Source organism: Martinezella sp. CNPSo 3964 (genome assembly GCF_057784375.1).
Map to the genome: position 1 here is coordinate 1 of NZ_JBXSOW010000008.1, position 115343 is coordinate 115343.

Here is a 115343-nt window from a genome sequence, read left to right on the forward strand (position 1 = left end):
GGACCTAGGTCCGATCAAGAGTAGGACTTTAGTCTGATGGAAGCGGCTTCGTTGCCAAAATCAGCGAACGATTGCCGGCTGCGATGGTTTTCAGCGAGACTTTTTACGGGCAATTCCAAGTGGTCTCATTTCGGGAGGCAGTGATTTTGCCGGCGGGCATACCTTCGCCGCAGCTCATCCGCATCTCCATCTGGCATTGATCCATTCAATGCGCCGACACCGGAAAACAGGTGTTTCGCTACTGGCCACGACGAACAGGGACAATGTGAGACACCAATTGGACGCGTCAGCAATTTCAAGGCACCGGCGCGCTCGTGGCTGCTGAACGGTGCGACGACAACGGCTGCGATAACGCATTGTTGAAGTTTACCCATCGTCGATACCGGCGTACCATCCCCTGGCAATTCCGTTGATACGCCGATTTCACCGTCAGGCAGGGATGGAAACATGCTCACTCTGAATATCAATGAGCAATTGCACGAGGTCGATGTCCCGGAGGACATGCCGCTTCTTTGGGTGCTGCGGGATCACCTCAATCTGGTCGGTACGAAATATGGCTGCGGCGTCGCCCAGTGCGGCGCCTGCACCGTACATGTCGCTGGCAAACCGGTGCGCTCCTGCCAGCTGACCGTCGGCGACGTCGGCACCCGTGCCGTGATCACCATTGAAGGAATTGGCAAGACGCCGAACGGCGCCAAGGTCCAGCAAGCCTGGATGGAAGCGTCTGTGCCGCAATGCGGCTACTGTCAGGCCGGTCAGATCATGTCGGCGACGGCCTTGCTCAACATCAATCCCCAACCCGACGATTCCGACATCGATGCGGCCATGGCGGGCAATCTCTGTCGATGCGGAACCTACATCCGCATCCGCCGTGCGATCAAGAACGCCGCCGCCAAGCCGGCCTGATCATGAAGAAAATCATCGGCATCCTCCTTGCGGTCATTGTCATCATCGCCCTTGGCTTTGTGGGATGGTTGCTGCTTGGCCGCGATCCGACCTCCTTTGCCGGCGGCTCGACGGTAGCGCTCGACGATTATCAGGCTGGCACCGTGAGCGGTGTTCCGGCCCAGCTTGCCAGTGCCGATAGCGTGAAGCGCGGCGAATATCTCGCCCATGCTGCGGACTGCCAAGCCTGTCATACAGCGCCGGGCGGCATTCCCTTTGCCGGCGGCTTTGCCTTCAACATGCCATTCGGCACCATCTATTCCACCAACATCACGCCGGACAGGGATACCGGCATCGGCAATTACACCGACGCTCAGTTCCTGGCGGCCGTGCACAAGGGTATTCGCGCCGACGGCGAGAAACTCTATCCCGCCATGCCCTATGCGTCCTACACCTATATGACGGACGCCGATGTGCTGGCGATCAAGGCCTATCTCCTGACGCTGCCGCCGGCCCATGCGCCGGCAAAGCCCGACCAGCTTTCATGGCCGTTCGACCAACGTGGCCTGCTGTCGCTGTGGAGCGCTGCGTTCAACACAGACCAACGCTTCCGCCCCAACACAGGTCAGAGCCCGCAGTGGAATCGCGGCGCCTATCTTGCCGAGGCACTCGGCCATTGCGGCGAGTGTCATACGCCCCGCAATCTTGTCTTCGCGCTCGACAATCACCGCAAATTCGCAGGCGCCATCACCGCCGGCTGGCACGCCTATAATATCAGCAGCGACAAGAATTCCGGCATCGGCGACTGGAGCGACGAGGATATCTACCTCTACCTTTCGACCGGCCACGCCAATGGGCATGGTGGTGCGGCCGGCCCGATGGGCGAAGCCACCGACGACAGCCTCAGCTATCTGGTGCCGGACGACGTGCATGCCTTGGTGACCTATCTGCGCAGCATACCGGCCCACGCAACCGACCTGCCGCGCACCGTCACCACGGCAGCGCCGGCATCACACAAGGAGGGCGTGGCGGATGTCGACCCACGCGGCGAGAAGATTTTTGCCGGCGCGTGCGCCAGCTGCCATGATTGGACCGGCGTGAGCCCGGTCACCGGCTATGCGACGCTCACGGGCGTACGCGCCGTCAACGATCCCAGCGCCACCAACGTGGCGCAGACTGTTATCAACGGCGTTAACCGCACGACCGCCGACGGCAGGATCTTCATGCCCGCCTTTGGCCAGGGTTATTCGGATGAGGACATCGCGGCCGTGGCCAACTATGTGACCGCCCGCTTCGGCGCCAAAGGCGCGCATTTGACAGGCAAGGACGTGGCCAACCTGCGAAGGCAGGCGGCCCAGCAACCTCATCCCCCGGAGGCAAACAATGGCTGACATCAGATCTGATTTCGCCGAGTCCGACGCCTATCTCCAGGCGTTAATGCGCGAGGTACGTTCGCTCCCTGTGGCCTATACCGCGCTGAGCATGGGACGGCGCAGCTTTTTCAAGCTCGCCGGCGGCGGCACGGCTGGGCTGATCCTGGGTTTTTATCTCGGCGGCGAGGCTTCCGCGGCCGAGGCGTCTGACGGCGCGAACCAGGCGATGAATGCGTTCATCCGCATCGCTCCGGACAACACGATCACCATTTTCTCCAAGTGTCCAGAGATAGGCCAGGGCATCAAGACCTCCTTTGGCGTCATCATTGCCGAAGAGCTTGATGCGGATTGGAACCATGTCGTGATGGAGCAGGCCGACATCAATCCCAAGGTCTATGGCAGTCAGGGTGCTGGAGGTTCGACGTCGATCCCACGCGCATGGGACCAGTTGCGGCAGGCCGGCGCCGGCGCCAAGGCGATGCTGATCGCCACGGCCGCCGAACAATGGGGGGTGGATTCATCGCAGATCACCGCTCAAGACTCGGTCCTCAGCCATGCCGCCAGCGGCAGATCCGCAACCTATGGATCACTGGCCGCTGCGGCGGCAACAATGCCAGTGCCCGATCCTCGAAGCCTGAAGCTGAAGGCACGCTCCGAATATCGCCTGATCGGCAAGCGGTATCACGGCGTCGACGATCCGAAGGTGGTCAGGGGCGAGCCGCTGTTCGGCATTGATGTCCAACGCCCCGGCATGGTCTATGCCAACTACACCAAATGTCCGGCGGCGGGCGGCAAGGTCAGATCCTTCAATGTCGACGAGATCAAGGCCGAGCGCGGCGTGTTCGATGCCTTTGCCCTGGACGGGACAGGCCAGGCGGTCGAGGTCATGCCGGGTGTCGCCATCATCGCCAGGGATACCTGGAGCGCCTTCCAGGCGAAGAACAAGCTGCAGGTGGACTGGGACCTCGGCGAGGCTTCAACGGATTCCACTTCGAAATTCTCGGCCGAGGCCAGGAAGCTCGCAGCCCATTTTCCGGAAAAGCCGGACGACGATGTCGGCGACGTGGACAAATCCTTCAGCAATGCTGCCAGGACCGTCGAGGCCTATTATGAATATCCCTTCGCCGCCCATGTGCCGCTGGAACCGATGAACACCACCGCGCACTGGCATGACGGGGTGTTGGAAATGTGGGTCCCCACCCAGCAGCCCGATCGTGGCTTGCCGGTGATTGCTAAGGCAGCCGGCATAGCGCAGGAAAAGATCGTGATGCACCAGACCCGCGTTGGCGGCGGTTTCGGGCGGCGGCTGGTCAATGATTATGCCTGCGAGGCGGCAGTCATCGCGCGGAAAGTCAACGCCCCGGTCAAGCTGCAATGGACCCGGGAAGACGATTTCGGCCACGACTTCTACCGCCCGGCCGGTTACCACCAGTTCAAGGGGGCGATCGATAAAGATGGGGGCCTCGACGCCTGGCAGGAACATTTCATCACCTTCACCGCCGACGGCAAGAAGGAGGCAAGCGGCGCCGGCCTGACCGACAATCTGAAATATTCCATCAAGGCGCCCAACCTGCGCCGCGGCAAGACCATGCTGCCGCTAAAGATCCCGACTGGCGCCTGGCGGGCGCCGGGCGACAATGCCCAGGTCTTTGCTGCGCAAAGCTTCATGCACGAGATGTCGCTGGCGTCGGGCCGCGACCACGTCGAATTCCTCGTCGCTGCCGTGAACCGCGACGTGCCTGAGCTTGCACCCAAGGACAAGAGCGTCAACTTCAGTCCCAGGCGAGCCACCGACGTGATCAGGATGTGCGCCGACAAGGCCGGCTGGGGCAAAAAGCTGCCTGATGGCAGCGGATTGGGTCTCGCCTGGTGCTACTCCCACGCCGGCCATGTCGCGCAGGCCGTCGAGCTTCGCGTCGACGCCCGTAAGCAGATCAGGATCGATCGCATCGTCGTGGTGCTTGATGTCGGCCCCATCATCGATATGGCCGGCTCCGAAGCGCAGGCGCAGGGTGCGTCGACCGACGCGCTCTCCACAGCCATGGGCTTGAAGATCACCATCGAAACCGGCCAGATCCAGGAGCAGAACTACAATGCCTATCCGATCCTGCGCATGCCCTTCGCGCCGATGACGATCGATGCCTATTTCATCCAGTCGGACAATCCGCCGACAGGCATGGGCGAACCTGCCTTCCCGGCATTAGCCCCAGCGCTGGGCAATGCCATATTCGCAGCAACGGGAGAGCGGGTGCGCCGCCTGCCGTTGCGTGATCTGGGTTACTCGCTGGCAAGCTGACATATCGCCTTCGCTCGGCCTTCATCGCCTTGATTCATTTTCATCGTGCTCTCGCCCTTTGCGTCGCAATCGAGGTGCAATCCACTTGCACCAAAGCCCAGATGTACCGGCGTACCTGGGCGGCACCCCATTGCGCATGTGTAGCGGATTACGGAACCTAGATCCGATTCCGCGTCCGCTGTAAGAATGTAAGCCGTCAAGCACGATCCTCGGCAATCCCCTCATCGGGGATGCCACCTACGGCTTTAGAGCAATTCCAGGAAAATGCGGAGCAGTTTTCCGACTGGAATCACGTAAAAACAAAGGGATAGAGTGTTTTCGCGATTCTAAGAAAAGCCGAAAGCTCTAGTCGACAGTTTTCCCGCGAGCCTGTTATTGACGCGCGTATTATCGACCTCTTCAATTCCTCCCAGGCTCGATCTCCATCTATCTCACCGGGGTAGATGGAGATCGAGTGCATACTGTTTGATTGTCGGCTTTCTTCGAGGACCATTTCTCAATAGAACCTGTCATTAAAACATGCTCCATAAGTTCGAGACGCTCCGTCAGATAGAGTTGCGGCTCTCCAATACACCGATCGCAATCCATCAAACATTGCAATAGCGGTCCAAGGACCTACAACCATTCATTGAATACGCGAACTAGTTATTTGCATCGATGAACAATTGTTCGCATTGCTCTTGAAAAATGGCGTTACAGCAGTTGCCTACGCTTACCTCCGCCTTACCTTGTCGACAAATATGGATGTCTGTCGACATGGAGGAGAGCATCGTCATGCCAGGTAAGCAATGGTTGATCGGTTTTGCAGATCAAACGAAACTGCAGTGCCACGAGCAACTCCGCCAGAAAATCGATGCAGCCGTGCAGGAGCTTCTGCAAGACGGATGGGAACCTCAGTGCATAGCGGAAACGCTGCTCGAAATCGCCGACAACTATTTCGACACAGTCATTGGTGACATGGAGATGACGCCTTCGACACCATTGCATTGATCTGACATCGACGCTTCGTGTGGCGCTACAGGTTGTTAGCCCGCGGATTTTGTCCCACCACCTGCTCTGCATCTACGGGTACCTCAACCAGGATGGATGGGTGACCGGAGCTGTAGCTTTCGCGCATGATCTCGGCCAGATTGCTCAGATCCGGCATCAGCTTGCGGCTTGACCAGCCGCATGCGCGCGCCATTGCCCCAAAGTCGATGCGGTGCAGATCGCTATGGTAGCGGCTGGATGAATAGTCGGGAATGACCACGGGCAGGCCCTGCACCATGATACCAAGTGCGCCGTTGTCCAGTACGAACAGGACGATCCCCAATGATCGCGCTTCGGCCAGGCAACCGGCAATCAGCCGAAAGCAGCCATCGCCCGTAAACGCGAAGACGGTCGCGTCCGGTTTTGCAAGCTTTGCGCCGATTGCCGCGCCGAATGCTCCGCCCATTGCCGAACCGCGATAAAGCGAATGGAAGCGGGCGTTTGGATGCGGGCGCTGCGTGACATACTGACGATCTTTGTAGGCAAGGCACACGTCATCGAACGCAATGCTTCCCGGCTGCCATTGACGATCGAGCTCCTGGTAAAACCGGGCAATATCGATCGTTCCAGGGCGTGGTGGCATGATCTTACGATCATTGAGATCAGCCACAAAAGCCGGTGCTGGGGGTCGCGATGGCCGAAGATCCTCGAGCCGGCCGATCGCTTCGCTCAGAACCTGATCGATTGGCCCTCGAACATCGAAATATTCGCCGCGCACACGATGCCGAAACCCGCCCCCGACACTGCCATATGGCGCGACGAGGTTGGTGAAATTCCATGTCGTATGGGCAGGTATGTCAGAAAAATTAAGGGTGTATTCGTCAGGGCAGAACCCGAGAGTAATGACAATATCGTCAGGACCGAGACTTTTCCAGAGCTGCATCGCGCGATCATTGCCGCCGAAGCCCAGATAGCCGAAACCGAAGCTATTGTTGCGCGCCACCGCATTCGCCCCGTTTATGCTCCAGACGATCGGCGCCTGTAACACCTTGCACAAACGTGTGGTGAGGACTGGCATGTACGAATACATGGCCGCCTCTTCGCCAGCGAGAATGACCACCCGACGCCCAACCACTTGCCGCGGGAATTCGGCCAAAAAATGGGCGAGCGACCCATGGTCGATCTTGTTCGGTTTATGAGCATAGTCACCGCGCCAAGGCGTATGGACCGGCTCAGACACCGTCTTTCCGAGCGCCTCCGGCGGCATCAGAAGAGCGACGGGCGAGCCTTGATCGAGATGTTTGCGGGCCTGCTCAAGTTGTTCTCCGATATGGTCTGGATCGTTCAAAACGAATGTGCCTGATGGCAGCTCGGCCTTCAACTGAGCCACGACGTCGGCACCCTCCGGGCTCGTGTCCTGCAGCGGTGCACGGTATCGCGTATCCGCCGGACTGAGAGGAATGAGGTAGATTGCGGGAATATTGTGCAGTTTCGCATCACTCAGGCCGCAGGTCAGCAACCGCGTTGCGGCTCCCGTCGTTGCAATGGCTGCACTGACTTTCCCGCTCGCCAGATAGTATCCCAACGGGATGAAGCCAGCGACATATTCGCCGATATTGAAGAAAACCGGGAGTTCGGCGCCTTCGTCGGGGACGGCCATCGGCTCGAGATGTTTGAGCAAATGGATGACCCCTCCCCCCGTGACACCGGCATAGTGACGCACATGCCAGGTTGCGAGCGTGTCGATCAGGAATTCATACCCTGTTTTCGGCTTGGCTACTCGAATATCGCTTGCCGTTTCGACTACAAGATCCATCGTCATTTGCTCGCTTCTCCGCTATGACCTTCGTTCCAGAATTCCGCAAAGTATTGACGTACGTTCTCCCCGGGCCGGATCTGACCCGCAGCAAGCACGGCTCCGGCACATGGCCGATCCCGATTGCATGTTCTGGAAGCAGAATTACGCGATGCGTTTTTCCGGAGAGAACGCTTCCATACCCACAACCGTCGCCAGAAGATCTTCATCGCGAAGCGATGCCTTTTGATCGGCGATATCCTTGAAACGGGAGAAAGCGAGATCGAGATCGGCATCGGAACCGAACTCGACACCCAACGAGCGCATGCACATGCGAAAACCGTTACGGCCCGAATTCTTTCCGAGCACGAGCCGATACTCATCGGCGCCGACCTCCGCCGCCGTCATGATTTGATAGGTCAACGGGTTCTTCAGCATGCCATCCTGGTGAATGCCGGATTGATGCGAGAAAGCATTCTTGCCGACGATCGCCTTGTTAGGCTGCACAACGAAACCGGTGATCTCCGAGACAAGCCTGGATGCAGCCGTCAATCGACGGGTTTCGACCGATGTCCGGCATCGGAAAAAATCCTCGCGTGTATGCAGTGCCATGACGATCTCCTCAAGCGACGCATTGCCCGCTCGCTCACCGATACCGTTGATCGTGCATTCGATCTGGCGCGCGCCCTGCCGGGTTGCTTCGAGTGAGTTGGAAACAGCCATGCCCAGATCATTGTGACAATGCGCCGAGAACACGGCCTTGTCGGCATTCGGTACGACATTGCGCAGATAGGTAAACAGCTTGCCGTATTCGTACGGCGTCGCGTAGCCGACCGTATCCGGCAGGCTGACCGTGGTCGCACCGGCTTTGATCACCTGCTCCACGAAGCGGGCAAGAAACTCCGGCTCCGACCGGCTCGCATCCTCGCAGGAAAACTCGATATCCTCGGAATAGCGTCGCGCATGGAGCACGGCGCGAACGGCATGTTCGAGCACATTTTCCGGCGTCATCTGCAACTTGTATTTCATGTGAATGGGCGAGGTCGCCAGCACGATATGGATGCGGGACGAGGCCGCAGCGGAAACGGCTTCCGCCGTCAGGTCGATGTCGCGCTCGACTGCGCGGCTCAAGCTGCAAATCGTACTGTCCTTGACGACGCGCGCCACGGCTTTGATCGCCTCGAATTCGCCGGGACTGGAGACGGCAAAGCCGGCCTCGATCACATCGACCTTCAGACCTTCGAGCATAAGTGCGATCTCGACTTTTTCGCCGGCGTCGAGGTTGATGCCGGGGCTTTGCTCGCCGTCACGCAAAGTAGTGTCAAAGATAATGATCTTCTCGGTGTTCATGCGACTCTCCCGATCGATTGAAGCATCGGCGTTGCCGAATTCGTAAGGGTTAGCTGTATGGCATTACGCGGAAGTCACGGATGATCGACGCTTCGGGCGCATTTCGTGCCGGCGGCGAAATCCATCACATGGTGCAAGTCCTGTCAGATCTGATCCTGTTTGCCCCTGGCTTTGCTGGCAGGCTGGAAACCGGACAAACCACTCCACGTTCGGCCGGCGTCGACACCCGCGTCGTCGTTGCAATTCCGCAATTCCTGAAGTGCGCCCCCATCCACATGCCTGGCTTTCGATCTGTGCTGGCATCCGCAACCCATGGCAGCGTCGGCTTCGGAGCAAAAATTTCAAACCCGGAGAATTGAATGTCCATGGCGCACCGAATGGTTACGATGGTGAGAATGGCTGCATTCGAGACGGCGGTATTTTAGAAAACTATGGACTATTTTTAGGAAATAACGGTTTCTGTTTGGCCACCAACAGGTGTCTCCGCTTTGCCACACTTACTTCTGCAGGATTATTTCAATGATATGGCGAGGGCAGTATCTGCCTCGGCTTGCAGGCGGGATGAGACAGCGCGCCCATCACGCACGGCCCTTCGGGCACGCGTTTCGACGCCAGGTTTGAAAATCCCTCGCACGGCCGTCTCCTAGCTTGAAGGCTCCGTTCTCGTTCCCGCCCGGCTTAAGGATTAAGAACCTTTGAATCTACTGGCGCCCTGATGAGCACGACGCCTGCACTTAGGCGCCCCGCACCAAACCGCCGACGCACTGTGCCACGGAAGCATCGTCGCCAGGAGCCGGAAAACGCATGCGCCTGGAAAAAACTCCGTCCGCATCGAGGCAGCAAGGCTTGCCTGCCCTCGAAACGTCGGATGCTTGCAAGAGCACGGATGGCGGTTGCAGCTTACGCGGTCTGCTTGGGCCGCCAGCGCAACAGATAGGCTTCGAGCGCATAGGCAAGCCGGTTAAGGGTGAATCCGACAAGACCGAGCACGAGGACACCGACCATGACAAGCGCCATGTCGAACCGCTCGCGACCGGCAATGACCAGACCGCCGACGCCGGGGCCGACCGCCAGGAAATACTCTGCCCCGACAGTCGCGAGCCAGGCATAGATCAGGCCAAGATGCACGCCTGTCGCGATCGACGGCATCGCCGAGGGAATGTAGATGCGCAATGCTTTCTGCCTTGCATTGAACTTCAGCGCCCTTGCGACCTCCAGAAGATCAGCCGGCGCCTCCCGCATGCCGTCATAGGTATTGAGAACGATGGGTATGAAGGCCGCGAGCGCGACGAAGACGATCTTTGCCTGCTCGCCAAAACCGAACCAGACCGAGATCAGCGGTATCCAGGCAAGAAGGGAGATCTGCTTCAACCCGTTGAAGGTCGGCATGATCAACCGGTCGGCAATCCGCGAGAGCGCCAGCAAACTCGCAAAGCCGACGCCGAGCACGCATCCAATCAGAAAGCCGGCGATATTGCGCATCAGGCTGAAGCCCAGTTCGCCGATGAGATCATTGTCGATCAGCTCGCGCTTGCCTGTGGCGACGACATCCTCCAGCGACGGCAGAAAGCGCGCATCCACCAGACCGATGCGGCTTGAGACTTCCCAGGCGGCGAGGAGAAGGATCGGCAGCGTTATGCCGCGCCGAAACCGGATGAAAGGGCTGGTTTGCGTCATTGTCAAATCTCCTGCCGTTTCCAGCGCTGGATCAACAGCTCCGTGCGATCAAGGCCCTTGTCCATGACAAAGCCGACCAGCCCAATCGCGATCATCGCGACGATGACCGTATCGAGCCAGAACATCTGCCGACCCCAGACCAGCAGGTAGCCGAGCCCCTCGGAAGAGGCGAGCAACTCGACACCGACGAGCGAAGTCCATGAATGGGTGAGGCCATAGCGGATACCCGTGAATATCGACGGAAGCGCACCCGGCAGCACGATCAGACGCAGGGTCTGCCAGCGGCTGAAACGCAGCGCCCTGCCGACTTCGAGATATTTCGGCGACACGCCACGGATTCCGGCGAGCGTGTTCATCGTCATCGGCACGATGGCACCCTTGGCGATGATGATGATCTTCAAGGTTTCCTCGATGCCGACAAGCAGCATGAGAAGCGGAATCCATCCGAGAGTCGGAATTTGCGCAAAGGCGAGGAAAAGCGGCTTCACATAGTCCTCGACCGTTTCGGAAAGCCCCATGGCAATGCCGAGCAACAGACCGAGCCCAGCGCCTATGGCAAAGCCAATGACGACGCGGCCGAGGCTCACTCCGGTATGATAGAGAAGCTCGCCGCTGAGGATCATGTCGCGGCCGGTCTGATAGACATAGGTCGGCGGCGGCAGGATCTGCTCCGGTAGCCAGCCTCTGGCGGAGGCTACCCACCAGAGAACAAACAACCCAAGCGGAAAGATAAGGCCGGTCGCGAAAACCGCGACGCGCCGTAGCCTTGCGGATGATAGCGGGAGGCCGGCTCGACCGGCGGTCTCGGCAACAACGCTCATACAAGCCTCCTTCGCTCACTCGGCTGGCGACGATCAGGAGGCGGCCGGCTTTCCATCGGCGCCATAAGGCTGCCAGAACTTTGTCAGACCAAGCCTTTCCAGCGCGCTGTTGAGGTACTTAGGCTCGAACCAGCCATTGAGATCGACATCACGGCGGATCAGGCCATATTCCTTGCTCTTGATCGCCTGTTCCTTGTACTGCGAGACTAGGAGATCATCGATCAACGGCGAATTGCGATAGGCCAGCGTATCGTTGCGGAAATATTCCTCCAGGATCGGTACGGGCGTGCCGGACTTGTGCCAGAGTTCGAAGAGCGCTGCACGGTTTTGCTCCTCGGACGACCATTGCGCCGCCTTGACGAAAGCATCGACGACACGCTGCGTGATCTCCGGATGGGCGTCGATGAAGGCCTGGCGGCCGATGACACCGGCATTGCGCCCGAAACGCGGATCGTCGCCCTTCGTCGTGTAGATGATATCGGCGCTATCCTTCGCCGCCAGATTGATGAGCTGCGTATCGCCGAAGGCCGCATCGATATCCTTGCTGGTCAGGGCCGCGACCGTGCCGGCTGTATCGAGGTTGACGACCTGGATGTCGCGCTCGGTCAATCCATGCGCCTGCAGGATCTTGATTGCGGAGAGATGGCCGTTGGTGCCGCGCTGCAGCGCGACCTTGCGCCCCTTCAGATCCTCGATCTCCTTGATGCCGGATCCCTTGGCGACAGCGAGATAGAGCGGCTTGCGTGCGCCGCTCGCCAGCAGAAACTTCGTCTTCAGGCCCGTTGCGCGCCCGATCAGCGCGGGAAGATCACCCTGATAGGCAAAGTCGAGCTGGTCGTTGGCAAAGCCTTCATTGACAGCTGGACCTGCCCCCTTGAAAAAAGTCCATTCGATCTTGACGTTCGGATCGTTGGCAAATTCCTTTTCCAGAAATTCGCCGGCACGCGCCGTCGCCGCCGACGTCCCCTCGGCATAGGGCTTGTTGTCGACGCCGATTGCCGCGTATCCGACGTGAATGACGAGGGGGTCCTGCGCCCGGGCGGGGGCGGACAATAGCGTCAAGGCGACCGCCGCACCGGCGACCAAACGGGAAATAATGGACAGTTTCATCTGTTGCTCCGTGATTATTCTGCAGCGACGACGGCAGGCCGGGCTTCGACCACCGGACTTGTAATGCCGGATGAAGCGCGAGGCGTTGATGTCGTGGCGTTGAGGCTCTCAAGAACGCGATTGCGGATTTCGACCAGCCGAGGAGAGGTGCGTTCGCGCGGGCGCGGCAAATCCACCGCAACGATGTCGCGGATGCGACCCGGCCGGGGTGACATGACCACGACGCGATCACCGAGATAGACGGCCTCCTCGACATCATGCGTCACAAGGACCATGGTGATGCGTTCCTTCGCCCAGATCGTCTGCAACTCGTCCTGCAGCCTTGCCTTGGTGATGGCATCGAGCGCACCAAAGGGTTCGTCGAGAAAGAGTACATTGGGGCGGTTGACCAGACCGCGAGCGATGCCGGCGCGCTGGGCCATCCCGCCGGAAAGCTGGTGTGGGTAGGCTTTGGCAAAGCCGGAAAGCCCGACAAGTTCAAGATGGGATTCGACGAGCCTGCTCTTCTCCGCCTTGGACAGGCCGGAGTTTTCCAGGCCGAGCGCGATATTGCGGGCGACCGTCAACCAGGGGAAAAGCCGCGGCTCCTGAAAGACGATGCCACGCTCGAGGCTCGGCTCCTTGACCGGCCGCCCGGCATGACCGACGAAGCCCGATGTCGGAAGATCGAGACCGGCGCCAAGACGCAAGAGCGTCGACTTTCCGCAACCACTCGCTCCGACGATGGTGACAAACTCGCCCTCGGCGATATCGAGGCTGACATCGTCGAGCGCGGTCAATGTCTCACCGTTCACCTTGAACTGGCGGGTGACATGGCCGATCTGAAGGTGCAGGGAATTGCCCATGGCCTGCTACTCCGCAGCAACGGCGTGCTGCGCCGGATGCAGGGGTACTTTCAGTCCGAGATTTTCGCGCAGCGTCGCACCCTCGTAGTCGCTGCGGAAAAGCCCGCGGCGACGCAGCTCCGGCAACACATGCTCGACGAAATCATAAAGGCCGGTCGGCAGTTGCGGCGGCATGACATTGAAGCCGTCGGCCGCGCCCGTCCTGAACCATTCTTCCATCTGATCGGCGATCTCGATCGGTGTTCCCAGAATCTGCCAATGGCCGCGCGCGCCGGCAATGCGAAGGTAGAGCTCTCTGATCGTCAAGTTTTCGCGCCTGGCAAGATCAAGCAGCAATTTCTGGCGGCTTTTGCTGCCATTCGTTTCCGGCAGATCCGGAATGGGGCCGTCGAGCGGATATTGCGAGAGGTCGACACCGCCGGACATGCCGTTCAGCATCGAAAGGCCGACAACCGGATGGACGAGATCCTGAAGCTCTGCAAATTTTTGCCGCGCCTCCTCACGCGTCCGGCCGACGACCGGGAAGATGCCGGGCATGATCTTGAGGTCGTCATGACCTCGGCCATATTTTTGAAGACGGCCCTTGAGATCCGCATAAAAGGCCCGGGCATCCTCGATGGTCTGATGAGCCGTGAAAACAACCTCTGCTGTGCGGGCGGCAAGCTCCCTGCCGGGCTCGGACGAGCCGGCTTGCACGAGAACGGGATGTCCCTGCGGAGCCCGCGCCACGTTCAGCGGGCCGCGGACCTTGAAGTGCTTTCCGTTGTGATTGAGGATGTGCTGCTTATTCGGATCGTAGTAAATGCCGCTCTGCTTGTTGCGGGGAAAGGCGTCCTCTTCCCAGGTGTCCCAGAGGCCGAGCACGACATCGGCGAATTCTTCGGCCCGTTCATAGCGTTCGGCGTGCGCATAATGTTCGTCCCTGCCGAAATTATGCGCCTCGTGATCGCTCGACGAGGTCACGAGGTTCCAGCCGGCACGGCCGCCGCTGATATGATCGAGCGAGGCGAATTTGCGGGCGATATGGTAGGGCTCGTTGAAGGAGGTCGAGGCAGTGGCGACAAAGCCAATGTTTTTCGTCACCGCCGCCAGCGCCGAAAGCAATGTGATCGGCTCGAATTGCGCGACATAGCGCTGCGCCGTACGCTGCAACGCCTCGGTATCGTCTCCTCGGGTGCCGACGCCGTCGGCCAGGAAGATCAGGTCGAATTTCGCGGCTTCGGCAATTTGCGCAAGCTCGACATAATGGGCAAAATTGGAGCCGGCATCTGCCTGCGTCAATGGATGCCGCCAGGCAGCGATGTGATGGCCGGTCGGGTAAAGGAAAGCGCCGAGCTTCAGTTGTCGTTGTTTACCCTTCATCATCGTCTCCGTGATCGCAACGGAAAGAAGGCTAAACTTTAAAGATAATAATCTATAGAAATTATATTCTATTTACCGCCGTTACTTCGGATTCGTTCGTCGCCGGGGATGCCGAACCGGCTAAGATCGTTTCACGGTGATAAGCCCTGAAGGCTGGAAATTGCGGCCGTGGATTGCTCACCGCCTCACCGGGGAAAGAATTTCTTCCCGCCGGATCAAATAGATATTGCTGGACTTGGGCCTGTTATCACCGAACCCTTCGTGCCCGGAAGCGGCGGTGCGCCGCTCACATCCATAGGCGTGAAGTGCACATGTCTTTTACATCAGACCTCTCCGATCCACTCGTCGCCAAAGCGATCGAACTCAGGCAGGCGTTCCATCGGGATGCGGTGGCGCGCGACAAGGCCGGCGGCCGACCAGTTGAACAGATCCGCCTACTGAAGCAGAGCGGCCTGCCTTCCGCGCAGATCCCCACGCGGTACGGCGGCAAAGGCGCTTCCTGGCTCTCCATCCTGCGTGTCGTACGGGAATTTGCCCGCACCGACGGGTCGCTCGCGCACCTCTTCGGCTACCATCACCTGCCCCTGAACGTCGTTCTCTTCCGCGGCTCCGACGTACAGAGGGAGCGCCTGCTCAGGGCCTCCGCGGCAAACAATTTCGTCTGGGGCAATTCCGGCAACGCCATGTCAAAAACCTCGTCTGGACGCCGGATCGACCATGGCTGGCTGGTCAACGGCAAACGACCTTTTTCCTCCGGCTCGCATATATCAGACTATATCCAGATCTCCTTCGAAAATGCCGATGGCGAACGGCTGACGGCTGCCGTTCCCGCCAATCGGAACGGCATTGCCATCGAGGACGACTGGGACGGCATCGGCCAGCGCCAGACCGGCAGCGGCACGGTCAGTTTTCACGACCTCGAGATCGCGGATGACGAGCTCATCAGTTCGCCTGCCGTCCCCCTTACCCCCTACACCTCGCTCACGTCCCTGCTGCAGCAAAGCGTGCTGCTCAACGTCTTCGTCGGCAGCGCCCAAGGCGCTCTGGAAGAAGGCCGGGCCTACACGACGACGTCCTCACGGCCCTGGATCTATTCGGGTGTCGACAAGCATACCGACGATCCCTGGATCAAGCGGCAGTACGGCGACCTCTACATCCGCACGCTCGCCGCCACCGAGCTTGCCGACAAGGCGGCACGCAGCCTCGACGACGCCTTCAACCAGGGACCCGGCCTGACGCATGAAGATCGTGGGGCCGCCGCCATCGATATCGCCACGGCCAATGTCTATGCCGGCGAGGTCGGGCTTGCTGTCTCCAGCGAGATCTTCGAGGTCATGGGCGCGCGCTCGGCAACGACAGCCAATGGCTTCGACCGCTTCTGGCGCAATGTGCGCACCCACACGCTGCACAACCCTGCCGAATACAAGAAGCGGACACTTGGCACCTTCCTGCTTTCCGGTGAACTCCCCATTCCGGCAATGTACCGCTGAAAGGACATCTCATGGCTAGACGCAAGGACCAGATCAAGCTCGGCGCCTTCCTGCTCTTCACCGGTCATCATGTCGCCGCCTGGCGGCATCCGGAAGCGTCCGTCGGGACCGAATTCGAGAACTATCTGGAGCTTGCCAAACTCGCAGAGGCCGCCAAATTCGACACGATCTTTTTTGCCGACGGCGTTGCCGCGCGGCTGAAGGATTTGAATGCGGCAAGCCGCAAGGCGCATAGTGGCATCTATCCGTTCGAGCCGATCACGCTTCTGTCGGCGCTTGCCAGCGTCACCCGCAATATCGGCTTGATCGCAACCGCCTCGACGAGCTTTTCCGATCCGTTCAACCTTGCGCGCCAGTTCGGCTCGCTCGACCGCTTGAGCGGCGGCCGCGCCGGCTGGAACCTCGTGACGTCGTCCGATCCGGATGCGGCCTTCAACTTCGGCCATGACGCTCAGGTCCTGCATGCCGATCGTTATGAACGGGCCGAGGAGTTTGCCGATGTCGTGCTTGGCCTCTGGGACAGCTGGGAAGACGACGCCTTCGTCCGTGATCGCGAGAGCGGCCGCTATTTCGATCCGGAGAAGCTGCATCGGCTCGACCATAAGGGACGCTACTTCAAGGTGCGCGGGCCGCTGAACATTCCGCGCTCGCCGCAGGGACGTCCGGTTGTCGTGCAGGCCGGGGCCTCGGAGCCGGGTAAGGAACTGGCCGCGCGCACGGCCGAAGCGATCTTCGCCGCACAGATTACGCTTGACGAGGCCAAGGCGTTTTATGCCGATGTGAAAGGCCGGCTCGGCAAATATGGCCGCTCGCCGGATGACCTGAAGATCCTGCCGGGCATCTTTCCGGTCGTCGGACGGAGCGAGGCGGAAGCGGAAGACAAGTTCCAGGCGCTTCAGGAGCTCATCCAGCCGGAGGTCGGCCTTAACCTTCTCTCGCAGCTGACCGGCGTCGATCTCAGTTCCTATCCGCTTGACGGTCCGGTGCCGCCCGAGCCGCCGGTCACCAATGCCGGCAAGAGCCGCCAGGAACTGGTTCTCGATCTCGCCCGCCGCGAAAACCTGACGATCCGTCAGCTCTATCTTCGCATCGCCGGCGCCCGCGGTCATTGGCAGGTGGTCGGCACCCCGACGCAGATCGCCGATGTCATGGAAGAACGCTTCGAAAACTACGGCGCCGACGGCTTTAACATCATGGCGCCGATCATGCCCGGCGGGCTTGCCGATTTCATCACGCTCGTCGTGCCGGAGCTGCGTCGCCGCGGGCTCTTCCGCAGCGAATATGAGGGCACGACGCTGCGGGAAAATCTCGGGCTCAAGCGTCCAGCCAACCGTTTTTCCGCAGAAAATGCGGTCGCAGCAGAATAGGAGACCATCAGATGGCGCGTGACAAACTTTTCCTCATTTCACCGGGCTTTGCCGATCCGAAACATCCGGGTGTCAGCTTCGTCTGCCCCTATTGCAACGCCATCGAAGGATTGCTTGCTTCCTTCCCCGATCTCGCTTCGGCAATCGATATCGAAAGAGTCGCCTTCCTGCGGCCGCGCCAAAAGGTGATCGACGTTGCCGGCGAGGAAAACCAGTCTCTGCCGCTCCTGATCCTTGCGGAGAGCCCGCCTGATGATGCCGGCAACTGGCACGGCACGCGCTTCGTCAATTCGACCGATCGCATCCTCGAGCTGCTTGCCGAACGGCACGGCTTTCCACGCGTGCATTAGCAACGAGGCTCACCATGACCATAAAGCCAGACGGCTTCGAACCACCTTATCCCCCGCCCGCCCTTTTCGAGGCCGACACATCGAATCCCCATCTCGCCAAGGCCGTCGAGCTTCGAGATGTGTTCGCGAGCGACGCCATCAAGAGAGATCAATCGGGCGGCAGGCCTGCCGAGCAGATCAAGCTCCTGAAGGACAGCGGCCTCGTCAATCTGGTCATCCCGAAGGAGTTCGGCGGCGCCGGCGAACCCTATTCCACCGCCCTGCGGATCGTGCGCGAATTTGCCAAGGTCGACGGCTCGCTCGGCCACCTCTACGGCTATCATTTCAGCCCATTGCAGAATGCAGTCACCACGATCAAGGACGAGCGATCCCAGGATATCCTACGCCGCTCGGCGGTAGGACGCTGGTTCTGGGGCAATACGACGAACAGCTTTTCCAAGAGCCTCTTCGGCCGGCAAGAAAACGGGAAGGTCATTCTCAACGGTTTCAGGCCCTTCGCCTCCGGCTCGCATGTCGCCGACTATCTGATGGTCGCCTGGGAAGACGAGACGACCAACAAGCGGAGCTTTGCCTATATCCCGGCAGACCGCAAAGGCATCGCCATCACCGATGATTGGGACGGGATTGGCCAGCGACAGACGGGAAGCGGCCGTGTCCTCTTCAAAGACGTGGAAATCGACGAGAGTGAAATCCTGACCGACCGGCCACAGGAACCCATCGCCCTATTGGCACCCTTGCAACAGCAGAGCGTGTTGCTCAATGTCTTCGTCGGCTCGGCACAGGGGGCATTGGCAGCCGCACGCGACTATACCGTGACGAAGTCGCGTCCGTGGATCTATTCCGGCGTCGAGCGGCATGCCGACGATCCATGGATCAAGAGGCAGTATGGCGAGCTATGGATCAAGGTGCAGGCGGCAACGGCGCTCGCCGACCGGGCGCTCACGGCAGTCGATGCCGTCTACGCAAAAGGACAGGATTTGACCACAGACGAACGTGGCAGTGCGGCGATCGCGGTCGCATCCGCCAATGTGCTCGCCGGCCGGGTCGCCCTTGAAGTGACGAGCGAGATCTTCGAGGTCATGGGCGCAAGATCCGCCGTCAGGCCGCTCGGCCTCGATCGCTTCTGGCGCAACGTCCGCATCCACACGCTCCACAATCCCGCCGAATACAAGACTCGCAATGTCGGAACATGGTTCCTGGACGGCGAGTTTCCGGAACCGGGGATCTTCCAGTGAGCCGGAAACGCGAACTTCACCTCAATATCAACATCCTGCACTCAGGATTCTCACCGGCCGCCTGGCGCATGCAGGGAAGCGACCCGCGCGCATCCTTCGATATCAACCACTACATCAACGTCGCCCGCATCGCCGAACGCGGCACTTTCGACGCGATCTTTCTCGCCGATCAGGCGGCTATCTCCGATCGCGTCGATTTCAGGCCGCTGACGTCTCTCGAACCGACCATCGTGCTCGCATCGGTCGCGGCCCATACCGAGCATATCGGCCTGATCGCCACGGCTTCCACCACCTATAACGAGCCCTACAATATCGCGCGCCGGTTCGCGACGCTCGATCATGCGAGCGGCGGTCGCGTTGGCTGGAATATCGTCACCAGCGCCGATCTCTCGCAAAGCCGGAATTTCGGCCTGGAAAAGCCGGTCGCACATCAAAGCCGGTATGAACGCGCAGAGGAGTTTACATCGGTCGTCAAGGCGCTGTGGGACAGCTGGGAAGAGGATGCCTTCATCGGCGATGTCGCCAGCGGGCGGTTCGTCGATACGAGCAAGGTCCATGCGATCGCCCATCGCGGCAAGCATTTTTCCGTGCATGGCCCTCATAATGTCCCGCGCCCGCCACAGGGTCATCCCGTCATCGTGCAGGCCGGCGGTTCGAACGATGGAAGGGAGCTGGCGGCGCGGCACGCCGAAGCGGTGTTTTCTGCTTCGCAATCCCTGGAGGAGTCGCTCGATTATGCGCGTGACCTCAGAACGCGCGCGGCTCGCCACGGCCGTGCCCCGGACAGCCTTCTGATCCTCGCCGGCCTTGCGACCATCATCGGCAGTACCGAGGCGGAAGCCAGGCGGCGACAAGAGGAGCTGCGCGAGCTCATTCCGCTGGAATACAGCCTTGCGCGCCTATCCGGCGTCCTGCAGGTCGATCCCGGCAGGTTGAAGCTGGATGAACCCCTGCCGGACGATATTCCGTTGCCGGCCGACGGCGGCCACACCTTCTTTCGGGCAACCTTGGCCCTGGCACAGCGCGAGCAACTGACGGTGCGCGGTCTGATCCGCGCATTGAACGGCGGGACCGGGCACCGCACCATCGTCGGCACGCCTGAGGCGGTTGCAGACGATATCGAAAAATGGTTCGAGGCAGGCGCTGCCGATGGTTTCAATCTGATGCCCGACGTGCTGCCGCATGGGCTGGAGGCATTCGTGGACGAGGTGGTGCCCATCCTGCGCCGGCGCGGACTGTTCCGGAAAGAGTATAGCGGCCGCACCTTGCGCGACCATCTGGGCCTCTCCCGGCCCGTCAACCCCTATGCCATCGCCGCCGAGTGAAGGAGAAACAGCATGACATCAGCAACGACCGCGAGACTTCCAGACGACGATCGGCTCGCCGCTCTTATCGGAGAGCGTTATCGCAACAGCCAGCATATCGGTGCGGACTGGAACGAAACGATCGAGACGCTGCTCTCCCATCGCACGGTTCGCGACTATCTGCCGAAGGCGGTCTCCGACGATATTCTCCACCTTGCTATCGCAGCGGCGCAATCGGCACCGAGTTCATCCAATCTGCAGGCCTGGAGCGTCATTGCTGTCAGGGACGAGGCGCGCAAGGCCAAGCTGAATGCCGTTGCCGGAACGCAAAGGCAGATCACACAGGCGCCGCTCTTGCTGATCTGGCTTGCCGATCTTTCCAGGCCGCGCCGCATTGCGGCAGATCAGGGTTCCGCGGCCGATGGACTGGATTATGTCGAGAGCTTCCTGCTCGGCGTCATCGACGCAGCGCTTGCGGCGCAGAATGCCGTCGTTTCGCTTGAGTCTCAAGGTCTCGGCACCTGCTATATCGGCGCTATCCGCAACGATCCCGAAACCGTGGCGCGCGAACTGGAATTGCCGGAAGGCGTGTTCCCGGTCTTCGGGCTGACGGTCGGCTATCCCGATCCGGCCACACCAGCCGCCGTAAAGCCGCGACTGCCACAGACGGCCGTCCTGCATCATGAACGCTACGATCGCAGCCGCAGGTCGGACGATCTGCGTCACTACAATACGGTCTTGCAGGACTTTCAGGCCGAACAGCGCATGCCGCGCGTAGACTGGACGGTACAGGTGAAAAACCGGATCGGCACCGTCGAGGCCTTGAAGGGGCGCCATCTGCTCGGGGTTGCTGCGCGCCGCCTCGGTTTCAGGCTGAAGTAATCGGCCTTATTCAGCGGCAGCGATATCGAGTTTGCGGAGCGAGTGCCACGATAAGACATCGCCAATTGCTCGCAATGCCCTGGCCTCCGCCTGCAGCCAATTGCGGAAGAGCTCGACACGCATCAGCCGCGCATTGGCAGCCGTCGTCACGAAGAAATAGGAGAAGCTCACCGGCTGCGGACTGCCAAAGGGACTGACAAGGCGTCCGGCCTTCAGCTCGGCCTCCGCCAGCCGGACCTTGCCGAGACCGAGTCCCTGCCCTGCGAGCGCCGCATCGATGACAAGCGATGACTGGTTGAGGCGGAAGCCGCCCTGCGGTAGCCGACATGACAGCCCTTCGGCCCGCAGCCAGGCACTCCAATCGGGGCAGGAATGATCGTGCTCGACCCCGTCCTCGTGCAGCAGCGGCACACCCTCGATCGCCTGAGGATCATTCCAGAGCCAGTGCCGCTCGGCAAATTCCGGGCTGCAGATCGGCACGACGGCTTCAGGGAAGAGATGGTCGACGACCAGGCCCGGATAACCGCCGCCGCCATAGCGGATAGCGCAATCGGTGTCGCCGCTGTTGAGATCCGTCAGCTGCGTCGAGGCATCGACGAGGATCTGCAAGCCCGGTGCTGCCCGCCTTAGCCCATCCAGCCGCGGGATCAGCCATTTGCTGGCAAAGGACGGCGCAACGGACACCCGGATCGGCAGATCATGATCGCTGGCGACGAATTGCGTCATCGTCTCGAGAACGGCGTCGAAAGCATCTGTCAGCCCGGGAACCAGTGCCATACCGGCAGCCGTCAACTGCAGCTGTCCGCGTGCACGATGAAAAAGCGGCTGTCCGAGATAGTCTTCAAGCAGCCGGATCTGCTGTCCGACGGCGGCCGAGGTGACGTGCAGTTCCTCGGCCGCACCGAGGAAATTCAGATGCCGCGCCGTCGCCACGAAGGCACGCAGCGAGGTCAATGGCGGTAGCCGCGCCAAGGTCGGCTGGATGGCTTTTTTTCGGGTGTGCGCGATCGTGTTCATGACGCGGATTGCAGCACAATACGGCTATCAAAGACGAGAACGCGCTTTGCGTTTACCGGCAAGCGGACGGACATTTTCTTCCATGCCCGGAGAGCATCAGGGAAGCAAAAACTAAAAATCCGGAATAGTCTATATTTTTAATAGATAATCGTATTTGACTATCCCCGGGCGAAACGAATTTCGCGAAGCTTTTCTTTCTCAACGAGCGAGAAAAACATTCTTCCGTTTTACCGGCTTGGGACCCGAAGATGCGCCGACCGCGTGCGGCTCAAGGCCGCTCTGCGCCGTCCGCCACACTTCGCATAGGAACCGCATCTGTTTAGCCGGCAAGGAAATCCAATGACCATCAATCGCCGCCGTTTCAATCACCTGCTGCTACTCTCTACCGCGGCGACGCTCCTCCCATCCTTCGCGGCACGCGCGGCGGAGCCGACACCGGCAAGAGGCGGCACGCTCAATTTCATCGTCGAACCCGAGCCGCCGACCATCCTGGCGCTAGCCCATACCGCCGGTGGAACGCAGAAGATCAGTCCGAAAGTGACCGAAGGCCTACTCACCTACGACTTCGGCCTCACGCCAAAGCCGCAGCTCGCAACCGAATGGTCGGTCGCTCCCGATGGACTGACCTATACGTTCAAGCTCAGACCCAACGTCAAATGGCACGACGGCAAGCCGTTTACCTCGGCGGACGTGGCCTATTCGATCGAGCTCCTGAAGCAGGTCCATCCGCGTGGGCGCGGCTCGTTCGCCAACGTCATCGCGATCGATACGCCTGATCCGCTGACCGCGATATTCCGCCTCTCCAAGCCGGCACCCTATCTCTTGAAGGCGCTTTATGCGGCCGAATCCCCGATCGTGCCTAAACATATCTATGAGGGCGTGAAGATCGCCGATGTTCCGACCAATCCCAACGGCAGCGCGCCCATCGGCACAGGCCCCTTCATTTTTCGGCAATGGGTACGCGGCTCCCATATCATTCTCGAGCGCAATCCCGATTACTGGGATGCCGGCAAGCCCTACCTCGATCAGATCGTCGTGCGTTTCGTGCCCGATGGCGCCGCCCGTGCGGCCGGCTTCGAAACCGGCGAACTTGATCTCGGCGGCGACAATCCCATTCCGCTCGCCGATCTCGAACGCATCAAGGCACTGCCGAATATCGGCATCGATTCGCGCGGCTACGAGACGAAGGGCGACCAGACACAGCTCATCCTCAATCTCGACAACGAGTATCTGAAGGACGTCCGCGTCCGCCGCGCGATCGCCCACGCGATCGACCTCGACGTCATCCTCAATACGGTCTGGTATGGCTACGGGCACGTCTCGCCGACGCCCATCAGCACCTTCCTGCCGCAATATCTGGATACGTCAATCAAGCCCTATGCCTTCGATCTCAAGGCGGCCGAGCGATTGCTGGACGAAGCCGGCTACAAGCGAGACGGCAGCGGCAACCGCTTCTCGCTTCGCCTGACGCACAATTCCTACAATGAAGGCTTCAAGCGCGTTGCCGAATATCTGAAACAGAACCTTGCGCGCATCGGCATCGATGCAAGGATCGACTCCTACGATTTCTCGACCTACATCCAGAAGGTCTATACCGAGCGTGCCTTCGACCTGACGGCGGAATATCTCGGCAACCAGTTCGACCCGACGCTCGGCGTACAGCGCATCTATTGGTCGAAGAACTTCAAGCTGGGATTGCCCTTCTCCAACGCAAGCCACTATCAGAACCCGGAGGTCGATCGCCTGCTCGAGACGGCATCGGTCGAGGTCGATGAAGCAAAGCGCAAGCAGGAATTCAACGACTTCCAGAAGATTATCGCCGACGAGCTTCCCGTCATCAATCTGATCGCGCTCGAAAATGTCACCGTCTTCAACAAGCGCGTCAAGAACCACACGACTGGTGCCGAAGGCGTGCAATCGAATTTCGCCGATGTCTATATCAAGGAAGGCGAAGGCTAACGCGCGGAAACGGCGTATTCTCTTCAGGGGCGGTGCGGCGCCCCCCTTCTTTTCTGTCGGCTTACGAAGCTGCGAGAGCAAGAGGAGTGAGTTTGCTCAGGATACGATCCGCCAGCGCGATCGCCTGAGCACGCTGTTCGGTGATCGAGCTCGACTCCCAGGCAACGCCTCGAAGCGGATGGCCGATGGCGCTAATGTTGCGATGGACACGGCCCTCTTCAGAAATGACATCCCCTTCTACCGTGGCATCGATGCCGAAGCCGGTGCTGTGCGGACGCACTTCGCCGCTTTCGACGAGGCTCCTGACGAAGGGATCGGAAATGCGTCGCCAGTCGTGCAGCTGATGACCACGGCAATCGATAATGCCGCCGAAGGACTGCCTATGAGTGCCCGATCGAGTCTTTAGCGTGGCTGCGATCAAGTCGCCGGCGGGCTTCAGACCGAACAATCGTGCCGGCTGATGCCGGAAGCGGCCCTCGGCAATCGCATCGGTGATGGCGCGATAACTCTCGGGCGCGGCCCGATGGGCGGTCACGTCCCAAAATGCCCGCAGATGGCGGGCAAATCGTAGTCTCTCCGCATCATCAGCCTTTTGCCATAGAGGCAGAATATAGGGCCGGATCGCAAGCGGCAGCGCTTGCCAATCCTTGGCTGCAGCGGCCAATGCGCGGCGCTCGGCCTTGACGATCGATAGCAACGCGCGCGCCGTCCTCGGCAAAGGTCCTTCGGCGAGAAAATCACGCTCGAGCACGGCGTTTCGCCGGCTTTCGATCAATTGGCCGCGCCTGGATATCGCCTGATATCGGCCGCGAAAACCGCGCGCTTCCATGCTGGCGACCGCATCGACCATCGACAGGCTCGACCCGATGAGCAGGATTTCGTCGGCATTCACCACGCGATCCAAGGCAGCTGCATCCCAGGGAGATGCCACAAAAGCGGGATGATCCGCAACGGAAGTTTCCCGTGGATTGAGCGGAGGCTGGAAGACACCAAGCGCCAGGACGACTTCGTCAGCATCCAGGCTCTGACCCGCGCTCGTCGTGATCCGCACTTTGTGCGGAGCGGAAACAAGGCCGGTCGCCGAAGCCTTGACATGCCGGAATGTCGATCCTGCTCGTGCGCCCGTGATTGCACGGTTCAGCTCATCGCGGACATAGGTTCCAAAGATGTAGCGCGGCGGGAAGCTACCGGCGATATCGGCGGGCGGTGTCCAGCCGTATTGGGAGGCATTGCCGGCGAGCCAGCGAACGAGATGATCAGGCTCCTCCGGATGAAGGGAAAATGTGCTCGCCGGCCCATTGACGAGATGAACGGCCTCGGTGGTGCTATAGGCGACTCCGCGCCCGAGCTCCTCGCGAGGTTCCAGTATCGTGATTGAAAGCGGCACCTCCGTCTTGTCGAGCAGCTTGATCGCCGTCAGGGCGCCAGCAAAGCCGCCACCGACGATGACAACGGAATGATGAGAATGCGGGTCGATGTACATGGCTCAGAAGACCTTGCCTTCTTCCAGATGCGCCGTCGTACCGTTGATGTAATAGTCACCCACCACCCGCGCCTTGTGCAGCAAGGGGTTATGGTTCAGCACGGTGCGGATGTTGCGCCAATGGCGGTCGAGATTGAGATGGCGCGATGTCGCCGAACCGCCGCCGAGCTCGAAGACGTTGGTCGCGGCGGCAAGGGCAAGTTGCGATGCGACGATCTGGGTGCGCGCCGTCGTCAGCGCGCTTTCGACCAGAGCCGTCTCCAAAATCTGCGGATCATCGCCGGCGAAGGCCGCAGCCGTCCGATCGAGCGCGCGGGCGCTTTCGCGGATCAGCGTATCGACGGCGAAAGAATTGGCTGCGATCTCGCCCAATATTTTTTGCACGAATGGATCGGCATTGGCTGTCTCGGCCGCACTATGAGCCGCCGAGCGCGCCTGCCTGCGCACGTAATCCGTACCCTCGTTCAGCGCGCCGCGAACCGCACCTGCCATCGAGGCGGCGAGATGAAGCTGACGCAGCGTGGACGTATGCCTGCCGATCAAGGTGTTCAGCCCACGCCTCGAAATCTCATGTGGCAGCACTTCCACGTCATCAAGAAGCACGCCGCCGCTTGCCGTCAGGCGCTGCCCCATGCCATCCCAATCGTCGAGAATGGTGATCCCCTTGCGATCGACCGGCAGCAAGACGCTGACGAGCTGGTCTTCATCGTCCTTGGCGCTGAACGAGGCAAAGTCGGCAAACGCCGTGCCGGTCGCATACCACTTTCGCCCGTTGAGCCTGAAGCTATCGCCGGATTTCGTCAGTCGTGTCGTCACCTCTCCGGGGCGTTTCGTCCTCTGTTCCGTGTGGGCACCACCGAAGAGCTTGCCGCTCAGGACGCGGGCAAGCTGCGTGCGATCGACCGCGCTGCCCGGATTGAGCGATAAGGCCTCGGTGAAATTGAAATGACTCCTGAGCGCATGAGCAACGTTGGAGTCCGCGGCGGCGATCGCCATCACCATCTCGATGTAGTCGAGCACCGATCCGCCAGGCCCGCCAAGGCTCGTCGATATGCGCAAAGCGCCAAGGCCCGCTTGCCTGAACAGCTCGAAAGCCTCATGCGGCAGCTCCCGTTCGAGATCCCGTCTTGCCGCGCCTTTTGCGATCTCCGCAGCAAGATCCGGCACTCTCGCAAGCAGTGTTGCCCGATCGGTTGCGACGGGAACGGCAGGTATGACTGATGAAACGATGGTGGGCATGAACAGTTCTTTTCGCGCCGGAAGGAGAGGCCCTGCTCAAGCAGGGCCTTGGGCTTGGTCGTTACGCGACGGCGCGGGCAAGCGGGACGACGTTTTCAGCATCGCCGGCGGCGCTCACGGGAACCCGGCCTTCGACTGGATGGCTCGGATCATTGAAGCCCGGCGTGGACGGATGGCCTGTCGTGACAAGGCGATCGACCAGGGCTTCGTCCTCGGCGGTAAGCTTGACATCGAGGGCACTTAAATAGCTATCCCAGTGCTCTTCCGTACGCGGCCCCGTAATCGCCGAGGTGATCAGCCGGTTGTTCAGCACCCAGGCAATGGCGAATTCGGTCGGCGTAACGTTCTTGGCGGCAGCATGCGCGGCAATTTCCTGGGCGATGGTGATGGATTCAGGACGCCATTCGGTTTCAAGAATGCGCTTGTCGCCGCGGCCAGCGCGCGTGTCTGCCGCCGGCGCCTGACCGGGCTCATACTTGCCCGTCAGCACGCCACGCGCCAGCGGCGAGTAGGAGACCACGCCGAGACCATAATGATAGGCGGCCGGCAGCTGCTCGGCCTCGGCGGTACGATTGACGATATTGTAGAGCGGCTGGCTCGCGACGGGCCGATCGATGCCGAGCTGGTCGGCAAGATGCGAAATCTCGGCGATGCGCCAGCCGCGGAAATTCGACACACCGAAGTACCTGAGCTTGCCGGCCCGGATAAGATCGGCAATCGCGCGCACCGGCTCCTCCAGCGGCGCGTCGAAGACGGCGCGGTGGAAATAGAGGATATCGATGTAATCGGTGTTGAGGCGGCGCAGCGAGTTTTCGACCGTTTCGATCACCCACTTGCGCGAATGGCCGCCGAGATTGGGGCCTTTCGTGTGCGAGTTGACGAACTTCGTCGCCAGCACCCAATGATCGCGATTTGCCTTGATGCCACGACCGACCACCTCTTCCGATTTGCCGTCATGATAGACATCGGCGGTGTCGATGAAATTGATGCCCTGATCGCGAGCCTTGTCGATGATGCGGAAGGCGACGTCGTCGGGCGTCGGACCGCCGAACATCATGGTTCCAAGAGTAAGGGGCGATACCTTCAGCGCGCTGCGCCCGAGATAGCGATAGTCGACCATGTCATTTCTCCATTTCATTCTGCGTGATGGCAGGCAACCGCATGGCCGCTGCCCATTTGGCGATAGGCCGGATCGTCGGTCCGGCAAATGTCTGTTGCGAGCGGACAGCGCGTGTGGAAACGGCAGCCGGATGGCGGATTGTGTGGGCTTGGCAGGTCGCCGGTGATCGGCGCGGCCTGCTTGCGCCGCGACGGATCAGGCACGGCGGAAAGCAGCGCCTGCGTATAGGGATGCTTGGCATCGCTCCAGAGCCTTGCCGTCGGCGCGCTTTCAACGATGCGGCCGAGATACATGACCAGCACGCGATCGGCGAAGTAGCGCACGACCGAAAGATCGTGGGAGATGAAAAGATAGGAAAGCGACAACTCCGTCTTCATCTCGACGAGAAGATTGAGGATCTGCGCCTGGATCGACAGATCGAGTGCGGAAACGGGCTCGTCGCAGATGACAAGCTCCGGCTGTAGGACCAGCGCGCGGGCAATGCCGATGCGTTGACGCTGGCCGCCGGAAAACTCATGCGGATAGCGATCGAGCGAATCCGGGGGCAGGCCGACATGAGCAACCATCGAAGCCGCTATGGCATCGCGGCTCTTGCGATCGCCGATGCCGTGGACTGCAAGCGGCGCCGTCAGGATCGCGCGGATCGTCTGGCGCGGATTGAGCGAGGCAAACGGGTCCTGGAAAATCATCTGGATGTGCCGGCGGATCGCCTGCAATTCGTTGCCCGACATTGCAGCGATATCGCGTCCCTTGAAGGTCACCTGTCCGGAGGTGGGATCGATGAGGCGCATCAAGGACTTGCCAAGGGTCGACTTGCCGCAGCCGGATTCACCGACCAGCGCCACGGTCTCACCCTCAAGGATCTCAAGCGATACGTCATCCACGGCCCGCACTGTCCCAGCCGCGGCGGGATAGTGCGTGGAGAGCCTATCGACCGACAGAAGCGACATGGGCTCTCTCCACAACGGCTGGAACATAGGGACAGGCGACCTCACGGCTGGCCGAAACTGCGACAAGCGGCGGTACGGCTTGCCCGCAGGCCGGTCGTGCCACCGGACAGCGCGGCCGGAACGAACAGCCCTGCTCGCCAGCTGCCGAGACAATCGAACCACGAATTTCGGTCAACGGCCCGTCGCGATAGTGATAGTCGGCTTTCAGCCGCGGCGAAGCGGCAAGCAAGCCTTGCGTATAGGGATGATAGGGCGTCTCGAACAACGCGCCGGGCAGGCCCTGTTCGATCTTTCGGCCAGCATACATCACGACGACACGATCGGCCCATTGCGCGACGATGCCGAGGTCATGCGTGATGAGGATCACGGCCATGTTGAGCTGGCTGCGCAGGCGATCGAGCAATTGCAGGACCTGCGCCTGGATTGTCACGTCGAGTGCAGTCGTCGCCTCGTCGGCGATCAGGAGCCGTGGACTGCAAGCAACCGCGATGGCAATCATCACACGCTGACGCATGCCGCCTGAAAGCTGATGGGGATAGTCATCGACGCGCTTGCCAGGCTCCGGGATGCTGACAAGGTCAAGCAGGTCGATCGCACGCTGACGCGCCTGCTTGCGGCTCAATTTTTCATGAATGCGCAGCACTTCGATGATCTGGTCGCCGATCGTCAGTACGGGGTTGAGCGAGGTCATCGGCTCCTGAAAGATCATGGCGATGTCGTGCCCGCGAATGCCGCGCATCTCGCGCTCGGGCAATTTCAGGAGATCGCGTCCGTCAAAGACGATCTCGCCCGCCATCTTCGCATGCCGGGGCAAAAGCCCCATCAGGCCGAGAGCCGTCAGCGACTTGCCGGAACCGGATTCCCCGACGATCGCCAGCATCTCGCCGGCTGCGGCGCTGAAGCTGACACCCTTAACGGGCTGTGCCGCGCCGAAGCCGACGGAGAAATCGCGAACATCCAGAAGCCCGGTCATTAGCGCTCCTCCGAGAAGCGGGGATTAAGCGCGTCGTTCAGGCCATCGCCGATGAGATTGAGCGACAGGACCGTGAAGACGATCGCAAGGCCCGGCAAGGCGGTGAGATACCAGGCCGTGCGGATCACGTCGCGTCCGGCACCGATCATGGAGCCCCAGGAGACACGGTTGGGATCGCCAAGCCCCATGAAAGACAGAGCCGATTCCATCAGGATCGCGCTGGCGACCATAACCGAGGACGTGACGATCAGGGGTGGCAGGGCATTCGGGAGGATCTCCCGCAAGATGATGCGGGCATGGCCGAAGCCTAGGCTGCGGGCGGCGAGCACATAATCCTTTTCCCGAATGGCGCGGAATTCGGCGCGGGTCAGCCGCGCAACCGTCGGCCAGCTGACGATCGCGATCGCAATCGTCACGGTCGATGTGGTCGGCTGCGCGATCGCAACCAGAACCACGAGGAGAACGAAGCTTGGTATGGTCTGGAAAATTTCGATGAGCTTGACGAGGAGATCATCGACCAGGCCGCCAAAATATCCGGCAAACGCGCCGACGGTCACACCGGCACCAAGGCCGAGCAACGTCGCAGCGATACCGACCGTCAGGGAGATCTGAGCGCCGTGCAGAATGCCAGCAAGAACATCGCGGCCCATGGAATCCGTGCCCAGCGGATAGGTCGGATTCTGCCCCGGCCACAGGAAGGGGCGCGCCACCATCTCCAGCGGATCGCCGGGATAGAACACCGGCGCAAGCAGGGCGGCAAGCACGATGCCGAAGAGGACGGCTAAGCCGAAGAGCGCATTGGGGTTGGCAAGAAAGATCCTGAGCTCGCGCCGGCGCCCCTGCCAGCGCCCGCCCGATACCGCTGTCGTGCGCGCATCGGGCGCGTGAACATGGGTCCAGCGGCGTTCCGGAACAGGCGCAGCCTTTGCCTGTGTTTCTGACGCCTCTGCAGGAAAGTCACGTGCCGTATCCGCATAGACTTTCAGCTCCTGCGCTTTCATCGGCTTGCTCCGATCCTTGGGTCCAGCCAGGCTTGCAGAAGGTCGACTGCAGCGTTGGCGATGATGACGAGAAGTGAGGAGAGAAGCAGGATGCCGAGGAGCACGCTGAAATCACGGGCCATGACCGCCTCGAAGGCCAATCGCCCGAGACCGGGCCAGCTATAAACGGTTTCGACGACGACGGCGCCACCAAGCATCCCGCCAAAATGCATGCCGGCCATGGTGGTGATCGGGATCAACGCGTTGCGCAGCACATGCCGCGTCGTCAGCATGAATGGCGAGACGCCTTTCGCCCGCGCGGTACGCACGAAATCCTGCGACTTGACCTCCAGCATGGCGGCGCGCGTCAGTCTTGCGTAGATGGCGAGATAGAAGAGCGCGAGCGATATGGCCGGCAGCACCATGTAGCGCACCCGGTCAAGCAGCGCCGGCAGACCGGTCAATCGCGAGCCGATGGTGCTGTCGCCGCCGCTCGGCAGCCAGCCGAGCTTCACGGAAAACAGGAGGATCAGCATCAGCCCGATCCAGAAACCCGGGATCGAATAAAAGAGCAGAGAGACGATCGAGATCAGCCGGTCCGGCAGCCGTCCGGCAAAGCTCGCCATCAACGATCCGAGTGTCAGGCCGATCACGATCGCAAAGATGAGCGCGGCCAACATCAGGGTCAGGGTGCCAGGCAAGCGCTGGCCAATCAGATCGGCCACCGGCATGCCGTAGCGCGGCGAAAAGCCAAGGCTGAAATGCGCGAGATTATTGAGATAATTCGCAAGCTGCACGAGGATCGGATTGTCGAGACCGAAACGCTCTCGCAGGGCTGCCATCGTCTCGACCGTTGCCGAACCGGCTTCGGCCGCCATGACATCGGCCGCGTCACCCGGTGCCAGCTTCAGTAGGAAGAAATTCAGGATGACGATGCCGAATACGGTCGGCACTGCCTGAATGGCTGTCCGGCGTAGCGTTCGCCCTATCCGCATATATGCTGACATCAAAACCCCTCGGCAGCGCCACGGATTTCTGGCCGCTGCATCGCAATAGTAGTTGACTAAATCTGTAGGTTTTGTCAAATCAATATCGGTAGATATTTCCATAATTTCTCAAATTATAAGGTGAAATTGGAATAAATCACCAAGTATTAAATAAAATAAAGTTATTTTTCCTAAGAAATCAAACAAAGAGAATAAAGGAACCTACGGGAACCACTCTCATCGAGAAGATAAAACCAGCCGCCGCTGGCAAATCGCAGCGCGGTCACAGAGACACGAGGCAACCTTAGATGATCAGACTCCCAGCAATTTCTCGCCGCAGTTTTCTGCTGTCGTCCGCGGCCTTGGGCGCGACCGTCATGACGGGAACGGCGGTATTTGCTGCTCCAACCCGTGGCGGCTCGGCAACTCTGCTGCTCTCTGCCGAACCGCCGGTTCTGACCACTATCGCCCACACGGCTTTCAACTCGGTCTATGTGTCGCCGAAGGTGACCGAGGGGCTTCTGACTTACGACTTCGACCTCAACCCGCAGCCTCTGCTGGCCAGACAATGGACAGTCAGCGACGATGGCCTTCGCTACAGCTTCAAGCTGCGCGAAGGCGTCAAATGGCATGATGGCAAGCCGTTTACGGCTGACGATGTTGCCTTTTCGATTAGGACACTCAAGGACGTTCACCCACGCGGGCGCAACACGTTTCTCAATCTCGTCGATATCGAAACGCCCGATCCTCTGACCGCAATTCTGGTGCTTTCCAAGCCCGCGCCCTACCTGATTACTGCACTCGCGGCGTCGGAGTCTCCGATCGTTCCCCGGCATCTCTATGAGAGCACGAAGATCGCCGAAAATCCGGTCAATCTGGCGCCCGTCGGCACGGGACCATTCAGGTTCAAGGAATGGGTACGCGGCAGCCACATCGTCTATGAGCGCAATCCCGATTATTGGGACCAGCCTCGCCCCTATCTCGATCAGCTGATCGTCCGCTTCATCCCCGATGCCGCTGCCCGCTCCATCGCGATCGAAACCGGCGAAATCGATCTGGCGCCATCAACGCCCGTCCCCTTGAGCGATCTCGAACGTTTCAAGAGCCTCGACAGCCTCGCTTTCGAGACAAGGGGCTATCAATACGCCAATGGCGTCAGCCGCATCGAATTCAATCTCGAGAAGCCGGTCTTCAAGGATATTCGCGTGCGACGGGCCTTCGCCCATGTCATCGACCGCAAGGTGATCCGCAATACCATCAACTACGGCTACGGCGAGCCTATCCCCGGCCCGATCAACCCCAACCTGGCGAAATGGTATGTCCCCGATCTGAAGACCTATCCGATCGACCTTAGCGCCGCAGAAAAGCTGCTGGATGAAGCCGGTCATCCACGCGGCTCGGATGGCGTGCGCCTTCGCCTCAATCTCGACTATGTGCCGAGCGGTGAACCCTATAGCCGCGGCTCTGAATATATCCGTCAGGCGCTTGCCAAGGTCGGTGTCGAGGTAACTGTGCGCAGCCAGGATTTCGCCACCTATACCAAGCGCATCTACACCGATCGCGACTTCGATTTCGCCTATGAAGGAATGAGCAATCTCTTCGATCCGACCGTCGGCGTGCAACGGCTTTACTGGAGCAAGAACTTCAAGCCCGGCGTGCCCTTCTCCAATGGCTCCGCCTATAGCAATCCGAAGGTTGATGCTCTCCTAGAGGCCTCTGCCATCGAGGTGGACCCGAAAAAACGGGTCGAACAATGGCGGCAAATCCAGGAGATCCTCGTCGAGGACCTGCCAGCTCTCGACATCGTCAGTCAGCCGGAACTGACTATCTACAACAAGCGCATCGCCGATCATACGCTCGGCGGCGAAGGCATAGCGGGCAGCCTTGCCTACGCCTATGTCGCGACCGCCTGAAGCATCGAAAGCACGGAACGCCATGTCCATCCAGCACCCTCCCGGCTCCATCGTGGGTCTGCCGAAATTCGCCGCGCCGACCGATTTTCCAGATAGCCCGCTGTCGCAGGCGCTGAAACAACCCGTGCTGCTCGGCCTCTTTCTGCCGATCCAGGCCGGTGGCTGGACGCAATCGACGCTCGAACGCTCCACCGACTGGCGCTTCGACTATAATAAGGCGCTGACGCTGCGTGCGGAGGAGCTGGGTTTCGATCTCGTGTTCGCACTGTCGCAATGGCTTCCCAAGGGCGGCTATGGCGGCGTCTTCAACGGCCAGGCACTCGACAGTTTCGTCTCGACGGCGGCGCTCGCCGGCCTCACGAAGAAGATCATGCTCATCTCCACGATGCATGTCCTTTACGGGCCATGGCATCCGCTGCACCTTGCCAAGTTCGGCGCCACGCTCGATCACATCACTGGCGGCCGGTGGGGCATCAATGTCGTCACCGGACATCGGGCCATCGAGCACGAAATGTTCGGCTGGCAGCGCATCGAACATGACAAGCGCTATGCGCTTGCGGCCGAATTTCTCGAGGTCGTACAGCGACTTTGGAGCGACGACGAGAACTACTCCTTCGAGGGTCAGAGCAGCTGGAAGCTCGGCGGCGGCTTCGTCACGCCGAAGCCGAATTTCGGCCGGCCGATCCTGGTGAACGCGACCGGCTCGGATGCCGGCATCGCCTTCGCCGCCCGCTATTCCGATATCGTCTTCATCACCAGCCCGACGGGCGCCGATATCGACAGCGCTCTTGCCTCCCTGCCCGCCCATACGAAGAGGGTGAGGGATGCCGCCGCCGATGTCGGACGCACCGTGCGCACCCTGCTCAATCCGATGGTCATTTGTCGGCCGACCGAGAAAGAGGCTTGGGAGCTGGCGGACCGGATCGTCGCCCATGCCGATCAGCGCTCCCCGCAGGGTTTCCAGTCGCTGAACTCCGACGCCCAGGCCTGGAAGGGCCGTGATCCGCAGGACCCCTATCGTTTCGTCGGCGGCAATATCCGCGTCATCGGCTCTCCCGAACAGGTGGTCGATCAATTTCTCAAACTGAAGGCAGCCGGTATCGACGGCCTTCAGCTCAGCTTCTTCGATTTCCGCGACGACCTCGAATTCTTCGGAAGCGAGGTTCTGCCGCTGATGAAACAGGCCGGCCTTCGCAACTGAAAGGAACGTCATGACCAGCAATGCAATTTCCGAAATCTGGTACACGCGTTGCCCCGTTCCGACACCGGTCGGACTTGCGGCACAACTCGGCTATCTCGAAGATGGCTTTCGTGCCGAAGGTGTCGCGCTGAAATCCATCATCGACTCTCCGGATCGCAACATCCGGCAGAGCCATTTCAACCATACGCTCGACTGGTCCTTCCGGCATGGCGGCAATGTGCCGCCCATTCGCGCGCGCTCGGAAGGACGCCGCACCCGCCTCGTCGGCATTACCTGGACGGATGAGTTTCAGGCGATCATCACGCTGCCGGAAACCGGTATCAGGACGACGAAGGATCTCAAGGGTCGGCGTTTCGGCATTGCCCGCCGCCCGGAAGGGATCGTCGACTTCATGCGCGCCACCGCGCTCAAGGGTCTCGTCTCGGCCCTTTCGCTCGAAGGCCTCTCCATCAACGATGTCGAGATTGTCGAGATCGCGCTTGCCGACTCCGTCCTCGCGAGCCAGGAAGGTCCCTCCCTCTTCGGTCTCAAGCGCAGACAGGCCTATGGCGAGGAGATCGCCGCTCTGCTGCGCGGCGAAGTGGACGCCATTTATGTCAAGGGAACCGCTGGCATCAACGTCGCCAATCTCATCGGCGCCATCCAGGTCGCCGAATTCGGTTTCCATTCCGATCCGAAAATCCGCATCAATTCCGGTTCGCCACGCGTGCTGACCGTCGACGACCTGCTGGCCGACGAACGCCCCGATCTCGTGCGAAAGCTGATCGAGGCGATCTTCAAGGCAAGCACCTGGGCAGAGGCGCATCCGGAAGAAACCCGCCGCTTCGTGGCGCGGGAATCCGGGGCGACGGAGGAACAGGTCCTTGCCGCCAATGGCCCGGAAATCCATCGCCATCTCGGCCTGGGATTGGAACCGGAACTCGTCGACGCCGTCGAGCACTACAAGAATTTCCTGCGTGATTTCGGCTTTCTCGCCGGCGATTTTGACATAGGCGAATGGGTGGACCGCCGTCATCTCGACAGTTTTGCCGAACGTGCCGTCGCCTGATTGATGTTGTAACAACGATGGCCGACACAATCACCGATCTGGTCGGCAAGGCCAAATGCCTTGCCGACGATTTTGCCGAAACCGCCGCCCATTATGATGCGAGCGGTGCATTTCCGTTCGAAAACTTCGACAAGCTGTTCGATGCCGGCCTGCTTGGCCTTGTCAGCGGTCGAGATCTCGGCGGCCATGGCGAGGGCCTGACGTCGGCGCAGGCCGTTATCAGTGAGATCGCCCGCGGCGAACCGTCAACCGCACTGGTGCTTGCCATGCACTACACTTCACACTTTGCCATCCGCCGCTTCGGCAAATGGCCGCCGCATCTGGCTGAACGTGTTCTATCGGCAAACAGGCAGGGTGTGGCGTTGATCAACAACGCCCAGGCCGAACCGCGCATCGGCTCACCGGCCCATGGCGCCCTGCCCGAAACGGTCGCGCGCCGCGACGGCGATCGCTGGCGCATCACGGGTCATAAGAGCTATGTGACCGGCATCCCTATTCTTAAATGGGTATCGCTTCTTGCCGTCACCGACGAGCAGGAACCGCGCCTTGCCTCCTTTCTGGTGCCGACGAACGCTACTGGCCTGCGCGTCGAGAAGAGCTGGAATGCGGCCGGCATGCACGCGACGGCAAGCGACGATATCATCCTCGAAGATGTGTCGGTGCCGCTCGACGATCTCATCGAGGCGCAGCCGGCCAGCGAACCGATCCGCCGCGACGAGCATGCAGCCGCCTTCTTCTTCGGCTTGCTGGGCGCGGTCTATCATGGCGTCGCGACATCAGCACGCAATCGCGTTCTTGGCTTTGTGAGCAAGCACGCCCCCGCCAGCCTTGGCGCGCCGATCGCGACCGTGCCGCGCATCCAGGACGGGCTGGGTGAAATCGAGGTACGGCTTGCGACAAATGCACGGTTGCTTCGCTCGCTGGGCGAGGATGTCGACGCCGGCAGGTCAGTGGGGATGGATGGCATGCATGTCCGCCATGTCGTCATCGACAATGCCGTTGCCATTACCAGCCTGGCACTCGAACTTGCCGGCAATCCCGGCCTCAATCGCGACTTCCAGCTCGAGCGCCATCATCGCGACGCAATCACTGCCCGGTCGCATGCGCCGCAAAGCCATATGATCCGCACAATCGCAGCCAGAAACGCATTGAGCCAGCTTGTATAAGCCGGCTCTTTGATAGCGGCGCGTGAACTCTCCGGGCCTCTCAGGCGTTCGGGCTCAGCCATATCTGGCCGAAGCTGTTGTTGATGCCCTGCGCTCCCGGTGCGAAGTTCTTCACCCGCTTGTTGGCAACGATCTGCGCACCTGCCGCCACCAGATCGACGGACACAATATCATCATGGATGATGTGCTGGAACTTGTACCAAAGCTGCCGGCGCTTGTCCTCATCCGGCTCGACGGCGGCAGCTTCAAGAACAGCGTCGACCTCCGGATTGGAATAGTGGCTGGCATTGGAGAACACCAGGCCGATCTTGAAGTTCTTCGACCAATAGGCGCGCTGCACGCCGAGCGTCGGATCGAACGTATTGGATAGGGATTCTATCACCAGGTCCCAGGCGCGATCCGTGTAAACGGTCTTCAGGAAAGTGGCGAGATCGAGCTTCAGGATCTCGGCATCGATGCCGATCGCGGCAAGCGATTGCTTGATGAAATCGGCATAGGAGGGCTGGAGAAAAGAGTTATAGGCAAGACGCAGCTTGAAACGTGTGCCGTTTGCGCCGCGCGGATAGCCGGCATCGTCGAGCAGCTTGTTGGCAAGCTTTGGGTCGGGTTCGCGCGCCTTGATGCTCGGATCATACCATTTCGGCAAAGCGGTGCTGATCGGACTCGGCGAAACCTGCGCATAGCCGAACAGGGCAATATCCACGAGCTTCTGCAGATCGATCGCATGCGCGATCGCCAGCCGTACATCCTTCTTCTTCAAGATCTCGTTCTCATAGTTAAAGAACAGCTGCTGCTGCGGCCCGGAATAGGCGTAGGTCGTGGTATCGACGACAAGGTTTGTATTGGCCTTCAACCGCTCGATATCCGATAGCGGTACGGGATTCGCGCCGATATCGATCTCCCGCGTCTCGAGCGCCGCAGCCCTTGCCGCCGGATCGAGAATGACGCGCAGGACAACGCGGTCGAGATACGGCTTCGGCGCATCCCAATAATCGGGATTTCGGTCGAAGATCAGGTGGCTGCCTGGCACCCACTCCTTGAGGATGAAGGGACCTGTGCCGATCGTCTGCGCAAGGGTCGGCTGCTCGGTCGGTTTGAAGGTCTCGTACACATGCTTCGGCACGATCGGCGATTCCGAACTGCCGAGCGCCGAAATCAGGTAAGGGGCCGGCTTGGAAAGAACAATGACGGCCGTCAGGGGATCGGGCGTTTCGACCGATGTCACGTTCTGGAAGGTGATGCGCCCGCGCGGATGCGCTTCCTTCAGGCGAAAGATGGTGAACTTGACATCCTCGGAGGTGAAGTCCTTGCCATCATGCCATTTGACGCCCTTGCGCAGCGTGAAAGTATAGCGCAGACCATCATCGCTCGCCTTCCACGATGTGGCCAGCAGCGCCGTTGGGTTGAGGTCATAGTCGAAATCCAGAAGGCCCTCGTTGATTTTCGGTCCGATCGCCTGTCCCGTGCCTGAGGACGTGTTGATCGCGATCAGTGCTGTAGGATCGGGATAGTAAGCCCAGTTCAGGGTTCCGCCGCTCACCGGCGTCTCCGCGGCGCCTGCCCATGACGGAATGCCGCCGAAGGCGAGGCCCGCGCCTCCCAGGAGCAGCAATTGGTTGAAGTGACGGCGATTGATCGACATTTGCTCGCTCCGAAATTGGCGTTGTGGGCACGATGACCCGTCGCGAAAATGATCGCCACGAAACCACGAGATCCAAAGTCAGTTTTTCTAGCGCGCTGCGAAAGCAATCCTTCCCGTGCCCGGATATTCGATATTTGCGACGCAGAATGATGCAGGCGCCCACTCGTCTTGCGATCGACGGAAATTATTTTCCCCGGCTTGAACGATATTAGTCTATAAATTCTGTAGGGAACTGCCCGCGCGAACTAGCGTGCATCGCCCTCACGGAACAAAAGGCGCAGCCGCATGACGACCACGAAACGACAGCTCCATCTCAATGTCGGCGTCAACACGACAGGTTACCTCGCCAATGCCTGGCGCTATCGCACCGGCGACCGCCATGACATCAACAACCCCGACTACTATCGCCGGCTGACGGAGCTGGCACATAAAGGCTTGTTCGACGCGGTCTTCTTCTCGGATCATCCCGCCTTGATGACCGATCCGAATGGTCGTCCCTTTCATACGATCGATCCCTTGATCCTGTGCACCGCGCTGGCAGCGCAGGTGCCGGATATCGGCTTCGTTGCGACGATGTCGTCCACCTATAACTCACCCTATAATCTTGCCAGGCGCACACAGTCCGCCGATATCATTTCGGGCGGGCGCATGATCATCAACATCGTGTCCTCCTTCAATCCGAATGTTGCCGCCAATTTCGGCGCGGAACCTTTGCCGCCACGCAGCGAGCGCTATGCGAAGGCGTCCGAATTCCTCGATGTCGCCAAGAAGCTCTGGTCGAGCTGGGACCCGGCACGCGAAGGTGACGTCCCGGAAAATCGCTTCTGGGACGCGGCAAGCGCACAGGCGATCGACCATTCCGGTGATTATTTTACTGTGCAAGGACCGCTGAACGTCCCTGTCGGACCACAGGGTCATCCGGTGATCGCACAGGCGGGCGCCTCCGAGGGCGGCATCGATCTAGCGGCCCGCCATGGCGAGATCATCTACTGCAACATTCTCTCTCGGCCCGCAGGCCAAGCTTTTGGCAGGAAGGTCAAGGATCGGGCCATGGTTCTCGGGCGTGATCCTTCCGGAATACGCATCGTTCCCGGACTGGTGACCATTCTGGGAAAGAGCCGCGAGGAAGCCCTGCGCAAGCATGAGCTCTTTAGCGGTACAGGCTCGGAGGACGGCCTGATTGCCCGCTTCATTAGGGATAACGGCATCGATCCCGATGGCTTCGATCCGGATGCGGTTCTGGATCCTGAGCGCTTCATCCCCGATCCCAATCGCATCCAGGCCGTCGGCATGGGTCTGGGACTATCGGACCTTCTGTCTCACGAAAAGCTGACGGCGCGCCAAGCGGTGCGCCGTTCCGAAGGGCACCATCGCCTCGTGCTCGGCACGCCGGAGGAGGTCGCCGATGCCATCATAGACCTTTGGGCCGACGGTACGGTGGATGGCTACACGTTGCAGCCGCCACGAGCGCCCGACGATATCGAAGAGTTCGTCGCCAACGTCATTCCGCTTCTTCAGGAGCGCGGCGTTTACAGGACGACCTATGACAACAAGACGATCCGCGATCGGTATGGCTTGCCTTATCCATTCAAAGGCGGGAAAAACACCGACATGGACTGACCGCCTTGTCGTAATCCATGGACGCTACGGGCGTTTCGACGAAAGTTGTAATTGCCTCTGGTGACATTGCCATACTGACGCTGACCCACAGATTTATCGCCGCCAGAAACGCACCCGGACACCGCAAACCATTGATCTGTCACCTTGGCCCACTCCGATTGCAATATCAGTCAGGCATGCTGAACCTCACTATTCCAAGGTTGTAAACGCTCCCTATATCGCACTGGAACGCAATCTTGATTGACGACATTCCATGATCATTGGCATTGACCTCGGCATGACGAATTCTTTGATAGGCCGTTGCGAAAACGGCAAATCGGTACTGCTCCCGAATTCATCCGGCAGCGTGCTGACACTTTCTGCAGTTCGCTGGCTGAAGGTGGAGTGTCGTCGGCCACGCGGCGCGCGACCGCCTCGTCAGTCACCTGAATCTCAGCGCTGCTGCGTTTAAGCGCTACATGGGCGCGCCGCGGGAAACCAAGCTGGGCGGGCGTGTATTCCGCCCGGAGGAACTGTCATCCTTTGCTTTGCGCAGCCTGCTTGCCGATGCTGAAGCGGCAACCGGCGAAAAACCGACGAAGGCGGTTATTTCCGTGCCGGCATATTTTTCCAATGGTCAACGCCACGCAACCCGAGCGGCCGCGGAACTGGCCGGTCTGAAAGTCGAGCGCCTGATCAATGAACCCACGGCAGCCGCCCTCGCCTACGGGCTTCAAAGGCGTGAGGATGAAAGCCGGTTCTTGGTCTTCGATCTGGGTGGCGGAACCTTCGATGTGTCGATTGCCGAATGAAACCCTATTCAGGGTGCCGCCGCCGGCGCCACTGGGCGGGACTGATGCTCTCCAGCCTGAGGAAATGCCGCCCCAAATGACTTTGATCAACGAACCCGCACATGACGGCGATCTCGGCGAGGCTTTCCGTAGTCTGCGCCATTAACGACTTTGCCAGCTCGATCCTCCTTCTTGTGATCCACTGGTGAGGCGTCATACCGAACGTGACGCGAAAGGCGCGTGCAAAATAGCTCGCGGAGATACCGCACTCCCGACTAAGCTCAGCAATGGAAGGATCGGCAGCGAGATTCGCCTCGATGAAGTCGCAAGCGCGGCGGGTCTGCCAAGGTGTCAGCCCGCCCGTCGTGCTGGCGCTTCTCCGAATATTGCCATAAGTATAGATGACGTGATCATGCAACGCTAAAGCAATGTACTCCATAAATGCTGTGGTGACCTGCACTGAATTGAGTATGGCAGGCAATACCGTTAGCGCGAGGCGGTAAAGGACGACGTCGTCTTGTCCGAGGCAATCGGCCCGGAGACCTCCAACTCGGGGAAGGCCCCTCTCATAGGCCATGCAGTCGATGGTGGTTTGCGGCAGATGAATGCGTATGCTGTCATAACTTGCCTCCAGGCTAACTTCGTTTCTCGAGGTTAAGTCAAATAGATAGGCTTTTCCCGGATCCTGAACGACGGATTGTCGCCTTCCATCGATAGAGACGATCGGATAGCGGGCCGGCGCTAACGGGATATTGAAGACGAAAGCCTCCTCGCGAGGAGATGGCATGGAAAGGCCACGCTGAGGCTCCAAGTTCTTGAAGTGCGAGAACGCAATTTCCGACGCGCCAGCAATCCGAGCGGCGACGGTCGGAGGCGGCGGGATTCTGTATCCCTTGCTAATGGCGAAGGACACCCGATCGGCGAGCACGCGAACCTCCCATGCGGTCAAGATTCTCTTGGAATTTTCCTGATCCTGTTCCCTGCGCATTGCCGCGCAAAGGAAATGCGAGCCATCAATTGAGATCAAAAACGATCTCGGTTGATTGATACCAACTCGGGCGCCTTCCTACCAGACCTCATCCCATCACATCTCTACCATTTGACGAGTGCAGGCATCCGCAGCCAGCAGTGGAACCGACTGTCCCGAAAGAGTCGCCGCACACTAGGCCATGACCAAGACGTCTGAACCGCCAACCGAGAGGTGACCGCGCATGTCGTTCAATGTCGAAGGTGTTTCGATCCCGGACAGCAAGCTCGCGAAGGAGATCACGGAGCTGGTTCGCACCACAGCCCCGCCGCTCCTCTTTCATCACTCGAGCCGAGTCTACTACTTCGGGGCACTCTCGGGCGTGAGGCGCGGTCTGAAATTTGATCGCGAACTCCTCTATGCCGGAGCGATGTTTCACGACATGGGGCTACTGCACGAACACAGCAGTCCCAACAAGCGCTTCGAGGTCGATGGCGCCGATGTCGCCCGTGACTTCCTCAAAGGCCGCGGCATCTCCGAGGCGGAGATCGATCTGGTTTGGGCCGCGATTGCCCTGCACACGACGCCCGGTATTCCCGAGTTCATGCATCCTGTTGTCGCCCTTGTGACCGCCGGCGTCGAGATGGATGTCCTTGGCCTGACCTATCAGGAGTTTTCCGATGTCCAGCGCGAAGCTGTCGTGAAAGCGCACCCCCGCACGATCCACTTCAAGGAGGACATCATCCAGGCCTTCTACGACGGCATCAAACACAAACCGGAAACAACCTTCGGCAACGTCAAAGCCGACGTCGTCGCCGATAAGGATCACAGCTTTCATCCTGGCAACTTCTGCAGCGTCATTCGCCGCTCGCCCTGGCAAGCCTGAGCCGGATCCGGCGGGCTGCTTGCCGCAGGATTCTCGCAATCACAAATCATCGACCACCGAGGCACACGAACGGAGATTAACATGGGTATTCTTAAACTAAGGGACGGTACCGAACTCTTCTTCAAGGATTGGGGAACAGGCCAACCGCTCGTTTTCCACCACGGATGGCCCTTGTCGGCGGATGATTGGGATGCGCAGCTCATCTTCTTTCTCGACAAGGGCTATCGGGTGATCGCCCATGACCGGAGAGGTCATGGCCGCTCCACACAGACGGATAGTGGAAACGATATGGACACCTACGCTACCGATGTCGCGGAACTCGTCGAGGCCCTCGACCTTCGGGATGCGATCCACATCGGTCATTCGACCGGCGGAGGAGAAGTGGCGCGATACGTTGCCCGTCATGGCAGGGGGCGTGTTGCGAAGGCGGTGCTGGCTGGTGCCGTTCCCCCAATCATGGTGAAGACAGAAAGCAACCCGGGCGGACTGCCTCTTAGCGTGTTCGATGGCATACGCACTGCATTGGCGGCCAACCGCGCACAGCTCTACCGCGATCTGCCAAGCGGCCCCTTTTACGGCTTCAATCGGCCCGGCTCCAAATCTATCCCTGGCGTCGTCGATAACTGGTGGCGTCAGGGTATGATGGGCGGAGCGAAAGCGCATTACGATTGTATCAAAGCGTTTTCGGAGACGGATTTCACCACGGACCTCAAGACGATCGACGTGCCGACGCTGGTGCTGCACGGCACAGACGACCAGATCGTCCCCTATGAGGATTCCGCCCCGCTCTCGGTGAAGCTGCTCAAGCATGGTCGCCTCAAGGTCTATTCCGGTTATTCGCATGGCTTGTTGACCGTCAATGCGGAGGAATTGAATTCCGATATCCTGGCCTTCCTCCGCGAATAATCGTTCTTCGAGCGACCTGCCGGGCGAGATATCGCCAAGGATGCATCGCTCGTGGGGAGACCGCGCAAAGTCATAAATGAACGCGCGATCACATTAGGAGCATATGCTCTCTTGAATATAAGAGCATATGCTCCTATATCGTTTGGAAAGTAAACGCTCCCAAACAGGAAAGGAACAGACCATGAGCGAAGCAACCATTCTCGTCAGCGGCGCGACCGGACGGACCGGAGGCGCCGCGATCGATGAATTACTGAAGATGGGGAAGTCAGTACGCGCCTATGTGCGTTCGGATAACGAGCGGGCGGCGGCGCTGAGGCAGCGCGGTGTCGATATCGCCGTTGGAGACTTCACTGATATAGACGATATTCGAGCCGCCATGGAAGGCGTCCGATCAGCCTATTTTCTTCATCCCATCGCACCAGGGATCATCGGGGCCGCCGCTTACTTCGCGCAGGCGGCAAAGGAAGCGGGCGTCGAGGCAATCGTCAACATGTCGCAGATTTCGGCACGTCGTGAATCGGCAAGCCACGCGGCACAGGATCATTGGGTTTCCGAACGGGTCTTCGACTGGTCCGGTGTCCCGACAACGCATCTTCGCCCGACCTTCTTCGCTGACTGGCTTGTTTATCCGCATTTTGCCAAGGAGATATCGGCCACGAGGAAGATCGAGTTTCCGTTCGAGAATGGCCGTCACGCGCCGATCGCGACCGACGACCAGGGCCGTGTCATCGCCCATATACTGGCCAATCCGGAAAGCCATGGAGGCAAGACCTACACGCTCACCGGCCCGATCGAACTGAATCACACCGAAATCGCTGCCGCGATGAGCGATGTGCTTGGCGCCAGGATCGAATACGCGCCGACCTCGATCGAAGTCTTCAAGGACAAGATGGAAAATCTCTATAAATTCCCTCCTTTCCTTGTGCAGCATCTGGTTGAAGTCGCTCAGAACTATCGCGACGGCATCTTCTCAGGCGCCAGCGATGCTGTGGAGAAGATCACCGGCAAGCCAGCACTCTCGGTCCAGGAGTTCATCGTCAACAATCGTGCCGTCTTCGCGAAAGCATCGTGAAGGCAAGCTGGAGGTTAAACCATGTCAAGTTTGAAAGATGCACGTCACCCCTTTCTCGATGACCTCACCGAGAAGGCTGAATTGACCAGTTCGGTGCTGCGCGGCGCCATTAAAGGACGCGAGGCGATCCGCCTGGTCGTCGACACGGTCGGAACCTTCTACGCGTCGCAGAAACCTACATTTCTTGAAACCGTCGGTTCGCGACTGTTTCTCGAATACGAGGCGGTTCTGACGACCGGAGAGAGCCTGAGCGCCGTTGTCGTCGTCGACCACAATGCGGATGGAACCGTACCCCATGTGAGCGTGCGAATGAGCCCGATTGGTCCGCTATTATCACTTGCGACCCATCTGCGAGAGGCACTGTCAGACCAGCTATCGGAAGATCTTTTTCTTTGAACCCAACCTTCGCGGGCGGCACGGGACTTGGTGTCCTGACCCGCGGCTTTAGGAAAGATAATGCGTCATGGATATCACCAACGCCACCGTCTTCATTACGGGAGCCAATCGCGGCCTCGGCCTAGCTTTCGCACGAGAGGCGCGCAACCGTGGGGCCGCGAAAATTTACGCGGGCATGCGCAACCCGAACGGCTTCGAGGAGCCTGGCATCATACCAGTCAGGATCGATGTCACGGATACCGCATCGATTACCGCCGCTGCCGAAATCGCGAGGGATACGACGCTGCTGATAAACAACGCCGGCACCGCAGCCTTGATCGACGGGCCACTTGCCCGCGATTTCGAAGCACAGTCCAAGCAGCTGTTCGATATCAACTATTATGGCGTGGCTCGCGTCACGCAGGCCTTTGAGCAGATCCTGTCGTCCAAGCCCCGTGCCGGCATCATCAATGTTCTGTCCGACATCGTGTGGCTGCCGCGCCCCTATCTCACGCCCTATGCCGCGTCGAAGGCAGCCGCGTGGAGCTACACGAACCAGCTTCGCTTTCATCTTCGCGACCGCGGCATCGAGGTCCTCGGGCTGCATGTCGGATTCGTGGATACGGACTTGACCAACGGCATCGACGTGCCGAAATCCAGCCCGCAGGATGTGGTCCGCAAGACCTATGACGCACTTGCCGCGGGCAAGAGCGAGATCATGGCCGACGAGGGCACCGCGCTGCTGAAGAGCACGCTTGCTGCCGAGTTGCCCGGCTATATCATGCCGCCAGCAGGGTTGATCTAAGCGCTGGAAATGGCAAGCGTGGCAGTTTACCGAAAGCCATAACGGACGAGGTTCCTTCGGCTGGCCCGTTATGGCCCTAATGGGCGGAAAATTGAAAGGAAAAGAGATGTTGTCAGCAGGTCAACCGCTCGGAATAGATCAATGCAACTGCTTTGCCGCGAGAAAAGCCAGCCGACAGATTTCCCGGTTCTACGACAGTCATCTTGAACCTGCTGGTCTGCGTATTACGCAATTCCTGACATTGGCGGCCCTCGCTGAGGTTGGCAGTGCTGCGGTCAACGTTCTGGCCGAACGACTCGATATCGAGCGGACGGCGATGGGAAAGATGGTGGGCTTCCTGGAGCGCGACGGCTACGTGGCGATAAAACCATCGCCTGCTGATGGCCGTTTTCGTCTCGTGGAATTGACGGATGAAGGCAGGCACCTCCACGAGAAAGCAGCCCCGCTTTGGCAACAAGCACAGCGGGAATTCGAACATTTGAACGGCGCCCAGAATGTCGCAACATTGCGACAGGGACTGCGAGAGGTCGTTGTGGGCGAACTGGCGGCGAACCCGCCTGAAGAGTGATGCACCGTGTTTCAACGATAGCGGCCGGCATCCATTCTCAATTATTACCAGATCCCGCCATCGATCCGGCACCTTCACAGTCAACCGGTTGATTTCTCCACCGATCCGGCTCTCCTAACTTCACAAGAAAGAGCCCCCAAGAACTTGATACATACAGCTCCGCCGCCCTATCTGCTGAGTGGCAGTTGGAGACCCGCCAACGTTTGATCGATTTTCGCCATTACGTCTGCTTGCAACGGCCCCTTCGCGAGCGCACCAGCATTCTCCTCGACCTGGGCAACCGTGCGGAAGCCGGGAATTGGCAGTGTGCGTGGCGAGCGCGCCCACAGCCAGGCAAGCGCACCCTGCGTGAGCGTGCGGCCATCTTCAGTCAGCAGATTGCGGATCGCCTCCAGGCGAGCGGCAAATTCAGGAGCGATCCTACCGTCCTTGAAGTAGATCATCCAATCGAGACTTGCGCCACGCACATCCTTCTCGCCGACGGCCTTGTCAGGCGTGAATTTGCCGCTGAGCAGCCCCATGGCGAGCGGACCACGATTGATGGAAATCAGATCATTACGCTCGATGACATCGATTATCGCCTGAACCGGCTCGAAAACGTTCATCGTATGCTGGATGGACACGAAGCCTGCCCGACGCGCATGACGTGCGGCACGATCCGGATGATCCGTGCTCCAGCCAAAAGCGTCGATCTTGCCTTCGGCCCTGAGCGTTTCGAGTGTCTCGAATACCTCGTCGGACGCTTCGAGCGCAAAATCGTTAAGATGGAATTGCAGCAGATTCAGACGATCGCGGCGCAGGCGACGCAGTGACGTCTCAGCGGACTGCCGTATAAACGCAGGATCGGCAAAGGCGCCCGTCGCTTGCTTGGTCTTCTCGTCCGTCGCGAAACCGAATTTGGTGGCGATCACAACGTCATCTCGATTGCCGATCGCCCTGCCTACCACCTCTTCGGAATGCCCAGCCCCATAATTCGAGGCGGTATCGAAGAAGCGAATACCAAGATCGACTGCCCGCTCGATGGCACGAATCGATTCATCGTCATCGACCTCGCCCCAGCCAAGTGGTACGTCGCCGGCATAGAACGGGCCGCCGATCGCCCAACATCCCATGCCCAAGCGCGGAATCTCGCGGCCGTCCCAGAGAGCTATTGTGGTAGCCGTATCGGCGTTTGTCAGCATGTCATGCTCCACCATTGTCTGCCATTGCAGGTGGAAAATAGGGAAAGATGCCCGGATGATAAACAGCCAAATCCGCAGGGTATTTTTCATTGATGAAAAACGAACATCAATGGCTGCGCTGCGGGAACTGGAGCCTCGCCGGACTAACACCAAGCTAATACGGCTTCAAACAAGCGGATGAGTCTTCGAAAGAGCACAAAGGCCCCGCGTCAGGCGCAAGGGTACCTGGACTCCTATTATTTCCATGCCTCCAAGAGCAGATGGAACGAACCGGCCATCGCCCGCCTTCGCCAGTATCTCGCCGATAATCTCGGTGCTTGCCTCGGCGATAGTAATTCGCTCAGCACCTCGTCAAGCTCTTGAAACCAATTCAATTCTGATTTCACGGTTCGCCGGAATCAGCCTTCCGCAGGGTCTCCTGAAAACCTGAGTTCGTTGCCACGAAGTTAGGCAGATATGCTGCAGCTTATCCGGCGATTAATCGAGACCTTGAAGCAGTCGACAACCTTCCGCTACAGCGTAAAACTCGCCAACGTGACTGACAACCGTCAGCAGCAAACAGGCTGACGCACGGGCAGCAACGATTTCGCGTGTAAGACGAGCGGATTGCTGTCGAATTCAAAACGCCGCCCACTCTTCCAGCGCCCTTTTTACATCATGCTGATAGGAAACCATATTTCCCCTCTCGCAAATTGCGCGCAAGTACAATTCCACAGAACTTCGTCGAAGCCGAGTAAGAAGCGAAAACTTCTCTGAAGGCCCGCACAAGTGGTATGCGAATTCGTGTTTGTAGGCATTATCGAGATCGGCAATCAGATATGCGGGTAGATGAAATCGCATCCCTTCTGCATGGAAAAAAGACGGGCTGCTGGAGTGCCTGTTCAGAATCTCTGCCGTGATTGCGGTCCAATCATTCTTCTCATCATTCGCCCGACATGCTGCACGGACCGCATTGTTCGCATAGTCGTCAAGCGCTTGCGCCTCAGTAAGACCAATGCCATTGCCCAAAGTGACGCCGGCAAATGCATCTCTTATCGCGGCTTTCGCCTGCTCCGTGAGATCATGCGTCGGCTTCAAAGGAAACGCCTATTCAATGATGCGCTCCGTCGCCGTGCGATGTTGGCCACGCTCCGCCTTCGGTGCGCTCGAACTGGAGGCCGGTCAACGAGCCTTCTTGCGAAATCATGGGCCGCACCTGCGCCCGCTCCCCGCGGAGGATACAAAAATAGATGACACCTATGATCAGCGCCAGACCGGAGATAACGCCAGCCACAATCAAACTGATCATTGAAACAAGTTCCATATCGGCTCGGCCCTCGTGATCCATAAGTATCGGTATTTGCAGCCAGAAGCTCTGCGCATTTGGCTGCAGGATATCGATGCGGTAATTTACCACAACGATGAATGAATGGAGGATATATGTTCAAATCGATCTCTGACAGCGCTGCAGCTGCCGACGGAGGATCACTTGCGTTGTTTGTGGAACGACTTGATGGGGAATTGGAACAATTCATCATCAATCGCTCCTTCGCTTCGCGGGGGACACCCGCCTATAACAAGGTCGTGTCAAACCTTCGGCCTCTTTCAGCAGATAATTGCCGGGCAATCGCTGCGGCCCTCGAACCACTCCTAGCAACAACCCCATCGATTCATCCGTTGGCGGATTTCATCGAAACGCTTAAGGAACAGTCCAAGATCGAGAGCGAAGCAGCCACGACGGTTGAAGCGACTGTAGATCAACGGGCCTAAGATCGCGGCAATCGCAAACCTCGATCATCGCAATGAGCGGGATGGCATTTGCGCTGTCCTCTCCCGGGGCCTTGCGCTGGTGCGCTTCCAATTCTTACGAAGCATATGTCCCGAAGCCGGCGGTCTCGATCGTCTGGATCTGGTTGGCGGAAGATAATCGGATATAAATTCGATGATTGTCCGGGCCGTTACGCCAAGCGAAAGTCGAACATGACACGCCAAACCTGACCTCGTCCATTTCGCAGGGTCAACGCAAACAGGCTTCAGGCGCAACTCACGGTCAACTTTACGCTGCCCCGGTTGTTGTCATAAGTCTGCCAGGCGTCATTTGCGAAGGCATAGAGATAGCCGCTGCTCTTAGGCGTAAAATAAGCCCCCGCGCCGATTTCGAAGACCTCATGCGGCGCATAGTTCAGCTGGTCCTCCGGCTTCTCAGTGGGCAGGAACCCATTGGCAACCACGCCAATCAACGAGAACCAGGGATATTGCTCCTCGCGCTTGGTATACCAGAAGTCGACCTGATGATTGCCGGTCAGCTTCGTAAGCAGCTGCTCGCCTTTCCCCCAAAGAGAAGAGGCTATCTGAACGGCTTCGCCGAGATGAAACTTTCCATCCTTCGTTCCGCTTGGCGGACAGGTAATATTGCTATCCATCCACTCGCCGCTTGCCGAGAACTTGTAACGAACGCCAGCCCTCAGATACAGGCCGGTACGGTTCCACCGTTCGCGTGCGAAGACATCGATGGTCGCCTCACCCTTTGGCTCAATAACCCTTGTTTTCCAATAGATGCCCTGCGCAATTGGAGGGTTGTCATGGCGCTCGAGCGCCGACTCGTGCAGTACGCCATTATTTCTGGAGAAGAGCGGAACGTCGCGTGGCCGCGTCTTCAGAAATTTGAATACCCCTGTCACCGAGTCATGAAGCTGACCAAGCGGATATGGCGAAAGCTGCGTCTCGATGTTCTCCCTGAAATTCAGATCAAGTCCTCGAACCTCGTCGATCATCCATTTTAGCGAGCCATCCGAGAGGTCACATCGTCCGTATCCGCCGCCGACGTCACCATGCACGCCGGGAAACCAGATTTGCTTGACCGTCGGCCGATCATCGACATTAGTCCATAGCGTCGGCGTGAAGCTCTGACGCATCTCGTCGATGGCGATCGCGTGACGGGCATTTGCGACGATCGGGCTGAGGCTTGTATTGTGAAAGCTGTGTTTGGCCGGATCATCAATGAGATTGAGCAGTGCCATGTCGTTCGGCACACCAAGGGCGCCGACTGTGTCCCACACGCCGATAAAGTGGATCGGGATCGATTGCTTGGCTGCGTCCCCCGTCTTGACGCCGTGAAACGGCATCGCCTTTGTGGCCTTCACAAGCTTTGCACTCGCTTCCGGTGTACGATAGTTCTGAAAGAGCGCTTCAACGGCAGCCCATATTGTCTTTTCGTCCATACCGGCAGTCTTGAGAAGGCCGCAGCGCGAAATCATGCCGCCAAGACTGCGGACCGTGAAGGCGCCGCGACTAAAACCAAAAAGCCAGATCTTGGCACCAACTTCATAATTGCGCGCGAGCCAGTTATAGCCGCTCATGATATTGTTATCGAGCCCCTCGCCAAGTCCGCCTCCAGCGATACGGTCCCACCAGCCGCCGTCGGTACCGACGCCGGGATGGTAGTAGACCCGCTGCTCCTCGCCGCCCTTATCCTCGGCTGCCAGAGCGTTGCGAAGCTTCACAACATTCGTCGAAGCCGGCAAGCCAGCTTCGGTTTGGTCCGGAGTGTTCCAGGTTCCATCACAAAATACGATCAGATGCACGTTGTCCCCCATTTTTAGGGGCGCAGCTGCCTTGCAGGTGCGGGGCCGCGCCAAATTCAAAGCTTGTCGGAATTCGCTGCCAGACTGTCCGGTTCGGTAGCAAACGCCAAGGTGGCGATCGACTCTTTGCGCTGCGATGAGCTCTTACTTTGGAGGCGCTGGAGCAAGCCCCTTGGCAACCCAGGTTCTCGCATGCTTCAACGGCCCCCTGATGCCCTTTTCAGGCTTGTCCGGCCTATCTTCGAGCACACTTTTGTTTCTACCGAGAGCATCGAGAACGCTTACTGCTCGCGTCAAATCCTCCCTCGATATGGAAGGAATGGCTCCGTCGCGGACGGACGCGATCAGCATCCTATGGGCAGCACTCGTCAACATCCAGACCGTATTCAGACGAGCTCCACCAAGCTTCGGATCCTTGGCAAGCCTATCCAGACAATCAAGAACCGCGGGAAATAGGTCAAGCGGAAGCCGCTCTCGCACGAGCACCGCCGCACCATAAAGTTCATCCAGGCTTCCATCGCCCTTGAGGATCTTTGCGGTGCGATCGAAATCTGTTACCGCGCGAGCCTCCGTCTTGATCACGCGCCTTGCATCCGAAAGTGCTTCGGAGCCGGCCGTGTTGACTTGGACCTCGGCGAGCAAATCATTATAGATCCGCTTTCCGCTTTCAACGTCCTCTTCCAGTTCCGCGATACGCTGTGCATTCGCGTCTACGGTCTTCTTCAATTCACCGAGGGTAAGCTTTACTCCAAAAACATCCAATGTCGTAATTCGTGCGATTACCTCTGGATGTCTCGCCAACCAAATGCAGGCCCCTAGTGCAAACGACGGCCATATAAGATTATCAGCTGCTAACTTTACATAATCATAGACTGTTCCAGTTGGCACATCGACCATATCGCCTCCCCAAGCAACAACCAACTCGCAACAGTCATAAAAGTTTAAGTTGCAGCGTCAATCAAGTGAAAAATAAGCTTGGATCCCTACCGCATTTATGGGTTACTACTTTAGTTGCCTCCGTTTTGATTGCGAAGAGGGGCAGCGATCTCCGCGAATGAACCCCAACTGAATGGTGCCTTCAGCTTCCGTTCCAAAGGCAGTGTCTAAAAGAAAGACGTTCAACCGCGGTCCTATCCGCCTGAGGAGACACAGTCATGATCCGCACGTCTTTCATTGCAACCGCACTCGTCGCTCTCGTCGGCCTCACCGCCGCAGCCCCCGCCATGGCCAACGATGTGCGTATCGAACAATATGGCTGGTCGAACTCTGCCGGTGGCGCGCAGGAAGGGTATGGAAACAGGATCAGAACCTACCAGAACGGTGGCTACAACCGGATTATCGGCCATCAATATGGTCGTCATAACCTGTCGGCCGTCGGCCAGGAAGGTAATGATAACTATGGCGCCACCTATCAGAACGGCGACCGCAACGTAGCTGGCATCGGCCAGTTTGGCTCCAACCACACAACCATCCTTACCCAGGACGGCAATGGCAACATCGCGGCTGGTGTTCAGGTTGGCCGTGGCTGCAGCGCCAATGTCAGCCAGGGCGGCAATGGTAATGTCGCGGCATTCGTCCAGGCCTGCCCGTAAGCGGCTAACGCGATGATATGAAAAAGGTCGAGATCGCAACGACAGACCATTAGGGGAGACGACCCATGCCAAATAGCGTCAAACATCCACGCCGCCTGATGGCGATTCTCGCGCTGGTCCTGCTTCCCGTCGGCGCCGTTGCGGCAATGACGACTGCCAGCCAATCTGACGAAGCGCAGCTTTGCGAAATCAAAGCAACGCCTGGAGCAGGTATGGTGAGGCTGGATGCACTCGTCCACGCCGACAAGCATGTTGGCGGGACTTATACCTTCCATGTCGAAAAAGCAGGCGGCGGCGGAAGCTCAACGATCAACCAGAGTGGCGATTTTGATGCCACAGCCGGACATCCGGCAATCCTCAGCTCCGTCTCGCTCGACTCCAAGGGAGCCGAATACAAGGCAACGCTGAATATCGTGATCGGGGACAAGAGCTTCAGCTGCACGAAGCAGACCGGCAGCAACTAACAGGCCTCCACACCCTGCCAATGCCTTTAAAAGGGCGCCGGTTTCTGGCGCCCTTTTGCTTTCGATCAGGCCGAAACGACTGAACGACAACTGAACGGGCAATTCCGACTAGGTTCAGCTTAAAGATGCGAAAGTTGATCATCGGCCAAGGCAGCCGGCAAATGGAGATCAGGATGACCCGCAACTTGTTTAAGATCCTTACCGTCACTCTTCTTGCCGGAAGCCTGGGGCAAGCAGCCTTGTCTGTGCCAGCCTACGCCGGCGGCCGGATCTCGTTCAACCTCGCGCCGGATAATGCCGAGGACGCCGATCTCTTTTCGACCGGACTGCGCGTCTATTCGCTCTACCGCGGTCTGAAGGACGCCGACATCCGGCAGCTGGGCCGGGGCAACGCGGCTGGCATCGCTCAGGCGGGCCAGGGCAACCTCGGCTTCATCCAGCAACGGGGCAACGGTCATTCCGCAACCTTGCGGCAGAACGGCAGCAACAATGCCTATGGCATTTTCCAGTATGGTCGAAACACTGAAACCGACGTGGTCCAGGATGGGGATAACGGCGTTGGCGCGACCTTCAGCTATGGCTGGTAAGGCAGTTCAGAACAGCCCCGAAACCGATGTCGTGTTGTTTCATCAACGTATGGATAAGGCACTTGCCTGCCACTCAGGCAGAAGCCTTCCGCGGACAATTCCGGCCTCCCGACGACGGTTCGACGAGAAGCCGGCAAGATCGGCATCGGTGATTGGCGTTCAATGCTCCCAATTGGATCAAGGTCGCTGAGAATATCCATCAGGCTGGCGGTTTAACTCCCCGCCCGTGACCGCTCTATGCCAGGGATCCACAGCATCGCCTCGGCCAGAAACTCCACCAGCAACCTGACACGCGTGATGCTCGTTCGTTCGGGCGCGATAAGCATGTTCAACGGTACGGCCGATGGAGTGTAGTCAGGCAGGATCGCCTCGAGTCGACCGTCCGCGAGAAGGTCGTCCACCAGCCAGATATGAGCAGGACCAAAACCGCGGCCCGCGGCAAAGGCTTCGCGTGCGGCGAGCCCGTGATCGACACGCAGATGCCCACTGAAAGGCACGAGGTGCCGCGCGCCTCCCGCCCGTTCGAGCACGAGGGATTCGCTGCCGGCGATATTCGACATGCGGACACCCTCATGGTCCTTGAGTTCCTCGGGTGTTGCCGGCCGGCCATGCCCAGCCAGATAGGCTGGAGAGGCGACAAGGACGCGCCGGCTTTGGCCGATCGCCCGCAGCTTCATGGAACTATCGGTGAGCGGACCAAGGCGCAATGCGATGTCCATGCCTTCGCGGATGAGATCAACGCGCTCATCCGTCAGGCTGAGATCGACTGCGATATCCGGATGGCGATCCTGAAAAGCGAAGATCAATCGACTGACATGCCGGACACCGAGCGCTGCCGTGCAAGAGACGCGAACCGTGCCGGCAGAGACATTCCGCGCGCTTCGCGCTTCGTCGGTTGCCTGTTCCAACAAGCGCAGGATTTGGATGGCGTTGGCATAGTAAAGGCTGCCTTCCTCGGTGAGCATGACACGGCGGGTCGTGCGGCTCAACAGCGCCACGCCCAGGGCTTCTTCAAGCTCGCGCACATGCCGCGTGACACTGGACTGGCCGATGTTCAACTCGCGCGCCACAGCCGACAGGTTCCCGCGTTCGGCGACGCGGACAAAGGTGCGGATGCGTTCGAGTGTGACATCCGATCTATCCATTATTCGGCATTATCCTATCCATTCCTTCAGTATAACGCATGAGTGGAACTTGGCCTAGCTTAGGGAGAGTTTTCTCCAACAAGCAGGTGCCATTATGAATGTGCTCATCGTATTTGCTCACCCCGAACCGAAATCCTTGTCGGCATCGTTACGTGACGTCGCGGTCCAGGAGCTGGAAGCAGCCGGCCATACGGTTCGGATTTCCGATCTCCATGCCATGCGGTGGAAATCCGAAATCGACCGTGCGGACTTCCCACCCTTGGCTCCTGACGAGCGGCTCATACCGGTCGCCGCCTCCAAACATGCTTTCAGCGGCGATACGCTGACGGACGACGTCAAAGCGGAGATCGAAAAGCTGCTCTGGGCCGATACCTTGATCCTGCAGTTTCCGCTCTGGTGGTTCGCCATGCCCGCTATCCTGAAAGGCTGGGTCGACCGCGTGTTTGCATATGGCTTCGCCTATGGCGTTGGCGAGCACAGCGACAAGCGTTGGGGTGATCGCTACGGCGAGGGAACCCTGGTTGGCAGACGAGCCATGCTGGTCGTAACTGCGGGTGGTTGGGAAGAGCACTACGCTCCTCGGGGAATCAATGGGCCGATCGACGATCTTCTGTTTCCGATCAATCACGGGATTCTCTATTATCCGGGCTACGATGTACTACCGCCCTTCGTGACGTACAGCACCGATCGCTTCGACGATGCCCGCTTCGAAGCCGCTGCAGAAAGTCTACGCGACCGGATGCGAACGCTCGAAACAACGTATCCCATTCCTTACCGGCGCCAAAATGGCGGGGATTATCACATTCCAGCTATGCAACTCCGTTCGGAGCTGAGCGAGCCGGGGGCATCAGGCTTTGCACTTCATCTAAAGGATGCCGCTGCATCCAGCTAGCGCGCTCGGCGCGGTCGCCCCTATTTCCAAAAGCGAAATCTTTGCAGCAGAACCACTCAACGCAAGGCGTTCATCCGCTTTTCAAGAGCGAGCGTTCTTAGGCTCAAGTCATGGAGTTTGAACCCCGACGCCGTCTCGTCAGCTGCTCCGGTTGCGCTGTGCTCCGGCTTGCGAATAATCCTGATCTGAACAAGCCAGCGGACACTCACCATGAAGTGCAGATGGGGCATGCTTGATCGAGCGATCGAGGACGAACGGCGACAGAGCATTGCTACGCGACTGAAATGTCGCTTTGCAACAGTAGATTGATACAAATTTCCATTTGCTCTTGAAGGGGGACGAACCGCTGGCTCGCTCGTCTTCCTCCGGCATCAGTCAAAATTCTGGCTCTTGATCTTCAGATTATCGATATCAGGATCCGGGTTACCCTAGCCCGAAGACCCGGAGGCGCTTTCGGATTCTTCCTCACTTTGTGCGGCGCGGTGACGGCATTCTCCAGTGGTTCAGGACCTGCTCTAGCAGTCTGGCTCGCCCGGATAGGACTGGGCTTTAACATCACCCAGTCCCGTCTCGCGATGTGTCGTGGCCTAGCCGATAGCACCTGCTATTTAGCGGGGCTCACCTTCGAGGCGAGAGCGCCGCCGGACTTCTGAACAGTATAATGGACCGCAACCCGCTCACCGACTTTGAAGGACTCGACTTCGATGTTTTCTGGCAGTTTGATTGTTGTTCCCGAGGACAGCGTGATCTGATCCGCCTTCGCATCGATATTGGTGATGGTTCCGGTCTCATCACGGGCAAGCGCCATTCCCGCCGCCAAGGTCGATGTCGCAAGGACACCGATCGCCAAATATCTCTTCAGCATAATTCACTCCTTCGATTTACAAGCATATCGTGGCCTAACCGGCCACTGCCGGCGTCGCCGACCATGTAAAATCTAAACAACGATCCTTCCCTGCGCTTTGCCGGATTCTTACAAATCGGACATCGACGGAGATTTGAGCCAAGGCCAGATAAAGCTATGATTTTTCTATAAAAATCAGCAGAGCATAGTGCGCAGGCTTGGATGTTTTGTGGCGGGGAATCTTCAGGCTTGCCCGATGCAGGGCAACCACGTCTAGTCTTCCGGTGGCACTGGACGAAGATATAGAGGAAAACGAACAATCTCTCGTTCGTGAAATGCAAGAATCCGGCCGAAAAACCTCCGACAATCCACAAGCACGCGGATAGAAAGCGTCAAAAGGTTTTCCTGCCGGAAGTTACTGACCTTGGCGAGCAACATGAACCTCGCCTGTTTGTTTCAACGGCGCGGTTCGCGAGTTCGTTCTAAAAGCGATCCTGCTCGGTTTCCGACGCAGTTTCAGGCTCGTAGGTGACTGTCATGTACATGACAGTCAGTATGATGGCACCTAGAAACAGGACGCTCGTATAGATCGTTCCGAATCCCAGGCCGCCATATTCCAGCGGCTGGGAAAGGAGGTCCCCCAGGGACGCGCCGAGTGGCCGCGTGAAAATGTAAGCCAGCCAGAATGCTAGAATGCCATTCACGCCGAGATTGAAATGGCCGATCGCTATGACGGCAATGATGCCAAGGAAGATCAGCCCGGTCATGATGTATCCGAGACCAAAAACTTCCGCGATCAGATCACCGACGGCCGTGCCCAGTGCAAACGTGAAGAGGATCGCCAGCCAGTAGAATCCCTCGCGCCTTGCCGTAAAGATCGAGTGAATGGACAGCGTGCCTTCCATCTTCCACCAGATGAAGAAGGTGAGTGCAAGGGCAATGGTGAAGCCGATGGTCGAGGCCTGAAGGGGCACTCCCAGATTGTCGGTCAGATTGTCGGTCAAAAGCGTTCCGACAACACTGATCATGACGACGGCGGTCCAATAGACCCAAGGTACATAGCGCTGCTGCAGAAACTGGAGGGTAAGCGCGGCGATCAGCACCGTTGTCATGATCGCGGATGTCGCGGCCAGGCCGAATCCCATATTGACGGCGAGATAATCGGCAGCCGTCTCTCCCATCGTGACGGCGAGCAATTTAATCAACCAGAAGTCGCCGGTGATCCGCGGAACACGATTGAGGACATTGCCTCCTTGGGCATATGACAGTGAGCTCATGGTAGACACCCCGCTTTACTTGCCCATCAGCGCCATTGCCTGTTGCAGAAAGGCGTTGGCGCGTTTGTCGTCGTCCGCATTGCAGCGCTCGACGGCCTTTGCCTCCAGCGCATCGACCTTCGTCTTGACGTCAGCCGTCAGATTTGCGGATCCTTTCGCCGTGCGCATCTCCTTGAGGACATCTTCGCACGGGCGGGCGGCGGCCGCATGACCGGCAACCGGCAGCGTGACAGCGCAGGAAAACAGGAGAGCGTTCAGGAGGCGGATGGCATTGCGCTTGGTCATGAGGGAGGCTCCGATAGGCGGCCAGACTGCCGCTTGATTGATCACCGGTCGCACCGAACATGCGACCGAGGCCTCCAGTTCTATGCGGCGGTCCTTACGCTGCCTTTGCCCGAACAATACCGTTTCGTAAGAAATGCCGCCGCGTGACGACCGCTAGCTTACGCATTTGTAAGACGCCGTTCAGGTTGCAGACATCTTCTTAAGGCATGTCTAGGCAGCAGTCGTATCGCGAATTGACGGAGCCTGGACGGCCATGAAGATCCTGGTGGTGGAAGATGATCGGAAGACCGCCGACTACATCGCGCGCGGGCTTACCGAAGCTGGTCATGTCTGTGACGTCATCAAGGACGGGACCGATGCGCTCTTTCAGGCGACCAGGGAACAATATGACGTGCTGGTGGTCGACCGGATGCTTCCAGGCCTCGACGGCCTTTCTCTGGTAAAGGCCGCAAGAGCGGCGAAGATCAAAACACCGGCAATGTTCCTCACGTCGGTCAGCGGCGTAGACGACAGGGTCGAAGGGCTTGAGGCAGGCGGAGACGATTATCTGACGAAGCCATTTGCCTTCTCCGAGCTTCTGGCACGCGTCAATGCCCTGGCACGCCGGCCGCCGGTCCAGGACAGGAAGACCGTGCTCAGGGTCGCCGATCTCGAGCTCGACGTGATAAAGCGCCAGGTGCATAGACGCGGTATTGCCATCGACCTGCAGCCGCGCGAATTCACCTTGCTGGAGGCGCTCATGCGCGGCGAAGGCCGCGTGCTGACGCGCACCATGCTTTTGGAAAGCGTATGGGATTTCCACTTCGATCCCAGGACGAGCGTCGTGGAGACCCACATCAGCAGGCTGCGCGCAAAGATCGACAAGCCGTTCGACGTCCCCCTCCTCCACACGGTCCGCAACACCGGCTATTGCATACATGCGCCGCGATAGATTGCTGCGCAGCACGCCCTTCAGGCTGGCAATATCGTTCGGGCTTTTCTTCATCGTCGCCTTCCTCGTCGCTGGCTTCGTCGCCTACGGCCTGATGAAGCGCGAGCTGGCGAGATCGCTCGACGTGTCCATCAAGGACACCTATTCGGTTGTGGCCTCGACCTATTCCTCCAACGACCTGGAGGATCTCATCGCGGCGGTCGACACCTATTCGGTCCTTAAGCGCCCGGAAGATCAGGTCTTCCTTTTACTCGATGCCAAGGGAGCAAAGCTCGCCGGAAATGTTCCCGCCGCAACTGTGACGCCCGGCCTTTCGACCGTTGCCGCGACCCTGTTCGGACTTGGCGATGACGATCCGCTGCGCCTTGTCGCCGGCAATGTTGGCGGCAACGCCCTGGTCGTCGGCCAAAGCTACCGCGAAACCGATCGGATCGAGCAGATCGCGCTCATGAGCTTCGCATGGGCCTCGGTCATCATCGTCGCGGCAATCGTCCTCGGCGGAACCGTGCTGGCAACGCGCACGCAACGCCGGCTTGAGGCGATCGAGCGAACTCTGGTCGACGTTTCGGCAGGCAACCTGGCTCGACGAATTCCGATCCGCGGCAATGGCGATGATATCGACGTCGTTTCCATGCATATAAATCAGGCCCTTGGCCGGCTCTCCGCACTTGTTGACGGAATGCGGCAGGTCAGCACGGACATCGCGCACGATCTGAAGACTCCCCTCAACCGGCTCGGATTCACCATTGAACGGGCGCTGCAGCGCCTGGAGCGGTCCGAAAATGTGGAGGACCTGCTTCTCGACGCCAGCGACGAAACAACCAGAATCAACGCTACCTTCGAAGCCCTGCTCCGCATCTCGCAGATCGAGGCTGGCGCCCGAAAGACGCGTTTCAAACCGGTCGATCTGGGAGCCATCATGGCGTCGGTTGCAGAAATCTACGCTGACGTTGCCGAAGACGCCGGGCAATGCTTGGCATTGAAGCCTTTGGCTTCCCGCCCCTGGCCCATAGACGGCGATCGGGAATTGCTTACACAGCTCTTCGTCAATCTTGTCGAAAACGCAATCACCCACTGCCCGCCCGGAACGACCATTACCCTATCGCTGACGCCTGGGGAGCAACATTATCACGCCTGCGTGGCCGATAGCGGCAACGGTATTCCCGAAGAGGAACGCGAACTGGTGTTCCGGCGGCTTTATCGTTTGGACAAGAGCCGGACGACGCCAGGTAATGGGCTGGGGCTTAGCCTGGTCAAGGCAATCGCCGACCTCCATGGTGCGCCCGTTACGCTCGAAGACAACAAGCCAGGCCTGTGCGTTTGCATGTGTTTTCCACCCACGCGTCCCAGAGTCGAAAACGAAACCAAGCACTGAAGAACGGAACCGCCGAGGCGCAGCATCCATGCAAATGCAAAGCTTCCAGCGTGACACCAGCGTTGCGCCAGCGGATCGCATCACGAATGCGACCTTGTACAGCGAGTACCTCACCTGCGAAAACGGCAAATCTTAATCGCCCTCGATGGGATATGAACCGCCGGCGATGCTATTACAAACACCGTCCGTCTCAAATTCGGGAACTTCTTGATACTTCGCAGTACAGGTTGAGGGCTACCGAACGTTCGGCCAGGACCGTCACGCTGCGCCCGGCAGCGCGTTGACGCTCATGGAATAATCAGCGGCGATGTGAGGTTATGAGCAACCACACAGCATGTTTAAGCGTTCGGCTACTGCACCCCGAACTTCCGAACGGCAAAATCCAGAAAGCTTCGCAGCTTCGGTGTCATTCGCCTGTCGGGCGCATAGAGCGCGTGGAGCGGACGGGCGGGCGGTTCATACTCTGGCAAGAGCCTCACCAGGCGCCCGGCTTTGATCTCTGCGACTATCAGCTCATGCGGCTGCAGCAATACCCCCATACCGGCGACAGCAGCGGCGCGTAGCGCTTCGCCGCTATCGGTCGAAAATCTGCCGGCGATCGGGACGGATATGACACCACCCGGTCCATCGAATACCCATTGCGTTCTAAGTGACGTGTGTGAAAACACCAGGCATTCGTGCTGTTGCAGTTCTTCCGGTTTGGTCAGTTTTTCTGCCGACCTCAGATAAGAGGGCGCGGCACACAAAACCAAGCGAAGAGGCGCAAGCCCCCTTGCCAGCAATTGGCTATCCGGGAGTTCTCCGGTTCGGAAGGCAATATCGAAGCCCTCTTCTACGAGGTCTACGGTCCGATTGGTCAGGCTAAGATCCAAGGACACTTCCGGATGCAGCTTTAAATATTCCGGTATTTCAGGCGCGAGCGCGTGACTGCCGAACGTGATCGGCGCACTGACGCGAAGTCGCCCTCTCGGGATCAGGCGGGTCTCGGCAATCAGCGCCTCGGCTGCCTCCATCTCCGCTATGATGTTCTTCGCATGGTCATAGAATATGCGACCACCGTCGGTAAGGCTTTGCCTACGCGTGGTACGGTTCAGCAGCTGAATGCCGAAATCCTGCTCCAGCGCTCTCAGTTGTTTCCCTGCCAATTGGGATGACAAACCAAGCTCCGCAGCGGCAGCCGAAATCGAACCTGTTTCAACGGCTTTCACAAAAACATGCATGCAAGCCAGTCTGTCCATTTGAAACTCAATGTTTTCTATCATGATCCTATTCGGATATTTATCCCCAATATTTTCATATGTACAAGTGCCTTCCATCTGATCGCGTTGCCTTCCGCACAGCCCGCGGTGGGCCTAGTTCAAAGGAGCACTTGATGTCATCATTCGCAAAAAAAGCAGTCGTGGCCGCCGTTCTGGGCAGCTCGGCATTGGCTTCAAACGCAGCCCCCACCGGTGCGGCGGAGGTCGAAAAACCTGTCGTTGTGCTTGTGCATGGCGCGTTTGCCGATGGATCGGCATGGAACAAGGTCATTCCACTCCTTCAAAAGGAGGGATTGAAGGTTGTTTCCGTACAGAACCCGCTTACATCGCTGGCCGATGATGTCGCAGCCACACGGCGCGCATTGGACATGCAGACCGGCCCCGTCGTTCTGGTTGGTCACTCCTGGGGCGGTGTCGTCATCACGGAAGCTGGCCAGCATGAGCGCGTCAAATCGCTGGTTTATGTCGCTGCATTCGCTCCGTCGAAAGGACAGTCGGTTGCAGGTTTGTCCAAGGACTATCCGGTTCCCTCAGGCTTCGCACATATCATCGCGGACAAAGAGGGCTTCCTGACACTCAGCTCTGAAGGGATCGCAAACCACCTTGCCCAGGATCTTCCGGTGGAAGAAACACGGCTGATGGCGGCCACGCAAGGTCCCGTGCGCGGTAAGAATTTCGAGGAGGAAGTGAGCAATGCGGCTTGGAAGACGAAGCCTTCATGGTACATCATCAGCGAGCAGGACCGCATGATTCAGCCGGATCTACAGAAGGCGATGGCAACGAAAATCTCAGCTCACGTCGTGAGCTTGGCGGCAGGACACACGCCACAGCTGTCACAGCCTGCGGAAGTCGCCAAGGTGATTCTGGCAGCCACGTCAGATTTGTCGAAATAACGGTAGGCGATGCGCGCTGTTATCAGCGCGCAGCCATTAACCTATATGCCGCCCTTCGTCAGCGCAGTGTGGTCTGCGCTCACGGATCGCATGCTTGATCACGTTGCGACGGTGTTGATCAGGACCTACGTCAGTTGAATGGCAGCCATCCCGCAACAGTCGCCGCTTCAAGAAGCCATGTGATGGATAAATGCTCATATTTAATAATGGCTTAGTAAGCGATTTTCAGATCGCAGAAACGATCTAACATCGGCGCAGAATGCTTCGCCATCTGCAGTCAAAGGGATCATGATCGCCTTAAATGCCAGCTAGCCACTTCACTCATAGCTTAAAATTGCACAGGTACTCGATAACGATGGTCGGTTCAGTATCTTGGCGCCAACATCGACAACATGCCGAACCATAAAGGTCGTACAAATCTTCGCGGCCGCCAGATCAATTGGACCTCGCCCCACTCCTTGATCATCAGTGCCATGAAGAGCGAGAAGTTGTTCAGTTGAGCCCAAACTCTCTCTGCAGCCACCTATGTCAAACCAGGATAGATCCGAAGACGGCTTGGACGAACTCCTTCAGTGGACGATTACTTTTCTCGGCTTTCATGCGCACCAAGGCACCCTCCCAACTATTCAGCAGGAACCGAGCAAGCAGCGAGGCGGGAAGTTGATTTTTCATCGCGCCAGTCCGCTGCGCTTGCACTATGCATTTTTCAAGAAGGCCGCTCCATGTTTCAAAATGCTCCGCGAGCCGGCCGCGCATCGCCGCACTTTGGTCGGCGACCTCTAGGCTGAGATTTCCGAGCATGCAGCCGCCGGCATATTCGGCGGCCTCGTAACCCTGCATTCTCTCTTCGAAGTAGGTCTGCAGACGCTTTAGCGGTGGGACGTTACCATCACCAAGGAGCGCATGCAGTTCGGGCAGACCTTTTTCAAAGTAGAAATCGATAACCTGCTCTCCGAATGCTTCCTTGCTTTCGAAATGGTTGTAGAACGACCCCTTGGGCAATCCTGCTTCGTCGACAATGTCCTTGATCCCGCTTGCGGTGTATCCCGCCTCGTGAAACATCCGCATTCCCGCCCGGATCAGGTTGTCGCGCGTATTCGGATTGGGCTTCGGCCCACGAGGTGCTGCAGGTTTTTGCGTTTGCACGGCGGCGCTCCATTTCAAGAATATGACCGGTCGTCTTTTATTTCGGCGCTCATGGACCGCCTGTCAAGATTGCCATACCGGCCGCCTCTGCCTATGGCTTGACTAATTCAAGACGACCGGTCATATTAAATTAAGTCGACAGCCTTCAAGGTACGTTCCCCGTCGAAACCGCTCCGGCGCCTCCGCGCCTGCACAAAGGATTTCTCGTCAATGCCTTCTCTCTTTTCGCCTCTTAAACTGGGCCAATACGAGCTTGCCCATCGTGTCGTCATGGCGCCGCTGACCCGCATGCGCGCCGGCCTCGGAAACGTGCCGAACGAACACGCTCCGAAATATTACAGTCAGCGCGCATCCGCGGGCGGGCTGATCATTGCTGAGGCGACCCAGATCACTCCTTACGGCCAAGGCTATCCGCAAACGCCGGGCATCCATTCCCCTGAGCAGATCGAGGGCTGGAAGAAGGTCACTGATGCTGTTCATGCCAAAGGCGGCATCATCTTCCTGCAGCTTTGGCATGTCGGGCGGTCATCGCATTCGAGTTTCCAACCGAATGGCGAACTGCCGGTCGCACCGTCGGCGATTGCGATTACCGGCCAGACATCGCTGACACCCGAATGGAACCAGGTTCCTTACGAGACGCCGCGGGCGCTCGAACCGGGTGAGATCTCCGGGATCATCGAGGCCTATCGCGAGGGCGCGCGCAATGCCTTGGCAGCCGGGTTCGACGGCGTGGAGCTGCACGGCGCCAATGGTTATCTGATCCAGCAGTTCCTGGACGACAGCTCGAACAAGCGCACCGACATCTACGGCGGATCAATCGAGAACCGCGTCCGTCTGCTTGCCGAAGTGACAGCCGCACTGATCGACGTCTGGGGTGCGGATCGCATCGGTGTCCGCCTTTCACCGTTTGGCACCTACAACGACGTGGGCGACAGCGATCCGGTCGGACTCTACGGCCACGCCCTTTCGCGCTTGAGCGAGTTGGACATCGCCTATGTCAGTCTGATCGAGGCACGTGCAGTGGCAGGGATGGAGATCGATGCGCCCCAGGCCGTCGATCAGCTTCGCTCTTTCTGGCGCAAGCCCTTGATCCTCGCCGGAGGCTTCACCGGCGGCTCGGCTGATGAGGCCATCCGCGCGGGCCGGGCCGATGCTGTCGCCTTCGGACGACAGTTCATCGCCAACCCCGACCTACCTCGTCGACTGCAGATCGGCGCCTCGCTCAATCCCCACGACCGCTCGACCTTCTACGGCGGTGGTGCTGCCGGTTATGTCGACTACCCGGCGCTTGACGCCACGCAAGCAGCCGAGTGACGGCAAGCCTGGCCAATATCATCCGTCACCAGCAGCAGAACATCATCTATTCCGGAGAAACACCAAATGCACATCGTTCTCTTAGCTTCAACCGGTCGCGCAGGCCGCACGATTCTCGCCGAGCTTGTAAGCCGCGGACATCAGGTGACGGCAGTTGCCCGCGACCTCGGCAAGCTTCCCGCAGACCTTCCCGAAACCGTAAAGATCGTCCGCGACGATCTAGGCAGCGCGGACAGGATCGCGGAAATCGTCGCGGGGTCGGATGCCGTCGTCAGTGCCTACGGCCCTCCGCGCGACGATCCCAGATTCACATCGGATGAGAATTATACCGACCTGCTGCCCGACACCGTCAAGCGCATCATCACGGCGGTTCGAAAAGCCAAGGCCCCACGGCTCATCGTTGTCGGCGGAGCCGGTTCTCTCGAATTTTCGCCCGGTGTCACCGTACTCGACTCCGGCCATTGGCCGAAGCCATTCATCCCGATCGCCCGATCGCATGTAAAAGCCTTTGCAGCCCTACGGGCATCCGACATCAATTGGACCTATTTCAGCCCTCCGATACTGATCGATCTTGGTGATCGCACCGGCAAGTTCCGTCTCGGTGGCGATAATCTCATCAAAGACGAACAAGGGAAAAGCTGGGTCTCCTTCGAGGACTATGCCATCGCCCTTGTCGACGAACTCGAAAAGCCGGTGCACGAACGAGCCCGATTTACGATCGGGTATTGAAGGAAGACCATGGTCTTAACGTTTGGGCCGCCGGAGATCGAACGTGGCCCAACCCGCTTCCCTCACGAAATGAACCACGTCGCTTAGTTTGCGAAGCAGCCTTCGTAGTCCTGATTGGCCGACTTCCACAATGACCTCTTCGAGAGAGAACCAACGCATCCTCCGTGACGCTTTTCGGGATAGGCGACGCCATGACGACCTCCTGCACGGCCAATAAAGGCTCAATTCCGCGGCAGCAAAGACCGGTCGGCTCAATCTGAGTTTTCTAGCGCCGGAATGGATGACGCTACGGACAAGCTTCCATGACGCCCGATCACCTTGGCACGCTCGCGGCGTGGACAATTGATCCACGCCGCGGGCGAAATCGTCAGCGGTAGAACAGATACTTGACCAGCGCAGCGATCGCCAGCACGACGAGGATGATTGCGAGCAGGCCCGCCAGGCCCATGCCCCACATCATGCCGCCCCCCATCACTTCATTCATCATCGCATCCTCCTTTCATTCGGCTGCCTCGAGACTGCGCCCGTCTGCTTCGGCGAAGCGATCCTCGGAGGACGCGATCGGCAGCCGCCATCCCTTGATGAGACCGTAGACGGCCGGAATGACGATCAACGTCAGCAGCGTCGACGACACCATGCCGCCGATCATCGGCACGGCGATGCGCTGCATGATCTCCGAACCGGTGCCCGTCCGCCAAAGGATCGGTACAAGACCGGCCATGATGGCGACGACCGTCATCATCTTCGGCCGGACGCGTTCGACCGCGCCGACCATGATGGCCCTGTTGAGATCCGATTTCGAAAACGAACGCCCTTCCCTTGCGCAGGTGTCGCGCTGCTCCTTCATGGCGTGGTCGAGGTAGATCAGCATGATCACCCCCGTCTCTGCCGCCACACCCGCAAGCGCGATGAAGCCGACGGCAACAGCCACCGAGGCGTTGAAGCCCATCCACCACATCAGCCAGATGCCGCCGACAAGCGCGAATGGCAGCGACAGCATAACGATCATGGTCTCGGTCAACGCCTTGAAATTCAGGTAGAGCAGCAGGAAGATCAGCGCCAGCGTTAGCGGCACGACGATCGCCAGTCGTGCTTCGGCGCGTTGGAGATATTCGAACTGACCGCTCCAGGCGACGGAGTAGCCTGGCGGCATCTGCACCGATTTCGCCACCGTCCGCTGCGCCTCTGCGACGTAGCCGCCGAGATCACGCCCGGCAATGTCGACATAGACATAGACGGCGAGCTGGCCGTTTTCAGTCCGGATCGTCGTTGCCCCACGCGTGAGCTTCACGTCCGCAACTTCTCCGAGAGGAACGGTGCCACCGCCCGGCAGGGAGATCTGAACGTCCCTTGCGATTGCCTGCGGGTCGCTTCTGAGCGCTCTTGGGTAGCGCACCGCCACACCATAGCGCTCACGACCCTCGACGGTCGACGTCACGACCTCGGAACCTAGCGCCATGCCGATGACACTCTGCACGTCGTTTATGGTCAGGCCATAGCGGCCAAGAGCAGTCCGGTTGGGAACGATGTCGAGATAGTAACCTCCGATCACCCGCTCGGCATATGCGCTCGATGTCCCTGGGATGCCCTTCAGCACACTCTCGATCTGGCGCGCGATTCTTTCCATCTCGGCGAGATCGGTGCCGTAGACCTTGACGCCGACGGGTGTGCGGATGCCGGTCGAGAGCATGTCGATGCGCCCGCGGATCGGCATGGTCCAGGCATTGGAAACGCCTGGGAATTGCAAAGCAGCGTCCATCTCCTGTTTCAGGCTATCGATGGTCACGCCTGGTCGCCATTCCGATTTTGGCTTCAGCGTGATGATCGTCTCGAACATCTCCGTCGGTGCGGGATCGGTTGCCGTCAAGGCTCGGCCCGCCTTGCCGAAGACAGTCTGCACCTCCGGGAAGGACTTGATGATCCGATCCTGGGTCTGCATCAGTTCACCCGCCTTGGTGACCGAAATGCCGGGCAAGGTGGTCGGCATATACATCAGCGTGCCCTCGTCGAGATTGGGCATGAATTCGCTGCCGATATGCTGGGCTGGCCAGGCCGTCGCAGCAAGGATTGCGAGCGCCGCCACGATGGTCAGGGTTTTCACCTTGAGGACACCGGAAATGACCGGTCGATAGATCCAGATTAGAAGCCGGTTCACCGGATTCTTCTGCTCGGGCACGATATGTCCCCGGACGAAGAGCACCATCAGCGCCGGCACCAATGTCACCGAAAGCAGCGCGGCGGCGGCCATCGAGAAGGTCTTGGTGAAGGCGAGCGGACCGAAGAGACGGCCTTCCTGCGATTCCAGAGTGAAGATGGGCAGGAACGACACGGTGATGATCAGCAAGCTGAAAAACAACGCCGGTCCGACTTCGCTTGCGGCCTCGACCAGGATCTCCACCCGCGGTTTGTCGGGCGGTGCCCGCTCCAGATGCTTGTGGGCATTCTCGATCATGACGATGGCGGCGTCGATCATCGCGCCGATGGCGATCGCGATACCGCCAAGGCTCATGATGTTGGCGCCCAGTCCCAACAGCCGCATGGCGATGAAGGCAATCAGGATGCCGACGGGCAGCATGATGATGGCGACCAGCGCACTACGGACATGCAGCAGGAAGGCGATTGTCACCAAGGCGACGACGATGGATTCCTCCACCAACGTGCCCTTGAGCGTTTCGATGGCGGCCTCGATCAGCGTCGAACGATCGTAGACAGGCACGATGTCGGTACCCGGCGGCAGGCTGCCTTTGATCTGATCCATGCTCTTCTTGGCATTGTCGATGACGGTCAGCGCGTTCGCGCCGAAGCGCTGCAACACGATGCCGCCGGCCACCTCACCCTCGCCGTTGAGCTCGGTGATGCCACGCCGTTCGTCTGGGACCAGCTCGACCCTGGCCACATCGCCAAGGCGCAATGGAACGCCATTCTGGCTTTTCAGAACGATGTTCTCGATATCCGGAATCCCCTTCAGGTAGCCACGACCGCGCACCATGAACTCGAATTCGGATAGTTCGATCGTCCGGCCGCCAACGTCCGTATTGCTGGCCCGGACAGCATTGGCGACATCGTTGAGCGACACGCCTTGCGCCTTGAGACGGGAAGGATCGACCACGATGGAATATTGTTTGACAAAGCCGCCGACGCTGGCGACCTCGGCCACGCCTTCGGACTTCGACACGCCGAACCGCACGACCCAGTCCTGCAGCGATCGCAGTTCGGCAAGCGACAGCTCCTTGGCGACGAGAGCATATTCGTAGACCCAGCCGACACCCGTCGCATCCGGCCCAAGCGTGGGTGTGACGCCCTGCGGCAGGCGGCTTGAGGCGGCGTTCAGATATTCGAGCACGCGGCTGCGCGCCCAGTAAGGATCGGTGCCATCGTCGAAGATGACATAGACGAAGGAAACACCGAAGAAGGAGAAGCCGCGTACGACCTTCGACTTCGGCACCGTCAGCATCGACGTGGTCAGCGGATAGGTGACCTGGTCTTCGACCACCTGCGGGGCCTGTCCGGGATATTCGGTGTAGACGATCACCTGCACGTCGGAAAGATCGGGAATGGCATCCAGCGGCAGCGATCGCAGCGCATAGATGCCGCCGGCCACCGCGAGTGCCGCTCCGACCAGGATGAGGACGAGATTATGGGCGGACCACGAGATGACGCGTGCGATCATGGCTTGGCCTCCTCAGTCATGGCGCTGAGCGCCGAGTTGAGATTGCTTTCGGCATCGAGCAGGAAGTTGGCGGAGACGACGACCGTGTCGCCGGCTGCGATGCCGCGGCGAATTTCGGTCCTATCGTCACCGCGCACGCCAAGCTTGACGTCCTTCGGCTCGAACCGACCCTCTCCCTTGTCCAAGAAGACAACCTGACGGTCACCCGTGTCGATAATCGCACCGTTGGGCACCGCGACCACCGGTTCTTGAACTCCGGCCTCGATCGCAACATCGGCATACGTGTTGGCAAGCAGGGTGCCGTCTGGATTGGGGAGTTCTATACGCACCTTGGTGGTTCGCGTCTGCGTCTCGACCTCGGGATAGACGAGATCGACTGTGCCTTTGGACACCATGCCAGGAAGACTGCGAATTTTGACCTCGGCTTGGGCGCCGACCCGCACGGAAGCGAGGTCGTACTCCGGAACATCGGCGATCACCCAGACATGGGAAATGTCGGCGATGCGGAACAGGATATCGCCCGGTTTTGCCATCATGCCTGTTGTCGCAACGCGCTCAAGGACAATGCCGTCGCGCGGCGATGTGTAGGTCATGCTCGTCGGCACCTGATGCGTTCGCGAAATCGTATCGATGACCTCCTGTGGCACGCCGAGATTCCTCAGCCTCAGTGCGGGTCCGGCATCCTCGCTGCCGCGGCTTGCAGCATATTCCGAAGCCGCAGTGGCGATGTCCTTCGAGTAGAATTGGAAGAGCTTCTCTCCCTTGAAAATGTGATCCCCCGTCGTGACGTTGGCGACATCATCCAGGAAGGTGTCCGTTCGCATCGAGACGACGCTGACGCGGCGTTCATCAAGCGCCACCGTACCGGGGATCTGTATCCTGCGGCCGATACTTGCCAACTCTGCAACGGCCGTCTTCACGCCGGTGCGCTGCAGCTTGCCGAGCGAAACCTTGACGGTGGAGGCATCCGCCTGCTCGCCCTCGTAGACGGGAATGTAGTCCATCCCCATCGAGTCCTTTTTCGGCGTTTTCGAGGTGTCGGGCAGGCCCATCGGGTTCCGATAGTAGAGGATGCGGCCTTTGCTGGTTTCTGCCCGAGTTCCGGCATCCGCTACCTTTATGGAGGTGGCGGACGCCTTGGGCTTGTCGTTTGCCACCTCTGCTACGCCCGGCTTGGCGACCGGATTTGCATTGAAGGATAAATCTTCGCTCTCGTGGACGGCGAGGAAATCCCGGCCGTCCGGCGTTTTCTTCGGCTTTGCCGAATAGGCAGGGTGGCCATCCGGATCGCGATAATAGATGATCGGCCCCGATCCGACCGCTGTTGTCGTCGCAGCAGCCGCGACGCTTTCAACGTCGACGGTCGAGCGAAACCATGCAAGGTCAGGCAGCGCGACACCACGCTGCCCGGCCCAAAGGCCCCCTGCCCCCGCCGCCAGCATGGCGACGAGGGTGAGCCCGGTGCGACCGGCTTTTGTCATGGGACGGCCTTGAACTCGAGCTTGTTTTCAAGGCTGTCCGCCTCGCCCTGGAGCTTGGCGCCGAGCGACAAGCGCCAGCCGCCAGCCATCGGAATCTGCGCCTTGAACCGGTAGACGCCGGGCTCGACCGACGGCAGAGCCTCGATCGGCTCGGCCATCATCTCCATGCCGTCGGGCGCCATATCGACACGCTGCGCGAAGATCACCGCGTCGGGAACGAGCTTGCCGGAGCGCTTGTCGACAAGGCGTACGGCAATCTCCGCCGCGCTGCCCGGCTTGATCTCGTTTTTGACAAGCTGGAACTCATAATCCTGGATTTGAGCCCAGGCTGGGGAGGACAGGCCTGTAAAGGTCAGGCCGATTAGCGCTGCGGTGGCCGCAGGCTTCAAGGTGAAAAGCGTCATTGTTGGTTTTCCCAAATTCATCGTTGTTTCGTGCAAATGCACGGGATGGCTATGGCGCAAAGCCACGCCTTCACCGCTCGGCTCGGCCGAACGGCTCTCAAAGTCCGAAAGGACACGATGAATTCAGGTTCGCGGAGGTCGGTCCGGCGGTGCGCCGATCGTCGGATCCCGCATCCGATCCCGGTACGGATTGACATCGGCGCCACGATCAAGACGAAACAGGGCAAACTCCCCGTGTACAAAACCCGGAACGCATTTGGCCATGCAAATGGTCGCGAGCGGACAGGATTTCTGGCAGTCGGGAAGAGGCTGTTTCTGATCCGGGCAGCACGGCATGGTGTCGGGCATTGCCGCCATGTCCATCGACGGTGTCATCGCTTTGGACATCATAGCTTCAGCCGCCGAAGGCACAGCCATCGGAGCGGTCAGAAAGCCCAAGATCGCAAGGATCGAGAGCAGAGGGGCAATAAGGGACCAGAGTCTCATAGCCACAAGGCATGACATATTGTGCACCACGGGGAAAGGCGGGCTATGTTCACGTTTTCGACAGATCGCGGCAACATCTCATTATTTCCGGCACGGCATCATGTGCGCCTTGATGGATCCGAACCGCGGCTTCCTGCAAATTTTTAGCTTCATTGGCGCATTTCCGCTCATATCCCTGGGTAGTTAGCGCTCGCCCCAAGTTTGGGACGCTCTGAATAGCCCCAAGTTTCGTAGACACCCTTGGGTTAGATTTTCTGGTGCCTCTCGAACTCGACGGGTGACAGCGTCCCGTTCCTGACGTGTTTGCGGTTCGGGTTGCAGAACATCTCGATATGATCGAACACGTCTTCCCGTGCCTCATCGCGTGAACGGTAAACCCGGCGGCGTATCCGCTCTCGCTTCAGAAAATTGAAGAAGCTCTCTGCGACTGGGCTGTCATGGCAGTTTCCGCGTCGGCTCATGGGATGAGCCAGATTGTGGTGCTTCAGGAACGATACCCAGCCCATGCTGGTGAACTGGGAGCCTTGGTCCGAGTGGATCAACACCTTACTAAATTCAAACTGGTGGATATGACGCGCGTGGGACGGCCGGATCAGAGCCAAAATGGAGCGGTAATCAGAAGTATGCAAGCAAGCACCACAGCGATAACCGCCAAGGCGCTTTTCCATTCTGGCTCGATATGAGGAGCATCCTCATTCATCTCAATCATCCCTTTACGTATCCAGACTGTAGCCATGAAACGGCGACACTTGCGCTAGCTGCCACCTGGTTGGACATCAAAGACTTTCAATTTTTCGAGCGCCTTTTGCAGAGCAGTGAGTTGTTCCGGCGTCCATTTCGGGCTGTTGTCGCCGGTGGCCTTCCCGCCTTTACCCGCCGGCTTGAGCAGAGAAAAACTTCCCTTGCTCAGATCGGCACTCGCTACGTTTTTGAACGTAACGGTAATAGTGTTCCCGCGATTGGCACTGGAACTTTGATCATGCTCAGCGCTTGCGCCGAATGTGCCGCCTGCAGCGCCAACCGGTATATCCGCGACATTCAATTGAACCTTGCCGCTATCTGCCGCGGTGACGGCGATTGCAAACTGGACTTGTACCTCATCGACCATCATGCCGATCTTTTCTTTGCCGGCATATTTGTGCTGCAGCTTGTGAAGAGACGTCGCAACGTCATTGAGGGCAGTATCGAGCGAGATGTCACTTGGCTTTGCCACTTGCGCAGGCGTGAAACTGGCGCAACTCGCCAATACTGACGATATCAGCGTTAAAATAGAAAACGCTTTGCGCATGACTGTTCCCCTGGTTGAGAAAACCATCATCGCTGCGCGACGCATTTAGTCCATCGCCACAAAAGGCGGTGTTTCTACCACTCTAAGACAATAGATGTTTTCATATGGACCACGCGAAATTCTTCGACGCGGTCGACGCCGAAAACAAGAAGGCGATCGAGCTGACAGTTACCGAGTTGAACATGTCGTCGCGTCCCTCGGCGGCAAGCTGGATACCGCGATCTGCGGACGCAACCGTTTTTAGAAATACATTTCATCCGGTAGGATTCGAAGCGGCCTTTACCGTTTCGATCGTTTGTCTAGCGTCCGGTCAGCGAAATTTGCAGCTCGGATAGGCTTCCGCGACTCGCCTCACGAAACCGGGCTAGATACCGCCTTGGATTATCCGTAACAGGGCTCTGCAGCGGGCTGCAACAGACCGCTCGGTGACGTTGGTAATGCTGAGCAAGAGACCACTCTGCGGATTTGGCCCTTGGTACCAGGGCGAGATCGGCAGGGCACCAAAGCCAGCAAGCTGCGCTCTCTCCGCAATGGCGACATCATCGGTACCCGCCGGAAAAAATAGCCTGACGGAAAGCCCTCCTTCGAATTCGTACCTCACGGAAGGAGGGAGCTCTTCGCGCAATGTCGAAACTAAAAGCGTCTTTCTGGCAAGGTATAACGTCTTCATTCTTCGAAGGTGACGCAGATAGTGGCCACCCGCGATGAAGTACTGGAGCGCCTGTTGGGCGATCAGGGATCCTGCCGGCGTCAGGTGCGCGACAAATTTGCTAAAGCGGCCTATCAGGTGTTCGGGCACGACGAGATATCCCATTCGCAGGCTGGGATTGATGGTCTTGCTGAAGCTGCCAACATGGAAGACACGGCCATCATGATCATCGCCCGCCAGCGCCGGTATCGCCCGGCCCGTCAGCTGCAGTTCCCCTGCATAGTCGTCTTCAATTATCCATGCGTCCGTCTGGCGCGCCCAGTTGAGAAGATCCATTCGCCTGTCTGGCGCCAACGGCATGCCCAGAGGCGATTGCTGGCCCGGCGTGACAATCGCGAGCTTTGCTTCGCCATTCATCATGTTCGGTGACACGCAAATGCCGAACGGATCGACAGGAACCGGTACCGGCGTGATGGCAAGTTCACGGAGCGCCTGGCGGGTTCGCGGGAAACCCGGGTCTTCAACGAACACCTTTTGTCCATGAAAGCCCATTGCGCTCAGGACGATGAATAAACCGCTGCTAAAGCCAGAACTTATGAAGACCCGATCGGCGTGGCAGGAGAGCCCGCGCGCCAATGTCAGATAGCCTGCGATCTCCTGGCGGAGGGCGTAAAGGCCGCGCGGATCGGGCTGGATCATCGGGCGCGACAGATCGGCGGTCATCGCCTTGCGCCAGGCATTGAACCAGGCCTTCAGCGGAAACTCGTCTTGCGCCGGAATCCCCCCCTGGAAATATTGGGGTCTCGCTCGGAAGTCGTAAAACATCCCCGGCTGCTGTGTATTCGTCTCGACCTGGTCAGTCTGAAGCGACGGAGGGGACGAGGTCACCCACGTTCCGGTCGCACCGCGTGTAATGATGAGCTGTTCGTCCTTGAGGAGATCGTAGGCTCTCTTGACCGTTCCGCGCGATACGCCGAGCTGAGAAGCCAGATCCTGCCAGGACGACAGTCGGGCGCCTGGAGCCAGCGAACCGCTGAGAATAGCCTCGCGCATGCCGCGATAGATCTGCTGCGTGATAGAAACGGTCGACCCACGGCTGATCGCCGGAGGGTAGCTCTCACTCATCCGGTACAAAGCCTTTCAACATTCTTGGTTATATAAAAATAGCCGAACTTTTTTCATGCTGCCGCGCAACCTGAAAGGAGTTCACCATGTTCACACGGCCCCCTTAATACCGCCGGCCTTTACCGTGTCAACGCGGATCACTCAAAGTCCGCCACGACAGGCTCCGGCATCAAGGCCTCCAAATCGGTGCATACCGCAGGTGCGCTCGCCTTCGGCGCCGACGATGTCTTTTTCGTTGGTGATATACAAGCTGGCGCCATTCACCTCTTCGCCCTGCAAGACACTGACTTCGACCTCCAGCGTGACGTCGAACTCGGAAACTTCCACACACTACGCATCTAGTGCGAGGGAAGTTTAAAAAATCCATCAATCTTAAGTACTTACCCAACAACCAGGAGAATTCCAATGCTACAGAAAGTATCACGTCGTTTTATTGAGGCGCTCTCATGAAGTCCTCGATTTCAAGCGTGCTGGCGATCGTGCTTGGTCTTGGGCTGGCGTCCGGGAATAGCGCGTGGGCGCAACCAACGGCGGCGCCCGGAGAAGCGGGTGAAGCCTATCAGGGGATGCCGGCGATCGCCCCAATGGGCGTCCGTGTGGACCGATATCTGCCGGTCCCGAACTCCGCCGCGGTGCCGCCGGTGGATCCCGCCAAGGGGTACCGCCTCCAAGAGTTGGGCCATGGTCTCTACATGGTAACCGACAATGCATATCAGTCGATGTTCATGGTCTACGACAAGGGTGTCGTGGTGATGGATGCGCCGCCCAGCTATTCAGCACATCTGAAGCAGGCGATCGCGGAGGTGACGGATCGGCCGATCACCCATTTGATCTACAGCCACGCCCATATCGACCATATCGGCGGCGCGGCAGACCTGGGCGGACACCCCATCATCGTCGCCCAGGAGGAAACAAAACGTTTGCTCGAACGATCAAACGATCCGAAGCGGCCCGTGCCCACGGTCACGTTCAAGGACCGATATACGCTGAAGGTCGGCAGCCAGGTCTTGGAACTCAGCTATCACGGCAACGCCCACGAGCCCGGCAACATCTTCATCTGGGCGCCGGCACAGAAGGTGCTGATGGTGGTCGATATCGTCTTCCCGGGTTGGATGGCGTGGTCGGGCTTCGCCGACGCTCAGGATATCCCCGGCTATTTCAATCAGGTCGCCGAGATCGATAAGATTCCGTTCGAGACCCTGGTCTCGGGGCATGTGGACCGCGTCGGGACCCACGCCGACGTGCGCGAACAGCTCGAATTCATGAATGACGTCAAGTCGGCCACCAGGACGGCGCTTCAGACCACGCCCCCGTATGTCGGGATGGCTGATGCGGACAAGACCAACCCCTGGGCAGTGGCTGACAACTACATCGACCGCGTGGTGGTCAAGTGCGTCGACGCGGTGACGCCCAAATGGCAATCGCGCCTGGCGGCATACGACGTTTTCATCTGGTCTCAGTGCTTTGCCATGCAGCAGAGCCTTCGGATCGACTGAACGCCCGTTTGAGGTGCGCGTTCAATACCGCGGCTCGAGTGTTCAGAAGATCGTTGCACCGGCGCGCGAGGTGCGCGCCGGTTTTGAGTTGGAGCACCGTTATACGGCCCGACGACCGGGCGTAGGAAAAGGAGAATGATATGGATATCGGGCTGAAGGGGCGACAGGCAGTCGTCTGCGCGTCGAGCCAGGGGCTTGGGAGGGCCTGTGCGCAGGAACTGGCGCGGGCCGGCTGCAGTGTGGTGGTCAACGGCCGCGACCAGGCGACATTGGAGCGGACCGCCGACGAGATCCGCACCGAAACCGGGGCCGAGGTGATCGCAGTCGCCGGCGACGTCACCACCCGCGCTGTCCAGGACGCGCTAATGCGGGCCGTGCCCCGGGTCGACATCCTGGTCAACAACAATGGCGGCCCGCCGCTGCGCGACTTTCGCGATATCGATCGCGAGGCACTGCTGGCCGGGGTGGTCGGCAATATGGCGGCACCGATCGAGTTGGTGCAAAGAGTGATCGACGGCATGGTCGAACGGCGCTTCGGCCGCATCGTCAACATCACCTCGGCCACGGTGAAGATGCCGATAGCAAGGCTCGACCTGTCCAGCGGCGCCCGAGCCGGGTTGACGGGCTTCCTTGCCGGCGTGGCGCGGTCGGTGGCACATGCCAATGTCACTATCAACTTCCTGCTGCCCGGGGCGTTCGAAACCAATCGGCGCCGCACGAACGAGCGGACAACAGCAGAACGACGTGGTGTTCCGATCGAGACCGTGCAGCAGGAGAGCCAAGCGGCCATCCCCGCCGGTCGCTACGGCGACGCTTCCGAATTCGGTGCCGCCTGCGCCTTTCTGTGCTCGGCCCAGGCCGGCTACATCACCGGCCAGAGCCTTCTGATCGATGGTGGCGCCTACACCGGGATTTTGTAGAGTCACACAGAGCGCCGGCACCGTTCGGTGCCGGCGCCGCGGTTCCCTGCATCAGCTGGAGCGAGATGGCGGGGCTTGGCAGCAAGCAAGATCGCCGCCTGACCATCTCGATCGAGCCCATCGTCGGTCCGGTTGTCGAGATCGTGAGCCGAGACCGATGCGGGCGTTACGCGCAAGCTGCTCGCGAGGGTGCACCGCAAGCACGCCAAGTGGCTGATCGGTTCCATCTCATGCAGAATCTCCGCGTCGTAATCGAGGAGCAGATGAGCCTTTCCGGCCATGCCACGGGAAGAGCACTGCTGCCGGATAAAAGTATCGGGAGCTTGCAAGTCGATCTGATTCAGGATGATCCGCACGTTGACGCAACGCTCTGGCGCCGGGTGCGTCGCGCTCATCGACAATCACGGCAGGCGATATTCGATACGGTGCACGCTTTGAACAAAGAAGGTCGTCCCATTCGGAGATTGCACGGCGCCCTGGCTGCGGCCGGCGCAGCATCGCGAAATGGCCGACTTTCGAGACGCCACCCGACCGAAAGAAGTCGGCGCTGAGGCCAACATCCCCTTTGTACTTCGAGGCATTCCGCGCGGTCGAGGACAGATGTACCATCAGTTCGGGGTCGTCCACCCAGGCCTTGGCGGATGCGTCAAGCAGCGGCGATCTGAGAGCGCGCGGCTCAAGCGGCGACATACCGCCCTTGGGGCTGACAATGTGCTGCTCACAACCACGCTCGGCGAACACGTCCCATGCATGCGTCAGCTCCGAAAGCCAAAGACCGGTCGGGTGCGACGGCAAGCAAGCTCTGCTACCGAATTCTCGGAAGACCGGGCCTCCTCAACGATCTGCCACGTCTCCTGCGTCGTCGAGTTCCGCTGCCCTCTTCAAGAATTGTCATCCATTCCGCCTTCGTGTCCGCTTATTCCGATAATGGACACTTATTCCGCCAGCAGCACTAATCCGTTGGGCAGCCATAACCCGCCTTTGCGACCCTCTGGCAAATTTGCACGCTCTGCATGTAATACCAGTCTCTTGACATGTGGGATTTTTTCCCATTTAATCATTGAGTAAAGTTTCGAAACAATTTGATGCAAAGCCGCCTGAACCAAGTGGCGCTTAGCATTGATGGCTGGGTGATGATGACGATTAGGTACTGGATCGACGGCATGCTCGCTAATGGCTCTTGTGAATGGCCCTAATTTACAGCATCCCCTCCATTAGCAATCGACATTCGGCCGCATATATCGCGGTGACGCGAAGCAACCAAATTTTGGCATCTGTTATGAAGCAACAACGACCACGGCCCGTCATTTCCGACGCCGCATTGCAGCGTATGTTGGGAAAAGTTCTAAAACCGTTTGTCCGCCTGTCTCTTGCGAGCGGATTAACATTCCCGGCGTTCGCAACGATCCTCAAGCGCTTGTACGTCGATGTCGCGGAAAAAGAATACGGTTTGCCGGGCAAAAAGCAAACTGACAGCAGGATCTCATTGATAACGGGTATCCATCGCAAGGATGTCAGCAAGCTGCGAGTTGGTGACATGCCTTTACCTGCGCCCCCGCCACCCGTGTCGCGCACAAGTCGTATTATCGCAAGGTGGCTTGCCGACGCTCGTTACCTAGACGAAGAAGGGACTCCGCGGGCATTGCCACGGATAGCGGAAAATGGCGCCGCATCCTTCGAGACACTTGTCGAAGATGTAACACGAGATCTGCGTCCCCGCGCTGTTCTCGATGAATGGCTGAACCGCGGAATCGCAACATTGGATATCCATGACCGCGTCCATCTTGGAGCGGCAGCTATAGTTCCAGATCCTGGTGATAGTGCCAAAGAGCATTTTTTCGCCCGCAACATACATGATCATGCTTCTGCAGCGGTTTTAAACATGTTGTCGGCAGATCCCGCATTCTTCGAACGTGCGGTACACTACGATAATATTTCACTGGAGCTCGCGAAAAAGCTGAACGATATAAGCAGGGTGGAATCGATGGATCTGCTTGTTCGCTTGAATCGCCTGGCGAATGAAGAGGTCAAGGCTGATAAGGGAGGTCAGGCTCGCTGGATCACCGGTGTCTACATTTTCACTGAAGCCAAAAGCGATATGGACCTTAACGATGTCGAGGATGATCAATGACATCCATCCGCCTATATCGCCGGCGCTTCTTGAAGCTTGCCTCAGTTTCACCTGTCATTTTGGCTTCTCTTGTAAATGCGCAGGATTTTCCGCCACCGATTGACCATGGGATTGGCGGCACGGGCAACTCCTTGAAGGGTGGCGACGATCATGGCATCGGCGGAACCGGTATTTTCGGGACAATCAAACGCTTTGGCAGCATTTATGTGAACGGGCATCGTATCACCTACTCACCGGATGTACCTATCTATCTTGATGGCATCCGGGCGAATGCACGCGCGATGCGCCTGGGACAAGTCGTAAGAGTAGCGCTTGCTGGTTCGCTCGCAAGTCCGGTTGCTAGCGCCATCTACGTCACGAGTGAGGTGACAGGCCGTGTTGAGGGCATCAATACACATGGCCTCGTTGTACTTTCGCAACGTATCGAATTGGCACCGCAAACTTCGTTGCCGAAATTGAAGCCCGGCATGATCGTATCCGTTTACGGGATTCGCAAGCCGGACGGCGTTATCGTTGCAAGTCTAATCGAGCGCCGTTCCCGTCGAACTCATCCATTGCTTCGAGGTGTGGCGACAAACGATTCCGGTCGACTGAAAATTGGTGATCTTACGCTGGACCTCTCCTCCGACCACCTTGTAGGACGGCGAGTTGTCGTTGATTTTGCTGGTGGATCTGGCGACTTGCATATCCTTCGCGTCAAGGAAGAAGAGTTGGTTCCGGGGCTTAACAACGGTAACATAAATATTGAGACTTACGCAGAAAGCGACGGCCACGCCGTCAACCTTGGAATCGGCATCACATTGAGCGGGGCCAAGGCCGCGTCTCTTGTGTCTCGCTCCCATGTTTATCTAGATCTCGCAATCAGCGGAGGTGATTTCGTTTCGTCTCAGCGCCAAGCTGAACCTTTAGGACCAAATCCACTTCAATCCAAACCACAAATTGAGGGGCCTGCCTCCCAAGACGGGCGTGGACACGGCGCTGGACCAGAGAGGTCAGACGGACCGGGGGGACAACCAAGATAGTGCGGTTTGTCTTGAAGCAGACGGCCTGCATAAGGACAACAGTTTAGCTACGGGGGCGATGCCTGCATGCCAAGCATAACCTTGTGCCGCGTAAAATAGCCAACGCAATCCATCTCATCGACAATGTGAGGCCGGTTAAGGCATCCATGTTGCATGAGAGTACACAATGAATCCGCCCATGAAGCACAATGATTTAGGAAGATAAAGGTATGGAAGCTCCGCGTAGGATAGACGCCGATAGCCAAGGCGAATCAGTTGATGTGATGACAAGATTGAAACTTGCTTGTGCCGAACTCAGCCAAGCGGTCGTTCTGGTGAGCGAGCAGCAAAACACAAATTCGCTAGACATGCCGAAGAGACCGTTTCTGTACAGCGACGGTTACGCTCTGTTCGACCCGGCCTCGGTTGAAGAATTAGTTCGCAATCTCAGAGCCTGCTCGGAGGACCATGCAAGGGTGATTGCCAATATTGGCGATTGGATCTGTGACGGTGCTGTTCGATCAATCAGTCAACGTGTCAGCGCACTCGATGGTCTCGCTGCAACGATGAAAGCTCATGTTGAAAGCGCCCGTGAACGCCAGTGGCAAAATTTCTGCCTTCTCGCCGTTGGAGCTGCGGGATTCGTTATCGGGTTAACAGTCGCAATTGGTCTTCTATACTTTGTTGCATCGGGCCACGATTTTGGACTCCTTGCCAGCCCTGTCGGCTCGACACCGAGGTTTTAGCCAAGTTGAACAACGTTGTGGGAACATGGTGCCGGTGATTGACGGCAGAATTTGTGAAAACGAAAGTCTGCTGCGAATTCCGGGATTCCGGGATATAGTGATGAGCGTGAGTATTTCGTGTCACTCTCCACTTAATTATGAGAAACAGACCTCAACAATTTCAGCGGGTTGCCTGAGTGTTTAACTTAATAATAATGACTCGGATATTGTCACTTTATGCGAGAATCTAGCTCTGGGTATCATCTCGTATCAGTCCGCAATGAGCGACCCATTTAACGAGACGATTTGGCGTGAAGCGTGTTGACGCGCGGATGCAAGCCGCAGCTTCGTGAAGCGAAATCCTATTGGCACGACGGCAGCGCAAGTTCCAGAGTTGGCGGCCGAGCTCAACCTGAGCCAGGCAACGCTTTACCGGCTGATCAAGCTATTCCACGCCGGCGGAATTGTCTTGTCGCCGGTGGATCGCAAACGCGGCCGGCCGGAGGAGCATCGTACTTTGGATGAGAAGCGGTAGGAAACCGTCCGAACGACGACCACACATTCTGCCTATAGCGGGCGCGGCCAAGGCGATATCATTGTCTGCGTGAAGCGCGAGATCATCCAGAAAATTCGCCGCTATTCCTGTCCTCTTCTTGTTTCGTCTTCAAACAAGTTATCGCACTTAGCAGCAGCAAAGCACCTTTGCCTCTGGCTGCCTAACCGCTCTTGGACGCGCCCTGGTCCTACAAGACGCGCTCCATCAGAGTGATCCGATTGCAGCCTGCAAACGCGACGGTTGCCTTGCCGCGCTGCTTCGCAAGCTGTCGAAGGCCAGATAGATGACGGGTGTGGTAAACAAGGTCAGCACCTGCGAGACGATCAGCCCTCCTACGATTGCAATACCGAGGGGAACACGCAATTCGGATCCAGATCCTGTACCCAATGCCAGCGGGATCGCCCCAAACAGGGCAGAAAGCGTTGTCATCATGATCGGACGAAACCGCAGCATACACGCCTGACGTATGGCCTCCTGCGGCGACAAATTCTGCACTCGCTCGGCTACGAGCGCGAAGTCAATCATCATGATCGCATTCTTCTTGACGATGCCGATCAGCAAGATAATGCCGATCATTCCCATGATGGACAGATCGAGATTGGCCAGTTTCAAGGCCAGCAAAGCTCCAAGTCCGGCGGATGGCAGCGTGGAGATGATCGTTAGCGGATGAACGGCGCTTTCATAGAAAACGCCAAGCACGATATAGACTGCGACGATGGCCGCCAGGATGAGCCAGGGCTGGCTTTGCAGCGAGTCCTGAATGCTTGTGCCGTCCCCTGAAACGTGCAGATAACCGTCGCAGGCATGCCCGCGCTCGTCTCGGCAGCTTTAATAGCTGTGACCGCGTCGCCAAGCGAACTGCCGGGCGTCAGGTTGAAGGAGATTGTCGTCGCCGGAATAGACCCCTGATGGTTGATGGACACCGGTAGAACGCCCGTTCTCAACGATCCAAGCACGCTAAGTGGAATAAGCTTTCCAGTGGTCGAGGACTTTGCGTAGAGGTGCGATAGCGCCTCCGGCGACAGGGCGAACTGCGGCGCAAGCTCCATCACGACATGATATTGGCTGACTTGGGTATACATTGTCGCGACCTGCCGCTGTCCGAAAGCATCGTAAAGCGTCTGATCGATCTGTGAAACGCTCACGCCCAGTCTGGACGCAGTCGAGCGATCGATATTGAGCGTGAGACTGGTCGCCGCCTTTTGCCTGTCGGAATTCACATCCTGGATTTCCGGGAGACCCTTCAGGACTTTGGTCATCGCCGCTGCCCACTTGTCGAGCTCTGCCGTGTCTGGATCCTGAAGCATGTATTGATATTGCGACGCGGAAGCGCGTCCACCGATCTGAACGTCCTGGCGAACCTGTAAACCAACGGTCAGCCCCTTCAATCCCGTGGTTGCCATACGAAGGCGCGCCAGAACTTGCGATGCCGGGCTTCTCGTACCGATCGGCTTCAGGTTGATTTGGATTTGGCCGACGCTAGCCGACGGACTTGGATTGATCCAGTAGGCCACGTTGTTGACGGCCGGATCGGCCATGACGATACGAGCGAGCCCCTGCATCTTCGTCGACATGTCCGCAAGGGATATGTCTGTCGCCGCCTGCGCCTGCCCTTGTACCCATCCCGTATCCTGCTGCGGTATAAACCCCTTCTGGATTGAGACGTAGAGCCAGCCTGTTACGATCATCGTCGCAAGCGCAACGAACAGGGTGATCGATCGGAAGCGAAGGGCGATATCGAGTGCTCGACCATATCCAGCGGTGCATTTTTCGAAAAATGCCTCCGACCAGCGGAAGCACGCACCATGTGGCCTGTCTTGATCGTGCTTGATCAGCCACGCGCACATCATCGGAGTAACCGTAAGGGAAACAAGCCCCGATATGATGATTGCAACGCTGATCGTAACGGCGAATTCACGAAAGAGACGACCGACGATGCCACCCATGAGAAGAATCGGGATAAATACGGCAACGAGCGAGACGGTCATTGAAACGATGGTGAAACCCACCTCTCGTGATCCCTCAATGGCCGCTTCGACGGCGGACTTTCCTCCTTCGACGTGCCGCATCACATTCTCGATAACGACGATGGCATCGTCGACGACAAATCCGACGACAATGGTCAATCCCATGAGCGAGAGATTGTCGAGGCTGTAGCCAGCAAGATACATGATGGCAAAAGTACCGATCAGAGACAGCGGGATGGTTGCCGCTGGAATGATCGTCGCCCACAGGTTCCGCAAGAAACTGAAAATCACTAGTACAACGAGGCCGATGGTAATGAGGATCGTTACCTTGACGTCATCGACGGAAGTCTGAATCATCCCGGACCTGTCGGCGACGACTGACAGCTTGATGCCGGCAGGTAGCCCTGCCTCCATCTGCGGCAACTTGGCCTTGATGCCCTGAATGGTATCGAGCACGTTCGAACCGGCCATTTTATGGACATCCAGCATCACCGACCGCGTGCTCTGGAGCCATGCCGCCTGATTGACGTCCTCCGGAGCCGACAGCACGGTCCCGAGATCCTCCGCTCGAATGGGTGAGCCGTTCTTGTAAGCAATCACCATCGAACGAAACGCGGGGACATCCATGATCTGATCGGTCGCATCGAGAACGGTGGTCCGTCCGTTACCCGACAGTTGCCCCTTGGGCTGATTGACGGTCTGCGCGCCGACAGCACTTCGGATATCCTCAAGCGTCAGCCCTCGCGCCGCAACCTTGTCCGGATCAAGCTGGATACGGATCGCCGGCCGCTGCGGGTCATGATAATCTACCAGCCCGACGCCATTCATCTGCGAAACCTGCTGCGCGATGATGTCTTCCGCATAATGATCAAGTTCGGTCGTCGGAATGCGGTCGGATGTGAGCGCCAGCGTCAGGATCGTCGCTTCCGCCGGATTGCTCTTATGAAAGTCCGGAGCAGCCGGCAGATCCTTCGGCAATTGGCCGCTGGCGGCACTGATTGCAGCCTGAACGTCCTGCGCGGCAGCGCTGATATCCCGGTTGAGATCGAACTGCAGCGTGATCGAGGTACGTCCGGACGAACTCGTTGACGTCATCTGGGATACGCTCGAGATCGGCGAAAGTTGATTTTCTAGCGGCGTAGCAACCGATGTTGCCATCGTCTCAGCACTTGCGCCGGGAAAGGAACTCGAAATCTGTATTGTGGGAAAATCGACCTGAGGCAGCGACGCGATGGGCAGTAAGCCGTAGGCGATCGAGCCGACGATCATGAGTCCGGCCGCCAGCAGACAGGTCCCGACCCTGCGCTGGATGAAGATTTGTGAAAGATTCATTGGACAGGCTCCTCGTTGGCAGCCGCTAGCTTCTTACCGTCCGATCCTTGCGTTGAGACAACGGTTCCATCGGTAAGTCTGGACTGATCGGAAGTGACGACGATCTCGCCGCCAGAGACGCCTTGCGTGATTGCGGTGAGGCCCGAATAAGTGATTCCGGTGGTCACGGATGCAGTCGCAACCTTGTTGTCCGGCTTGACGACGAAGACATAAGGTCCCGTCTGTCCGTTCTGTATCGCGGATGACGGCACGACCATCGAATTCGGATCGGTGCGCAGCGTGATGTTCGCAGTTACCAGCTCTCCGGGCCAGAGCGTCAGATCGTCGTTTGCAAACACGGCCTTCAGCTTCACCATGCCAGTCGACGAATCCACCTGGCTGTCGATCGCACTCAGTTTTCCGTCGGCCAGATGTTTGGCGCCATCACGGCTGTATGCAGCAACGCTCAATTGGCCCCTTGCCTGTCCCGCAATCAGATCGGGAAGATCATCCTGCGTCAGCGTGAATTCGACGGCGATGGGCCGCATCTGCGTGACCGTCACCACGCCGGTCGCATCCGTTGTCCGAAGGATACCGCCTTCCTGCTGCTGGCGCAGGCCCGCTCTGCCACTGATCGGAGCTGCGATGGTTGCGAACTCCAGATTGAGTTTCGCAGTATCGAGTGCAGCCTTTCCTGATGCGGCCGTGGCATCCATGACCTTGACTTGTGCCGCTGCGGTCTGCGCCACCTGGGTCGTGCCGCTGCCTGTAGTCGTAAGCTTCTGCGCCCGCACCTCATCGATCTTGGCCTGGTCGAGCTGGGCCAGTTCCTTGTCGTAGTCAGCTTCCGCCTGCGCCACAGCCACCGCGTAAGGACGGGGGTCGATGGTTGCAAGGATGTCGCCGGCCTCGACATCTTGCCCCTCGACAAAAGCAATGTGCTGAAGCTAGCCATCGACGCGGACTTTCACGTCCACTGCCGTCAAAGGCGAGACCACGCCGAGGCCACCGCGCACAACTGGCAGATCCCTTATGTCTGCTTTGGATATCTGCACCGGAACTGGCACACGCTCAGTTGCCGCTGCCTTTGTTTTGCTCAAAACGATCCTAGGCTGAGAAACGATGTAGAAAGCAACCGATGCCGCTCCGATCAACGCGCAAAACCCAATGAGATAAACTCTCCTATTTGACTTGTTTGACCCTGTTGGGGAACGATCCACCGCAAAACTCCATCAAGCGTTCGTAATAGCGCGGCGAGACGAGGCCTTGCCGAGCAATGCTTGGGAATTTGACGGATCACAGGTGGCGGCCAATTCGCGCCAGAATGAATTTTTTTATGTTATCCGGCGGCGCATGGTTATGGCCTGATCAGATATCCAGCACCGGGAACAGTAAGGATCATGCTTGTCGATGCACCCATGTCGATCTTCTTGCGCAGCCGGTGGATGTGCATGTCGACGATGTTGCCGCGCGGATCGAAGTCATAGTCCCAGGCGGCCTCAAGCAACATCGACCGTGTTACGAGAGAGCCCGCATTGCGCATAAGTGCTTGCAGAAACAGGAATTCCCTGAGCTGCAAATCGATGGTGCTGTCGTTCCTGCGGGCGATCCGCCGCCGGATGTCGAGCGATAGGCCGCCAACGACCAAGATGCTCTCATGACCATCAGTTATAAAGTGCTTTGTAATCGCCTCGATGCGGGCAAGAAGTTCCGAAAAGAAGAAGGGCTTGACCAGATAGTCGTCACAGCCGGCGCGCAATCCCTCAACGCGATCCATTGCGCTTGCCAGCGCACTCACCATGATCACGGGAACATTGACATTCATCGCGCGAAGGCGCCGCACAAGCTCGATGCCATCCAGCTTGGGCAGCAGCCGGTCAACGACCAACCCGTCGTAAATCAGCTCCATCGCAAGCGTGAAACCGAGTTCGCCATCGCTCGCAACATCGACAACGTGCCCGGATTCGGAGAGTCCCCGTTTCAGATAGGCCGCACTTCTGTCATCATCTTCAACTACCAGTAGGCGCATTCAACCCTCGTTGAAGACAGTAGTCATTCCAAGCGCTCGCGAAGATGAAATTGATTTCATGTTCAGGCGAACGAATATTCAACATTGATTATCTAGATAATACGCAAAGATAGTCAGCGTTTTTGGAGGAAATGTGTCGAAGATACTCGTGGTCGAGGACGATCTGAGGACCGCATCCGAAATCGAGGCAGCACTTGTGGACCACGGCTGCACCGTCACACAAGCACCTGACGGGCGGGATGGCTTGGTCAAGGCAATTTCAGGTATGTTCGATGCGATCGTGTTGGATCGAATGTTACCCGGAACGCTCGACGGTCTTGGAATGCTGGCCGCCCTGCGAGCGGCTGCAGTACAGACACCCGTTCTTATCTTGAGCGCCCTTTCGGCAGTTGATGAGAGGGTACGCGGTCTCAAGGCAGGCGGCGACGACTATTTGACGAAGCCGTTCGAAGCGCTCGAATTGACGGCCAGGCTGGATGTTCTCATGCGCAGGCGTACAGCCTCCAGCCAGGAGACGGTGCTGCGGGTCGGTGATCTCGAAATCAATCTGCTGACGCATACCGCAAGCCGTGCCGGCGCCGTTATCGATCTTCTGCCACGGGAATATCAGTTGCTTGAGTATCTCGCCCGGCATTCGGGCCAAATCGTCACCCGCACGATGATGTTTGAGGAAGTATGGCACTATCGCTATGGCGAGGCGACGAATGTCATCGATGTGCATATCAGCAAACTTCGCAAGAAGCTGGATCTACCAGGCCTTGTGCCCTTGATCCGGACGCTTCGTGGCTCAGGCTATGTTCTCGATGCGGTCAATTGAGCTTTTTCGGACGAGCGGGGTTCCGATTGGCGCTTATCTTCCTGCTCGTGTTCGGCGCGGCAGCAGGCGCGCTATTCTTGTTTGTCGGCTGGCAAATGCAAGGCTTTCTCGACCAGCGAAGCGACGAATGGCTGACGCGCGAAATGCGATCGCTGCAAAGCCTGCCCGCCAACGAAATCGTTTCGCGCTTGTCAGTCCGAAGCAAGGATCCGACGAACACCGAGCGACCCTTTTCGCTCTTCGACCAAGGCGGCAAGCTCATTGCAGGCGTCCAGCTCGCCTATCCGGACCGAGCTGTCTTCGATACTCCCTTCGATTTTGCCGACCGCAGCCCGACAAGGAAGGGTCACTACAGAGGATTGCTGCGTCGCCGTGCCGATGGCACCGCCATCCTCGTTGCACAAAGCCTGCATGAGCAACGTGAGTTTCGTGAGCGTCTGGAAAATGCGACGCTGTTCGCGTCGCTGACGACCGCAGCTCTTGGACTTGCGGGCGCCATCGCCGTCGGTGTCGGCGCGGTTCGCCGCCTGGATGCGATGTCTGACGCTGCTGCGCAGATCATGAAAGGCGACCTCAAACAGCGGTTACCAACAGGCCGAGCTGGAGGCGACATTGATCGCCTCGCCAATGTCGTCAACGAAATGCTCGACGAAATCGAGCGCCTGATGCACGAAGTGAAGGGCGTCTGCGACAACATCGCTCATGACATGAGAACACCACTCACACGCCTTCTCGCCAGCCTCGAGTGAGCCCGGCGGCGAGCCACCAACATCGACGAATATCATGGTTATGTCGACGAAGCGCTCGAAGAGATCCGCGGCATTCTCAAGACGTTTGGCACACTCCTGCGGATCTCGGAGGTGGAGGATGGCCTTAGAAGGTCAGGCTTCGTAGACATCGACCTGAAAGCGATCGCGCGTGATGCCGTCGATTTCTTCGAGCCCGCGGCTGACGAATCCGGCGTTACCCTGGCATATCACTCCAGCAACGACGAGCCAGCTATCATCTCTGGTGACCCCAGCCTGATCTTCGAAGCGATAGCCAACCTGATCGACAATGCGATTAAGTTCACGCCGCGGGAGGGGCGAGCGATCATGGAGGTCGAAGGCGATGGCCGCATTGCGACAATAACGGTCGAGGACACCGGCATAGGGATCCGCGCGGAAGACGCCGACGCCGTGCTGCGCCGCTTCTATAGAGCCGAGAAAAGCCGACATGCCCACGGCAACGGCTTGGGCTTGAGTCTCGTCTCCGCGATCGCGAGACTGCATGGCATGCGTTTGGAAATCACGACACCGGATATCGGCACCCGGATTCGGCTCGCAACATAGTCGTTAATGTCGAAAAATGAACTAGGGTGTGGTGACAAATTAACGTTTTGGATTCCATCTGAGGCTCAAATCAGATTCAACGCTAGCTTTTGGAGATTAGCGATGGATAGCGAGACACTTCGAGACGATCAGTGGGAGCGGCTGAAACCGTTTGTACCGGGTGGCCGTAAGGGCCGGCGTGGTCCTCGTAGCGACGGTCGCCGATTCTTCGATGCTGTGTTGTGGCTTGCCCGCTCTGGTGCACGCTGGCGCGATCTACCCGAAGATCGTTTCGGTCCTTATCAGACTGTCAAGCGGCGCTACTATCGCTGGATCGAACAGGGCGTATTCGACCAGATCTTTGATACTGTGGCTGCCGATCCGGACATGGAATGGCTGTCCATCGACGCCACAGTCATCCGGGCGCAGGCACAGGCCGCGGGTGGACGTCGAAAAAGGGGGGAGCGCAAACCCAGGCTCTCGGCCGTTCCCGAGGCGGATTTGGGAGCAAAATCCATGCTGTAGTCGATGCGCTGGGATTGCCAGTTCGTTTCCGACTCGGTCCCGGACAACAAAACGACATGGCACCCGCCTGCGACCTCATTCGAGGGCTGCCAGCCAAGCAGGTGCTTGCGGATCGTGCCTACGACGCCGACAGCCTGCATGACATCATCCTCGACCATGGCGGCGAACCGGTCATTCCACCTCGCCGTCACCGCAAGCATCAGCATGCTTACGATCGCCTCGCCTACAAGCAACGATGGGGTATCGAGAGCTTCTTTTCCAAGCTCAAACAATGGCGGCGCATCGCTACACGCTACGACAAGCTCGCCGCCCACTTCCTCGGCTTCATCAAGCTTGCAAGCATCATGCTAGGGATCAAATAGTTAAATCGTCACCACAGCCTAGGCTCTTGAAAGGTATCGAACCGACAACCTGCGGCTTCGAAATGCAACATACCTCGTTATCACACTGCGGTATCAGCGAGGCGCCCAGGCACCAAATTGGCTATTCTTAAGTTTTCAATGTTTTCTAACGGGTGAGACCGGTCCGTTTTTTCCTGACGCGGCATTTGCATTTCACCCAATATGCAATCGTTTCCCCACAGTCATTAGCATCCTGTCGGCACTTCTTGCGCCGAGCAATGACGATGAAACTTTCCCGCCGGAACTAGCGAGTGGAAACGTCAGCTGTGGACAACCGCTTAGGCCTGACAGACACAGAAGCTTGATGCAGCCGGAACGAAACGCTGCGAAGCTTTCCGGCGTAGCATCGCGCTTTGGCGGGCTCATCGCCAATGTCGGAAGAGCGACAACCACGTCATCGCGGAGCAATCGGTCGATCTCTCTGGAAAAATGCTCTCGAATCCGACGCGCCTCGCGCACCTCCCCGACGTCCAGATTCGCTCCTGACAGAAGACGCGCGGCGATGTCGGGTGCGATGGCTTGAGGCCGCCGGTCGAAAAGGGATCTGTTGCTTTCCCAAGCTTCCTTTTGGAGAATAGTGACGAATGCCGAGGCAAGCTCATCCAAATTGAACGAGCTGATCGAGCCTGCTTCGCGAACGGAAATGGCGGCCGATCGAAAACGGGCGATCATTCCGTCTGCCACATCTTCCTCGATGGTATCAAAGATATTCTCGACGACGAGAACGGAGGATGGCCGGTCGTCTGCCGCAGGTATTCCGACAGCACTCATGAGTGCGGCCATCTGCTCCAGGCTTCGCGTCATGAAACCGGGCACATCGAAGCTCGGCGCAAGGGGGCGCAGCCCTCCGTTGTCGAGGCTTCCATGTGTGGGCCGCCAGCCGACGAGACCGTTGATGGCGGCCGGCAGCCGGATGGAGCCGGACGTATCTGTTCCGAGGCCGATATCCGCAAGGCCCGCGGCGACTGCGACGGCAGAGCCCGACGACGAGCCGCCCGGAATGAGATCGGGATCGGAAGGATTGATCGGCATGCCGAAATGGAGGTTGCCGCCGATGAGGGAATAGGCAAGTTCATCCGTATTGGTCTTGCCTACGAACCGGGCTCCCGCATCCAAAAGCGTTTGAACGAGAGGAGCCGTCGATGTCTTGATGCCGGAGGCAGCGAGTAACATGGCATTGCCGGCGGCCGTCGGATAACCAGTAACATCGAAAAGATCCTTGACGGCCAGGCGAAGGCCGGAAAGCGGGCCGGCAGCCGCATGCCCGACATTGGCTTCTGGATAGGGCATGAATGCGTTCCACCGGTCATCCACTTGCCCGCTCCCTAGATTTTCAGATGCTGCAGAACGCGGCCGCGGCTGTCCGGCCCATTGGAACTTTCGTCCTCGATCGTCCCGAGTTTGAGAATAGCCCAGCGATCCGCCACGGAAAGAGCGAAGTCCAGGTTCTGCTCGACCAGAAGGATGGTCGTGCCGCGCTTCTCACTATCATCCTTCAATGCATCGGCAATGTTGTGGACGACGGAGGGTTGCAGACCCTCGGAAATCTCATCGATCAGGAGGAGCTTTGGCCGCAGCATCAGCGCGCGCGCCAGGATCAGCATCTTCTGCTCCCCGCCCGACAGGGTCCCGGCCCTCTGAGCCAGGCGGTCCTTCAGGAACGGGAAATAGCCGTAGACCCTATCCAGAGCGGATGCCAGATCGCGATCGCTCGTGAGCGCCAGCCGCAGATTGTCGCGGATGGAAAGATCCTGAAACAGCGGCAACTCCTGCGGCGCATAGCCGATGCCGGAGGCGATCAGCTCCGTGGGTTTCCTGCCGGTAATAACAGCACCGTCCACCTCGATCTTGCCTTTGCCAACACGCAGGAAGCCAAGAATCGTCTTCAGCAGCGTTGTCTTGCCCATGCCGTTTTTGCCCATGAGGGCGAAGATCTCGCCCGGCCGGATGGCGAGCGACACGCCATTGACGACATCGACCGCACCATATCCACTCGATACGCCGGTGAGCTTGAGTTTGAACGCTTCAGCCATGGGCGCCTCCCGCGTAGATAGTGCGGACCGTTTGGGAATTGACGACCTCATCCACGGTGCCGTCGAGAACGAGCTTGCCCTGATGGAGAACCACGATACGGCTCGATATATTGCGCACGAAATCCAGATCGTGCTCGACCAGGATGGCGGCGAACCCCATCTCGTCCGTCAGCTTCCTGAGAATGGTACCGATGGTCATACGCTCGGTCTTGGTGAGACCCGCCGTCGGTTCGTCGAGAAGAATGACACGGGGTTCCAGAGCAACGACCATCGCCAGTTCGAGAGCCTGCCTTTGACCATGCGACAGCAGCGATACGGGCTTGTCCAGCATATCCGCCATGCCCGTCAGTGTCAGGATCTCGATTGCGGCCGCAGGCAGCGTGATCTCGGCAAGCGATCGCATCGGGCTGGGCGTCTCATGGCTGAGACGCGCCATCTTGAGGCACTGGCCAATGGTCATGCTGTCGAAGATGCTGGCGATCTGGAATTTGCGCCCGACGCCGAGCGCCACGATCCGTTCAGGCGCGCGACCGGCGATGCTCGTGCCACCGATGTCCACCTGGCCTTCGATCTGCTGAGTACCATCCGAGAGACAGCGCATCAGTGTGGTCTTGCCGGCACCGTTCGGGCCAACGAGGCTGACGAGCTCTCCCCTTCCAATTTCAAGATCGATGCCCTTGAGGACGGAGAGGCTGCCATAGGACTTGCCTAGACCACGGATCGACAGAAGGTTTTTGCCTGCGACGCCCCCCTCATTGAGGGCTAAGTGCGCCGGAAATGACTTCAGAGTGCTGTTGGAGCTTGCCGATTGCAGGAAACGCGTCACAAGAGATGCAAGGCCTCCCGGCAAGACGATGATCATAAGGACGAAGAGCGCGCCAACGATCAGCTGCCACAGGAAGGGCAGATCGCCAGAGAGACTGGCGCTCAGATAATCGATACCAACTGCCCCGACCAGGGGGCCGACAATCGTTCCGCGACCGCCGAGCGCTGTCCAGACGACGAGTTCGGTGCCGAAAACGAAACCGGTATTCTCGGGCGCGACGACCCCGGACGCATTGGCGTAGAGGAAGCCCGCAAGGCCGCATACGCCGGCGAGAACACCCGTCAGGGCGATCTTCAGTACAGCAGGATTCATGCCCAAATAGGCGACGCGCGCTTCGTTGTCGCGGATTGCCACGAGCAACCGGCCGGCATCGGAGCGGACAAAAACCATCGCGAGAACAGCCAAGGTGAAGAGACACACGCCTGACAGGCGAAAATAGCCGGGAAGTCCGAGCGGCAGAGTGTCATAGCCGACAAGACCGCTCGAGGAGCCTGTCCAGATACCGCCCGAGAAGACCAGTTGCGTGATGACGATCGGTACGACGAGCGAAATCACGGTGGCATAGAGCGGCGTCGACCCATGATAGAACGACAGCCAGCCGACCGCGAGGCCAAGCAGGAGCGGAACGAGGATGGCGGCGGCAAGCGCGAGGACAAATAAGGTCGGACTTGCGCCGATATGGGTGAGAACCATGGCGGTGGCATAGGCACCAACACCAAAAAATGCCGCCTGCCCGAAGGTGAGCACGCCCGTATAGCCCCAGAGCAAGTCGACAGTGATCGCCAGCATGGCGTAGATCATCGACCGTGTAAGGACGTTGAGACTGAAGCGGCCGAGAAACATCGGTCCAAAGACAATCAGCAGGATTGCTGCGAACGCCAGCACCAGCAAAAGGACAAGCCGGAGTTTCTGTTTGTCAGGCACGGGCAAATCCTTTCGGGCGGATGCGCAGTACGACCGCGCAGAGGACAGCCACGGTAATACCGCCGAGGATGAGGCTGAAATAGGTGCTGACCAGCACCTGAGCGGCACCGAAGATGAGACAGGCGGCAGCAAGCGCACCGAAAGAAGAGCCTGCTACCATCACCAGCATGAATGCGCCCGTCAGCCAGGCGACGCCCATATTGGGATCGACGCTGGTCAGCGGTGCGAGCAGCACGCCGGCCAAGGCGGCAAGGCCGGCGCCGATCATGAAAGTGGCGAGCCGCACCTTTTCCGTATCAATGCCGAGTACGCGCGCCAGCGTTTCGTTCATGATGACGGCGCGGGCGGAAAGACCAAGGCGTGTGCCATCCAAAAGAAGGGTGAAGCCGAGGCCCAGCGCGATCGCGGCGACAATCGCGAAAAGGCGGTAGGACGAATAGCCGACGCCAAACAGATCGAAAGTGCCGGGCAGTAGCGCCGGGGTGAACTGCACATCGCGGCCAAACCAAAGGGTGATGAGCTGGCCGATGACGATGCCAAGGCCCCAGGTCGCAAGAATGGCATCGAGTGGCCGGCGATACAGAGGCCGGACGATGAAGCGTTCGGCGACACCGCCGAGAACGGCTCCGACCAGGAAGGCAAAGGGAATGGCAAGCCATGGATTGAGGCCGAACCCGCCGACGACAACAGCGCAGTAAGCCCCGATGGTCAGCCATGCGCCATGCGCGAAATTGATGATCTTCAGCACGCCGAAGATCGCAAGCAGCCCCGCGGCAACGATGAAGAGAATGGCCGCAGTGCTGACGATATCGAGAAAGAGCGTCATTTCTGGAACTCCGATGCTGGAGGCGGGGCATCCTGCCCCGCCACTCTGGTTTCAGAGCTTCGGGCACTGGTTGCCGGGATCGACGTCCTTGAAGCTATCGACAACCGCGACGCTGCCGTCATCCTTTACCTGGCCAAGATACATGGTCAGCGGCGCGTGGTGCTGCTTGTTCATGGAGATCTTGCCGCGCGGACCGGTGAAGGATACCTCGGGAAGAGCCTTGAGAACCTTTGCCGTATCGGTGCTGCCGGCCTTCTCGACGGCTGCCTTGTAAAGGTAGATCGCCTCATATTGCGGGACGGAAAGGTCGTTGGGCGTGCGCAGCTCCTTGCCGAACTTCTTGTCCATGGCCGAGAGAAACGCCTTGTTTTCGGGGCTGTCGATACCGGTCACGTAGGAAGCGGAGAGAAAGATGCCCTTGGCATCCGCGCCCATGCTCTTGGCGGTACCCTCGTCGACGGCGAGATTGCCGTAAGGCAGGGTGACGCCGGCCGAGCGCAGTTGCTTGGTCAAGGTCACGTTCGGGGCGCCACCGGCCGTCGACGTCATGATGGCATCGGCCCCGGAGGACTTGATCTTGGAGATGATCGCCGTCCAGTCGCTGCCGTCCATCGGCAGATATTCCTCGCCGACGACCTGGGCGCCGGCTTTTTCGATATAGCCCTTGGCAAAGCTCAGCATGCCGCGCCCGAAGGCATAATCCGAGCCGATGAGGAAGAATTTCTTCGCGCCCTGTTTGCTCATGAAATTGTCGACGACGGGCGGAACCTGTTGCTCGGGAACCCACGCATCGACGAAGAGATTGGCGTTGCAGGATTTGCCTTCGTAAAAGGATGTGTAGATATACGGCACGTCGCCTTTGGAAATGATCGGCAGTCCGGCATTGCGAGCAGCACTCGTCTCCATGGAGATGACGACATTCACCTCCTTCTGGAAGACAAGGGAATCGAAGGCCTTTTGCGCGCCGGCCGCACCGGATGCATCGTCGGCGATCTCAAGCGCCAGCGGGCGTCCGAGCACGCCGCCTTTGGCATTGATTTCCTCGACGGCGAGTTCGGCAGCCTGAACGACGGACGGCGCGACCACGCTGTTTGCTCCGGAAAGCCCGACCGGTACGCCGATCTTGATCGGGTCCGCGGCGAAAGCTGCCGTGGCGTATGCCGCCGATGCCAGTGTGAGGACGATGGTTTTCATTTGCATTTTGTTCCCTTTTTCTTGATTTGGGTTGATATCATTACCCGTAGACATCTGCGCGGCGGTCGCCGAGCAGATGATTGAAGCTGTTGAGCGTGCGAGTTTCCGCCACGCTCGACAGATCGATTTGCGCAAGGAGGATTTCCTCGCGATCCGTGCTCGCCGGACCGGACACCGGCCAGCCTTGAGGGCCGACAATAAGGCTGCGGCCGATGAAGGGCTGATCGCGCTCGATGCCGATCCGGTCGGCGCAGGCGATGTACAGGCCGTTGGTGTGGGCGGCAGCCTTGTGCAGAATATTGGCCATCGGCTCGGGAGCGCTTTCCGCGCCGGCCATCGGCACCCAGTTGGTGGGCACGCAGACCAGCTCGGCACCGGCCAGCGCCAGCTCGCGAAACGTTTCGGGAAACCAGCCGTCGTAGCAGATCGCGATACCGATGCGCCCAAAGGGCAGATCGAAAACCGGCAACCCGAGATCGCCTTTCTTGAAAAAACGATTTTCATTGTTCCAGAGATGGAGCTTGCGGTATTTGCCGATATATCCCTCGGGACCGCACAGAAGAGCGCTGTTATAAAACCGATCGCCGTCCCGCTCGGCAATACCGCTGACGATATAGAGGCCGAGCTCGCCGGCAAGGCGGCAGAATACCCCGGCACTCTGGCCGCCTGGCACCGGGCCGGCCAATGCTGCAACCTCGTCGCCGTCCCGGAAGCTATAGCCGCTATCGGCCAGCTCCGGCAGAACAAGGATCTCCGCACCCTGGGCTTTCGCCGTCCTCGCCAGCCGCTCGATGGCAGCAAGATTATGGACACGATCACCGACGATCGGTTCGAACTGGACAGTCGCGACGGTTGCCGTCCGCGCCGTTGAGGCCTTGACGCTCAATCTTGTCTCCAAACGCAAAAAACCTCTGGCACGGAATTCAATCCGTGAACCAGAGGCTACATAGCCACAATGTAAACGCGGCAGCCCTGCCGCTGAGCAAACCTGCTCGTTACCATTAAGTTTTCATGTAACGACGCGACCGTCAAGCGCCCCTGTCAGACATTTTTTAAAAATCGACGAGCGATAGTACCCGGGCTTAGAGTTCACTTTTCCCGCCAATGGACAATCCGAGGCTTTTCATCGTGTCTTGCGCGGCAATGATGGATTCGGCGATTGTCGCCATGGGAACGCGCTTGGACGTTGCCTGGTCGCGCAACAGCTTATAGGCCGCCTCCTCGTCGAGGCCGTTCATGACCCGCAGCGCCGAAACGGCTTTTTCGACCAGCCGGCGGCTTTTCAATGTTTCCTCGAGTTTCTGCACCTTGCCGGCAAGCCTCTTTTCGTAGCTCTGCCGATAACGCGCCAGCGCGAACTGCGTGAGGATGCCGAGCGGCCGTAGCGGTTTGCTGATGACGCCGTGGGCGTTGAGATCGATGATCGCCTGGAGCGCTGTCGGGCTCTCATAGGTCAGGATGGCGATGATCGCCGTTTGCTGGAGGTCGATGATCTGCAGCGCGCGTTCGACGTGCGTGTCCTCGACATGCAGGAAGACCGTGTCTACATCGGGAGGCAACGCCGGTGGCAACGGCCAGGTCGCCCTGACCTCGCAACCAAGGCGTTTCAGATGAGCGATCAATGTGTTGCCGTCTTCATCGCGTGGGTGGACGACCAGAACGCGCGCGCGCCGCAGATCCTGAATGATCCTGCTCGGTCCCGTCATCTCAGGCCTCCAGCCAGACGTCTTCGAAACGCGAAGCCGTCAGATACGGGTCCGGCCGGATCGGACCAGGCGCCTGCCAGGCGATGTCGAACAGCCCGTCGGCCCGCGCCACACCGATGCGCGGATGCAGCCAGAGATGACGGGTATCGGCGTCGAAGTTGATACGGCCTTCCGGTGCAAAAAAATCTTCCATGAGAATTTCTTCGGAAATGCGATGGGTCTCAAGCGAGCCCGCCCGGGCAAGCGCCCGGGCGAAAAGATGAACCTGTGCATAGGCCGGCTGCGACCAGACGCTCGTAGTCACCTCTTCGCCGAAGCGGCTCTTGAAGGCGCTGACGAAACGGTCATTCGCCTCGTTCTCGACCGTCTGGAAATAAGTCGCCGAGAGAATGTGGCCGGTGCAGGCATCGGCTCCTATCTCGCGTATCTCGGTCTCGGCCATGGTCAGACTGGCGATCGGAACCCGCTTGCGATCGATGCCGGCCTCGGCATACATGCGATAGAAGCGCTGTGCCGGCCGTCCTATAATCGTTGAGAAGATGGCGTCCGGCTGGAGGCGAACGATGTCGGAAATGACCGACCGCAGCGTTTGCTCGTCGGCATGAAGAGGAAGATATCGCTCGCTGACGACCTCGCCGCCCTTTGCCTCCACCACGTCCCGCATGACCCGATTGGATTCGCGTGGGTAGATATAATCCGCACCGACGAAGAAAATCCGGCGTCCATGGTTGCGCAGGAGGTATTCGGCGAGCGCAAAGGTGTTCTGATTGAGGGTGGCGCCGGTGTAGACGACATTCTCGGAATATTCAAAGCCTTCGTACATCGAGGGATAAAACAACAACCCGTTGTGCCGCTCGACAATCGGCAGCACGGCCTTGCGGCTGGCCGACATCGACGCGCCGAAGATGATATTGACGTCGTCGTCGGCCAGGAGGCGCCGCGCGAGATTGCGATAGGCGGTTTGATCGCCGCCTGGATCGTAGGCGATCGGAACGATAGGCTTGCCAAGCACACCTCCGGCCGCATTGACCTCTTCGATCGCAAGCGCGGTGCCAAGAAAGTGCTCGGTTTCCGTGATTTCGCTGATTCCGCTTCTGGAAAAAAGCACTCCCACCCGCCATTCGGAGCTTGTCATCTTCGCCTCTTCCGACGTCGCTGGAGATTCGATAGCTGGGAATTCTGTAATCCCGCGCGCTCGACTTCCCTACCCTTAGTGCGTTTCCATAGGATGCTGCAAGCGGGTTGGATGCACGTCATTAGGTTAGCCATCGGCAACGGAAGGAAGTGGTCTACCGTCATGAACCGATCCGGGCATCACATTGCCGGGTATCGGGCAGATGTACGCCTGCCCATCGGTCTTGTCCGCCCATTCGGCCCTGGCCGTGGCCAAGAGTTCTGGCGTTGTCATCAGCGATAGCCCAGTTGTCGCAAGCGTTTTTGCAGCATGCACCATGGCCTTGTGGGCGACTACGCTCTTTCCCTGGGCGACGACCTGCCAGGTATGAGGATTGGTGCCGATCGCCCAGGCCGGCGTCCAGCATTGCGCCGTCGGCGTCACCCAGCTGACATCACCGACATCGGTCGACCCGGCGCGGAAATGCGACTGGCCTTCGAACTCACGCAAGCCAAGATGCAGCGGCGTCGATCCGTCGATCTTCGCATTGGAAAAGACATCTCCCCTGATCTGATAGAGCCGGATGCTGCTCCTGATCGCCTCGTCGGTAAAGGTTTGCTGAATGGATTTGGCAAAAGCGAGATCCGCCTCGTCGAAGGCGATCGGGCCGAGCGCCATCATATTCTCGTGCATGGCGGTTTCGAGCGTGATGTTCGGCAAGAGATTGGTCGAAGCCGTGTCGAACACGATCTCCACCTCCGTTTCCGTCATCATGGCGGCGCCGCGCGCCACTTTCTCGACGCGTTTGGCAAGATCCAGAGCCTGCGGCATTTCCGGAGCGCGGATCAGATAGAGCACCTCAGCCTTTGCCTGAACGACATTCGCCGCCCTGCCACCCGTATCGGTGATCGCATAATGCACGCGGCAATCCTGCGGCATGTGCTCGCGCAGGAAATTGACACCGACATTCATCAGCTCCACCGCATCGAGCGCCGACCGGCCGAGATGGGCCGCGTTCGACGCATGCGCAGCGACACCCTTGAAACGATAATAATATTCGATGACCGCGAGATTGTTGGTCGAGCGCACCCCATTGAACGGCGCCGGATGCCAGGTCAAAGCGGTATCGACATCATCGAACAGATCCGCCCGCACCATGAAGGTCTTGCCTGAGCCACCCTCCTCACCCGGGCACCCGTAATAACGGACGGTGCCAGAGAGATTATTTGCCTTCATGTGCCGGGCAAGAGCAACTGCCGCCATCAGCGAACCGACGCCGAGCAGGTTATGGCCGCAGCCATGCCCGGTCGCGCCATCGACCAGGGCTTGGCGCTCAGCGACATCGGCAACCTGGCTCATGCCGGCCAGCGCATCGAACTCGCCCAGAAAAGCAATCACCGGCTTGCCGGCACCGAAATCGCCGATAAAGGCCGTCTCCATGCCGGCCACGCCGCGCCGGAGCGAAAAGCCATTATCTTCGAGCGCCTTTGCAAGGAGTTCGGACGAACGCGTCTCCTCGAATTTCAGTTCGGCAAAATCCCAGATGCTGTCGCTGAGCTTGGTAAAATCCGGCTTCATTCCTTCGATCGCTGCGGCAATCGATTGCACGGTCTCTTGATTCATCGCGCGTCCTCCTATCGTGCTGGCGCCTGCGAAGGGGCGCACGAAGCCGCTCGCCGCGAGGGCGCTGGCTTCCTCTTAAAAAGATGAGCTGCCCGCGCCGTCATCCGCATCGGCGCGGGCAAGCAATTCAGTCGACCGACACTTCCCAGAGCCGGGCGTTCGACTGCCAGACCGGCTGGCCTTTCAGCGTCTTGCTGGCGCCCCAGACATCGACCATGTCGTAGAGGAAGATGCCCGGCATATCCTTCAGCATGAGTTCGTGGAATTCATCGAAGATCTTCTGCCGCTTGGCCTGGTCCGCCTCGACATAGGCAGCCTTCATCAGTTCGATCGCCTTCGGGTCGTCCCACATCAACGAGGCGTTCTTGTCCTTGTCGCCGACATAGAAGGAATACATCAACGCTGGATCGAGACGTGGCGCCACAGACTGCGAAATGATCTGATAGTTGCCGGAGCGGCGGCGATCGACCTGGGTCGCGTAGTCGAGCACCTCGATCTGCACGTTGAGGCCGATCTGCTGCAGCATGGCCTGCGCCATCACTGCGACCGGGAAGCTCGGCACGTTGCCGCGCTTGTTGGCGATGATCGAGATCGGTTCGCCCTTGTAGCCGGACGCCTCGAGCTCCTTTTTCGCCGCCTCCAGGTCATACGGCAGACGCTTCTTCTGGGTCGCGTCGAAATAGACGGAATCCTGCGACACCATCGATCCATTGGCCTCACCCGTTCCGTTGGATGCGGCGGCAACGAGTTCATCGAGATCGAGCGCCATCGCCATGGCGCGGCGCACGCCGGGCTTACCCAGCACCTTGTCGCGCGTCTGGATGTAGAACAGGTTCTTGCCGTTGTTGCGCGCCACGATGAGCTGCATCTTCGGGTTCGACTTGATTTCAGGGATCAAATCCGGCGAAAGTTCGGCCGTGTCGAGCACACCCGATTCCAGGCCGGCCTTCACGGTCGAAGGATCGGGAATGACCATGAACTTGATGCCGTCGGCGAGCGGTCGCTTGGAGCCGACCATGCCGTCGGGCTTGCCATCATTTGCCGGCGAGACGTAGTCGGCGAATTTCTTCAGGTGTATATATTCGCCCTTCTTCCATTCGTCCCACATGAAGGGACCGGTGCCGATCGGCTTGATGAAACTGCCGTCTGCGCCGACGGAATCGGGCGAGACCATCCCGGTATAACCACACTCCGGACGCGACATCAGACCGAGGAAAACGGCGGAGGGCTTCTCGAGCTTGATTTCGACCGTCGACGCATCGACTGCCTTGACGCCGGTCACATGCGCTGCACCGCCGGCGGCAAAATCGGCGAGGCAGGTCCATTTCGTCTCGGGCTTCAGATAGCGCGTCCAGTTCCACACCACATCGTCCGCCGTCAGCAGCTTGCCATTGTGGAATTTGACATCGGTCCTGAGCTTGAACGTATAGGTAAGACCATCGGCCGAGGTCTCGAAGCTTTTGGCGAGCAGCGGCTTGACTTCGCCACTATTGTTGTAGCCGACGAGCCCCTCGACGATATGCAGAATGACGCCATCGGTATTGCCGTCGCGGTTTACGCCCGGATTGTTGCTGCGCAGGTCCGAACTCTGCGCAACGGTGATATCACGCGCTGCGGCGACATTTGCCAATGCGAGCAGGGCCGCGCCCGCAAGAAGAAGCTTTTTCACTGTTCTACCCTCTTATCTGTCGTTGATTGTTATGACGCAAATCCATCCCAACAGGCACGCGACAGCCTGCCGATCGTCTCGAGCGCCATCGTATATCCCGGCGTGCCGTCCGGCATGGCAAGCGGCACCTCATCGGTGTAGGCGGAGATGATGTAAAACGGCGCATCGTCGCAATAGACGATGCCGGCATTCATGCGGCCGCGCTTGCCGGTGCCGCCCTTGTGGGCGACGACGGTGCCGAAAGGCAGCCGGGACGGGATCGCATAACGCAGGATCTGGTTCTTCAGTGTCTGCAGCGCATAGGCACAGAGTGCGGCCGAGACGCCGAGCTTTTCCTGAACCGCCGTCGAAGTCTGCGCATCGAGGATCATCTGAAGAAGTACGGCCTGGTCGCGCGCCGTGGTGGTCGTCACCGACTTCAGCGCGTGATCCGGCGACAAAGCGAGCGGCGGGATCAGAAAGCGGTGGTGCGTGCCGGCAAGCCCGATCGACTTGCAATAAATGTCGACCTCCTCCAGCGTCAGGCGTTCGAACACCATCTTGGTGCAGACATTGTCGCTGAGCACCATCATGCCGGTGATGGCGTCACGCAGCGAAATGACGATGCCGGGGGTCATATAGCGGAACATGCCGCTTGCCACTTCCTCGGCAAAGCGCGCTTCATAAGTAACAGGCTCGTCGAGATCGAGCCGCCCCTCCTGTGCCGCCTTCAGCGCAGCCATCATGATCGAGGTCTTGCGGGTGCTTGCCGAAGGCGTTTCTTCGTCAGCACATCGTTCGATCGTCTCGCCGGTCAAAAGGTTGCGCATCAGGAAGCGGGTTACGAAGGGTTGCGCGTCGCAGATCTCTGCGAGCCGCTCGGCAACCGAAGCGGAATTGGAAAGACTGACCACATCAATTCTCCAGGCGCCATTTGAGTATCACACCACCCTTTTCATTCTGGTCGAGGGCGGGAATGGCCGAGAGGAGCCGGCGCGTATAGGCCTCCTTCGGGTGATCGAAAATCATGTCGCGGTCGCCTTCCTCGATGATGCGCCCGTCCTGCATGACGACGACGCGGTCGGCGACCTGTTCGACGACACCGAGATCGTGGCTGATGAAGAGGCAGGAGAAGCCGTAGCGCTTCTGCAGATTGGAGAAGAGCTCCAGCACCTGGGCTCTGACCGTGACGTCGAGCGCTGAAACCGGCTCGTCGGCAATGAGAAAGCGAGGGCGTCGCGCGATGGCCCGGGCGATCGCCACGCGCTGCCGCTGACCGCCCGACAGTTCATGCGGGTAGCGGTTGGCGTAGTCACTGCTAAGACCAACCTCCTCAAGCGTTTCCAAGGCCCGCATGCGCTTGGCGTCGCCTTCGAGATCGGGCACAAGCCTGAGCGCCTCTTCGACCAGCGCCTGGATCGTCATGCGCGGATCGAGCGAAGAATAAGGGTCCTGGAAGACCATCTGGCAGTTCAGGCGGTAGTCGCGCCAGTCTTCATCGCGTGACCGGCCCTGAAAGCGAATGTCGCCTCCGCTCTGCTTGACAAGACCGGCAATGGTCCGGCCGAGCGTCGTCTTTCCTGAACCCGATCCACCGACCAGGGCGACAACTTCGCCTTCATGGATATCGACGCTGACACCGTGCAACGCGCGCTTGGGGTTCCCCCTTTTGAGCAGTGACTTGCGACCGGCATAATCGACCACGATGTTACGGGCAGAAACCATCGGCGCCCGCGAGGTATCGACGCGGCGGGTTTCGCTGCGGAACGGCAAAGAAGACAGGAGCTTCTTCGTATATGGGTGCTTCGGTGCCTCAAGCAGATCCTCGGTACGCCCCTGCTCGACGACTGCACCCTTTTCCATGACAACGATATGGTTCGTATATCGCGCCACCATCGGCAGATCGTGACTGATGAGGAGAACGGCCGTTCCCTCCGCCCGCGTGAGGTCGACCATAAGCTCCATCACATCGCGCTGGATGACGGCATCCAGTGCGGTGGTCGGCTCGTCGGCGATGAGGAGCGCCGGCTTCAAGAGCATGACGGAGGCAAGCATGATGCGCTGGCGCATGCCGCCCGAAAACTCGTGCGGGTACGAGATGAGCGCCCCTTCCGGTTCGCGAATCCCGACACGCTTCAACATGTCGAGAATGCGCAGGCGGCGCTCATCGGGCGAGAGCCTGGTGTGGAGAACAAGCCCCTCCTCCAGCTGCCGGCCGATTGTCATCGACGGATTGAGCGAGGTCATCGGTTCCTGGAAGACGACGCCGATCTCGCCACCCCGCAACTCGCGAAGCTCCCGACCCTTCATCGCCAGGACGTCGCGTCCCTTGTAAGTGACGGCTCCGCCGACAACGCCGATCGCCTGCGGCAACAGCGATATCAGTGCACGGGTCGCCAGCGTCTTGCCGGAGCCGCTCTCGCCGACGATGCCGAAGATCTCGCCGGCCGCGATATCGAAACTGACGTCCTTGACCACCCTATGGCCGGATCTTGCGACCTCAAGCGAAAGATCGCGGACGCTGAGAAGAATGTTCCCTGCTGTTTCGGATGTCATTTCAGACCTCTCATGCGCGGATCGAGCCTGTCACGAAGGGCATCGCCCAGAAGATTGATGCCGAGCAGCGTCAATGCGATGCAGAGGCCGGGGAAAAGGCCAAGCCATACGGCCTGCTGGATGAGCGGCCGGCCGGCGGCCAGCATGTTGCCCCAGGTCGGAGCCGGCGGCGGCACGCCGAGACCAAGGAAGGACAGCGCACTTTCAGACAGAATGGCCCAACCGAACATCGAGGTCGCCAGCACGGTTATCGGCGCGAGGCAGTTGGGCAGGACATGGCGAAACATCGTATAAAGCTCACCATTGCCCATCACTCGGGATGCTTCGATGAATTCGCGCTCACGCAGCGAAAGAACAGCACCACGGACGACACGCGCCATGGACGGCGTATAGGCGATGCCGAGCGCAAAGATGATGCCATATTGGTTGGCACCGAAGACTGCGAGCAGGCCGAGTGCCAGCAGAATGCCTGGGAAGGCGAGCAGCGCGTTGTTGACCGCCATGATTGCGCCATCCGCCCAGCCGCGGGCGTAGCCACTGACAAGCCCGATCAGGGTACCAAAAGCCGTTGCCAGGACGACGGTCAGCGCACCGATCCAGACGCTTGCGCGTGCGCCGACCATCAGGCGGCTGAGCACATCGCGGCCGAACTCGTCTGTTCCGAGCGGATGGACAGCGTTTGGTGCGACAAGCCGCGCGGTAAATGAGAGCTTTGTCGGATCGAATGGCGTCCAGAACAGTCCGACGGCGGCGGCGGTAAGCAGGATGGCGACGAGAAGGCCGCCGACCAGCCCGTTGAGAGAAAGCTTCTTCATTCGGCAACCACACGCGGATCAAAGAGAGGATAGAGAAGGTCGACGACGAGGTTGACCAGGACGTAGGAGAGCGACACGAACAGCAGGCAACCCTGAATGACGGGATAGTCGCGTGCGAAAATGCTATCGACCATCAACCGCCCCAGGCCGGGGATGGTAAAGACCGTCTCGATGACGGCGATCCCTCCCAGCAGATTGCCCAGGATGAGACCGATCATCGTCCAGGTCGGGCCAAAGGCATTCTTGAAAGCGTGCCGCCAAAGGACAGCGCCTTCAGACAGACCCTTGGCGCGAGCGTGTGTTATATAGTCGAGACGCAGCACTTCCAGCGTCGAAGCGCGCGCCATGCGGATCAAAACGCCCATCTCGTGAATGACCAACGTCATGATCGGCAATACGAGATAGAGCAGGCCAGCGATGATGTTGCTGCCGATCGAGACATAGCCAAGGACCGGGAGCCAGCCGAGCTTGAGGCCGAAGAAAAGCAACAAAAGCAGCCCGAGCCAGAATGTCGGAACCGACAGCAGGATGGTGGCCGTACCCACCAAAGCCAGATCGGTCAGGCTGTTCTGACGCCATGCCGCGATAAGGCCTGCCGGCACGGCGATCAGGCTCGCCAGGAAAACGGCAACGACCACGATCTCGGCGCTGACGAGAAAGCGCGATGCGACAAGCGGCAGCACGGCCTCGCCGTTGACAATCGATCTGCCGAAATCACCCTGCAGCACATTGCCGGCCCAGATTATGAATTGCTGCGGCATCGACTTGTCGAGCCCGAGCTCGGTGCGCATCGCTGCGATCTGATCGGGTTGCGCCATATCGCCGAGCATCAGCGCGGCGGGATCACCCGGAATGAAACGGATCAAGATAAAAACCGTCACCGCGACAAGGACAATCGTCGGCAATGCCATGAGCAGGCGGTTCAGAATGAATTTAAGCATATGTTCCCCGCGATTGGCGACGAATGGCCGCCATCGGTTTCGTTGCGCAGACTATGATTGATTGAGAAAAAATCCGCAATATTATGCGATTTCGTCATAACGCTATGCAGAACCATGGAGCAGCCGGCACATCTGCTTTCCAAAGGGAAATTGTACTAACAGTATGATATCATTGATCTTTCTGAGAGATCTCCACCTGCCGCTTGAAGGCGTCGCTCAAGGCATGGGCAGCGATCGAAAGCGGCATGCCGACTGCCCTTGCCAACCCGAACTCCTGGGTCGTGCGTGGCGCGAAGGGACGATAGACCACCGGCAGGTGACGATAGAGATTGGCATAGAAGCTGCTGATGATCGTCACGCCGAGACCGTGGGCGACATAAGAGCAAGCCGAACTGTTGGTATGCGTTTCTATCTTCACGAGCTGCTTGACGCCGGCGCGTCGGAAGCTCTGGTCGAGCGCCATGCGGTTCGGCCTTTGCCGCCCGATCAGAATAAGAGGGACATCGCGCAGATTCTTGACCGCGATCTCCTCCAGCTCCGCAAGAGGGTGATCTTTCGGCACGACACACACGCTTTCCCCCGTCGCGACGCGCTCGATCTCGACGCCAGGCCCGCTTTCGCCCTCCATGCGCAGGAAGCCGAAATCGATTACCCGTTGCTCGACGAGCTTGTTGATCGACGTCGTCGTCTCGAAGAAGGTTTCGATGCGCACGCCCGGAAAATCACGAATGTAATCGGCAAGCATTGCCGGCGCGAAATGTTCCCACATGCTGCTCGGCAGGCCGATACGAACGATCTCCGGTCCGGCCGCGCCGCTTCTCAGATCCTCCGCGCGGCTCGACATGCGATCGACCGCCAAAAGTATGTTTTCCGCGTCGAGGGCAAGAATCTGAGCTTCCGGAGTGGGAAGGAGGCGACCCTTGTCACGCACGAAAAGCGACATCGAAAGGTCCTCCTCGAGTTGTTGAAGGAGGCGGCTGACGCCTGATTGGCTTAGACCCATCGTCTTTGCCGCCGCGATCGTCGAACCTGTCGCCAGAAGCGTGCGCAGGACTTCCAGTTGCCTGATGTTCATATGTTTCCGATCTCCCCGAACGATCCAAGCGGCGGCATCATGACCAGCGCGAAATGCTTTGAAGAAAAAGACTGGCGACCTTGGACAAGGGGGACTTTTCCCCGCTGATTACGGTATAGACAACGGGCAGTTCCGGTTCGAATGGGATGAGGCGCAATGGCAAGGTCGCATATTCCCGGGCGATGATCTCTCCGACCAGGGCAATCCCCAGACCCTCGGCCGCAAGCGCACAGGCGCTCGCCACCGAATGCGCCTCCAGCAAAGGCCGCTGCCGGATGCCGGCCTTGTAGAACAGAGCCTCCAATTCATGCCGTACCGGCCGTTCCCTGTTCAACATGATCAGATCCTGCCCCTTCAAATCGTCAACCGACAAAAGGACGCTCTGGGCCTTGGGATGATCGCGATGCAGGGCACAGACGATCCTCGACGGCAAGACCTTCTCCTGCCTCAACCCTGGGCTCGAGAGTGGCAAGCGCGAGAAACCGAGATCGGCCTCGCCATCGGCGACCATGCGCTCTATCGCCAGATAGCTGCCGGAAGCGACTTCGACGCGCATTGGTCCATTTTCTTCGAGAAAACTCTTCACCAACTTCGGAATGCGCGTCGATGAGAGACTGGCCGGAAAAGCGAGCCGCAACATGATCTCGCGCGAGCGGCCGCTCTCAAGCTCCATCGCCGCGGTTTTCAAAGCGCGTAGCCGGTCGGAGATGACGCGGATTTCCGGACCGAGTTGCAGTCCTTCGCGGGTCGGCTGTAGCCTATTCTTTTCCCGGTCGAACAGCCTGACACCGAGATAGTCTTCCAATTGCTGCAACAGGCGACTGGCATTCGATTGCGATATCCCAAGCTCGGCGGCGGCGGCAATCGTCGAGCCGGTTGCGGCGATGGCGTCATAGGCCTCGATATGTTTCAAGCTGATCGCCGCACTGCTGTCGCGTGCCATTCTATCTCCGATATCGATAGTCCTACCCGCAAACCGCATAAGATTGCGAGCTTGCAGAAAGTTGAACATTTTCCGCGGAGAAACAAACTCACGGAAAGACGTTCGTCAATGGCCACCATTCTCCAGAAGATTGCGAAACAGGTTCTATCCCGAGCAACGTTCTCAAACCTTGCCATGGAAAGAGCAAGGGATGCCACGGTGGACACCATCGGCTGTATGATAGCCGGCAGGAACGACGCAAGCGTTGCGGCACTCATCCGTGCGTTCGATCGGGAAATTACCCAAGGTGGTGCCGCGCGGCTGGTCGGAGGCGGTTCAACCTCGTGTTCCCTTGCCGCCTTGATCAATGCAACCTCAGCGCACGCTCTCGATTTCGATGATAATTTTCATCCGGCGCGGGCACACGCATCGGCCGTGTTGGTGCCTGCGCTGCTGGCGGTGTTGTCGACTGACAAAGTTACGAGCGGAAGACAATTCCTCGAAGCCTATCTGACCGGGCTGGAAGCGCAAGCCGCAGTCGGCTTTGGCGTCAATCCCTCTCACTACAACAGGGGTTGGCACGCGACCGCGACGGTCGGCAGTATCGGAGCCGCGGCTGGCGTGGCGCGGCTTCTCGGCGCGGACGAAGAAGCGATCGCAGCGGCCATGAGCCTCGCGACCAGCTTCGCCTGTGGCCCGAAAGGACAATTCGGCACCACCGCCAAGCCGCTGCACGCGGGCCTCGCCGCGCGCAACGCGGTGGATGCGGCGCGCATGGCGCTTGCCGGCATGAGCGGACGGCTTGATATCCTCGAGCGGCCGCAAGGCTTCCTCGATCTTTTCGGAGGAGACGAGGCTAATGGCTGGGAAGGCCTCACATTCGGGGAGATGCATATCATCGAGAGCCGTGGATTGGTAACCAAGCGCCATCCCTGCTGCGCCTCAACTCATCGCGCGGTCGACGCGCTTCTGGATCTGAAACAGGAGCATGAGCTTGCGGCGGATGATATCGTCAGGATCGAGACTAAGGTCGGCATATCAGCGGCCCGCAACCTCGCCTATCCCAACCCCGCCGACGAGATGCAGGCGCGCTTCTCGATGCAATACTGTCTGGCCGCAGCATTCTTAAAAGGCTCCCTCAGCCTTTCGGACTTTACGCCACAGGGGATCGATCGGTTGGGAATCCGGGAATTCATGCCGCGTATCGAAATGCAGGCCTATTCGGCCGAAGAGGAAAAAGGCGTGGAGCGCCTGCCGCATATCGTCACCGTCATGACGCGCGACGGCCGCATCTACAGCAGATCCCGGCTGCACGCGAAGGGCTCGATCGAAGCCCCGATGAGTGACCACGAACGTGAAGTTAAGTTCATCGACTGCTTACGCTGGGCAAATCAGCATGCTTCCGAAGCTTCTTTCCAACGCCTTCGCGCGCTGGCGGAGTTTGAAACATCGTCTTGCCACGACACATTCTGGAACGTGATCTCAAATGGCTGGCATTCCAAAAACGAACGGCGCCATTAGGATACCAAGCCTGGATCGAGGGTAGTTGAGGGAGAAACTTTTCCGCAATGAGCGCCGGGAGTTTCCTTAAACTCCATTCTGCTCTTGAAGAGAGCCGAGCCGATAACCCGATTCTTACGAGAGCTATCTGTTTGAAATTCTTCAGCAGCGAAACCGTGCAGACTTAACTCTTTTAATCGCGCCAGCCCGGCGTGAAACGAGCACGGCGGGATCCGGAAACGATGAAGAGCATCGGAGAAATCGGCCTGACACCGGCCACAGGCGGGGATTTCGGCAATTCTCAAAGTGCAAAGAGCGGAACAAGGGCAGCCGCAGGAGCTTCAACAGAGTGGCCGGAAGGCGAAACGGGATCGACCGCCCCCGCTCTTTGCGCTCCGTTTATCATGGGCAGGAGGGGAGTATGATGGTGTGGAACGCCCCTCCTCAGGCAGCAAAGTTTGCCGCGCATTCCCTTGAAAGTTCAACAAGAAGCCAGATTTATGGATGAGATAGCAACGATTGGTCTCGATTTATCCGAATCGATATTTCAGGTTCATGCTATTGATGCTTCAGCATACGCAATAGCCATCGCGTAGCTCCGATATCGACCATGTTGGCACTTGCGATACCACCTAATTCGGAGAGGTGTCATGCCCGCCCTCGGCTCTTCGAACCAGGCGAGCGACCACCTCAGTCCGGTTCTGCGCCTGCAACTTACGCATTATGTGTTGCAAATGCATCTTCACCGTATGCCCCGACAAATTGAGTTTTCCTGCAATAACCTTGTTTGAGCAGCCACATTGCAACTCTGCAAGCACCTCCGCCTCCCGGGGAGTGAAATCGGCAATAGCCAAATACTGCGTCCTCTCATCCAAGCTTTTCTCGGCCTCGTTTCTGGCCGGAATATGCTCATTTGAGCCAGTTGCAACAGTCCCCAGCAACTGCGGGCAGAATGTTCCTCCCGCCAGAACGAGACGAAGACCGGCAAGAGCGATATCAATGGGAAGTGACGTCGAAAAGAAGCCGCGGATGCCCATCTTGAGCGCCTGACAAACTATGTCGACATCATCCGTACCTAAAAGCAACGTGATAGGAGCTTCGGGAAAACGCTCGGCAATTGCCGCAAGATCGTTATGCAGGCTCGTACTCCCAACGCCTCTGCCAGCCAGATCTAACGCAATCAAACGAACCTCGGCCCCAAGAGCTCTATCGAGACTCTCAGTCGATATCATGTCGATAAAATTCCACCCGGCGAATTCAAGCTCAAGAAGCTTCACCACAGTCGTACGCGCCAATGTGGAATGCTGAATAACGACAATAGTTGGTAAATTGCGCCGCATATGACGCCTGGTTTTTGCACTGTTGGACACCTGCCTGCTCCCCGGAATAGTTGCAGCCCAACAGCGATCCATATTATTTCCGTTCCTATTTCATGTCATGACACAAAAAAGGGGTACTCTCGATATCAATAGTCTTATCTCTCGCGATAATTCTTATAGACTGCGAGAGCTCAGTGATAGACAACCATGGCATGAGTGAGACATTGAAAATATTAATGATGAGAAGATATTGCTCAGATATATCTGAGCAAATTTATGCACATAAATCATATCAACAAAGATTTCAAAGACACTGAAAAGACATAGGATATGATACAAATACACTCAAGAAAATCCAATGGATATAATTAGCTGTCGATCAGTTCGGTTTTAAGTGCAGCTCTCAACTTAAAGCAGCCGCGGCACTGAGCAGGTACCGACAGATACCAGCCAAACGCAGCGGTCGAAATCTACGACAATATGGATAGGTTCATGGTGGAATGTTCGGTACCGCGGTGATCGGGCGTTCCGCAACATGTTTCTATGGAAGGAAAAAGCCAGACGGATGAAACGATCCAGCATATGGTTTGAGAAATGGAGCGGAAGACGGCCTCATGGAGTTGAGCCTCCGCAATGCCAGCAAGGATACTATCTTTCAGGTGTGTATGAAGCCCAGAATGTCGTCTACGAGGGCCGAATGGGCGTCCGTAAGGTTGCCGCCGCCGCCGTGACCGCCGACACCGGCCAATTGAAGTGCATGCTGATCGTAGAGAACATGATCAATCTGCTGGGCGTCCGCCGTCCCACCGGCAGGAACTGCAATATTGATAGGATGGAAATAGGCGAGGTTGACGTCCACCATGCTGCCGGTCGACGATCCAACTCCACCGCCGCCAGCTTCATGGTTGCCGGTAAAAATCGTCCCCGATGACATGTTGAAGCCACCGCCGTTGCCGCCGATGCCGGCAATCTGCATGGTCCCCTGATCAAAAATCGCATTGTTTGTCTGATGGGCTTCCGCCGAACCGCCCGCGGCGCCTACGGCGATGTTGATCGGGGAGAAGATGGCTACGTTCACATCGACCATGCTGCCGACGAAAACTCCGTTGCCGCCATGCCCCGCATAATTGTCACCCGTAAATGTAACTGCGGTTCCCGGGCTCGCCGTCGAGTCGTGGATCGCGACATTGTGGTCCCCGCCGGAGCCGCCGATGCCACCCATCTGGGTTGCCCCCTGCAGGAACATGGCGTTGTTCGTTTGATCGGCGTGAGCCTCAGCGCCAGGGCCAACCGCCACAGCCGTATTCACAGGGGCAAACACCGCAACATCGGAGCTTACGAGCCCGCCAAAAAAGAGGCCGTTGCCACCGGTGCCGGCATGATTGACGTCACCGCCGCCGCCGATGGCAACATTGCCGCTTCCGCCATTCCCGCCGATCCCCGCCATTTCGGTGGGATGCTGATTGATCAGCGCATCGTTACCCTGGAAGGCGTCCGCGCTCGAATGAGGTCCCGCAATGGCCGTATTGGAGGGCACGAAGACGGCCAGTGCGTTGCTGTCGATCACGCCGTCGCTTATCCCATCGCCGCCGCTGCCAGCTGAATTGTAGTTCGGACCCGAAGAGACATCCAATGGAAGCCAGGTCGGCACCAGAGCCAGATGCCCCGCAGCCAAATTGGAGGTGAGGTTCTGATCGGCACCTGCTTTGGGCAAGTCTTCCGATAGGGGACGAATTTCCGTCATAACCATCTCCATTGCACGATCAACCGCACGTCTCACGGAGCGTGCAACTTATGCAGCCAGAATTTTTCGGACATTGTGCATCTGAACGTGAGAAAAGCAGAGCCTGCAATTCGTCTACATCCTGTCGGCTAGTATCATAGCCATTTGGCTATCATGGATGTAGCCCCCCACCATGCGAATTTGAGGGCGTCAAAACCGCCCTTGGAGCGGAGACCCGACATGTTGCCCTGCTTTTCTCGCAACGGTTTTCGGCTCCGAGCCAACCCTCCTCAGAACCCTAGAATCCAGCCTGTTCGCTTGAACCGCCTTTACTTCGAAAGACCAGGTGCGTCGATCAGGTGGCGGACCTGATCGCGACCATATCATCTGGTGCCTATCGCTATGCACCGAGATCAAATTACGCTCCGTCATCTCCAAGCATACGCCCGAAGGAGTGTCACCGAATATCTAGATAGCTCGCAGATTTAACCGCAGGTAATATTCACCCGCGGTTGTATTTGCTGGCGGTGAGATGCTGGATACCCATGCCGTAGAACCCACACGGACGAAACGAAGTTGAAGGAGGGATATCAATGCCTATTCCACAAATATCGGACACGATTCACTTCAGTGACCCGGTTGCCGGCGACGCGAGCGCCGGCAACGGCGGCGATGGCAATAGCCATGGCAATATTGACTACAATCCGGTTGCGTATGTCGCCAACGTGCAATCGGTCGAAGGAGCATCTACCGATCTGCACAACGGCGACCATGTTGGACAGATGGCGGATTGGACTGCCGGCAGCGGCGGACCTGGCGGCTTTGCTCAAGCCCAGAATGGCTTCCTGGCGGCAGTCACGAACAGTGGTTCCGGCGGCGCCGGGGGAGATTCTCACTCCAACGGTAGCCAGGGAAGCGTGAGCGGCGGCGACACGGCAGCGGTAAGCGCTGATACCACGGCGACGCAATATACTCAGCTTCTGGCTGATCAGCATGCCACCATCCTCGCAGGCGTCGGCGGCAACGGTGGTAACGGCAACCTGGCGCGTGGTGGCGACATCTCGGCAGCGTTGGTTCACACGGACCCCTCAACAACCACCGTGAACAATGCTCTCGATCACTTCACGAACGACTTCGGCCATATCGATCTCAGCCATCTTGGCTCATGAACCCAGGCCCTGCGGGTCGCCGGCTTCGGCTGGCGACCCTCATAGGTTGCGGAACCCACCGGCAGCCTTGTCTTATCAGTATCAAGTGGAGCGAGATCGGATAATGGCAACGCCTTCTGTAACGCCATCGCGCCCACAGACACAGCTCGTTGTTGCGCTCCGGGCTTGCGCCGGAGCCCTCGGGTTGGTTTTCCTCTATAGCTGCGGCTACAATCTCTTTCTTCTAGCGCCTTCCGTCTATCTCCTGCAGATCTATGACAGGGTCCTGTCGAGCCGAAGCGCTGATACGCTTCTGATGCTGACAATGATCATCGCCATCGCCGTGGTAGTCGGCGCAACGCTGGATATCATACGCAGGGCAGCTCTTTCGCGCATCGGCAGCTGGCTTGATCACAGGCTGCGGCCCATGGTGCTCACCGCATCATTCGAATATGCCGCGCGCGCCGATGCAGGAGCCGCCACGGAGTGCTACAGGGACCTTGCCACCTTACGCCAATTCCTCGATTCACCAGCAAGCTCCCTCTTTTTTGACGTCCCCTGGGCGCCGGTCTTCCTGCTGCTGCTCTTTCTTGTTCATCCGTTGCTTGGGGCGATCGGTCTTCTGAGCGCACTGGCGCTTCTGCTGTTTGCGTTCCTCACGGAACTGGCGACGCAAGAGCCGCTTGCCCGCGCCAATCTTGCCCTTTCGAGGAGCTATATGCGATTCGCGAACGCCCTCAAAAACATCGAGGTGATCCGGGCAATGGGCATGCAGTATGGTGCGGCGCTGCTGGTCTATCGCGATGCGGAAATGGCAAGAAGGGCACAGGACGTCGCGATGCATCGGACGGAGATCATTCTTGGTTTCTCCAAATCGATCCGGACACTTGCGCAGATCCTGATGATGGGATCCGCCACATGGCT

At 58.7% G+C, this 115343-nt stretch carries 102 protein-coding genes and 2 pseudogenes (1 of these 104 running past the window's edge); 48 read left to right on the forward strand and 56 right to left on the reverse strand.

The annotated features are described in order from the left end of the window. Positions 1-447: 447 nt before the first annotated feature. From AC13Q5_RS23240 to AC13Q5_RS23255, 4 genes are all read left to right on the forward strand, one after another. Positions 448-906: a (2Fe-2S)-binding protein gene (locus AC13Q5_RS23240; RefSeq protein ID WP_075854406.1), complete on the forward strand. Its 459-nt coding sequence runs from the start codon at positions 448-450 to the stop codon at positions 904-906. Between the two features lie 2 nt (positions 907-908). Further along, positions 909-2276: a c-type cytochrome gene (locus AC13Q5_RS23245; RefSeq protein ID WP_488503293.1), complete on the forward strand. Its 1368-nt coding sequence runs from the start codon at positions 909-911 to the stop codon at positions 2274-2276. Next, positions 2269-4554 (forward strand): xanthine dehydrogenase family protein molybdopterin-binding subunit, encoded by a 2286-nt coding sequence (locus AC13Q5_RS23250; protein WP_488503294.1) that lies wholly within the window; start codon positions 2269-2271, stop codon positions 4552-4554. The genes AC13Q5_RS23245 and AC13Q5_RS23250 overlap by 8 nt, the downstream gene beginning before the upstream one ends. Positions 4555-5310: 756 nt before the next feature. After that, complete coding sequence (locus tag AC13Q5_RS23255) at positions 5311-5544, forward strand: hypothetical protein (RefSeq protein WP_143525471.1); 234 nt, start codon at positions 5311-5313, stop codon at positions 5542-5544. A 25-nt stretch (positions 5545-5569) separates the two neighbouring features. Here AC13Q5_RS23255 and AC13Q5_RS23260 read toward each other — a convergent pair whose 3' ends face one another. Together AC13Q5_RS23260 and AC13Q5_RS23265 are read right to left on the reverse strand one after the other, a co-directional pair. Then, positions 5570-7345, reverse strand: a complete 1776-nt coding sequence (locus tag AC13Q5_RS23260) for a thiamine pyrophosphate-dependent enzyme (RefSeq protein ID WP_488503295.1) — start codon at positions 7343-7345, stop codon at positions 5570-5572. A gap of 138 nt (positions 7346-7483) precedes the next feature. Beyond that, on the reverse strand, positions 7484-8668 hold the full coding sequence (locus tag AC13Q5_RS23265; protein ID WP_488503296.1) for a 2-isopropylmalate synthase: 1185 nt from the start codon (positions 8666-8668) through the stop codon (positions 7484-7486). Between the two features lie 80 nt (positions 8669-8748). On the opposite strand from AC13Q5_RS23265, the gene AC13Q5_RS23270 reads away from it, so the two are divergent. Further along, on the forward strand, positions 8749-9027 hold the full coding sequence (locus AC13Q5_RS23270; RefSeq protein ID WP_488503297.1) for a hypothetical protein: 279 nt from the start codon (positions 8749-8751) through the stop codon (positions 9025-9027). Positions 9028-9568: 541 nt separating this feature from the next. On the opposite strand, the gene AC13Q5_RS23275 is transcribed toward AC13Q5_RS23270, so the two are convergent. From AC13Q5_RS23275 to AC13Q5_RS23295, 5 genes are read right to left on the reverse strand one after another with little or no spacing between them, the layout of a single operon-like run. Further along, positions 9569-10345 (reverse strand): ABC transporter permease, encoded by a 777-nt coding sequence (locus AC13Q5_RS23275; RefSeq protein WP_488503298.1) that lies wholly within the window; start codon positions 10343-10345, stop codon positions 9569-9571. Positions 10346-10347: 2 nt separating this feature from the next. After that, positions 10348-11166 carry an ABC transporter permease gene (locus AC13Q5_RS23280; RefSeq protein WP_488503299.1) on the reverse strand — a complete coding sequence of 273 codons (819 nt, stop codon included), beginning with the start codon at positions 11164-11166 and terminating at the stop codon, positions 10348-10350. Positions 11167-11199: 33 nt separating this feature from the next. Beyond that, entirely contained in the window at positions 11200-12276 is a 1077-nt protein-coding gene (locus AC13Q5_RS23285; RefSeq protein ID WP_488503300.1) for an ABC transporter substrate-binding protein, read from the reverse strand. 14 nt (positions 12277-12290) lie between these two features. After that, on the reverse strand, positions 12291-13121 hold the full coding sequence (locus AC13Q5_RS23290; RefSeq protein ID WP_075854415.1) for an ABC transporter ATP-binding protein: 831 nt from the start codon (positions 13119-13121) through the stop codon (positions 12291-12293). A gap of 6 nt (positions 13122-13127) precedes the next feature. Then, on the reverse strand, positions 13128-14483 hold the full coding sequence (locus tag AC13Q5_RS23295) for an LLM class flavin-dependent oxidoreductase (RefSeq protein ID WP_488503301.1): 1356 nt from the start codon (positions 14481-14483) through the stop codon (positions 13128-13130). A 311-nt stretch (positions 14484-14794) separates the two neighbouring features. On the opposite strand from AC13Q5_RS23295, the gene AC13Q5_RS23300 reads away from it, so the two are divergent. Genes AC13Q5_RS23300 through AC13Q5_RS23325 form a run of 6 tightly spaced genes read left to right on the forward strand, consistent with a single transcriptional unit; the run spans position 14795 to position 21111 of the window. Continuing rightward, the gene (locus AC13Q5_RS23300; protein ID WP_488503302.1) at positions 14795-15973 is read left to right on the forward strand and encodes an acyl-CoA dehydrogenase family protein; all 1179 of its coding nucleotides are present in this window, start codon (positions 14795-14797) and stop codon (positions 15971-15973) included. Between the two features lie 11 nt (positions 15974-15984). Beyond that, a complete protein-coding gene (locus AC13Q5_RS23305) occupies positions 15985-17340 on the forward strand; it encodes an LLM class flavin-dependent oxidoreductase (RefSeq protein ID WP_488503303.1) in 1356 nt (451 codons plus the stop codon). An 11-nt stretch (positions 17341-17351) separates the two neighbouring features. After that, entirely contained in the window at positions 17352-17690 is a 339-nt protein-coding gene (locus AC13Q5_RS23310) for a DUF3088 domain-containing protein (RefSeq protein WP_488503304.1), read from the forward strand. 14 nt (positions 17691-17704) lie between these two features. Continuing rightward, on the forward strand, positions 17705-18925 hold the full coding sequence (locus AC13Q5_RS23315) for an acyl-CoA dehydrogenase family protein (protein WP_488503305.1): 1221 nt from the start codon (positions 17705-17707) through the stop codon (positions 18923-18925). Next, a complete protein-coding gene (locus tag AC13Q5_RS23320) occupies positions 18922-20250 on the forward strand; it encodes an LLM class flavin-dependent oxidoreductase (RefSeq protein WP_488503306.1) in 1329 nt (442 codons plus the stop codon). The genes AC13Q5_RS23315 and AC13Q5_RS23320 overlap by 4 nt, the downstream gene beginning before the upstream one ends. A 12-nt stretch (positions 20251-20262) precedes the next feature. After that, complete coding sequence (locus AC13Q5_RS23325; RefSeq protein WP_488503307.1) at positions 20263-21111, forward strand: NADPH-dependent oxidoreductase; 849 nt, start codon at positions 20263-20265, stop codon at positions 21109-21111. A gap of 6 nt (positions 21112-21117) precedes the next feature. Here the strand turns inward: AC13Q5_RS23325 and AC13Q5_RS23330 are convergent, their stop codons facing one another. Next, on the reverse strand, positions 21118-22128 hold the full coding sequence (locus tag AC13Q5_RS23330; protein ID WP_075854423.1) for a LysR substrate-binding domain-containing protein: 1011 nt from the start codon (positions 22126-22128) through the stop codon (positions 21118-21120). 339 nt (positions 22129-22467) lie between these two features. Here AC13Q5_RS23330 and AC13Q5_RS23335 point away from each other — a divergent pair, with 339 nt between their 5' ends. Next, positions 22468-24087 carry an ABC transporter substrate-binding protein gene (locus AC13Q5_RS23335; RefSeq protein WP_488503308.1) on the forward strand — a complete coding sequence of 540 codons (1620 nt, stop codon included), beginning with the start codon at positions 22468-22470 and terminating at the stop codon, positions 24085-24087. 61 nt (positions 24088-24148) lie between these two features. On the opposite strand, the gene AC13Q5_RS23340 is transcribed toward AC13Q5_RS23335, so the two are convergent. The 7 genes from AC13Q5_RS23340 to AC13Q5_RS23370 form a co-directional block, all read right to left on the reverse strand. Then, positions 24149-25570, reverse strand: coding sequence for an FAD/NAD(P)-binding protein (locus AC13Q5_RS23340; protein ID WP_488503309.1), 1422 nt, complete (start codon positions 25568-25570; stop codon positions 24149-24151). A gap of 3 nt (positions 25571-25573) precedes the next feature. Beyond that, positions 25574-26809 carry an acyl-CoA dehydrogenase family protein gene (locus AC13Q5_RS23345; RefSeq protein WP_488503310.1) on the reverse strand — a complete coding sequence of 412 codons (1236 nt, stop codon included), beginning with the start codon at positions 26807-26809 and terminating at the stop codon, positions 25574-25576. A gap of 61 nt (positions 26810-26870) precedes the next feature. Beyond that, the gene (locus tag AC13Q5_RS23350) at positions 26871-27929 is read right to left on the reverse strand and encodes an aldo/keto reductase (protein ID WP_075854427.1); all 1059 of its coding nucleotides are present in this window, start codon (positions 27927-27929) and stop codon (positions 26871-26873) included. A gap of 14 nt (positions 27930-27943) precedes the next feature. Beyond that, positions 27944-28879 carry an ABC transporter ATP-binding protein gene (locus AC13Q5_RS23355; protein ID WP_488503311.1) on the reverse strand — a complete coding sequence of 312 codons (936 nt, stop codon included), beginning with the start codon at positions 28877-28879 and terminating at the stop codon, positions 27944-27946. Next, positions 28857-29852 carry an ABC transporter ATP-binding protein gene (locus AC13Q5_RS23360; protein ID WP_488503312.1) on the reverse strand — a complete coding sequence of 332 codons (996 nt, stop codon included), beginning with the start codon at positions 29850-29852 and terminating at the stop codon, positions 28857-28859. The genes AC13Q5_RS23355 and AC13Q5_RS23360 overlap by 23 nt, the downstream gene beginning before the upstream one ends. After that, the gene (locus AC13Q5_RS23365) at positions 29852-30853 is read right to left on the reverse strand and encodes an ABC transporter permease (protein ID WP_075854430.1); all 1002 of its coding nucleotides are present in this window, start codon (positions 30851-30853) and stop codon (positions 29852-29854) included. The genes AC13Q5_RS23360 and AC13Q5_RS23365 overlap by 1 nt, the downstream gene beginning before the upstream one ends. Next, the gene (locus AC13Q5_RS23370; RefSeq protein ID WP_075854431.1) at positions 30850-31839 is read right to left on the reverse strand and encodes an ABC transporter permease; all 990 of its coding nucleotides are present in this window, start codon (positions 31837-31839) and stop codon (positions 30850-30852) included. Before AC13Q5_RS23370 ends, AC13Q5_RS23365 begins: the two co-directional genes overlap by 4 nt. A 287-nt stretch (positions 31840-32126) precedes the next feature. On the opposite strand from AC13Q5_RS23370, the gene AC13Q5_RS23375 reads away from it, so the two are divergent. Genes AC13Q5_RS23375 through AC13Q5_RS23390 form a run of 4 tightly spaced genes read left to right on the forward strand, consistent with a single transcriptional unit; the run spans position 32127 to position 37146 of the window. Further along, positions 32127-33731: an ABC transporter substrate-binding protein gene (locus AC13Q5_RS23375; protein ID WP_488503313.1), complete on the forward strand. Its 1605-nt coding sequence runs from the start codon at positions 32127-32129 to the stop codon at positions 33729-33731. A 22-nt stretch (positions 33732-33753) separates the two neighbouring features. Further along, entirely contained in the window at positions 33754-34932 is a 1179-nt protein-coding gene (locus tag AC13Q5_RS23380) for an LLM class flavin-dependent oxidoreductase (RefSeq protein ID WP_488503314.1), read from the forward strand. A 10-nt stretch (positions 34933-34942) separates the two neighbouring features. Continuing rightward, positions 34943-35980, forward strand: coding sequence for an ABC transporter substrate-binding protein (locus AC13Q5_RS23385; protein WP_488503315.1), 1038 nt, complete (start codon positions 34943-34945; stop codon positions 35978-35980). Between the two features lie 17 nt (positions 35981-35997). Beyond that, positions 35998-37146: an acyl-CoA dehydrogenase family protein gene (locus AC13Q5_RS23390; protein ID WP_488503316.1), complete on the forward strand. Its 1149-nt coding sequence runs from the start codon at positions 35998-36000 to the stop codon at positions 37144-37146. A 40-nt stretch (positions 37147-37186) separates the two neighbouring features. Here the strand turns inward: AC13Q5_RS23390 and AC13Q5_RS23395 are convergent, their stop codons facing one another. Then, the gene (locus AC13Q5_RS23395; RefSeq protein ID WP_488503317.1) at positions 37187-38788 is read right to left on the reverse strand and encodes an ABC transporter substrate-binding protein; all 1602 of its coding nucleotides are present in this window, start codon (positions 38786-38788) and stop codon (positions 37187-37189) included. 285 nt (positions 38789-39073) lie between these two features. Here AC13Q5_RS23395 and AC13Q5_RS23400 point away from each other — a divergent pair, with 285 nt between their 5' ends. Both AC13Q5_RS23400 and AC13Q5_RS23405 read left to right on the forward strand, forming a co-directional pair. Then, the gene (locus tag AC13Q5_RS23400) at positions 39074-40408 is read left to right on the forward strand and encodes an NtaA/DmoA family FMN-dependent monooxygenase (protein WP_075854437.1); all 1335 of its coding nucleotides are present in this window, start codon (positions 39074-39076) and stop codon (positions 40406-40408) included. Between the two features lie 458 nt (positions 40409-40866). Next, a complete protein-coding gene (locus tag AC13Q5_RS23405) occupies positions 40867-41199 on the forward strand; it encodes an Hsp70 family protein (RefSeq protein WP_488503318.1) in 333 nt (110 codons plus the stop codon). 4 nt (positions 41200-41203) lie between these two features. Here the strand turns inward: AC13Q5_RS23405 and AC13Q5_RS23410 are convergent, their stop codons facing one another. Next, positions 41204-42205, reverse strand: a complete 1002-nt coding sequence (locus tag AC13Q5_RS23410; protein ID WP_143525473.1) for a helix-turn-helix domain-containing protein — start codon at positions 42203-42205, stop codon at positions 41204-41206. Between the two features lie 184 nt (positions 42206-42389). On the opposite strand from AC13Q5_RS23410, the gene AC13Q5_RS23415 reads away from it, so the two are divergent. From AC13Q5_RS23415 to AC13Q5_RS23440, 6 genes are all read left to right on the forward strand, one after another. Then, positions 42390-43031, forward strand: coding sequence for an HD domain-containing protein (locus tag AC13Q5_RS23415; RefSeq protein ID WP_075854440.1), 642 nt, complete (start codon positions 42390-42392; stop codon positions 43029-43031). Positions 43032-43112: 81 nt separating this feature from the next. Beyond that, a complete protein-coding gene (locus AC13Q5_RS23420; protein WP_488503319.1) occupies positions 43113-43937 on the forward strand; it encodes an alpha/beta fold hydrolase in 825 nt (274 codons plus the stop codon). A gap of 181 nt (positions 43938-44118) precedes the next feature. Further along, the gene (locus tag AC13Q5_RS23425) at positions 44119-45009 is read left to right on the forward strand and encodes an NmrA family NAD(P)-binding protein (protein WP_488503320.1); all 891 of its coding nucleotides are present in this window, start codon (positions 44119-44121) and stop codon (positions 45007-45009) included. 21 nt (positions 45010-45030) lie between these two features. Beyond that, a complete protein-coding gene (locus AC13Q5_RS23430; protein WP_075854443.1) occupies positions 45031-45405 on the forward strand; it encodes a P-loop NTPase family protein in 375 nt (124 codons plus the stop codon). Between the two features lie 67 nt (positions 45406-45472). Further along, on the forward strand, positions 45473-46189 hold the full coding sequence (locus tag AC13Q5_RS23435) for an SDR family NAD(P)-dependent oxidoreductase (RefSeq protein WP_075854444.1): 717 nt from the start codon (positions 45473-45475) through the stop codon (positions 46187-46189). A gap of 106 nt (positions 46190-46295) precedes the next feature. Further along, positions 46296-46757, forward strand: a complete 462-nt coding sequence (locus tag AC13Q5_RS23440) for a MarR family winged helix-turn-helix transcriptional regulator (protein WP_488503321.1) — start codon at positions 46296-46298, stop codon at positions 46755-46757. Between the two features lie 167 nt (positions 46758-46924). Here AC13Q5_RS23440 and AC13Q5_RS23445 read toward each other — a convergent pair whose 3' ends face one another. The 3 genes from AC13Q5_RS23445 to AC13Q5_RS23455 all read right to left on the reverse strand — a co-directional run bounded on the left by AC13Q5_RS23445 (position 46925) and on the right by AC13Q5_RS23455 (position 49226). Further along, positions 46925-47938: an aldo/keto reductase gene (locus AC13Q5_RS23445; RefSeq protein ID WP_488503322.1), complete on the reverse strand. Its 1014-nt coding sequence runs from the start codon at positions 47936-47938 to the stop codon at positions 46925-46927. Positions 47939-48556: 618 nt separating this feature from the next. Beyond that, positions 48557-49015, reverse strand: a complete 459-nt coding sequence (locus AC13Q5_RS23450; RefSeq protein WP_488503323.1) for a DUF6714 family protein — start codon at positions 49013-49015, stop codon at positions 48557-48559. Positions 49016-49028: 13 nt separating this feature from the next. Continuing rightward, a complete protein-coding gene (locus AC13Q5_RS23455; protein ID WP_488503324.1) occupies positions 49029-49226 on the reverse strand; it encodes a hypothetical protein in 198 nt (65 codons plus the stop codon). A gap of 131 nt (positions 49227-49357) precedes the next feature. Between AC13Q5_RS23455 and AC13Q5_RS23460 the strand changes: the two genes are divergently transcribed. Beyond that, positions 49358-49687: a hypothetical protein gene (locus AC13Q5_RS23460; protein ID WP_488503325.1), complete on the forward strand. Its 330-nt coding sequence runs from the start codon at positions 49358-49360 to the stop codon at positions 49685-49687. Positions 49688-49950: 263 nt separating this feature from the next. On the opposite strand, the gene AC13Q5_RS23465 is transcribed toward AC13Q5_RS23460, so the two are convergent. Both AC13Q5_RS23465 and AC13Q5_RS23470 read right to left on the reverse strand, forming a co-directional pair. Beyond that, positions 49951-51555 carry a T6SS phospholipase effector Tle1-like catalytic domain-containing protein gene (locus tag AC13Q5_RS23465; protein WP_488503326.1) on the reverse strand — a complete coding sequence of 535 codons (1605 nt, stop codon included), beginning with the start codon at positions 51553-51555 and terminating at the stop codon, positions 49951-49953. Between the two features lie 90 nt (positions 51556-51645). After that, a complete protein-coding gene (locus tag AC13Q5_RS23470) occupies positions 51646-52398 on the reverse strand; it encodes a hypothetical protein (protein ID WP_143525474.1) in 753 nt (250 codons plus the stop codon). A 257-nt stretch (positions 52399-52655) separates the two neighbouring features. On the opposite strand from AC13Q5_RS23470, the gene AC13Q5_RS23475 reads away from it, so the two are divergent. From AC13Q5_RS23475 to AC13Q5_RS23485, 3 genes are all read left to right on the forward strand, one after another. Then, positions 52656-53093, forward strand: a complete 438-nt coding sequence (locus tag AC13Q5_RS23475; protein ID WP_283052916.1) for a curlin — start codon at positions 52656-52658, stop codon at positions 53091-53093. Positions 53094-53158: 65 nt separating this feature from the next. Continuing rightward, a complete protein-coding gene (csgH, locus tag AC13Q5_RS23480) occupies positions 53159-53557 on the forward strand; it encodes a curli-like amyloid fiber formation chaperone CsgH (RefSeq protein ID WP_488503327.1) in 399 nt (132 codons plus the stop codon). Between the two features lie 173 nt (positions 53558-53730). Then, a complete protein-coding gene (locus AC13Q5_RS23485) occupies positions 53731-54144 on the forward strand; it encodes a curlin (RefSeq protein ID WP_075854452.1) in 414 nt (137 codons plus the stop codon). 212 nt (positions 54145-54356) lie between these two features. On the opposite strand, the gene AC13Q5_RS23490 is transcribed toward AC13Q5_RS23485, so the two are convergent. Continuing rightward, a complete protein-coding gene (locus AC13Q5_RS23490; RefSeq protein ID WP_488503328.1) occupies positions 54357-55289 on the reverse strand; it encodes a LysR family transcriptional regulator in 933 nt (310 codons plus the stop codon). Between the two features lie 94 nt (positions 55290-55383). On the opposite strand from AC13Q5_RS23490, the gene AC13Q5_RS23495 reads away from it, so the two are divergent. Next, positions 55384-56181, forward strand: coding sequence for an NAD(P)H-dependent oxidoreductase (locus AC13Q5_RS23495; RefSeq protein ID WP_488503329.1), 798 nt, complete (start codon positions 55384-55386; stop codon positions 56179-56181). A 604-nt stretch (positions 56182-56785) separates the two neighbouring features. On the opposite strand, the gene AC13Q5_RS23500 is transcribed toward AC13Q5_RS23495, so the two are convergent. From AC13Q5_RS23500 to AC13Q5_RS23510, 3 genes are all read right to left on the reverse strand, one after another. After that, complete coding sequence (locus AC13Q5_RS23500; protein ID WP_457879183.1) at positions 56786-57046, reverse strand: DUF1344 domain-containing protein; 261 nt, start codon at positions 57044-57046, stop codon at positions 56786-56788. 461 nt (positions 57047-57507) lie between these two features. Then, the gene (locus tag AC13Q5_RS23505; protein ID WP_488503330.1) at positions 57508-58302 is read right to left on the reverse strand and encodes a COG4705 family protein; all 795 of its coding nucleotides are present in this window, start codon (positions 58300-58302) and stop codon (positions 57508-57510) included. Between the two features lie 15 nt (positions 58303-58317). Continuing rightward, the gene (locus AC13Q5_RS23510) at positions 58318-58587 is read right to left on the reverse strand and encodes a hypothetical protein (protein WP_143525476.1); all 270 of its coding nucleotides are present in this window, start codon (positions 58585-58587) and stop codon (positions 58318-58320) included. Positions 58588-58840: 253 nt separating this feature from the next. Here AC13Q5_RS23510 and AC13Q5_RS23515 point away from each other — a divergent pair, with 253 nt between their 5' ends. Both AC13Q5_RS23515 and AC13Q5_RS23520 read left to right on the forward strand, forming a co-directional pair. After that, positions 58841-59518, forward strand: coding sequence for a winged helix-turn-helix domain-containing protein (locus AC13Q5_RS23515; protein ID WP_075854458.1), 678 nt, complete (start codon positions 58841-58843; stop codon positions 59516-59518). Continuing rightward, positions 59505-60893, forward strand: coding sequence for a sensor histidine kinase (locus AC13Q5_RS23520; RefSeq protein ID WP_488503331.1), 1389 nt, complete (start codon positions 59505-59507; stop codon positions 60891-60893). The genes AC13Q5_RS23515 and AC13Q5_RS23520 overlap by 14 nt, the downstream gene beginning before the upstream one ends. A 350-nt stretch (positions 60894-61243) precedes the next feature. On the opposite strand, the gene AC13Q5_RS23525 is transcribed toward AC13Q5_RS23520, so the two are convergent. After that, positions 61244-62155: a LysR family transcriptional regulator gene (locus AC13Q5_RS23525; protein ID WP_457879184.1), complete on the reverse strand. Its 912-nt coding sequence runs from the start codon at positions 62153-62155 to the stop codon at positions 61244-61246. A gap of 110 nt (positions 62156-62265) precedes the next feature. On the opposite strand from AC13Q5_RS23525, the gene AC13Q5_RS23530 reads away from it, so the two are divergent. Beyond that, positions 62266-63045, forward strand: a complete 780-nt coding sequence (locus AC13Q5_RS23530) for an alpha/beta fold hydrolase (RefSeq protein ID WP_488503332.1) — start codon at positions 62266-62268, stop codon at positions 63043-63045. 528 nt (positions 63046-63573) lie between these two features. On the opposite strand, the gene AC13Q5_RS23535 is transcribed toward AC13Q5_RS23530, so the two are convergent. Continuing rightward, entirely contained in the window at positions 63574-64191 is a 618-nt protein-coding gene (locus AC13Q5_RS23535; protein WP_488503333.1) for a TetR/AcrR family transcriptional regulator, read from the reverse strand. Positions 64192-64401: 210 nt separating this feature from the next. Between AC13Q5_RS23535 and AC13Q5_RS23540 the strand changes: the two genes are divergently transcribed. Then, positions 64402-65505: an alkene reductase gene (locus AC13Q5_RS23540; RefSeq protein WP_488503334.1), complete on the forward strand. Its 1104-nt coding sequence runs from the start codon at positions 64402-64404 to the stop codon at positions 65503-65505. Positions 65506-65571: 66 nt separating this feature from the next. Then, a complete protein-coding gene (locus tag AC13Q5_RS23545; protein ID WP_488503335.1) occupies positions 65572-66234 on the forward strand; it encodes an NAD(P)-dependent oxidoreductase in 663 nt (220 codons plus the stop codon). A 499-nt stretch (positions 66235-66733) separates the two neighbouring features. On the opposite strand, the gene AC13Q5_RS23550 is transcribed toward AC13Q5_RS23545, so the two are convergent. The 7 genes from AC13Q5_RS23550 to AC13Q5_RS23580 all read right to left on the reverse strand — a co-directional run bounded on the left by AC13Q5_RS23550 (position 66734) and on the right by AC13Q5_RS23580 (position 75664). Then, on the reverse strand, positions 66734-69904 hold the full coding sequence (locus AC13Q5_RS23550; protein ID WP_488503336.1) for an efflux RND transporter permease subunit: 3171 nt from the start codon (positions 69902-69904) through the stop codon (positions 66734-66736). Further along, positions 69901-71385 carry an efflux RND transporter periplasmic adaptor subunit gene (locus tag AC13Q5_RS23555; RefSeq protein ID WP_488503337.1) on the reverse strand — a complete coding sequence of 495 codons (1485 nt, stop codon included), beginning with the start codon at positions 71383-71385 and terminating at the stop codon, positions 69901-69903. The genes AC13Q5_RS23550 and AC13Q5_RS23555 overlap by 4 nt, the downstream gene beginning before the upstream one ends. Next, positions 71382-71789 carry a FixH family protein gene (locus AC13Q5_RS23560; protein WP_488503338.1) on the reverse strand — a complete coding sequence of 136 codons (408 nt, stop codon included), beginning with the start codon at positions 71787-71789 and terminating at the stop codon, positions 71382-71384. Before AC13Q5_RS23560 ends, AC13Q5_RS23555 begins: the two co-directional genes overlap by 4 nt. Positions 71790-72520: 731 nt before the next feature. Next, the gene (locus tag AC13Q5_RS23565) at positions 72521-72943 is read right to left on the reverse strand and encodes an IS3 family transposase (RefSeq protein WP_488503339.1); all 423 of its coding nucleotides are present in this window, start codon (positions 72941-72943) and stop codon (positions 72521-72523) included. Between the two features lie 86 nt (positions 72944-73029). Next, a complete protein-coding gene (locus tag AC13Q5_RS23570) occupies positions 73030-73563 on the reverse strand; it encodes a hypothetical protein (RefSeq protein ID WP_488503340.1) in 534 nt (177 codons plus the stop codon). A 364-nt stretch (positions 73564-73927) separates the two neighbouring features. Then, positions 73928-75337 (reverse strand): MocR-like pyridoxine biosynthesis transcription factor PdxR, encoded by a 1410-nt coding sequence (gene pdxR, locus AC13Q5_RS23575; RefSeq protein WP_488503341.1) that lies wholly within the window; start codon positions 75335-75337, stop codon positions 73928-73930. Between the two features lie 141 nt (positions 75338-75478). After that, on the reverse strand, positions 75479-75664 hold the full coding sequence (locus AC13Q5_RS23580; RefSeq protein ID WP_488503342.1) for a hypothetical protein: 186 nt from the start codon (positions 75662-75664) through the stop codon (positions 75479-75481). Positions 75665-75783: 119 nt separating this feature from the next. On the opposite strand from AC13Q5_RS23580, the gene AC13Q5_RS23585 reads away from it, so the two are divergent. The 7 genes and pseudogenes from AC13Q5_RS23585 (at position 75784) to AC13Q5_RS23615 (ending at position 82145) form a co-directional block, all read left to right on the forward strand. After that, a complete protein-coding gene (locus AC13Q5_RS23585) occupies positions 75784-76833 on the forward strand; it encodes an MBL fold metallo-hydrolase (protein WP_075854469.1) in 1050 nt (349 codons plus the stop codon). A gap of 140 nt (positions 76834-76973) precedes the next feature. Next, on the forward strand, positions 76974-77753 hold the full coding sequence (locus AC13Q5_RS23590) for an SDR family oxidoreductase (RefSeq protein WP_488503343.1): 780 nt from the start codon (positions 76974-76976) through the stop codon (positions 77751-77753). Between the two features lie 128 nt (positions 77754-77881). Beyond that, positions 77882-78504: pseudogene (locus tag AC13Q5_RS23595) on the forward strand (transposase); the annotation flags it as partial. 528 nt (positions 78505-79032) lie between these two features. Further along, a complete protein-coding gene (locus tag AC13Q5_RS23600; RefSeq protein ID WP_075854471.1) occupies positions 79033-79884 on the forward strand; it encodes a DUF6502 family protein in 852 nt (283 codons plus the stop codon). Further along, positions 79881-80906: a DUF5666 domain-containing protein gene (locus AC13Q5_RS23605; RefSeq protein ID WP_457879194.1), complete on the forward strand. Its 1026-nt coding sequence runs from the start codon at positions 79881-79883 to the stop codon at positions 80904-80906. Before AC13Q5_RS23600 ends, AC13Q5_RS23605 begins: the two co-directional genes overlap by 4 nt. A 209-nt stretch (positions 80907-81115) precedes the next feature. Continuing rightward, positions 81116-81631, forward strand: a complete 516-nt coding sequence (locus tag AC13Q5_RS23610) for a DUF6118 family protein (protein WP_488503344.1) — start codon at positions 81116-81118, stop codon at positions 81629-81631. 328 nt (positions 81632-81959) lie between these two features. Next, positions 81960-82145 carry a helix-turn-helix domain-containing protein gene (locus AC13Q5_RS23615; protein WP_488503345.1) on the forward strand — a complete coding sequence of 62 codons (186 nt, stop codon included), beginning with the start codon at positions 81960-81962 and terminating at the stop codon, positions 82143-82145. A gap of 225 nt (positions 82146-82370) precedes the next feature. Here AC13Q5_RS23615 and AC13Q5_RS23620 read toward each other — a convergent pair. The 3 genes and pseudogenes from AC13Q5_RS23620 to AC13Q5_RS23630 form a co-directional block, all read right to left on the reverse strand. Beyond that, positions 82371-85465 (reverse strand): annotated as a pseudogene (locus tag AC13Q5_RS23620) (efflux RND transporter permease subunit). After that, entirely contained in the window at positions 85462-86382 is a 921-nt protein-coding gene (locus AC13Q5_RS23625; protein ID WP_488503521.1) for an efflux RND transporter periplasmic adaptor subunit, read from the reverse strand. Before AC13Q5_RS23625 ends, AC13Q5_RS23620 begins: the two are co-directional and overlap by 4 nt. A gap of 419 nt (positions 86383-86801) precedes the next feature. Continuing rightward, entirely contained in the window at positions 86802-87473 is a 672-nt protein-coding gene (locus AC13Q5_RS23630; RefSeq protein WP_488503346.1) for a response regulator transcription factor, read from the reverse strand. 133 nt (positions 87474-87606) lie between these two features. On the opposite strand from AC13Q5_RS23630, the gene AC13Q5_RS23635 reads away from it, so the two are divergent. The 4 genes from AC13Q5_RS23635 (at position 87607) to AC13Q5_RS23650 (ending at position 90487) form a co-directional block, all read left to right on the forward strand. Next, a complete protein-coding gene (locus AC13Q5_RS23635) occupies positions 87607-88290 on the forward strand; it encodes a response regulator transcription factor (RefSeq protein ID WP_488503347.1) in 684 nt (227 codons plus the stop codon). A 26-nt stretch (positions 88291-88316) separates the two neighbouring features. Next, positions 88317-89039 carry a HAMP domain-containing protein gene (locus tag AC13Q5_RS23640; protein WP_488503348.1) on the forward strand — a complete coding sequence of 241 codons (723 nt, stop codon included), beginning with the start codon at positions 88317-88319 and terminating at the stop codon, positions 89037-89039. Between the two features lie 111 nt (positions 89040-89150). Further along, complete coding sequence (locus AC13Q5_RS23645; protein ID WP_488503349.1) at positions 89151-89621, forward strand: sensor histidine kinase; 471 nt, start codon at positions 89151-89153, stop codon at positions 89619-89621. Positions 89622-89723: 102 nt separating this feature from the next. Then, a protein-coding gene (locus AC13Q5_RS23650; protein WP_488503350.1) for an IS5 family transposase occupies positions 89724-90487 on the forward strand; the annotation gives its coding sequence in 2 pieces (ribosomal slippage) (positions 89724-90051 and positions 90051-90487; 765 coding nt in all). Between the two features lie 192 nt (positions 90488-90679). Here the strand turns inward: AC13Q5_RS23650 and AC13Q5_RS23655 are convergent. The 16 genes from AC13Q5_RS23655 to AC13Q5_RS23730 all read right to left on the reverse strand — a co-directional run bounded on the left by AC13Q5_RS23655 (position 90680) and on the right by AC13Q5_RS23730 (position 108819). After that, positions 90680-91816: an amidase family protein gene (locus AC13Q5_RS23655; protein WP_488503351.1), complete on the reverse strand. Its 1137-nt coding sequence runs from the start codon at positions 91814-91816 to the stop codon at positions 90680-90682. Positions 91817-91851: 35 nt separating this feature from the next. Continuing rightward, positions 91852-92559, reverse strand: coding sequence for an ABC transporter ATP-binding protein (locus AC13Q5_RS23660; RefSeq protein ID WP_488503352.1), 708 nt, complete (start codon positions 92557-92559; stop codon positions 91852-91854). Beyond that, a complete protein-coding gene (locus AC13Q5_RS23665) occupies positions 92552-94309 on the reverse strand; it encodes a branched-chain amino acid ABC transporter ATP-binding protein/permease (RefSeq protein WP_488503353.1) in 1758 nt (585 codons plus the stop codon). The genes AC13Q5_RS23660 and AC13Q5_RS23665 overlap by 8 nt, the downstream gene beginning before the upstream one ends. After that, positions 94302-95135 carry a branched-chain amino acid ABC transporter permease gene (locus tag AC13Q5_RS23670; protein ID WP_488503354.1) on the reverse strand — a complete coding sequence of 278 codons (834 nt, stop codon included), beginning with the start codon at positions 95133-95135 and terminating at the stop codon, positions 94302-94304. The genes AC13Q5_RS23665 and AC13Q5_RS23670 overlap by 8 nt, the downstream gene beginning before the upstream one ends. A gap of 51 nt (positions 95136-95186) precedes the next feature. Further along, the gene (locus tag AC13Q5_RS23675; RefSeq protein ID WP_075854524.1) at positions 95187-96335 is read right to left on the reverse strand and encodes a substrate-binding protein; all 1149 of its coding nucleotides are present in this window, start codon (positions 96333-96335) and stop codon (positions 95187-95189) included. Positions 96336-96369: 34 nt separating this feature from the next. Continuing rightward, positions 96370-97215: a nitrilase family protein gene (locus AC13Q5_RS23680; RefSeq protein ID WP_488503355.1), complete on the reverse strand. Its 846-nt coding sequence runs from the start codon at positions 97213-97215 to the stop codon at positions 96370-96372. 196 nt (positions 97216-97411) lie between these two features. After that, the gene (locus AC13Q5_RS23685) at positions 97412-98035 is read right to left on the reverse strand and encodes an ANTAR domain-containing response regulator (protein WP_488503356.1); all 624 of its coding nucleotides are present in this window, start codon (positions 98033-98035) and stop codon (positions 97412-97414) included. Between the two features lies 1 nt (position 98036). Continuing rightward, positions 98037-99170 (reverse strand): transporter substrate-binding domain-containing protein, encoded by a 1134-nt coding sequence (locus AC13Q5_RS23690; protein ID WP_488503357.1) that lies wholly within the window; start codon positions 99168-99170, stop codon positions 98037-98039. Between the two features lie 126 nt (positions 99171-99296). Then, the gene (locus AC13Q5_RS23695; RefSeq protein ID WP_488503358.1) at positions 99297-100772 is read right to left on the reverse strand and encodes a M20 family metallopeptidase; all 1476 of its coding nucleotides are present in this window, start codon (positions 100770-100772) and stop codon (positions 99297-99299) included. Positions 100773-100899: 127 nt separating this feature from the next. Continuing rightward, positions 100900-102441: an ABC transporter substrate-binding protein gene (locus AC13Q5_RS23700; protein ID WP_488503359.1), complete on the reverse strand. Its 1542-nt coding sequence runs from the start codon at positions 102439-102441 to the stop codon at positions 100900-100902. A 29-nt stretch (positions 102442-102470) separates the two neighbouring features. Further along, positions 102471-103250, reverse strand: a complete 780-nt coding sequence (locus AC13Q5_RS23705) for a serine hydrolase (RefSeq protein ID WP_488503522.1) — start codon at positions 103248-103250, stop codon at positions 102471-102473. Positions 103251-103335: 85 nt separating this feature from the next. Beyond that, complete coding sequence (locus AC13Q5_RS23710; RefSeq protein ID WP_488503360.1) at positions 103336-104976, reverse strand: dipeptide ABC transporter ATP-binding protein; 1641 nt, start codon at positions 104974-104976, stop codon at positions 103336-103338. Continuing rightward, positions 104973-105791, reverse strand: coding sequence for an ABC transporter permease (locus tag AC13Q5_RS23715; RefSeq protein WP_075854532.1), 819 nt, complete (start codon positions 105789-105791; stop codon positions 104973-104975). The genes AC13Q5_RS23710 and AC13Q5_RS23715 overlap by 4 nt, the downstream gene beginning before the upstream one ends. Beyond that, a complete protein-coding gene (locus AC13Q5_RS23720) occupies positions 105788-106732 on the reverse strand; it encodes an ABC transporter permease (protein ID WP_075854533.1) in 945 nt (314 codons plus the stop codon). Before AC13Q5_RS23720 ends, AC13Q5_RS23715 begins: the two co-directional genes overlap by 4 nt. A gap of 169 nt (positions 106733-106901) precedes the next feature. Continuing rightward, complete coding sequence (locus tag AC13Q5_RS23725; protein ID WP_488503361.1) at positions 106902-107807, reverse strand: LysR family transcriptional regulator; 906 nt, start codon at positions 107805-107807, stop codon at positions 106902-106904. A 37-nt stretch (positions 107808-107844) separates the two neighbouring features. Continuing rightward, positions 107845-108819, reverse strand: coding sequence for a LysR family transcriptional regulator (locus AC13Q5_RS23730; protein ID WP_488503362.1), 975 nt, complete (start codon positions 108817-108819; stop codon positions 107845-107847). A 39-nt stretch (positions 108820-108858) separates the two neighbouring features. Between AC13Q5_RS23730 and AC13Q5_RS23735 the strand changes: the two genes are divergently transcribed. After that, a complete protein-coding gene (locus AC13Q5_RS23735) occupies positions 108859-110250 on the forward strand; it encodes an MmgE/PrpD family protein (protein WP_488503363.1) in 1392 nt (463 codons plus the stop codon). A gap of 611 nt (positions 110251-110861) precedes the next feature. Here the strand turns inward: AC13Q5_RS23735 and AC13Q5_RS23740 are convergent. Together AC13Q5_RS23740 and AC13Q5_RS23745 are read right to left on the reverse strand one after the other, a co-directional pair. Next, positions 110862-111641 carry a LuxR family transcriptional regulator gene (locus tag AC13Q5_RS23740; protein ID WP_075854537.1) on the reverse strand — a complete coding sequence of 260 codons (780 nt, stop codon included), beginning with the start codon at positions 111639-111641 and terminating at the stop codon, positions 110862-110864. Positions 111642-112203: 562 nt separating this feature from the next. Beyond that, entirely contained in the window at positions 112204-113292 is a 1089-nt protein-coding gene (locus tag AC13Q5_RS23745) for a hypothetical protein (RefSeq protein WP_075854538.1), read from the reverse strand. A gap of 572 nt (positions 113293-113864) precedes the next feature. Between AC13Q5_RS23745 and AC13Q5_RS23750 the strand changes: the two genes are divergently transcribed. Together AC13Q5_RS23750 and AC13Q5_RS23755 are read left to right on the forward strand one after the other, a co-directional pair. After that, positions 113865-114440: a PE-PGRS family protein gene (locus tag AC13Q5_RS23750; RefSeq protein WP_457879249.1), complete on the forward strand. Its 576-nt coding sequence runs from the start codon at positions 113865-113867 to the stop codon at positions 114438-114440. 103 nt (positions 114441-114543) lie between these two features. Beyond that, on the forward strand, positions 114544-115343 hold the 5' portion of the coding sequence (locus AC13Q5_RS23755; protein WP_488503364.1) for a type I secretion system permease/ATPase. The gene runs 916 nt beyond the window's last position; the window shows 800 of its 1716 coding nt (coding positions 1-800); it begins with the start codon at positions 114544-114546; its stop codon lies off the right edge, out of view.

Coding starts and splice junctions, on each gene's coding strand:
- AC13Q5_RS23240 (WP_075854406.1), top strand. CDS start 448: ATGCTCACTCTGAATATCAATGAGCAATTGCACGAGGTCGATGTCCCG.
- AC13Q5_RS23245 (WP_488503293.1), top strand. CDS start 909: ATGAAGAAAATCATCGGCATCCTCCTTGCGGTCATTGTCATCATCGCC.
- AC13Q5_RS23250 (WP_488503294.1), top strand. CDS start 2,269: ATGGCTGACATCAGATCTGATTTCGCCGAGTCCGACGCCTATCTCCAG.
- AC13Q5_RS23255 (WP_143525471.1), top strand. CDS start 5,311: ATGGAGGAGAGCATCGTCATGCCAGGTAAGCAATGGTTGATCGGTTTT.
- AC13Q5_RS23260 (WP_488503295.1), bottom strand. CDS start 7,345: ATGACGATGGATCTTGTAGTCGAAACGGCAAGCGATATTCGAGTAGCC.
- AC13Q5_RS23265 (WP_488503296.1), bottom strand. CDS start 8,668: ATGAACACCGAGAAGATCATTATCTTTGACACTACTTTGCGTGACGGC.
- AC13Q5_RS23270 (WP_488503297.1), top strand. CDS start 8,749: ATGATCGACGCTTCGGGCGCATTTCGTGCCGGCGGCGAAATCCATCAC.
- AC13Q5_RS23275 (WP_488503298.1), bottom strand. CDS start 10,345: ATGACGCAAACCAGCCCTTTCATCCGGTTTCGGCGCGGCATAACGCTG.
- AC13Q5_RS23280 (WP_488503299.1), bottom strand. CDS start 11,166: ATGAGCGTTGTTGCCGAGACCGCCGGTCGAGCCGGCCTCCCGCTATCA.
- AC13Q5_RS23285 (WP_488503300.1), bottom strand. CDS start 12,276: ATGAAACTGTCCATTATTTCCCGTTTGGTCGCCGGTGCGGCGGTCGCC.
- AC13Q5_RS23290 (WP_075854415.1), bottom strand. CDS start 13,121: ATGGGCAATTCCCTGCACCTTCAGATCGGCCATGTCACCCGCCAGTTC.
- AC13Q5_RS23295 (WP_488503301.1), bottom strand. CDS start 14,483: ATGAAGGGTAAACAACGACAACTGAAGCTCGGCGCTTTCCTTTACCCG.
- AC13Q5_RS23300 (WP_488503302.1), top strand. CDS start 14,795: ATGTCTTTTACATCAGACCTCTCCGATCCACTCGTCGCCAAAGCGATC.
- AC13Q5_RS23305 (WP_488503303.1), top strand. CDS start 15,985: ATGGCTAGACGCAAGGACCAGATCAAGCTCGGCGCCTTCCTGCTCTTC.
- AC13Q5_RS23310 (WP_488503304.1), top strand. CDS start 17,352: ATGGCGCGTGACAAACTTTTCCTCATTTCACCGGGCTTTGCCGATCCG.
- AC13Q5_RS23315 (WP_488503305.1), top strand. CDS start 17,705: ATGACCATAAAGCCAGACGGCTTCGAACCACCTTATCCCCCGCCCGCC.
- AC13Q5_RS23325 (WP_488503307.1), top strand. CDS start 20,263: ATGACATCAGCAACGACCGCGAGACTTCCAGACGACGATCGGCTCGCC.
- AC13Q5_RS23330 (WP_075854423.1), bottom strand. CDS start 22,128: ATGAACACGATCGCGCACACCCGAAAAAAAGCCATCCAGCCGACCTTG.
- AC13Q5_RS23335 (WP_488503308.1), top strand. CDS start 22,468: ATGACCATCAATCGCCGCCGTTTCAATCACCTGCTGCTACTCTCTACC.
- AC13Q5_RS23340 (WP_488503309.1), bottom strand. CDS start 25,570: ATGTACATCGACCCGCATTCTCATCATTCCGTTGTCATCGTCGGTGGC.
- AC13Q5_RS23345 (WP_488503310.1), bottom strand. CDS start 26,809: ATGCCCACCATCGTTTCATCAGTCATACCTGCCGTTCCCGTCGCAACC.
- AC13Q5_RS23350 (WP_075854427.1), bottom strand. CDS start 27,929: ATGGTCGACTATCGCTATCTCGGGCGCAGCGCGCTGAAGGTATCGCCC.
- AC13Q5_RS23355 (WP_488503311.1), bottom strand. CDS start 28,879: ATGTCGCTTCTGTCGGTCGATAGGCTCTCCACGCACTATCCCGCCGCG.
- AC13Q5_RS23360 (WP_488503312.1), bottom strand. CDS start 29,852: ATGACCGGGCTTCTGGATGTTCGCGATTTCTCCGTCGGCTTCGGCGCG.
- AC13Q5_RS23365 (WP_075854430.1), bottom strand. CDS start 30,853: ATGAAAGCGCAGGAGCTGAAAGTCTATGCGGATACGGCACGTGACTTT.
- AC13Q5_RS23370 (WP_075854431.1), bottom strand. CDS start 31,839: ATGTCAGCATATATGCGGATAGGGCGAACGCTACGCCGGACAGCCATT.
- AC13Q5_RS23375 (WP_488503313.1), top strand. CDS start 32,127: ATGATCAGACTCCCAGCAATTTCTCGCCGCAGTTTTCTGCTGTCGTCC.
- AC13Q5_RS23380 (WP_488503314.1), top strand. CDS start 33,754: ATGTCCATCCAGCACCCTCCCGGCTCCATCGTGGGTCTGCCGAAATTC.
- AC13Q5_RS23385 (WP_488503315.1), top strand. CDS start 34,943: ATGACCAGCAATGCAATTTCCGAAATCTGGTACACGCGTTGCCCCGTT.
- AC13Q5_RS23390 (WP_488503316.1), top strand. CDS start 35,998: ATGGCCGACACAATCACCGATCTGGTCGGCAAGGCCAAATGCCTTGCC.
- AC13Q5_RS23395 (WP_488503317.1), bottom strand. CDS start 38,788: ATGTCGATCAATCGCCGTCACTTCAACCAATTGCTGCTCCTGGGAGGC.
- AC13Q5_RS23400 (WP_075854437.1), top strand. CDS start 39,074: ATGACGACCACGAAACGACAGCTCCATCTCAATGTCGGCGTCAACACG.
- AC13Q5_RS23405 (WP_488503318.1), top strand. CDS start 40,867: ATGGGCGCGCCGCGGGAAACCAAGCTGGGCGGGCGTGTATTCCGCCCG.
- AC13Q5_RS23415 (WP_075854440.1), top strand. CDS start 42,390: ATGTCGTTCAATGTCGAAGGTGTTTCGATCCCGGACAGCAAGCTCGCG.
- AC13Q5_RS23420 (WP_488503319.1), top strand. CDS start 43,113: ATGGGTATTCTTAAACTAAGGGACGGTACCGAACTCTTCTTCAAGGAT.
- AC13Q5_RS23425 (WP_488503320.1), top strand. CDS start 44,119: ATGAGCGAAGCAACCATTCTCGTCAGCGGCGCGACCGGACGGACCGGA.
- AC13Q5_RS23430 (WP_075854443.1), top strand. CDS start 45,031: ATGTCAAGTTTGAAAGATGCACGTCACCCCTTTCTCGATGACCTCACC.
- AC13Q5_RS23435 (WP_075854444.1), top strand. CDS start 45,473: ATGGATATCACCAACGCCACCGTCTTCATTACGGGAGCCAATCGCGGC.
- AC13Q5_RS23440 (WP_488503321.1), top strand. CDS start 46,296: ATGTTGTCAGCAGGTCAACCGCTCGGAATAGATCAATGCAACTGCTTT.
- AC13Q5_RS23445 (WP_488503322.1), bottom strand. CDS start 47,938: ATGCTGACAAACGCCGATACGGCTACCACAATAGCTCTCTGGGACGGC.
- AC13Q5_RS23455 (WP_488503324.1), bottom strand. CDS start 49,226: ATGATCAGTTTGATTGTGGCTGGCGTTATCTCCGGTCTGGCGCTGATC.
- AC13Q5_RS23460 (WP_488503325.1), top strand. CDS start 49,358: ATGTTCAAATCGATCTCTGACAGCGCTGCAGCTGCCGACGGAGGATCA.
- AC13Q5_RS23470 (WP_143525474.1), bottom strand. CDS start 52,398: ATGGTCGATGTGCCAACTGGAACAGTCTATGATTATGTAAAGTTAGCA.
- AC13Q5_RS23475 (WP_283052916.1), top strand. CDS start 52,656: ATGATCCGCACGTCTTTCATTGCAACCGCACTCGTCGCTCTCGTCGGC.
- csgH (WP_488503327.1), top strand. CDS start 53,159: ATGCCAAATAGCGTCAAACATCCACGCCGCCTGATGGCGATTCTCGCG.
- AC13Q5_RS23485 (WP_075854452.1), top strand. CDS start 53,731: ATGACCCGCAACTTGTTTAAGATCCTTACCGTCACTCTTCTTGCCGGA.
- AC13Q5_RS23490 (WP_488503328.1), bottom strand. CDS start 55,289: ATGGATAGATCGGATGTCACACTCGAACGCATCCGCACCTTTGTCCGC.
- AC13Q5_RS23495 (WP_488503329.1), top strand. CDS start 55,384: ATGAATGTGCTCATCGTATTTGCTCACCCCGAACCGAAATCCTTGTCG.
- AC13Q5_RS23500 (WP_457879183.1), bottom strand. CDS start 57,046: ATGCTGAAGAGATATTTGGCGATCGGTGTCCTTGCGACATCGACCTTG.
- AC13Q5_RS23505 (WP_488503330.1), bottom strand. CDS start 58,302: ATGAGCTCACTGTCATATGCCCAAGGAGGCAATGTCCTCAATCGTGTT.
- AC13Q5_RS23510 (WP_143525476.1), bottom strand. CDS start 58,587: ATGACCAAGCGCAATGCCATCCGCCTCCTGAACGCTCTCCTGTTTTCC.
- AC13Q5_RS23515 (WP_075854458.1), top strand. CDS start 58,841: ATGAAGATCCTGGTGGTGGAAGATGATCGGAAGACCGCCGACTACATC.
- AC13Q5_RS23520 (WP_488503331.1), top strand. CDS start 59,505: ATGCGCCGCGATAGATTGCTGCGCAGCACGCCCTTCAGGCTGGCAATA.
- AC13Q5_RS23525 (WP_457879184.1), bottom strand. CDS start 62,155: ATGATAGAAAACATTGAGTTTCAAATGGACAGACTGGCTTGCATGCAT.
- AC13Q5_RS23530 (WP_488503332.1), top strand. CDS start 62,266: ATGTCATCATTCGCAAAAAAAGCAGTCGTGGCCGCCGTTCTGGGCAGC.
- AC13Q5_RS23540 (WP_488503334.1), top strand. CDS start 64,402: ATGCCTTCTCTCTTTTCGCCTCTTAAACTGGGCCAATACGAGCTTGCC.
- AC13Q5_RS23545 (WP_488503335.1), top strand. CDS start 65,572: ATGCACATCGTTCTCTTAGCTTCAACCGGTCGCGCAGGCCGCACGATT.
- AC13Q5_RS23550 (WP_488503336.1), bottom strand. CDS start 69,904: ATGATCGCACGCGTCATCTCGTGGTCCGCCCATAATCTCGTCCTCATC.
- AC13Q5_RS23555 (WP_488503337.1), bottom strand. CDS start 71,385: ATGACAAAAGCCGGTCGCACCGGGCTCACCCTCGTCGCCATGCTGGCG.
- AC13Q5_RS23560 (WP_488503338.1), bottom strand. CDS start 71,789: ATGACGCTTTTCACCTTGAAGCCTGCGGCCACCGCAGCGCTAATCGGC.
- AC13Q5_RS23565 (WP_488503339.1), bottom strand. CDS start 72,943: ATGGAAAAGCGCCTTGGCGGTTATCGCTGTGGTGCTTGCTTGCATACT.
- AC13Q5_RS23570 (WP_488503340.1), bottom strand. CDS start 73,563: ATGCGCAAAGCGTTTTCTATTTTAACGCTGATATCGTCAGTATTGGCG.
- pdxR (WP_488503341.1), bottom strand. CDS start 75,337: ATGAGTGAGAGCTACCCTCCGGCGATCAGCCGTGGGTCGACCGTTTCT.
- AC13Q5_RS23585 (WP_075854469.1), top strand. CDS start 75,784: ATGAAGTCCTCGATTTCAAGCGTGCTGGCGATCGTGCTTGGTCTTGGG.
- AC13Q5_RS23590 (WP_488503343.1), top strand. CDS start 76,974: ATGGATATCGGGCTGAAGGGGCGACAGGCAGTCGTCTGCGCGTCGAGC.
- AC13Q5_RS23600 (WP_075854471.1), top strand. CDS start 79,033: ATGAAGCAACAACGACCACGGCCCGTCATTTCCGACGCCGCATTGCAG.
- AC13Q5_RS23605 (WP_457879194.1), top strand. CDS start 79,881: ATGACATCCATCCGCCTATATCGCCGGCGCTTCTTGAAGCTTGCCTCA.
- AC13Q5_RS23610 (WP_488503344.1), top strand. CDS start 81,116: ATGGAAGCTCCGCGTAGGATAGACGCCGATAGCCAAGGCGAATCAGTT.
- AC13Q5_RS23630 (WP_488503346.1), bottom strand. CDS start 87,473: ATGCGCCTACTGGTAGTTGAAGATGATGACAGAAGTGCGGCCTATCTG.
- AC13Q5_RS23655 (WP_488503351.1), bottom strand. CDS start 91,816: ATGCCCTATCCAGAAGCCAATGTCGGGCATGCGGCTGCCGGCCCGCTT.
- AC13Q5_RS23660 (WP_488503352.1), bottom strand. CDS start 92,559: ATGGCTGAAGCGTTCAAACTCAAGCTCACCGGCGTATCGAGTGGATAT.
- AC13Q5_RS23670 (WP_488503354.1), bottom strand. CDS start 95,135: ATGACGCTCTTTCTCGATATCGTCAGCACTGCGGCCATTCTCTTCATC.
- AC13Q5_RS23675 (WP_075854524.1), bottom strand. CDS start 96,335: ATGCAAATGAAAACCATCGTCCTCACACTGGCATCGGCGGCATACGCC.
- AC13Q5_RS23685 (WP_488503356.1), bottom strand. CDS start 98,035: ATGACGGGACCGAGCAGGATCATTCAGGATCTGCGGCGCGCGCGCGTT.
- AC13Q5_RS23690 (WP_488503357.1), bottom strand. CDS start 99,170: ATGACAAGCTCCGAATGGCGGGTGGGAGTGCTTTTTTCCAGAAGCGGA.
- AC13Q5_RS23695 (WP_488503358.1), bottom strand. CDS start 100,772: ATGAATCAAGAGACCGTGCAATCGATTGCCGCAGCGATCGAAGGAATG.
- AC13Q5_RS23705 (WP_488503522.1), bottom strand. CDS start 103,250: ATGCGCAACCTTTTGACCGGCGAGACGATCGAACGATGTGCTGACGAA.
- AC13Q5_RS23710 (WP_488503360.1), bottom strand. CDS start 104,976: ATGACATCCGAAACAGCAGGGAACATTCTTCTCAGCGTCCGCGATCTT.
- AC13Q5_RS23715 (WP_075854532.1), bottom strand. CDS start 105,791: ATGAAGAAGCTTTCTCTCAACGGGCTGGTCGGCGGCCTTCTCGTCGCC.
- AC13Q5_RS23720 (WP_075854533.1), bottom strand. CDS start 106,732: ATGCTTAAATTCATTCTGAACCGCCTGCTCATGGCATTGCCGACGATT.
- AC13Q5_RS23725 (WP_488503361.1), bottom strand. CDS start 107,807: ATGAACATCAGGCAACTGGAAGTCCTGCGCACGCTTCTGGCGACAGGT.
- AC13Q5_RS23730 (WP_488503362.1), bottom strand. CDS start 108,819: ATGTTCAACTTTCTGCAAGCTCGCAATCTTATGCGGTTTGCGGGTAGG.
- AC13Q5_RS23735 (WP_488503363.1), top strand. CDS start 108,859: ATGGCCACCATTCTCCAGAAGATTGCGAAACAGGTTCTATCCCGAGCA.
- AC13Q5_RS23740 (WP_075854537.1), bottom strand. CDS start 111,641: ATGGATCGCTGTTGGGCTGCAACTATTCCGGGGAGCAGGCAGGTGTCC.
- AC13Q5_RS23745 (WP_075854538.1), bottom strand. CDS start 113,292: ATGACGGAAATTCGTCCCCTATCGGAAGACTTGCCCAAAGCAGGTGCC.
- AC13Q5_RS23750 (WP_457879249.1), top strand. CDS start 113,865: ATGCCTATTCCACAAATATCGGACACGATTCACTTCAGTGACCCGGTT.